Source organism: Sphingobium sp. IP1 (assembly GCF_002708645.1).
In the GTDB taxonomy this organism is placed as follows: domain Bacteria; phylum Pseudomonadota; class Alphaproteobacteria; order Sphingomonadales; family Sphingomonadaceae; genus Sphingobium; species Sphingobium yanoikuyae.
Map to the genome: position 1 here is coordinate 1 of NZ_NOIW01000017.1, position 83,925 is coordinate 83,925.

The window sequence follows — 83,925 nt, forward strand, 5'->3', positions numbered from 1 at the left end:
GTGCAGATCAATTTTTAGATCATATAATTCCATCGATTACTATAAAAGATTGATTGAGACACAATTATGCTGAAAGAAAGCTGGAAATTCAGCGATTATTGACGATATACTCAGCATCTTGAGGTTGCCGCGATCAGCGCGGCATGAGGCATGGCGGCGCGGGGGCGACGCAAGCCAAAAGACGGGGGAATGTCGCTCAATGCTCAAAATCCAGTTTGCCGTGACACATTCAGCACCAGGTGGCCTGCTTGAACTTTGGAATGATATTTCCGAAGGCCTCGCTGCGCGCGGGCACATGGTGCAGCGATTTGGAATTTACCCCGAACTTAACGAACCGGCCCCTGGCCCTGCATGGCTGCATATCGGCGCAACTCGGCCACGCACCCCTCTTGCGGGCATTCGTACATTTTTTAAGCTCATGTCCTTCCTGCGGCGGGAACGACCCGATGCTATCGTAACCGGAATGCCAGCCGCCAATGTCATCATACCCCTGGCTGCATTTCTCTCCGGCGTATCCACAAAGGTCATTGCAACGCACCATTCCCCGATCGAGACACATAACCCCAAGCTCAATAGCCTAGACAACCTTACCGGTCTTCTGCCCAATGTTCATGCGATCATGAGCGTTTCGAATACGGTAGCCGGCTCACTTTCCAGTAAATCTCGGCGATATCTGCGCAAATCCCACACCATTCGCAATGCGCTGCCGGGACATATCGAACGCCTCCTCGCCACTTTAGCAAGCGCCCCACCCCGGATTGCGAGCAAGGACAGGCGCGTTGTCGCCCTTGGGCGGCTAGCCTATCAGAAAAATTATCCAATGCTCATCTCCGCAATCGCTCGGCTCCCCAACACCCACCTAGCGATAGCGGGAGGGGGCGAAGACGAAGCCAGCCTGCGTCAGCAAGCCATGGACGAAGGCAGTGCGGATCGGATTGATTTCCTGGGCTACCTCAGCCGAGAGGAGGCGCTGCGCGAAGCGGCAAAGGCCGACATCTTTGTTCAGGTCAGCCATTTCGAGGGGCACAGCCTTGCGCTCATAGAAGCCGCGCGCCTCGGCCTACCCCTGATAGTATCGGATGTTCCTGTCCAAGTCGAAGGCGTTACTGCAAAGGACGGCACATGCTGCGGGCTGATAGTGCCCTTGGGAGATGTACAAGGGCTCTCCAATATTATCGATCGCCTCTTATCCGATCCTATTTCATATCGTTTCTGGGCGGAGCGCGCGCTCAAACTTGGCAGAGATTCCTCAAATTCCCAGATGATCGATGATTATGAACAAATGATCCGCTCAGCAGCCGGCCAATCAGCCACCTCCAAGCCAGCGACCACAATTCCGCAAAGTGCATCATTAAATATCGCCAATACACCCAGTCAAAATCCAGAAATCGCCTCAACCACTCATCACGCGGCAGAAGATATCATCAATATCCCTTTGAAAACGTGATTTAGCGATCGCCAATATGATCATGGTAAATCCATGATTTCAATCAAACACATACCCCTTGACTAAATCATGAAATTGATGCATTCATTGGGAGAAAGATCCTTCGGGTTCGCAACCATATGATCTTTTGTAAGCTTATATGAATTTGCAGAGCGATAATTATATACGCCAGTAGTTTACGAAATCGCCTCTGAAGCAATAGAGATAAACATATCGTAAATAAGATTTATTAGTTACCGGATCGTATTTATGATGATTTTATTATATTTTATTTTTATTGCCACAGCTTCAATTTGGCTGTTCGGCATTTATTGGTTATGGAAGAATCAGAACGCGTCCAAACCTTCAGTGTCAGTAAATCTGTCCGACAGGTTGGTAGCGATTTTCTGGCCGCCCTGCTACGTGGCGATTGCCGTAGCGCTTCTCTTCTTCAAGCACAAGAAACGCATCCATAGCAATTCCATCAGCCCCTCGACGCAGGAGCTTGCTGCTGCGGAGTCCGCAAAGGCCCCGAGCAGCCTCTAAGGGGAACTTGGGAGGAGCTGGAGTACCCGGACTCAATCCGTCATGATTGGGGGCAAAATGTCAGAGCGCATTTCTTATGCGACGATATGAGCCAGGCATTGATGACATTTTAATTATCCTGGCGTAGATGCCCTCGTCCCACAGAATAAAACGGGACGCAAATATGACTGAACAATCTGAGATTCGCGACCACCTTACGACCCTGACCGCCGACATTGTGTCTGCGCATGTGTCCAATAACAGCGTTGCGGCAGGTGACCTGCCCTCACTGATTACGAATGTTCACAACGCGCTGGCGAATCTCAATTCTCCTGAACCGACGGAAGCAGTTCCCCTGCAACCTGCAGTGTCTGTTCGTAGCTCGATCAAGCCGGATTATCTGGTCTGCCTTGAAGACGGCAAGAAGCTCAAGATGCTTAAGCGCCATCTCATGAGCACTTACGGCCTTTCCCCCGATGAATATCGCAAGAAGTGGAATCTGCCGGCAGATTACCCGATGGTCGCCCCGAACTACGCCGCACAACGCAAAGAGCTTGCGTTGCAGTTCGGCCTCGGACGCAAGCCGCAGGCCAAGCTCGCACCAGCGCGCGGCAACCGAACACGCCAGAAGGTTGCAGCCTGACAATTTAGCCGGGACCTACAACCAGGCCCCCCTTGGGCCATTGCTGTAGGTGACAGCTTGAACACAATGAAATCCTTAGCGTTTGCCGGTGGCCCCTGAACTCCACTATCGAACGCTAAGGGAAATGTGACAGACTGCACCTACACAGGCCCTCTGATCAAGGCGGTCGTGGCAGGGCGTTTCTATTCATGCGCCACATATGCCAACGGCATCGTCAATCTGAGTTGCTGTGCACCCACGACAGCAACTTGCAGCCGGCCAGCGTAACAAGTTCTAATAGCTGGCAAAAAGCAAGGCGCCGTCCAGCGGGTCCCCCAGCATCGGGCTCAATCGCGCTACCGTCCGCGCTCGAAGCCAAGGCTGCATACGATCGGCCAATCCGCCCACCAGCGTACAGCGGATCGCTCCGCGCTCGAAGATCGTCTCGATAAACCGCTCGATATGCTGGACAGCATCCTCGACGATCGACCGGGCAATCGCGTCGTCAGCCTCCGCATAATCCATCACCAGCGGCGCGAAGCTGCCATAATCTTTAGGCGTAGCCTTATCCATCCAGCCGATCGCCTGCGCCGTGTCATGCCCAAAGCGCTCCGTCACTGCCCGACTAAGCGGCGTTGCCTGCGATCTCCCGTCCAGAGCGCGCAGTGCATGACGCATCGCGCTCAGGCCCAGGGCCGCGCCACTGCCCTCATCGGAGATGGGGAAGCCATAGCCGCCAATGGTGAAATCCCGGCCGCCCGCGCGCACCTGCGCAATGCTGCCCGTACCCAATATCAGGATCGCCCCATCCGCCCCGCCATGCGCGCCCAGATTTGCGATGAAGGCATCGGTCCCATAAGCGACCGAGGCAAAGGGAAAGGCAAAATCCTTCAGCGCGTCGCGCACACCCGGCCGCGAAATCCCTGCAATGCCCATGCCCGCACGGATCGTCTGGATCTGCGCCCGGGATAGCCCCGCCTCCCCGATCGCCTGATCCGAAACTGCGCGCAATGTCGCATAGAGCGGCTCCAGCCCGATCCGGGCATTGGCCGTTCCACCCTGCCCGGTGCCGATCACCTTGCCTTCGTTGTCGATCAACCGCGCGCGACAATTGCTGCCACCTGCATCTATGCCAAGGAAATAAGTCACGACCCGAGTTCCTCCTGCTGTTCGCCCCAATGGCGCGCCCGCGCGGTTTGACCAATGCCGGGATTACACTGGTTGCGTGGATCGATCCGCCGATAGAAATCCGCCAGAGCAGGTTTGGCCCTGTAGAGATGGCCCACATTATGTTCGGCCGGATATTCCGCCCCGCGGTCATCCAGCAACGCCCAGATGCGATGCTCGAATGCCAAGGGCTCCACGCCCTTGCGAACGATATAATCCTGATGGAACACATGGCATAGAAAATGCCCATAATAGAGGCTATGGATGCATTGCGCTGCCAGATCGGGCGGCAATTTTTCCTGCCATTCGAGTGCATTGCGCGGCAACGCCACGTCCAGGGGTATGATATCCTCAACCGTCTTGGAATGCACTGCGCGATAACGTACCGCCGCCCCCGCCGCGACGAAGCGATGCAGGAATGCCTTGGCCGCCAGCGCCGCGCTGCATTCGAAATAGTCACCTTCCCCAGCCGCAAACAGGCGGGCGAGTAGCGCACGCGTTTGCTCCACCGCCGCCTTTGGCATCTTGAGCAGCAGATGATGTTCGAACCGGGCACGATAGGAGCGCATCTCGCGAGGCAGATGGTCGGGCAGCAGACGGCCGATCCGCTGCATCATCCGGTCGCTGAACCCAGCTCCGACAAAGGGCAGAGCATCCACTTGCGCTTTCAGCCAGAACAGCCGGGGCAGCCGGTCCGTCCCAAGCCGCTCGATTGCGAAGAACATGTCCTTGCCATAGCGATCGGCTATGTCGAATGCGTCGCAATGCATATATTCGCCCGCCACTGGCAGATGGCTGAATTCGCCCAATATGATGCGTCGTATCGCCGTCAGCTGCGCGGGGTCATTGGTTCCGATGTAGAAGGTGGAGGCTCCCTCTTCCTTCACGAAACTGTCAAGCCGAACGGCGAAGACGATCATCTTGCCCGCGCTGCCCGCTGCCTCGTACAGGCACCGGCTGTCGGCATTGAAGCGGGCAGGCGTTGCATTGTCGATATCGCGCACATGCCCGGCATAATCATGGTCATGCGCCCAGCTATCCGCCGACGCATCGACATCGTCCGACCGAAAATCGCCAGCCTCCAGCCGCCGCAGCATTTCTTCGGGATCATCGCCCAGCGCCACGCCAAGATGATTGACCAGACGCAAAGCCCCGTCCGCATCCACCTGAGCATACAGACTAAGCTGCGTGTAGGCCGGCCCGCGCTGCACCAGCGACCCGCCCGAATTATTGCATACGCCCCCCACCACCGATGCGCCGAAGCAGGATGAGCCGATCACCGAATGCGGCTCCCGCCCCAACGGTGCCAGCGCCTTTTCCAGCGCATAGAGCGTGGTGCCGGGCAGGCAGATGACTTGCGTACCATCGCGGATCAGATGCAGCCCGTCGATCCGCGTCGTGCTGATGATCACGCAGCCGCCCGGATAATCATCGCCATCAGGCGTAGATCCGCCGGTCAGGCCGGTATTGGACGCCTGCATGATGATCGAGACATCCGCCGCGACACAGGCCCGCGCCACGCGCCATTGCTCGACCAGGCTGCCCGGCCGCACCACCGCCAGCGCTTTGCCAGATCCGGTACGATAACCATGGCGATAGCGCGCGGTCGCCTGGGCGCCCGTCAGCACATGGCGCGCGCCCACGATCGCACGCAGCCGGGGCAGCAGGTCACTCACTCGCCGCCTTCCTCCATCTGCCCGTCGATCCACGTCCGCCGTACCCGTCGGTTCCCGTCCAGATGGACCAGATCCGCGCGCAGCCCCGGCGCGATCGCGCCTCTCTGATCAGCCATCCGCAAAAATCGCGCCGGATTGCCGCTTGCCATGCGCGACGCCTCGATCATGGAACAGCCCATCATGTCCATCGCGTTGCGGAAGGCCTGGACCATGCTGAGCGCCGATCCCGCCAGCGTTCCGTCCGGCCCGCGACATATGCCATCGGCGACATGGATTGGCTGGCCCATCAGGGTGAAGCTATGTTGAGCGCCTCCCACCGGCGGCATCGCATCCGTCACCAGCATCGCACCATCGAACCCGCGCGCCGCAATCGCCACGCGCAGGCATGCGGGATGCACATGCACCCCGTCGACAATCAGCCCGAAATGACTGTCCCGATCCAGCAGTGCGGCGGCCACCATGCCCGGCTCCCTGCTCCCCATTTGCGTCATCGCGTTGAACAAATGGGTGAAGCCGGTCAGACCTTCGCGCAGCGCCGCGATCGTCTGGTCATAATCGGCCAGGCTATGCCCCGCCGCCACGAGAACGCCGGACTCCCGTAATGCCCGGATCACGCCGGGCGGGGTCAGTTCCGGCGCCAGCGTCACGATCCGCCGCCCGATCGTCGGCTGCCTCAAACGTTCCAGCGCTATGGGACCGATGGCGGTAAATTTGGCGGCGTCATGGATACCCTTCTTCACAGGGTTGAGATGCGGCCCCTCGATATGCACACCCAGCACGCCTGGGGCACCCTGCATCAGCGCAGCCTCCCCCGCCATGATCGCCCTCTCGACCACCGCAGCGTCATCACTGATCAGCGTGGGCAACAAGCCCGTCGTCCCGAACCGCCGATGCGCCTGCGCGATGACGCGAATGCCCTCCAAATCGGGCTTGTCGTTCAGCAGCACATCGCCACCGCCATTGACCTGCGTATCAATGAAGCCGGGTAGCAGCCATCCGCCCTCCAGCGCTACCGTCTCATATTCCGCCGGCACCGCGTCGCACGCCACAATCCCGATGATACGCCCGCCCTCAACAAGCAGCGCGCCATCATCCGTGATCCCGTCGGGCTGCACGATCGCCGCACCGACAAGCGCCTGCCTGCTCATAATGTCCGCGTCACCTTGGCCAGATGCGGCGGCGCGTCGGGATCGCGCCCGCGCGCCAACGACAGCGCATTGGCGAGGCCATAAAAGCTCTGAATCTGCGCGATCGCGCCCACCACCGGATGCAAGTCCCATGCCCCTGGCAGGGCCAGGGTGGCGGCCGCTACATCGTGGGGATGACCTGCTGCAATCACCTGCGCCCCACGTGCCCTAAAATCCTCCAGCCGTTCGCGCAGTCCCGCTCGCGCTTCATCGATCGGCCCCAGCGCCAGCACCGGATCGCTTTCACCGATCAGCGTCATCGGCCCATGCGCGACTTCTGCAATGCTGAACGCTTCAGCATGCAGGCTCGATGTTTCCTTGAACTTGAGCGCCGCTTCTCCCGCGATCGGCAGGGTCAGGCCGCGCCCCAGCACCAGCATATTGCGCGCATCGCGCAACAATGGCACCGCGCCGGTCCAGTCCGCGGCCACCGCGGCCTCCAGCACCTCATCGATCGACCCCAATGCCTCCAGCAAAGCGGCATCCTTGCTCCATTCCGCCACCAGATGCGCCAGCGCGACCAACGTGCAGATGAAGCTCTTGGTCGCCGCCACGCTCGTTTCGGGTTCGGCATGGATGGGAATGCAGATATCACCCATCTCCGCCAGCGGCGAGGCAGCGTCATTGACGATGGCGACCACCAGCGCGCCCTGCCGCCGCGCATCCGCTGCCGCCGCGATCAGGTCAGGGCTGCGCCCAGACTGCGAAATGGCGATCAAGGGCACATCTTTGAAACGCGACGACGTCGCCTTGTACAGCGACCCGATCGACGGCGCATGGCTCAATGTCGGCATATCCGCCCGCGTTTCCAGCAGAACCTTGGCAAAGGCTGCCGCCTGATCCGAACTGCCCCGCGCCAGCGTCGCAGCAAAGGGCGACACCATCGCGCGCAGCCGGGCGCCAGCCTCCCGCATTAGATCGGCATTGCGCGCAATCTGCGCCGCGCAACGCTCTGGCGCTTGCGCCGCCTCACGCGCCATCAGTGTGGCACAGCCCCCATCTTGCATCGAGATCATGCCGAAACAATACCAAATGAACGAAAAAGGGCAATTGGAATTATTTTGGTTGCATCGAAATTCAACAAGGACAATACCACATGCCAGAAGTGCCGCTTGCACAAATTCTGCCTGCCGCGCACGAAGTCGAACCGATCAAAGCCGGGCGTCAACGGCCTGACACGGAGTACCCATGAGTACCGAAACCATCGATCCGCGCTATGTCGATATCGATCAATGGCCGACCATTCGCGCGGTTGAAGCGATGCTTGAAGGGCAGATGGCCGCCATCGCTGCCATCGGATCGCAGGCGCAGGCCATCGCACTGGCCGCCCAAGCCGCCGCCGCGCGCCTCGGCACGCAGGGTCGACTGGTCTATGTCGGCGCCGGCACGTCGGGCCGCATTGCCGTGCAGGACGGCGTTGAACTCTATCCTACCTATAACTGGCCGCAAGAACGTCTGCTCTTCCTCATGGCGGGTGGCCTTGCAGCGCTCACCCAAGCGGCCGAAGGGGCAGAGGATGATGCGCACGCCGCCAGCGCCGAAATCGCGGACGCCGCCCTCGGTCCGCACGATGTGGTGATCGGCGTCGCCGCCAGCGGCCGCACACCCTATACTCTCGCTGCCATCGCCGCTGCCCGGGCGGCCGGTGCGCTGACCATCGGCATCGCCAATAATGCAGGCAGCGCGCTGAGTGCCGCAGCCGAATATGGCCTGACCGTGGAAACCGGGACTGAAATCGTCGCCGGTTCCACCCGGATGAAGGCCGGCACCGCGCAAAAGGCGACGCTCAACATATTGTCCACCGCGATCATGCTGCGCATGGGCCTCGTATATCGCGGCCGCATGGTCAACATGCGCATCTCCAACGAAAAGCTGCGCTTGCGTGGAGAGGCCATGGTGCGCGACATTGCCGATGTGGACATGGCCGCAGCATCGCACGCACTCGATGCAGCGGGACAGGACATCAAGCAGGCGGTGCTGGTTGCCATGGGAGTGGCAACCAACGAAGCGCACCGTCTACTTGAAATCCACGGCGAGAATCTGTCGGACGCGATGCGCGCCGTGCAAAGGGGGGGATAGGACGAGATGCGGGAAAAACTGGTCGCGCGCGGGGAAGACGGGACACCGCTCTACCTGCAACTGGCGCGCAATCTGCGCGATCATATCGAAAGCGGCGGCATCATACCGGGCAATGCCCTGCCGTCCGAACGCGACCTTAGCGAAATGGCCGGCCTTTCACGCGTCACCGTCCGCAAGGCGATCGAGCAACTGATCGAGGAAGGCGTGCTGTTCCGCAAGCAAGGTTCGGGCACCTTCGTCGCCCGCCGGATAGAAACGCCCGCCTCCGTCCTGTCCAGCTTCACCCATGACGCCCTGTCTCGCGGCGAAGATCCCGGTGTGATCTGGATGATGAAAAGCTATGCCCAGCCGACCGAGGAAGAGGCGGCCGCGCTTGCCATATCCCCTTCGGCCCGCGTCGCGCGGCTTGGCCGCGTGCGCCTGTCAGGCGGCGAGCCGCTGGCGATCGAACATGCCATAGTTCCCGCCGATTGCCTGCCTGACCTCGAGATCATCGGCGATTCCCTCTATGAGGCGATGGGCCGGGCCGGTTTCCGTCCGACCTCCGGCACGCAGCGCGTCCGCGCCTCGCTCGCCACGCCGACCGAAGCCGGTCTGCTGTGCGTGCGTCAAAATAGCGAAGTGCTCCGTATCGAACGCCTCACCCGCATTTCCGGTGGCCGAGCGGTCGAATTCACCCGCTCTGTCTATCGCGGCGACCGCTATGACTTTGTGACCGAACTCAAGGAAATCGGCTGAATGACCGCATCGATCGCCGCCGACCTGACCCAAGACCCCACGCCAGAGCGCCCGCCTCTCCGCACGCTCAGCCTCTACCTCCTCCTCGGTTTCTCCGCCGGCCTACCCTTCTACATGTTCAATGCCGTGTTGACGCTACGGCTCGCGCGCCACGGCATCGATATCGTCATCATCGGCTTCTTCGCCTGGATCGCGCTGCTTCCGACCTTCAAATTTGTCTGGGCCCCGCTTCTGGATCGCTACAGCGTCCCCGGTTTCTCCCGCTTCTGGGGCCGACGGCGCGGCTGGATCATGCTGTCGCAGCTCGGCATCTTCTTTTCCATGGTCGCCATGGCCTTCACCTCCAGCGACCAGAGCCTGCCGCTCACCGCGCTCTTTGCGATCCTCCTCGCTTTCTGGACCACCACGCTGGAGGTCGCGGCCGATGGCTGGCGCATTGAACTGGCGCCGACACAGGCACAGCAAGGGCCGATCGTTGCGGCGAACCTGTGGGGCTATCGCAGCGCCATGGTCGCGGCGGGCAGCGGCGCAGTGCTGGTTGCTGCCTGGGCCGGCTGGACCTGGGCCTATCTTGCCATCGCCATCGCCGCCTTCCTCCCCTTCCCCATCCTCGCCGCCATGCGCCCGGAACAGGAAGGCGCCAAGGGGCGCGCCAATGCGCTCATCAGCGGCACCCTTGTCAGCCTCGCCATCCTCGCCGCCACCGGCGCGGCCACGACGCTTGTCGGCTGGGCGCTGCTCTCCGCTGTGCAGGGCGCGGGCTTCTCCGCCCAGACCAATGTCACACCCATAGTGCTGGCGGTCGCGCTGCTGCCCTTCGCCGCGCTCGCCATCGCCCTGCCGCGCATCCGCCGCCTGCCGGCCGATGCGCCCGCGAAGATGCCGGGCTTCATCGCCCCCTATGTCGAGATTTTCTGGCGCTATGGCTATGCCGTGCTGCCGGTGCTGGCCTTCGTCTCCTTCTACCGCATGGGCGATGTGCTGACGCTGACCCTCTCGCACCCGCTCTGGAATGCGGCCGGCTACAGCCTGGAACAGATCAGCATGGCCGATGGCGTCGTCGCGCTTTCCTGCTCCATGGCCGGCGTCGCGCTGGGCGGCCTGTGCGCCGCGCGCCTGCCAATGATGCTCGCGCTCATCATCGGCGCCTGCGCCTCGGCGATCGGCAATTGGGTGTTCGTTTGGCTCTGGTATGCCGAGCCGTCCGCACTCGTCCTCTATGTCGCGGCGGGTGTGGACCAGTTCGGTCATGGCCTGGAGGGGGCGGTCTTCGTCGTCTATCTCTCCATGCTGGTCAGCCCGCGCTATCCCGGCACCCAATATGCCTTTCTGTCTGGCTTCGCCTTCCTGCTGCCCCGCCTGGTCGGCGGCGCGGCCGGCGCGATCCAGAAGCAGATCGGCTATGACGGCTTCTTCATCCTGTCGGGGGCACTTAGTCTTGCCGCAATCTTCTTCCTGCCGATCGTCATGCGCGTTCGAGCCAGAACCGCGTAAGGACTTCATATGATAGACTATATCTGCCAAGCCGCCTTCGCCCCGGCGGCCGGGGCTGTCGCCAGCGGCCGCATTCCCGGTGCGACCCTTGGCATCGTCAGCACCGATGGCCGCAGCGCCGTGCACCTGGCCGGCTCAGCCGCCATCTTGCCCGAGCGCGAAGCCCTGACCCGCGATCACTGGTTCGACCTCGCCTCCGTATCGAAGGTGATCGCCACCACCACCATGATCCTGCAACTGGCCGAGCAGGGCCGGCTCGATCTCGACCGTCCTCTTACCGACGCCATTCCCGACCTGCGCCAATATGACGTCGCCAATGCAGCGGAACGTAAGCTGACCTTCCGCGATTGCCTCGCCCATCGCAGCTTTCTGCCCGCGGTCGAGCCGATCTACACTTATGGCGACGATCCTGCCCGGCTGCGCGCTTTCGTCCTCCAGCGCGAATGGCGGCACGGCCCGCCGGTCTATTCAGACATCAACTTCATTCTCCTGGGCATAGCCATCGAACGCATCACCGGCGCACCACTTGGCGACTGGCCGTTGGGCGATGGCCTGTCCTACGGGCCGCCCCCCGGCGCTGCCGTCGCGACCGAGGCGTGCAGCTGGCGCGGACGCATCCTCAAGGGCGAAGTCCATGACGAAAACGCCTCTGCACTGGGCGGCGCGCCGGGCCATGCCGGCCTGTTCGGCACGGTCGACGGGGTGCTGGGCTTTGCCAAGGCGCTGCTCGACGGCTCGATCCTCTCCCCCGCCATGCTGGCGCAAACCCGCACCGCGCAGTTCGGCCATCGCACCTGCGGCTGGGAACGCGCCTTTGCCGGCTGGTCCGGGGGCGACGCCTGTTCGGCCGAAACAATCGGCCATACCGGCTTCACCGGCACGGGCCTGTGGATCGATTTCGACCGCGGCCTTGCCTGGACCCTGCTGACCAACCGCGTCCACCCCACCCGCCATGCCGACAGCGGCATCTTCACCCTGCGCCCGGCGGTGGGCGACGCACTGATCGCGGCGTGGGATGCCGCTTAGGGTAGCTGCCCCTGCGCCAACCCTTCCTCGACCCGCGTATAGGCGCTGATCGCGCCACGCCCGCCCGCTACGTCCGTCGCGAAATACACAACGCCGGTGCCCCGCTTCGGATCGATCCACAGCCCTGACTTCAGACCATAGGCATCACCGGCATGGCCGATACGCTGCCGGCCATCGCCGAACGGATCATCGGCGCAGCCCCTGGCGGCCGTCGCGAGAAAGGCCATCGCCAGCCCATAGCGGCAGGTGAAACCCGTGTTCGTGTCCCCCGTATCGGCTTCCCCGGTCACGCCATTGGCGCCATCGACGCCGCCATAGGTCCATAGCGGTGTCATCAGTTGCGCCACGCTCTGCGCGCTCAACACACGCGTGCCATCAACCATACCCCGTCCAAGCAACAGGCGTCCTACCCTAGCCAGTCCGCGCGCCGAAATCCGTAAACCGCCCTGCGGCGAAAAGATTGCGCCATTGCGCCCCGCAACCCAGGTCCTCAGATCGCAACTGCCATCGCGGGCGGGCGTGACCGTGCAGGCGGGCTTCGCGCCCTTATTCTCGTCCCGCACCGCCTGCCCGTCCTGATACAACACCACCGCCTGCGCAGCGCGGGAACTTGAACAGCTCGACCAGTTATAGCAGGCGTCCAGCTTCAGCGGCTTGAGCACCAGGCGATCCATCAACCGGTCGAACCGCTCTCCTGTCGCCCGCTCCATGACCGCCGCGACGACCGGAAAATTGAGATTGCTATAGGCATACCAGTCGCCGGGCGCGTGGTGCGCATCCCATGCTTCCGCCTTGACCAACGTGGCGCGCATGTCCGCATCCAGCGGCAGCGCATAGCCGGCACTGTCGACCAGACCCGACCGATGCGACAACAGCAGTCGCAGCGTGATCGGCCGCTCGGGAAAGCCGGGATGGCGCAGCCGATAGCCCAGCCAGTCGGACACGTCCCGGTCCAGATCGAGCTTGCCCGCCTCCACCAGTCGCATGACGCCGATGGCGACCACTAGCTTGGAAATGGACGCAACCCTAACCGGATCATCAATCGTCAGCGCTCGCCCCGTCGCCATGTCGGCCGGGCCGCTGACCTTGCTGCCGGTCACGCCTTTGCGATCGAAGGTCAGCCGGACCATAGCGACTGGCGGATGCGCCGCAGGCGTCGCGGCGGCAGAGGCGAGAGCAAGGAGCAGGGACAACATGCGCAACAGGCTAGTCCGATCCCCGCCAGCATCGCAAGTCTGCCTTATTGCCCCAAGTTATAGGTCCCGCCATTCACGTGCTATTCCATCGGTCTGCTCGCGGTCTATGATCCACCCCATGCGTCTCATCCTGCCCCTGCTCGCCCTCACCCTGCCGCTAACCGGCCTCTGCGCCCAGAATGCGCCGCCGCCCCTTGTCGCTGCGGTCGAACAGCAACTGGCGCAAGGGCCGGCCGGCACCCGCTATGGCCTGCTGGTCGCCACGCTGGAGGGCGAACCGATCCTCGCCATAGCGCCGGATCAGCGCTTCATTCCGGCCTCCAATACCAAGATGTTCACCACCGCCACTGCTTATGCCGACCTGCCGGCGCTGGACGCTGCGGCGCAGGGCACCGGCGTTCGACTGCATCAGGGCGACGTCATCCTTGTCGGCCATGGCGACGCACGGCTTTCCAGTGCAGACAATTGCACGATCGACTGCCTCCAGACCTTGGCCGACGCGGTCGCCGCGAAGACGCGCCATGTCCGCAACATCGTGGGCGATGACAGCTGGTTTCCCGACGAACGGTGGGGACCGGGGATGAGTTGGAACAATATCCAGTCGCGCTATGGCACTGGCATTTCCGCGCTGACGCTGGACGATAATGAAATGACCGCCTCGGTCACACCCGCCGTGCGCGGCGCCGCGCCGACCGTCACCGCACCAGCCTATTATGAAATCGACAATCGTGTCACGACCGTCTCCGGAACGGGCGAAGCGATCACAGCCGAGCGCATGCCCTATGGCCGCGTCATCCGCCTGACCGGCACGATCGGCGTGGAAGCAAAGCCCGCCACACTCCATTTCAGTATCGACGATCCGGCCCATTATGCCGGCTGGAGACTGCGCGACTTGCTCGTCGCGCGGGGCGTGAAGGTCGATGGCACAGTCATGACCCGCCATCGCCCACTCTCGCCCGCCGACGATCCGGCAATCCGCAAGGGCGCGCCCGCCGCCCAGCCGCCCGCTCCCGACATGCTCGCACAGCTTCCCGCATTGCCGTTGGCAGACGACATGCGCATCATCAACAAACAGAGCCAGAACCTCCATGCCGACCTCATGCTGCGGCGCGTGTCGCGCGCGCAGGCCAGCGGCTCGATCGCCGACGGACAGGTCGCGCTGCACCGGCTGATGACGCAGGCCGGCCTGCCGGAAACCAGCTACAGCTTCGCCGACGGATCGGGCATGTCCTCCTATAACCGCATCACCCCGCGCGCTGCCGTCACCCTGCTCTCATGGATCGCGCGCCAGCCCTGGGGCATGTCCTGGCGCCAAACGCTGCCGATCGCCGGACAGGACGGCACGCTCCGCGGCCGCTTCAAGGGCACGTTGCTGGAAGGCAAGCTGTTTGCCAAGACCGGATCCCTTAACGCCGCCCGCGCCCTTTCCGGCTATTTCATTACAAAAAGCGGCCGCACTTTGGTCTTTTCCGCTCTTGCTAACGACATGCCCGACGGCACCGACGCACAGGCCACCGCCGCCGTCGACCGCGTTTTGCTCGACATAGCGGCGGCGCTGTAAACCTCAGCCCGGCAAAATCACCATCCTGTCTACCGCATGCTGCTCCACAGCCTCGCGGCTGAACCAAAGCGGCTGCATCTCGCCAGCCAGCCAGCGCGGATAGAAATCACGATAACGTGGCGATCGCGGGTCGGCAGACTGGCCGGGCAACAGCAGGAAGCGGCTATTGTCCCACGCACCAACATCCGCGACCAGCAAATAGCTGGCGCCATGGGACACCTGATAGCCGCGCTTGGGATTGAAGCCCCGCGCCATCGGCGTGAAGCCGTCACCGCCCGATCGTCCACCTTCGATTTTCGGAAAGGCCGCTGCGATTCCTGGCAGCGACGACAGTGGATGCGCCAGCGTCACCCGATGCAGATCGCCCCAGCGCCACTGCGCCGGATCGGCTCCCCCCTGCGCGACCGCCTTCTTCCACCCGGCGATCAACGACCGCTCGATCAGCGCATCGCGCGCCAGATCGGGCACTGGCCCCAGTCGCTTGTCAGGCGCCGCCAATATCCGCAGCATTTCAAACAGGTTGACCGACGGGATAAATTCCCGCGCCGCCGCCGGCACCACCAGGTCGCGGAAGCCCGATTGCAGTTCGGGCATCACCATTTCGTAGAGCAGCGCCGCGCCGCTATCCGCCTCCAGCCCGCAATCCCAGCGTTTGAGCAATGCCGCAGCCGGCTGTGCCTCGGGCACCAGCTTTTCCGGCAGCAATTTCACGAGCGCCCGCGCAGGCAGAGACTGAACATCATGCTGGAGCGCGATGCTATCCTCGAGCCGATGCTTTGGCTGGCTGCGCAGCACTTCGGATATGCGGTCGTAGCGAAAGGGATCGCTCCAGGCGAAGCTTATGACCTTCTTGCCATAGGGATAATCGGCCGGAATATTGAGCTGATTGGCAGAGGCGAACCAGCCTTCCTTCGGGTTGTAGACGGACGGCATTTCCTCGACCGGCAATATGCCCGTCCAGTCGAAATCGCCATCGCCCGGTGCCGGGAACAGGCCGTCATGCTTCGGGCGCTTGGGCGTGAAGCCGATCGTCTGCCAGCCAGTATTGCCGTCCACATCGGCATAATGGAAATTGGTCGGAGAAGTATGGATCTTGAACGCCTGCCGCAGCGACAGCCAGTCCTTTGCCAGATTGATCGCGATAATGGCAAAGCGCATGTTCGCGCCCGGCAGCATGCTTACCGTGGCAAAGGCGGTTGCCCGCTGCTTCGCCGCATCCTGCGCCACGACCGGTCTGCCCTGCGCATAGCGCAAGGTCACCCGCTGTGTCGGCCCGTCCTTGACTGTGACCTCGTCTTCAAACGTCTCGAAGCGTTTCCACTGCCCCTTGTGCCAGTAGCGCTCCGGGTCATTCTTGTGCGTGCGCAGTATGAACAGGTCGGTCTGGTCGATATGGAAATTGGTGCGGCCAAAGGCGAAATGGTCGGTATGCCCCTGCATGATCCCCGGCAGCCCCGGCGCGCCCGCGCCGATCACGTCCAGCCCCGGCGCGGTCAGGTGGATCATGTGCCTTGGGCTGTTGCCGCCAATCCCCAAATGCGGGTCGTTCGCCAAGATCGGCCGTCCTGTTGCGCTGCGCGATGCGGCGATGGTCCAGGCGTTGCTGCCCTGCGCAAAGCGATCGGCGCGGCGCTCCGCCCGATCGAACGACGCCTCCTGGATCGCGTCGAACGGCACTGGCCGGTTCGCCGGGTCCAGCACGCCCAAATCGGCGTCGCTCACCGCCGCACAGTCCAGCCCCTCGGGCACGGTGAACGTCCAAGCCGGGCGCAGCGGTGCCATCAGTGCATCCTGCTCCAGCAACCCCTTCGCCTGCATCTGCGCGCGCCGTATCTCATCATCGGCGTCGCCCATGCCGATGCCCCGGTTGCGCACCAGGTCATGCACATCCCAGCGCAGCGGCTTCAGGTTCAATATCCCATATTCCAGCGGCATCTGTGCCGGATCAGCCTCCAGTTCAGCGATCCGCGCATTGACGCCCGCCACATAGCCCATGGCGCATTCCAGCACGCCGGCCGGCAGGCTGGCCAGTTCCGCCGCGATATCACCGCGATACAAAAACAGCCGTGCCGCCTTGTCCGCAGCCACGAAGCGCGGGCCAAAGGCCTCGGCCATGCGCCCCATGTCGCGCCGATAATCCATGTCAATCTGGAACAGCCGGTCGCGCGCCACCAGATATCCCTGCCCGAAATAGGCATCGTGCAGCGACTGCGCCCGCACATGCGGCAAGCCCAATTCATCCTCGACAATCTCGATCGGCGCCTTGGCCCCGGCTGCCTTCATCCGCAGCGACTTCCCGCCTCGCACCAACGGCCTGGCCACCAGCCCACCGGGTAAAGCGAATGCGGCCACACCGGCCAGAAGAAACGCACGACGCTGGATCAACACAGCCTCCTTGTATCTGAAAATGGGGCAACGATCGTCGACACCGAATTCTATCTGGCCATTGCATGCCGACTGGTGCCGATGGCTATAAGCTATCCCGGCTGGCGGCGAGGAATCCACCCCGCCATTCCTTCCGGCTATACCTGTATAAGATCAAAGTAATACCAAATCTATTGACCGGGCGCGACCGCCCTGTAACCTTCCCGTCATGAATCCGGCTTTTGCGTCCTTTAGCGGGCCCTGGCCGGGTTCATGATGACGGTATGGTGGGAACCGGCAAACCGACAAGACAGCCCGCCTGCGGTTATGTGATGTTATGGGTTGGATAGGGCCAGACCGGCGCAATAACGCCGCGCACGCATGAATGCGCGCAGCCCCGTCCCGTAAAATAGGGGGTTTATATCTATGCGTGATTTCAGGCGAATTCGTCGGTCCTTCGGCTCTAGCCATAGCCTTGGTCTGGCCATGACCGCGCTAGCACTGGTCCATGCAGCCCCCGCACTCGCCCAGGAGGCAGCCACGCCCCAGGACGGCACGGAAGCGCTGGCATCCAACCAGATCGTTGTCACCGGCACCCGGGTTGTGCGCGACGGCTTCAAATCGCCCACCCCCCTGACCGTGATGACGCAGGAGGCGATCCAGAACCAGTCACCGACCAACAATATCGCGGACTTGATCAACCAGATGCCCGCGCTTGCCGGTAGCACCCGTCCGTCCAACTCGCGCCTCGCCATTAGTTCGGGCCTGGCAGGCATCAATACGATGAACCTGCGCAACCTGGGCGAAGTCCGTACGCTGGTGCTGCTCGACGGCCGCCGTTCGGTGGGATCAACCATCACTGGTTTGGTCGACATCAACACGTTCCCGCAGGCACTGGTGAAGAGCGTGGAAATTGTGACCGGCGGTGCATCGGCTGCCTATGGTTCGGATGCTGTCGCGGGCGTGGTCAACTATGTGCTCGACAAGAAATATGAAGGCTTCAAGGTCAATGCCGATACCGGCATCACCGACAAGGGCGACGGTTTCAACTACAGCTTCAACGCCGCCATAGGCAAAAGTTTCGCCGATGGGCGCGGCCATATCCTGGTGTCGGGCGAATATGCCCACAAGGACGGCATTTTCCAGGTTGATCGCGACTGGAACCAGTTGGGCTATCGCACTGTCGCCAACACCGCCGCCGCCATTGCAGCCGGCGGCCCGGCAAGCCTGGTCGTGAGCGGCGCAGGCACCTGGAACACCACGCCGGGCGGCATCATCCGTTCGCAGGTCGGCGGCACGACCAGTCTGCGCGGCGTCTATTTCGGCCAGGGCGGTGCGGCCAGGCAATATCAGTTCGGATCTCTCAGCGACAGCTCGCAGACTGTTGGCGGCGACTGGGAGGTGAACGACACGTCGCGCAATATCGGGCTCGACGCGCAGGACGACCGGCGCGGCGTATTTGGCCGCCTGAGCTATCAGCTGACCGACTGGCTGGAAGTCTATGGCGAGGCGTCCTACAACTGGAACAGGACGCTGTTCAACGCTGGGCCGCAGGCCGCGACGATGACGCTCACCGGCGACAACGCCTATTTGATCAATGCCCTGGGCAGTGCGGCACTTGCCGGCGTGACTTCCGTCACACTCGGCACTTCGGCCTCCGACCTGCCCTATCGCAAGAATAACAGCACGCGCGAAGTGCAGCGCTACACCATCGGTGCGGGCGGCGAATTCCAGATGTTCGGCAACAAGGCCGTGTGGGACGCCTATGGCCAATATGGCCGCACCGACACGCATGAGCTGCTGCGTGACATCATGAACACGTCGCGCATGGCGCTGGCGACCGATGCAGTATTCGCGCCAGCGGGCAACGCCATAGGCGTGGCGGCCGGCACCATCGTCTGCCGTTCCTCGCTGACCAGTCCGACCAATGGCTGCGTGCCGCTCAACCGCCTGGGCACCGGCGTCGCCACCCAGGCGGCGATCGACTATGTGTTGGGCGATCCCTATCGCGACCAGACCTTCAAGCAGACGGTCGCGGGCATCAACCTTTCGACCACGCCCTTCGCCACCTGGGCTGGCGATGTCAGCGTCGCGATCGGCGGCGAATATCGCAAGGAAGAGGTGTCAGGCTACGTCCCCACCGAATATCAGAGCGGCTGGTCTGTCGGCAATTTCCGCCCCACTTTCGGCAGCTACAATGTCAAGGAAGCCTATGTGGAAACCGTCATCCCGCTGGGCCTGGGCGCGGAATTCAACGGCGCGGCACGTCTGACCGACTATTCGACCTCGGGTACCGTCACCACCTGGAAGGCAGGCCTGACCTGGCAGCCGATTCCCGACATCCTGCTGCGCGGCACACGTTCGCGCGACATCCGCGCGCCCAACCTCAACGAACTGTTCCAGTCGGGCACGTCGCGCACCAACACATTTGGTACCAACGCATCGGCCTATGGCAAATATGCCGGCGCCACCTTCCGCGAACTGACCACCGGCAATCTGGCGCTCAAGCCCGAAAAGGCCGATACGCTGACACTAGGTGGCGTGTTGCAGCCGCGCTTCGCGCCGGGTCTGTCGATCTCGGTCGACTGGTTCCGCACCAAGGTGAAGGATGCGATCGCACAATTCTATGCGGACGACATCGCCCAGCGCTGCAATGAAGGCATTGAGAGTTTCTGCGCCGCGATCGTCGCCGATCCGCTGGGCGAACGCGACTATTATGTGACGGCCAGCCCGTTCAACTTCGCCCAGGTCAAGGTGCGCGGGATCGACTATGCCGTAAACTATAATCTGCCGATGGACCGCCTGTTCAACAATGGGAGTTCAAGCAGCCTGACCCTGAACGGTACAGCGACCAACTATCTGGAAAATCTGGTCGACAATGGCATTTCGGTACCTGTCGACACGGTGGGGCAGAATAGCGGCCAGTCGAGCACCCCGAAATGGATTTTCCGCATGTCGGCCACGTTCGACACGCCGACCTATTCGATCACGGCGGTGGGCCGTGGCGTGAGTTCGGGTACCTACAACAACACCTATATCGTCTGCACCACGGATTGCCCGACCAGCACGGCAGCCAATCCGACGATCAACAACAACCATGTCGACGGCACTTTCTATACCGACCTCAACCTGACCACGAAGATCAAGGTCGGCGGATATGATGGCCAGTTGTTCTTCAACATAACCAACCTGTTCGACAAGGATCCGATCCTGCTGCCGGAAACCGGCCTTTCGGCCAATTCGACCTACAGCGACTTGCTGGGCCGCGCCTTCCGCGTCGGCGTGCGGTTCAAGACCAACTGAAATGGCATCATCTGCGCCCTGGAAAATGCGGAAAACAAATAGAATCTGATAATCGACATCGTCATGAGGAACGGGGTGACGGATCAACGATCCGCCACCCTTTTTCTTGCGCCCGTCCCTGGATCACCGCGCGCGCCATATTGCCATGGATAAAAGACGGATGGGATCTGACAGGCACGACCTCTTATCGGCACGAAATGCCGACCTGCGCAGGTAAGCCGATAATCATTAACGCCGGTCTTGCGACCGTCAGGAGCAGCCCGCTGCCGGCTTGGCCCGCAACAGCGCCCGCCCGGCCCTTGCGCCGGTGGTCTGGCTGTCACTGACCGCTAGCGTCCCGTTGACGAACAGCTTGGCTACCCCGACGCTGAGTTCGCGCGGGTGCACATAATCGGCACGCGGCGCATATTTTGCCGGGTCGATCACCACCACATCGGCATAATAGCCGGCTTTCAAATAGCCGCGATGATCGATCTTGTAGATATCGGCAGTGGCCCCGGTCGATTGCCGCACGAAGCTTTGCAGGCTGATGACCGGCCGCTTGCGCACATAATTCACATATTTTTCCGGGAAGGTCGCGAACATGCGGGGATGACCGTCCGATCCGTCCGACGATGTCACGATCCAGGGCTGCTGCATGATCAGGTCGACATCGCCCTGTGCCATGTTGAACGAAGCAACGCCCGTGCCCTTGCCCTTCCTGGCCGGATCGATCGCCTCAATGCTCTGGCGGATGATACGTAGCGCCGCGTCACGCGGATCGACCTGCCATTCGCTCGCCACCTGTTCCAGTGTCTTGCCCGTCCAGGGGAAGCCCTGCGCGATCAGCAGCAGCGCCCTCGCCCCACCACGCCGGCGCATATTATTCTGCATCTCATCCCGGATCTTCGCCAGCGTCACCGGATCGTCCAGTCGCTTGACCAGCGCCTCACCCCCGCCATCCACGGCCCAGCCGGGCAGCAGCGAAGCGTCCAGACTCGATCCCGACGCCAGCCAGGGATATTGATCCGCCGTGACGTCCTGCCCTGCCTTGCGCGCCGCCTCGATCTCGGCGATCACTGCCGGCGCCTGCCCCTGCACATCGACGCCCAGCGCTTTCAAATGCGCAAAATGCACGGGCATGCCGGCCTGCTGGCCGATCGATATAGCTTCCTTCACCGACCCCAGCAGACCGATATTGTAGCTGGATTCGTCGCGCTGATGCGTGTCGTAAAGGCCACCGCGGATTGCCGCCTCCCGTGCGACCGCAACCACTTCGCCTGTCTTGGCAAAACTTTGCGGCGGATAGAAAAGCCCGGCCGAAAATCCGGTCGCGCCTTCGCACATTCCCTTGGCGACCAGCGCCTTCATCCGCCCCAGTTCCTGCGCATCGGGCGCGCGGGCATCATCGCCCAGCACCTGCTGCCGCACCCGGCCAAAGCCTATGAAGGGCACGATGTTCGTTCCGATACCGGACGCCTCCAGCTTCGCCGCATCCGCCCCCACATCGGGCGTGCCGAACCCGTCAACACCGATCATCACCGTGCTGACCCCCTGATCCAGCCAGGCCGCATTGACCCGCGTCGCGGCGTCCGGCGAGCGGATGAAACTGTCGGCATGGGTATGAGCGTCGATGAAACCCGGGGCGACGATCAAGCCCTTTGCATTGATGACCTGGCCCGCCTTCATCCGCGCCGCGCGACCGACATAGATGATCCGATCGCCCCTGATCGCCACATCGCCCACGAAGGGTTCGCCTGTACCCCCATCAAAGATGGTACCGCCGCGGATCACTATGTCCGCCTGATCGCCGGATGCCGCATGGCCGATAGCGGCAATTGCAGCCAGGCCACCCGCCAGCAAAAGGGTCCGGAAGCGAGGCACGGTGGTGAAAGACGGCATGGGCAGGAAGTCCTTGGAAGGTGAGCCTTATCAGCAACATGGCCCCGTTAAGTCATGGCCGTCCAGTCCGGCCTGTTGCACCACCTATAACCCAATGTCATAGCGGTTATGCACCCACAAGTCGTTGATCCAGACGAACCGGGCCGCAGCCGAAAGGACCACGCCTGTGAACCTGCGCCAGATTGAAATTTTCCACGCCGTTTATTTGCACGGCACGGTCAGCGCCGCGGCGCGCGCACTCAATGTTTCGCAGCCTGCCGTCACCAAGGTACTTCGGCATACTGAAAGATTGATTGGTTTGCCATTGTTCGAACGAACGAATAATGGCTTGATACCCACGCAGGATGCCCGCACCCTGTTCGCGGAAGTGTCCGACATTCAAGACCGAGTGCGTTCACTGAAGCAAGCTGCGCAAAATATGCGCAACGGCCGCGGCGCCATGCTACGGTTTTCCGCTCTTCCTTCTCTTGGGTTGGGCGCAATACCCGAGGCGGTCTCGCGCTTCCTGCGAAGTCACGAAGACATCATGTTCGATCTGCAAACCCTCCATCATGACGAGATAGTGCGCAAACTGTATGAGCGGGAAACCGATATTGCCATAAGTTTCGAAGTTCCGATATCTGCTCCTGTGGCTCATCAGGTAATCGGTGAAGGCGAGTTGGTGATACTGTATCGCGAGGATGACCTGCCGGCAGCTCCAGCGCGGTTACATTTGGAAGAGCTGCGGAACAGAAAATTTATCACCCCAATAAAGAGCGGCCCAATTGGTGTGATGCTGTCCAACGAGCTGAGCCGTCTGGATGTTGAACTTGAAGAGGTGGTGTCGGCACGCACTTACTATATCGCGGCCGCCTTGGTACGCGCAGGCGTCGGCATGGCCATCGTGGACAATTTTACGGCACATGCCGCTGCTGCGCCGGGTCTTTCGAGCCGGCCACTCCAACCAGCCATAACCTTCGACATAAATGCTGTTTATCTACAGAATCGGCCGCCATCGAAAACAGCATCGGAATTTTTGGATCTGCTCTCGACTGTAATCGATAGCCTATAGCCTCAGGCTATGACCTTCATGGCCATTGATATTGGGGTCTGTGGGAAGGTGAAGATAAAGCTCTTCCTCCCATCAGCATAGGTTCGACACATCCATGATCGCCACGCCCTATCTTCTCTATCTCGGCCACAGCAATGACGAGATCGGCATCAAGACTTCGCGCGGGCTGGCGGTGTTCCGGCCCGATATCTGCGTGGGCGAATTCCGCCATGATGATTGCCGCCTGACGCTGGGCTTGCCGCGCATGGATTTCACCACCGCTTATGCCGCAGGCGCGCGGACGCTGGTGCTGGGCATCGCCAATGCCGGCGGCAAACTGGGCGAGGATCTGGTGCGTGACGCGCTCGCCGCGATGGAGGCCGGCCTCGACATCGCATCGGGCCTGCATCAACGCCTGAAGGACGAACCGCAACTGGTTGAAGCCGCCACACGGCTCGGCCGCGCCTTGCATGACGTGCGTGATCCCCGCCCCGACATTCCGGTTGGCAATGGCAAGAAGCGCGCTGGCAATCGCCTGCTGACCGTAGGCACCGACTGTTCGGTTGGCAAAATGTACACCACGCTCTGCCTCGCCCGCGCCCTCTCCGCGCGCGGCGTGCCCGCCGATTTCCGCGCCACCGGCCAGACCGGCATCCTGATCGCGGGCGATGGCGTTCCGCTGGACGCCGTAGTGGCCGACTTCATTTCCGGTGCAATCGAGCAGATTTCGCCCGATCGCCATGACGGCGGCTGGGATCTGATCGAGGGCCAGGGTTCACTCTTCCACCCCTCTTTCGCCGGCGTGTCGACAGGCCTGCTGCATGGTGCTCAACCCGACGCACTGGTGCTGTGCCATGATCCGATGCGCCAAAGCATGCGCGGCCTGCCCCATTACACGCCGCCGGGCCTATCCGACTGTCTGGAGGCCAATCTGCGCACCGCGCGTCTCACCAACCCCAATGTCCGCGTCGTTGGCATCGCGCTCAACACCTCCGCCATGGTGGAGGCTGACGCGCTGGCGCTCTGCGCCCGTATCGGCGACGAGTTCGGCTTGCCCTGTTCTGATCCCTATCGCATGGGCGTGGAGTCGATCCTCGACCGGCTGCTGGACACGGACGCTGCGACGAGCGCCCCTGCAACCAAGACTGCATGAACCCCATGGCTCGCACGCTGACGGCTTTGGGAGAAAGCTTCCCCCTCGCCACCCCTTTCCGCATCTCGCGCGGGGTCAAGACCGCCGCTGACGTCGTTACCGTCACCATTGCGGAAGGCGGCGTCACCGGCCGGGGCGAATGCGTCCCCTATCCCCGCTATGGCGAAAGCGTGGAGAGCAGCATCGCCGAGATCGAGGCGATCCGGGAAGCCTTGGAAAGCGGCATAGATCGCCGCGCCCTAATCGACCTGCTGCCTGCCGGCGCGGCGCGCAACGCGGTCGATTGCGCCCTTTGGGATCTGGAATTACGACTGGCGGGTAGCGACCTCGCCACGGCGATAGGCCTTGCCCGGCCGCTCCAGCCCATCGCCACGGCGATGACCGTGGGCCTCGATACGCCTGAAGCCATGAGCCTGGCTGCCGCCGCGCTTGCCGACGTGCCACTGATCAAGGTCAAGGTCGACCGGACAGATCCCGCCGCCCAGCTCCGCGCCGTCCGCGCCGCTGCGCCCACGCCTCGCATGATCGTCGACCCCAATGAAAGCTGGACGATGGCGGAGGTCAGCGACCTTCAGTCGCTGATGATCGACCTGCGTATCGACCTTCTGGAACAGCCGCTACCCGCAGATGAAGATGGCGATCTCAACGGCTTTACCTCCACCATCCTGATCGCCGCCGACGAATCCATTCATGTTGCTGCCGATCTCGACAGCCTGCCCGACGGCTATGGCGTTGTGAACATCAAGCTCGACAAGGCCGGCGGCCTGACCGCCGCGCTCGATCTCGCGCACGCGGCGCGCACCCGTGGCCTTGGCGTCATGACAGGCTGCATGATCTGCTCATCCCTCTCCATTGCGCCGGCCTGGGCCATTGCGGCAGACAGCGCCTTTGTCGATCTGGACGGACCGCTCTGGCTTTCGGCCGACCGGAACGATGGCGTGACAGGAGATCGCGGGCATCTGTTGCCCGCGCGACCGGGCTTCTGGGGCGGGCTGTAACTGTAGCATGTCAGCCATGATCCACCGCTGGTTTACCATTCCCCTCTGGTTGCGGGTATTGGGCGGGTTGCTCGTCGGCGTGCTGACGGGGCTTTTCTGGCCAGCCGCTATTCCCTGGATAGGCGCTGTCGGCGAACTCTTCGTCCGGCTGATCCGCATGCTGGTTGTCCCGATTGTCTTCGTGTCGATCGCATCAGGCGTCACGGCTCTCGCTGATCCGCGCCGGCTGGGATCGGTAGGGGGGCGTACGGTCCTCCTTTTCGCCTTCACCACCGCCTGCGCCGTCTCCATCGGCATGGTGCTGGGATTGTTGATCGAGCCCGGCATCGGCACAGCACTGGGCAAGGCGGTGCCCCATGCACTGGGGGAAGCGAAATCGCTGCATGATCAGCTGATCGGCATCGTACCTGTCAACATCGTCCAGTCGCTCGCCGAAGGCGACATGCTCGCAATCATCTTCTTCGCCATGCTGTTCGGCTTCGGCGTCATTCTGGCCGGGGACGAAGGGCGTCCCATGGCCAATATGTTGCAATCGTCCAGCCGCGTGCTGTTTCACCTTGTCCGTGTCGTCATGGAAATCACGCCCTTCGGCGTCCTTGCGCTGATTGCCAAGGCCGTGGCGGACAATGGCGTCGCGGTCTTCACCAATATCGGTTGGCTGGCGCTGTGCGTGCTGCTGGGCGTGATTGCGCAGATCATTTTCATCCACCTGCCACTCATACGGCTGGTCGCCCGCCTGTCGATCCGTCGCTTCTTCCAAGCAGCCGTGGATCCTTTGCTGGTTGCCTTCTCGACCGCCTCTTCGGCAGCGACATTGCCTGTCGCGCTGCGAGTAGCACAGGCAGAATTGCACCTGGATTGCGCCACCGCGTCGACCGTGTTGCCCATTGGCGCCAGCATCGGCAAGGACGGCACCGCCATGTATGTCGGTCTGCTCAGCATCTTTGCTCTGCAGGCGCTGGGCGTACACCCAGATCCGGCAATGCTGGGGATTATGCTACTAACCGGCGCATTGGCCGCGTTCGGAACCGCGCCGATCCCGTCTGCATCTCTGTTCATGCTGGCCGCTGTGCTGTCGGCTGTAGGCGTTTCGCCGGAACAGACGGCGCTTGTGGTCGGCTTCGTCCTGCCGTTTGACCGACTGCTCGACATGACGCGAACGGTTGCTAGCGCGAGCGCGAATTTAGCAGTCACAGCGGCTGTTGCGCGCAAACAATCCTGACCTGTCCACACCGATTGAACAGCTGGCTGTAGAGCATTGGGCGCCATCGCCACCACATCGCGAAAAAGTTGGAGCTATCGGAACCGGAGGCTGGATATGGCAGTGTTGCCCTCGCCTGGGGCTGTGGCCGGCAACCCAGGCTGCCCATCGGGCGGACGGTGTAAGACTTCGATCAGCACCTTTGCTTCTGTAAGGCTGCAGATGTTTACGCCATGCGCAGTTCGTCGGTAGATAGCCGAGGAGCAGCATCCGGAACATGAGTTGCGGATCGAGCAAGGGACGGCCTGGCTCGCCGAAGAAAATGGACTCGGCATCTCCCAAAAGCTGCCAAGATCGACAAACCGAGTGCAAACTGCTTCCCGGCGCTCAGCGGCACCATCATTTGGGCGGGCCTGTAGATAGACAAAGTAGCAGGTAGAACGTCGAAACGAGGGTTGATCATGGTCTGATACGCGAGTTGGATGCCGCCAGGACCCTCGCGCCCAGCACGCGCGGACGCCCCGCAAAGAGTTCAACTGCTGGCAGTGGCGATTAGAGACCCACGTGGGGCGCGTCCCATCCCAGCACGAACCGGCGCATGTAGAAATTCGCCAGCAACGGTGAGATGGGTGAGTCTTGCGGAATTTTGACCGAATTCTCTTCCCGCCAATTGACTTTGAGCTCAGGGCTTCTGGCGAACGTCCAGCACACGCCCCCGATAATCGGCAGGCCGGACATTGTTGATCCACTGCACCTTGCGCCCTTGCGCGGTCAGCCAGGTGACGGCGACCGAGACCTTGTCCATGGACGCGAGGCCGAAATGCAGCGGCGTCACGCTCTGCGCGCCATAGCCGCCGCCGGTCGACACCATGCGGGTCGCCAGGATGCGCTTCTTGCCGTCATAAAGGCGCACTTCGGTGCCGGGTTTGGCCGGCCGGCCCTTCGCGTCCAGCGGCATGATGTTGATGGCGCGTGCCGCCTCCGCGGCCGGCATGATGTTGCGGAACAGGAAGTGGCCGCCCACCGCGCTGTAACCATGGGTCACGCTCAGGTCGATCGCGCCATCGCCGTCATAATCCACCCATTCGACGCCATGGTCGCCATCGTTCAGGATCGGATAGCGATCGATGACATTGACGAAGCGCTTGCCGCCTTCATTATGGAACAGCGACACGGCCGGCACCTGATTGGGCGTCTTGCCATGATAGGAGGTGATGTAGAGGTCGAGGAAGCCGTCATTGTCATAGTCGCCCCAGGAAGCGCCGACGGCATGGTTCTCGACATCGAGGCCCATCTGCGCCGCGACATTGGTGAAGCCGCCCTTCCCGTCATTCTTCCACAGGACATTCTTGCCATAATTGGGCACGAAGATATCGAGCAGCCCGTCATTGTCGAAATCGCCCACGGCGCAGCCCACGCCGCCCTCTTCCTTCGCACGACCCGGCATATCCATGCCCAGCTTCGTTGCGACATCGACGAAGCGGTCGCCTTCATTATGATAGAGGGCATCGGTCTGGCCCGACTGGTTGGCCAGGAACAGGTCCAGCTTGCCGTCCTGGTCATAATCCAGCCAGCAGGCCCCCACGGTCGATTTGAACACGGTCGGGTCGGTATCGGCCATGATCTGGCTGAAGGCGCCGCCATCGTTGCGATACAGGCGGTTCTTGCCGATCCGGTCGGTGGCATAGAGGTCGAGATCGCCGTCATTGTCGACGTCGATCCAGTTATTCTGGCGCGACGCACGGCCCGGATCGACCATGGTCAGGCCAAGCTTGTCCGCGACATTCTCGAACCTTTTGCCCTCGACATTGCGGAACAGCGCACTTGGCTTGGCCGGCAGCGAGGAGCCGGCAAACAGGTCCAGCCAGCCGTCGCCATCATAATCGGCCCAGCTGATCGCGCGGAATTCGCCGCCCGATACCGGCAGGCCCATCGCCTCCCCCACCCGCACGAACGTGCCATTGTCATTGCGATACAGGTGGATCGCGCCACTCTTCATCGTGACGGCAAAGTCGAGATCGCCATCCTTGTCGAAATCGGCCCAGGCATTGGACAGGGAGCCCGCCTCGGCGAACAGGTCACGCTGGACCGCTTCGAACCGCTGGCCGGCCGTCGGGGCCTGCGCAATCGCCGGGGCGCCCGCGATCGCCGCCCCGGACAGGAGCAGCAGGGCCAGTTTCGCGCGCATCGTGCTGGAGCTATTCACGGCAGTTCCTCTTTATCGTCGGGTGCAAGTCAGTTGGTGAAGGGGATGGCGGGGACAGTGCCGGGCTCCGCGCCTGCCTGTGCCGCGCGCAACACGCGCAGGGCGTTGCCGCCCCACAGGCCGGCAATATCCTCAGCCTTGTAGCCCGCCTTGAGCAGCGCGGCGGTGACCTTCGGGAAGTCGGTGATGTCACGGAATCCCTCGATCCCGCCACCGCCGTCAAAGTCGCCGCTGATGCCGATATGGTCGATTCCGACCAGCTTGATGGCATGGAGGATATGCTTCATCAGATCATCGAAGCTCGCCTGGGGCACCGGCCACTTCGCGTCGATTTCCTTGCGCTTCGCGATCAGGGTACGTCGTTCTGCTGCGCTCATGTTGGTGCGCGACATGAAGCCGGCCATCAGGTCCTTGAGCGCTGCCTCGCGCTCGGGAATCTTGGGCGTTGCGATCATATAGGCGTTGAAGGCGTTGATCTGGATGACCCCGCCCTTCTGCGCAATCAGCTTGGCTTCGGCGTCGGGAATGTTGCGCGGATGGTCGAACACGCCGCGCATGCCCGAGTGCGAGAGGATGATCGGCGCCTTCGACAGGGCGACCGTCTGGCGCACCACTGCATCGGATGCATGCGACAGGTCGATCAGTATTCCCAGGCGATTGGCCTCCGCCACATAGGCCTTGCCAGCGGGGGACAGGCCATTCCATTCCGGCTTGTCGGTCGAACTGTCGGCCAGATCGTTATTCTTGGTGTGGACCGGGCTCATCATCGTGACGCCCAGGCTGCGGAAGGCAGACATCAAGCTGATGTCGCGCTCGAACGGATAGCCATTCTCCATGCTCAGGAACACGAAGCGCTTGCCCTGTTTCACTGCGGCTTCGGCATCGTCGGCGGTGATGGCGAGCGCGAAGCTGTCGGCATGTTTGGCGATCATCTCGCGGATCTGCACGCCGCGCCGGATGGCGAAGTCGCGCGCGGCGCGATCGCCATCGGGCGTGCGCGGGCCGGACGCGGTGAAGATGGCGAAGAAGCCGCCATCCACGCCGCCATCGACCATGCGGGGAAAGTCCACCTGATCGCCGTCCCTAGCCTCGACATGGCGGTCCATGATGTTCCATTCCGGCCGCCCCAGATTGGCTGGCGTGTCGAAATGGGTGTCGAGCACGATCATCCCCTCATGCGCCTGGCGCGCATCCGGGGTGGCGAGCGCGGGAAGGCTCACGCTCGCCAGCAGGAATGAACCGATGGTCAGGACTGCCTTGCGCATCAGTAGGCCGTCCGGTCTTCGACATGGGCTTCCACATCCTTGCGGTCGATCCACAGGGTGCGCAGCTTGCCTTGCGACAGATAGGGCAACTGATCGCCCATATGCCTGGAGCCCGGCTGGCTGGAACTGCCATAGCTCATCAGCCCCATGGCCTTGAGCGGCGTGCCAAACTCGATCATCGCAACCCAGGTTTCGCCCGCGCGCGGCTTGCGCTCGCCATTCTTCATCGGCTCCCAGGTGATGGTGCGGAAGATGCCGGTATTGCCAAAGCCGCCATTGCCCGGAACGCTTGTGTCGCCGACGCGGAAACGGGATACCTCGCCATAGGGCCGGTCGACCGCGCCATAGAGCTGCTTGGTCTTGGCGACCGCCTGCTTGAGCATCGCGACCGCAGCCGCCGGGTCCTTCAGGCCACGGGGCGTCTGCAGCGGGTCGTCGATCGTCCACTTCACCGCATAATTCTTCTGGTCGGTGAAATTGTTGGGCGAAAAGATCGATGCCCAGGTTTCGAACAGCAAGGCGCCCCGCGCATCAGCGGTATCGCGATGATCCCAAGCCTTCAGCAGGTCGATGGCGGTGCGGATATCGGGGTCGCTATTGCCCTGCGCCGCCTGGACCAGTTCCGGGATCATTCGGTCGGCCATCAGCGACCGCATCTCGTGCTTCTTGGCGACGAACTCCTCGAAACTGAACTTGGGCCCTTCGCTCAGCAGCTTGACCGACATCTGCGCGCGCTGGCTGACGGGGCCGACATTGGCGACATAGGCCGGGAACGCCTTGGGATCGAGCACCCGCGGCCAGGTCGACAGCCATGGCGGATCATTGGCGTTCTGCACGAAGCCGGACACCGGGTCCTTCACCTTGGGCATCTCGTCATAGCTGTGCACGTCGGTCCACAGCGTCTTCGACGTGTCGCCCGCGACCGGCTTGGACCACATCTTGACGTCGCCCTCGGCATGTTTGGGCAGGATGCCATTGTCCAGATACAGGATATGGCCACCCCGGTCGGCATAGACGATGTTGAACATCGGCACCTGCATCTGGCGCAGCGCCTTTTCAAAACCCGCCCAGTCATGCGCCTTGCCCATGTCCAGATATTGCTGGAGCACGCCGGGACGATCGAGCCCGGCCACCTTGACCGCGACCGTCACCTTGCCGCCGGGCAGGTCGAATACCGGCCCCTGCACCGCATAGCGCTGGGTGAAGGCCACGGTCTTGAGCGAACCGTCCGCTTGGCGGACCTTGTAGCTCTTCTGCGCGGTCCTGAACGCCGTCTTCTTGCCGTCGAACATATAGCCGCCGTCGGCCAGCGTCAGCGCATAGCTGGTATAGCCCAGCATCGTGTTCACCGTATTGGTGAAACCCAGATCATTGTTGAAGCCGAAACGCATCACCGGCAGGCCAACCTGGGTCGCCCCGTAAATGGCCATGCCCGGCGCGTTGATATGCGCCTCCATATAGGTCAGCGGGCCTGGTTCCCAGGGCAGATGCGGGTTGGCCAGCAGCATCGCATTGCCGCTGGTCGTGCGCGAAGGCGCGACCGCCCAGGCGTTCGATCCGCCCGCTTCGTTGGTATCGGGGTTCACCAGCACCCGACGGTCCGACGCGATATACTGGAAGTTCATCAGCTTGTGGGCGTGGGTCATGATGTCCACGCCGGTCAGCGGCAGAACCTGGCGCACCTCGGGGTCCAGCTTGTCCATATTCGCCTTGGCATAGGCGTTGACCCCGGCCGCAAAGGCGTCGAGATCGGCGCGCATCTGCGGCGTCTGCTGCTTGTACCAGGCCAGCCCCCGCGCGGGCACGTCGTTGCCGATCAGCCACTCATCCTGCTTGGCGAATTCCTCGCCCCAATATTCCGCCGCCTTCGCGCGGGATTCCCCGTACATGCGCAGCAGGATGTTCCCGTGATTATGCGCCTGGGCATAACCAAAGCCATAGAAGGCCGCCGCCTCGGTCTTGCCATAGACATGGGGGACGCCGAAGCTGTCCCACAATATCTCGCCGCCGCCAAAGCTGGTCTTGCTCGCAGACTGGGCCTCCGCCCCGCTGCCCATGGACACCGAAGTGCCCACGGCCAGGGTCGCAAGGGCCAGCGTCAGTCCCGCTGCTACCGAACGCATCGATCAATTCTCCCCGATATTAGAAATTGACCGACACGCGGCCGTAGTAGAAACCGCCGGTAAAGCCGAAGCCACCGCCGGTCGCGTAGAAGCCCGAGCCGTTCGCGGCCGATGTGTTGGCCTCGTCACGCAGCGGGTAGACGTTAAACAGGTTGTTCGCGCCGACACTGACGTTAAAGCGCTCGCTCGCGTTCCAGGTCAGTTCCATGTCGGTGATGTATTTGGCGCCGAACTCCGCATCCTGCGACACCGTGTTGCCCTGGCTCTTGAAGGCGCCATAGCGCACGAGGCGGGTACTGAGCGAAAAGTCGTTCCAGGTCGTCACATTGCCCAGGAACAGCTTGGTCAGCGGCAGGTTGGTCGTCATGTTCGCCCGCGACGCACGGTCGAACAACTCGCTCTGCAACGCCGCCAGTTCGACCGGATTGTCCTTCACCTTGGTCAGGATGGTCTTGTTGTAGTTATAGCCCAGATTCCAGTTCATGCTCAGGCCATCGATAATGCCGTGACGATAGGTCGCGACCACGTCGATGCCCCGCGTGCGGGTGTCGATGGCGTTGGTATAATATTGTGCGCTCATGAAGCCGGGAATGCCGCTGGCGATCAGGATCGGCGACACTATCGAGTCCGGCAGAGTAGAGGTCAGAGTGATACGGTCCTTCACCTTGATCTGATAGGCATCGACCGTGATGTTCAGGCCCGACATGGGCTTGAGCGCAAAGCCGGCCGAGAAATTGACCGATTTCTCCGGCGTCAGTGGTTCAGCGCCCAGCGCGATCGCCGCTGCCGACTCGACGGGCAGCGTCTTGATCTGCAACAGCACGGATTCGCCGTTGACGTTGCGGAACTGGCCGGTGGTGGCCGCGTAGATCTGCTGCGCCAGCGCCGGTGCGCGGAAGCCGGTGCTCGCCGCGCCACGGAAGGACAGCCAATCGGTCACCGCATAGCGACCGCTGACCTTGCCGATCAGCGTATCGCCGCTAGCATCGTCATAATGTTCATAGCGAACCGCCGCGCCGATCGTCACGTCCTTGTTAGGATCGTAGGCGACGTCGAGATAGGCGGCCAGGTTGTTGCGGCTGATACTGCCGGCGTCTTCGGGCGTGAAGCCCGCCGCTCCGGATGCGCCGGGCGTGGGAACGCCCAGGCTGGAGGTATAGGTGCCTGCCAGATAACTGGCCTCCTCGCCTTCCAGTACCGCATAGCTTTCATAGCGATGCTGCAGCCCCCCCGACAGCTGCAGGTTGCCGCCGCCGACATCATAGCCGCGGGTCAGATCTAGCGAGTTGACCCACTCCTTGGACATCAGCGTGCCGACATAGAATTCGGTCTGGCTCGTCGGCCCGATCGATGCATTCAGCGTGTTGTCGGCATTTTGTCGCGAGCGGTTCTTGCCGAAAGTGGAACTGAGGTCGGCGTCCCAGCCCCCGATCGTCCCCTTCACGCCCAGCGCGAACTCGAAATCGGCCTCGCTGATGACCACGCGCGGACGGAAGCCATTGGGATAGATTTCCGGCAGCGAGTTCGCGTTGGACGGTGTGCGATAGGTGTAATTAAGGTCGGATTCGCGCTCGCTGTACGTGCCGAACGAATAGAGCTCTAATTCGCCGAAATTATAGCCTGCGCTATAGCCCAGGTTCAGGCTGACCTGCGGCATGGCACCGTAATTGTAGGTGACCAAGCGGCTGATCGTCGCTTCGCGCGGGTCCGGCTGGCCATTGACCAGCGGATAGAGACGGATGCTGGACGAGATCGGCTCGGCGCGGTTCGACGCCAGTTGCTTCTTTGCGCTGGCGGACAGGTTGATATAACCCTCCTGCCCCAGCTTCGCGCCATAGTTGACGTCTGCGCGATACAGCTCACCGTCACTGCGATCGAAATTCTGGCCGGCCGAAAAAGAGGCTGATCCGCCTTTTGCATCATCCTTCAGGATGATGTTGATGACGCCGGCGATCGCGTCCGACCCATATTGGGCGGCTGCACCGTCGCGCAGCACTTCGATATGGTCGATCGCCGCATTGGGGATCATGTCCATGTCCGCCGGCACGGAGCCCTTGTAAAAGGACGACACGGAGTTGATCAGCGACGTCTTGTGCCGACGCTTGCCGTTCACCAGGATCAGCGCCTGGTCGGGGTTAAGGCCGCGTAGACCGCCCGTGGCGATGACTGTGGACGTACCGCCGCCCGCTCGGGTCGGCAGGTTGAAGGATGGCACCAGCGTGTTGAGCGCGGCCAGCACGCCCGCCTTGCCCGTGCGATTCATCTCGTCGCCGCCGATCACGTCGATCGGCGTCGGGCTGTCAGCAACTGTGCGGGCCTGGCCGCGCGACCCGGTCACGACGATCTGCGCGGCCTGATCCTCTTCGGCCGCTTGCGGCAAGCCGGCGGCGGCAACGGGTGCGGCGCTAGCCTGCATCGCGAAGGGAAGAGCGGTGACGCCCAGGCTCGCGACTTCGACGGCGCGGCCCTTGTGTGCCTGGGCGTTCAGTGACAGGGCGATGACATTGTTGTTCGACAGCGTGATCTTCAGCCCCGATCCGGCGATCAGCCGTTGCAGCGCGACATCGGGCGCCATCTTGCCGTTGACCGACTGGGCATGCAGGCCGGCAACCTGATCATAGGGGAAGAGAAGCTGGATGCCCGATTGCTTGGCGAAGAGCGTCAGGGCCGTCTGCATCGACTGGGCCGGAATCTTGAACTTCGCCGGTTCGGCTGCTACCACCGTCTGGGTGCTGAGGGCAACGACTGTTGCGACCACGCACAGAGAAACATTCCGAAAATTACGCGACATCATATCCCCCGTGAAATGATTGGGCTGCGAAATTATTTGCCCGTCGGTGGTGGATACGGAGGCCGATCGCGTTTCTGCTAACGACGCTTAAAAATATCTCATTTTTGTGACGAGGGGGCCTTCGCTATCGGTCTGGCACTGCCTCGACGCAGCGCCGCATCGGGCGCGCCGGAGAGGAGAATGATAAGCACAGGGGGACGAGCGTGGCTGTGGACGTGGACTCGATCAGGGCAAGGCTGGACTGGTTCAAGCAGGCCATTCTGCCTCATGAGGGCGCCTTGCGCTCCCGCCTGCGCCGGGTGGTTTCCCATCGCCAGGATGTGGATGACATCGTCGCCGAATGCATGACCCGCGCCTATGCGAACGGCGACATTCACCGCGCACAGAGCGGCAAGGCCTTCCTGTTCCAGATCGCGCGCAACCTGCTGATCGACGAGGCCCGGCGCGAGAAGATCGTGTCGCTCGAACTGGTCGCCGAATTCGACGTGCTCCAGACCGACAATTCGACCGAGGAAGCGCTGCATGCGCGCGACGAGCTGCGCCATCTCCAGGCCATTCTCGACACGCTGCCGGCGCAATGCCGACGGGCCTTCATCCTGCGCCGTGTCCATGAGAAATCGGTCAAGGAGATAGCAGAGGAGATGGAGCTGTCCGTCTTTACTGTGGACAAGCATTTGACGCGCGCGGCTGTGAAGATAATGCAAGCCATCGGACAGTTTGAGGGTTCTGGATTTGGTTGGTCGCTACAGAAGCGCGGAAGACATGCAGGCGATCGAGGCCGAAGCGGCTCGTCTGTATCTTAAGGCGCGGGCGAGCGACGCCCCCGAAGACTGGAATGACGCCTATGCCTGGGTGGCGCTGGACCCTGCCCATGGTTTCGCCTTTGCCAAGGCGGAGGCCGGCTGGGAGCTGACCGAGCGGCTCAATGAACTGCCCGCCAGCCAGCAGGACGAACCGGTAACGTCCGCAATCGCGCTGCCCGACGATCCCGCCCCGGAAGAACCGGTTGCCGAAATCCGGCCGCGCCTGGTCGGCCGGCGTGGCCTGCTCATCGGCCTGGCGACCGCAGCTGCCGCGGTCGGCGTCGCCTCCACCGTCGCGCTGCGCCTGCTCGGCACGGTCGATCATTATCGCACGGCCCTGGGCGAGACCCGCACAGTGCAACTTGCCGACGGCTCCCGCATCCATCTCAACACCAACAGCTCGGTCGAGGTCGCGCTGCGCGACGACATCAGGCAGATCACCCTGCTGAAGGGCGAGGCGCAGTTCGATGTCGCGCATGACAAGAAGCGGCCCTTCATCGTCAATGCCGACGGGACGCTGGTGCGCGCCGTGGGCACGATGTTCAACGTCCGCCTGCGCGCCGACGTCACCGAACTGACCGTGATCGAGGGGATCGTGGCGGTCCGCAACGGCGACTCCGCCGTCCGCCGGATCGAAAGCGGCCGCAGCGCCGCCGTGCGCAGCGGCAGCATCGCCGTTACCCATTTGGAACCGGCCAAGATCCGGCAGCGCACCGCCTGGCAGGCGGGTATGGTCGAGTTTGAGGGCGACACGCTCGCCCAGGCGGTCGAGGAGTTCAACCGCTATCGCCCCACTCCGCTGGTGATCGGTGATCCGGCGATCGCCAGCCTGCGGGTCGGCGGTGCCTTCCGCCTCGACCGCTCGCAGGATTTCGTCGACGCGCTCGAAAGCGGCTTCGGCATCCGCGCCGTTCCGGGCAGCGACAATTCGATAATTTTGGTCTCCGCCGAAGGGAGTTAGCAGAACGCACCGGGCCGTCCGTATCAACGGGGATGGAACATGTTGCGTCTCTCTCCCCAGCCAGTCTTTCCCGCCAGGATCGCCTGAAATCCATCCTTGGCGGATCGATCGGTAATCTGATCGAATGGTATGACTGGTATGTCTATTCCGCCTTCACCCTCTATTTCGCGCCGGTCTTCTTCCCCTCGGACGACAGCACCGCCCAGCTGCTGAATGCGGCGGCGATCTTCGCCGTCGGCTTCCTGATGCGGCCGATCGGCGCCTGGGCGATGGGCATCTATGCCGACCGCAGGGGGCGCAAGGCGGGCCTCACCCTGTCCGTCATGATGATGGCCGGCGGATCGCTGATGATCGCCGCCATCCCCGGCTATGCCAGCATCGGCGTCGCCGCGCCGGTCCTGCTGCTGCTCGCGCGCCTGATGCAGGGGCTGTCGATCGGCGGCGAATATGGCGCCAGCGCCACCTATCTGTCGGAAATGGCGCAGAGCGACCAGCGCGGCTTTTTCTCCAGCTTCCAATATGTGACGCTGATCGCAGGCCAGTTGCTGGCGCTCTGTGTCCTGCTGCTGCTCCAGCTATTCCTCACCGAACATCAGCTGGAAGGCTGGGGCTGGCGGGTGCCGTTCGTGATCGGCGGGGTGATGGCAGTCGGCGTCTATCGCCTGCGCCGCGGCCTCAAGGAAACCGAAGCCTTCGTGGAAAGCGCGGCGGTCAGGGAACAGCCCCGCTCAAGCGGCCTCAACCTCATCCGCCGTCATCCGCGCGAAGTGCTGCTCGTCATGGCGCTCACCGCCGGCGGCACGCTCGCCTTCTATGCCTACAGCACCTATATGCAGAAATTCTTGGTCAACAGCGCCGGCTTCGGCCGCCAGACCGCGACCGCGATCATGGCGTCGGCGCTGTTCATCTACATGCTGTTGCAGCCCATGGCCGGCTGGCTGTCCGATCGCATCGGCCGCAAGCCCCTGCTGATCGGCTTCGGCGTCAGCGGCGTCCTGTTCACCACCGCGATCTTCACGGCGTTGGAACGCGTCACCTCCTCCTTCGGCGCGTTCCTGCTGGTGCTGGGCGGCCTGGTGATCGTCACCGGCTACACCTCGATCAACGCGATCGTGAAGGCGGAACTGTTCCCGGCCCATATCCGGGCGCTGGGCGTCGCGCTTCCCTATGCGCTGGCCAACACCCTGTTCGGCGGCACCGCCGAATATGCCGCGCTCTGGATGAAGCATGCCGGGATGGAAGGCGGCTTCTACTGGTACGTCACCGCCATGATCGCGGTGTCGCTGATCGTCTATCTGCGCATGCCCGACACGCGCAAAATCAGCCAAATTTGAACCGGACTTTGTTCACACGTCGCTGTAGAAGGGGTAGCCCGCTAAAAGCAGCCTTCGGCCAGCAAAGCCAGCATGGGGGCGAGGGCGACGCTATGCCAAAAGTCGCGGATCAATCTGGAACGGTTCGTTCCTTACGATGGCTACTGCGGCCATCTGGGGATGGAGTACATTGATAAGAATATTCCACTCCTGAGGGACGACGACGCTCCGAACCTGCATGATGAGATGACCGCCCCTCCTCAGGAACGCGTTGCCAGCTTCCAAACAGGCGTCATCATCGGTCGGGCTTGGATCGAGTCTTTGAATTGAGGCGCTGTCGGGAACTTCGATCGTCAGAAGGCGCAGATCATCGGGAAGCAATTCGGCTGGCAGATCGAGGTGAACGAGCACCTCCAGAACGGCAAGACTGGGCGTCGCCGCAGCATAGACCATTGGCCTTCCGGCGGAATTCCAGCGCCCGCCCCAAAGACGTGCGCCCTCGCCATCGAGAGCAACATGGGCGGCCTTGCATAAACGATAGAGGATCACGCAGCGATACCGTGCCCAATCCGACCAAGAAGCGCCTCAACGGCGCGCGCGCCACGATCAGTGTCAGCCATGGCAAGGGGGGTCTCCCCCTCAAGCGCGCGGTTCTGACGATTGAGCCATTCCTGCGCCTTGCCGGCAGTGCCGAAGGTCTCCTCAGCAGCTGCGACAATGCTCACCACCCGCAGTAGACGATCCGATTCGTCCTGTTCAAGCAATTGCTCATTCTTCTTTCGGCGCTTGAAAGTCCTAAGGCTGAGCACCTTGGGCTCGAGCGCATTGAAGTTGAGCCCCGAGGTAAGGAGGAAATGATCGACCGCCTCGGTCGGGACGCCTCGACGAATGAGCCGAACAACATCCCGCTCATTGTGGAGCGGGCCGGTCAGAGCCTCTCCGCCAAGCAGCTCCTGGATCCTTTCCACTGACATAAGTACCTCACAAAATGCCGATCAAAAATCGGCAGATTGCAATCTAGGTGAAAATTCGGGCTCCTTCAAGCCGCCTCCCCTTCCATTGAGTAGCAGCCGGGTCTGAGCGTGCCTATCTCCATGCTTGGGCGGGGTCGAACCATGCACGAGTATAGCGAACTCTTCATCGGCCACTTATCTCTACAGCAGCGGCACTCGCGCGCGAGCAGACATCGGGATGCCTTTCAAGTTGGCTGCGACTGCTGGCACTAACAGGTTGCGGAAAAAGGCGTCGCAGTGGTCGTCATCGCCGCGCATCCCGATCCCTTCAACATCGCTCGTCGCAATCCTGGAATCACCAATGCCTCTTCAGGGCAAGCTCCTTTTTCCGCAACCTGCTAAGGTGGACCGCTCCTGAGCATCAGGAATCGCGGAGCGCAGGCCCAAGGTCGCGTAGGGCGTTGATGACACGCTGAACGGTGACGGATTGCCTGTCCACGCTGTAGGCGATCAGCAGGCGGCGCCCGAAAGTCAGCGTGCGCAGGCCTGCGATCAGGTCATCACGGGGCGATCCGCGATGAGGGAAGTCGGCGAGCGCCGCGATGCGCTCTTCAATTCTGGCCAGATAGCCATCTGCCGTGGGAATATCGGCTTCCGCGCTGACCCATCGGTGGAGTGTGATCAAGTCTTCGATCGCCAGGGCGGACAACTGCACGTCATAGGTCATGTCTTGGCGATCGAGGCCCGGACCTTTGCAAATGCCTTGTCGAGCGGCATGGCCGGACGAGGATCGGCCAGTGCCTCTGCCACGCGGACGCGAACGAGTTCATCTAGCACGGCCTCTTCGCGATCCAGCGCGCGCAGTCCGGCGCGCATCACCTCACTCATGGAGGCATAGCGACCGGACGCTAGATGGCGTTCAGCGTGCGACGCCATTTCGCCAAGCGTTACCGAGATTGCCTTCGCAGCCATGCCTGCCTCCATTTGATATGATTTTATCATATAGCGCTTGAGCGCTGAATGCCAGTGCCGGTTCGTCAGGTTGGCGGAATGGTGTAGAACCTTGGCATAAGGGATCAAAAGGCATGACGACGAAAACCTACCCGCTGTGGACGCAGGATCAGGCGATTGCCTATGAGGCGGCGCTGGAGGCAATCAATGACGTGATAGCCGGTTACAGTGAACAGATTAACTTCGAAAGCCAGCGGACGATCCCGGATCAGGCACGCATCGACTGGCTGGAGTGCGCACCACCCAGGCGCGCAGGGTAGCGGAGTCCTTCGCTGTCACCGATGACGCCACCGTTGCCCAGGTGCTGATGGAATATAGCGCGATCGTGCGAGAGCGGGATTCGCGGGAGGCACCCCTGTGACCTGCGCAGTCATTCCTCCGCGAAGAAATCTTCATCGAGCCGCTTGAACTCAATCCTGCGGCTGACGCGGACGCCCACGCCATATTCGATCATCAAGTCGGTCAGACGGTCCCCGTCGATCAGGATGACCCGCTGGGCGAGGTGCTTGACGTAATCGCGCGCTTGGCTGCTGAAGGTTGAGGTGGTGACGAAGACACCCTTGGTGGCGCCGTGGTGGCCGACCAGGCTGCCGACGAAGGCCTGCACATCGGGGCGTCCGACCGTCGTGTCGGCATAGCGTTTGGCCTGCGCATAGACCCGGTCCAGCCCCAGCCTGTCCTCGTTGATGACGCCATCGACGCCACCGTCGCCCGAACGGCCGAGTTGGGTGGCCGCGTTCTTGTGCGATCCGCCATAGCCCATGGCGATCAGCAGATCGACGATCAGTTGCTCGAAGAAGGCCGGGCTGTTCTGGACGATGCGTTCCAGCAACTCCGCGCGGAGGGCCGATTGCACCGCCTGATAGGCCGCTTCAATCTGTTCCTCCGGTGTGCCGGTTCCGACTGACGCGGCGATGACAGCGGACCCGGCATCGTCGTCAACGGACTTCTAAAATGCCTGCGTTCGCCGATGGAACATGGCCTCACCGGCGAACGCAAGAGCACGTGCGATGGGATTGTACCTAAACTGATGCGTTGGATGCCCGATGAAGGGAGGCATCCAACGCATCAGTTCGTATCGCCCGCCAAACCATTTTGCGGGCCGCCAGCCGTCATACTCTCACATGGAAAATCAAACGAGTTGGCCCCAGCACCATTAATTACAACTTACTCGCCGACGCTCCGCTGATAGACGACCTTGCCACCAACCATGGTCATGTCGACCTTGGCAGATAGAAGATCATTTTCACTGGCTATCATGGGATCTTGGTCGAGTACGATCATGTCGGCAAATTTACCAACCTCCAGCGTGCCCTTCTTCTGTTCATCCCAGCCAAGATATGCGGCTTTTTCAGTGTAAAGCCGGATGGCCTCCTCGCGGCTCACAGCTTCCTCCTGACCAAAGACCTTGCCGTCCGGCCCCTTGCGTGTGATCGCCGTGTAAAGGCCAACCATCGGCCCGATGGGCAGATTGTCACTTCCGAACACCATCTTGACGCCAGCCTTGAGAGGGAGAGCAACCGGATTATTGTGCTCAAGGCGATAGCCATCGAGCGTCTGCTCGTAGCGTCCTTCCAGATTGTAGAGAAAATTGGGCTGCGCCGCTGCCCAGGTTCCGTTCGCGGCCATCATCTTCATGGTTTCAACGGAAGGGATCATCGTGAAATGAGACAGGAACCAGCGATGATCCGTCTTGGGATGCGCCTTGAGCTCAGCGTCATAGATGCCTGCCATATCCTCGATCGCCTGGTCGCCGATCGAATGGATGCCAACCTGCCAGCCCAAAGCGCCTGAGACGGACACGATCTCACGCGCGACATCCTGCGAGTAGAAGGTCTTGCCTCGAAAGCCAGGCAGCCGCTTATAATCTTCCTTGGTAAAAGCTGTCGGCCCGGTAAAGCCGCCATCATAGGGGGATTCGCCAATCGGGCCGAGCTTGAGGCGATCATCGCCATAGCCCGTATGATAGGGAAAAGCCTTGAGCCGTTCGGCGCCGGGCCAGGCGATGTAAGTGATCATACGCGGGAGATCGGCTCCCATCTCGGAATATATCGACCGGAATTCCGCCCAGCTGTGGCGTCCTGAGGCAAAGGCATCATTGGGCCCTCCCTTGCCGATACCACCCTTTCCTTCAGGCTCATCGTCGATCGAGGTATAGGCTTCCATGACGGTGGTAATGCCCAGGCTCAAAAGCCATTTGAGCTTTGCAATGTAGCTCGGGCGCATCTGCTCCTTGCTGTCGAGCGGAACGAGCCGGGCGACGAGATCGCTGCGTTCACGAATGATACCGTTGGGCTCGTTGCTCGCACTGCGCTCGATCATGCCGCCGTCCGGCTCGGGCGTCGACGCGTCGATACCGGCAAGTTTGAGCGCAGCGGAATTGGACACCGAAGAGTGGCCGCCGGCACGGGTCAGGATGACCGGATTGTTCGGCGCAGCAACATCAAGGTCGGCCCGCGTCGGGACACGGTTGTCCGCCAGCAACGCCTCATCCCAGCCATAGCCCGAAATCCATTCCCCCGGCCCCAGCTCCTTCGCCTTTGCCGCGACCATCTGCTGGATTTCGCTGATCGATTTCGCCTTGTCCGGCTCGACCGAGCGATGGGACAGACCGCTGACATGCAGATGCGTGTCGATGAAGCCGGGCATCAGCGTTCGACCACGCAGATCGATCCGCTGCGCATCGGGATAGCGCTTGATCAGTTCAGAGCCTCCCACCGCAACAATCTTTCCATCTTTGACCGCGACGGCCGAGCGGATGGAAAAGGCCTTGTCGACCGTAAGCACCTTGCCGTTGAAGAGCAGCATATCGGCCGGGGCAGCAAAGACGGGCGTCCCAACCATCATGCTGGCGAGCATCGAGACGGCATAGAGTGAGTTCTTCATGCGGAACCTCCTGTGTCGAATGAGGAAATGGAGCCGGACAAGCTGCCCGTGCCTGAAATCAGAGTATTTTACGGTATTGGACAAAGCCGGACCGGTGAGCGATCCGGTCGTAGAGCAGCATCGCATCCTGATTATCTTGATGTGTCAGCCAGTGGACGCGCGAGCAATTTCTGGCCGAAGCGGCTTCGTAGACCGCTTGGATAAGCCGCCGGCCAACTCCAAGGCCCCGAAACCTGTCGCCCACGTACAGGTCCTGGAGATAACAATAATCGCCGTCCGTCCAGGTCGACCGGTGCCAGATGAAATGGACAAGGCCGATTGCCTGCCCATCCAGCCAGGCAAGAAGGCCATTCACCGGCTCTGCCGGGTCCAGAATACGCGACCAGGTCAAATCCGAAACGTCCGGCGCGATCGCAACCTCATAGAAAAGCTGATAGCCTGCCCAGAGCGACGACCAGGCGCCGCGGTCTTGTGGGCGAGGCCGCGCAAGGATTGGCGTTGCCCCCGGCTCAGTCATGATCGGCTCGCTCAATATGCGCGTCCAGGTGCGAAAGGCGTGCCATCAGCCGATTGGCAAGCGATGCCCTTACAGCCTGTCCCCCTACAATTTTGCGCCAGCTATTATAGCTGATACCAAAGCGCGCATTGAGTTTCTCGTCGGTACGACCATCCAGATACAGCCTCATGCGGGCAACCGTTTCTGGCTGCACCAGAACAAGCTTTTGCGACTTTCCCGTCCGCCCCGGCTCGACTGCTGGCGACACGGGCTTCACCGCTTGAACACCATCTTGCCGCCGATGAACGTCATCTCGACCTGGGCCTTGAGGATTTCCTCTTCGGGGATGGTCAGAAGATTGCGGTCCATCACGATCATGTCGGCAAGCTTGCCCGGTGTCAGGCTGCCCTTCTTGGCCTCGTCCCAGGTCAGATAGGCAGCGTCCTGCGTATAGGCCTTGAGCGCCTCATAGCGCGACACCGCTTCTTCCTCGCCATAGACGGTTCCGCTCTCCCCCTTCCGCGTTACCGCGACATAAAACCCCCAAAGTGGCCCGATCGGCAGATTGTCCGATCCAAGCGTCATATGCACCCCAAAGCGCAGCGGTGTGCCGAGCGGATTTATATGCTGGAGCCGCCCCCCTTCGAGCGTCTGGTTGTAGCGTCCCTCGAGATTATACAGGAAGTTGGGCTGCGCGGCGCCCCAGATGCCGTGGCTCGCCATTGTCTGCAGCGTAGGCAGCGGCGGGAGCATGGTGAGGTGCGAGGAAAACCAGCGATGATCCTTGATTGGCGCCTCGTCGAGCGCCGAGGCATAGGATTCGATCAGGCGCGCGATCGCAGCATCTCCGATCGCATGGATGCCAAGCTGCCAGCCAAGATCGCGTGAAGTCCGAACGAGTTCATCCATCTCGTCAGGCTTGAGTGCTGCATGACCGCGGAACCCGGGCATGCCCTTATAGTCATCGATCGTCCAGGCCGTAGGCCCTGTGAAACCGCCATCGGCCGCAGGCGCCTCACCGATCGGGCCGAGCTTGAGCCGGTCATCGCCATATCCGGTCTTATAGGGAAATGCCTTCAGGCGTTCAGCACCAGGATATACGATGTAGAGCGCGGCGCGCGGCAGACTCTCGCCGTCCTCAGCATAGATTTCACGAAACTGCTTGTAGGTGTGAACGCCGCGCCATTGGCTCGCCGGAGCGCCGCCCTTGCCGATTGGCTCGTCGTCGATCGTGCTGAGTGCCTCCATGATGCTGGTTATGCCGAGTGGAAGGAGCGACCTGAGAGCGGCAGTCCAGCTAGGCTTCATCTCCTGCGACGAGGGCTGGGGAATATGCTTGCTGTAAAGGTCGCCACGTTCGCGAATGATCCCGTTGGGTTCGCCATTGGAATAACGCTCCACGACGCCCCTGTCGGGATCCGGCATCCCTTTCACGATGCCTGCAATCTTCATTGCAACGCTATTCCCTACGACGCTGTGCTGGCCCGCTCGAGTGAGCGCAACCGGATTTCGAGGAGCAGCAACGTCGAGATCAGTGCTGACGATGTTGCGACCCTCAGAAAGTTTGGCCTCGTCCCAGCCATAGCCGATGATCCACTCGCCCGGACCAAGCTCCTTTGCCTTGGCCTTCACCCTCGCCTGCACATCCTTGATCGATCTGGCTGTTTCGAGCGCAACCGAGCGCCGCGACTGGCCGGTGATGTGAATATGGGTGTCGATGAAGCCGGGCATCAGGACCCGGCCCTTGAGGTCGATGGTTTCTGGCGCCGTGTAGGCGATGGTGAGCTCGTCACCGCCCACAGCAAGGATCTTGCCGTCCTTGACCGCCACGCTCGTTGCAGAAGGCCGATCCGGGTCCATGGTAACGACCACAGCGTTGGTCAGCAGCATGTCGGCTTGCTCGGCTGCCCGGACGGTCTGCGAAAGGCCCGCCAGCACCAGTGCGGTGCCGACAAAAAGAGATGTACGGATCACGATGCGGAACTCCGTCCAAGGGAAGAAGAAAGGTTGGGACTGCCGCGCAGGCTCTTGAGGAAAGACAGGGCGCATACGATCGCCAGGAGCACCAGGCTGCTAAGCAATTCAGTGCGCAACGCCGGCTTGAGCAGCATGGCAATCAGGATGATCGCGATACCGCCTGCGGTCAGATAGCTCCCATAAGGATGGAACCACATGCGGATGATCAGCCGCTCAGGTGCCTCATGCTCGATCTTTTTGCGCATGCGCACCTGCGCGAAACAGACGAGCAGATAGATGAACAGCATGACGGCGCCCGAGGCATTGACCAGAAAGCTGAACACCAGCTCGGGCGAGAGGATTGAGGCGGCGAGCGCCCCATATGCAAACAGGCTGCCGATCAATGTCGAACGGATGGGCACATGCTTGGCACTTAGCGCGACAAGCCCCTTGGGGGCATCTCCCTTTTCGGAAAGGACGAAAAGCACGCGCGAGGTGACATACATGCCCGAGTTCAGACAGGACAGCACCGCGATCAGGACAACAATATTCATGATATCACCGGCATGCGGGATTTGCATGAAGCTCAAGGTCGCCGCGAAAGGGGACTGGCCCGGAACGATACTGGTCCACGGCATGATCGAAACAATGAGGCCGATGGAGAGAAGATAGAAAAGGAGGATGCGAAGCGCGACACTCGCGGTGATCCGTGCGATCGTGCGGGCGGGTTCCTGCGATTCCGCCGCTGCAATCGTCGCAATCTCTGCGCCGCATAGGGCGAAGATAACGCTTGTGACGCCGGCGAGCACGGCTCCCCATCCATTGGGCGCAAACCCGCCATGCGCAACGAGATTGGCAAAGGTCGGCCCGTGGGGTGACGTCACGCCAAATGCCCACAGTCCCGCTATGGCGATGAAGGCGATGATTGCGACCACCTTCATGAGCGAGAACCAGAATTCAAACTCGCCATAGGAACGGGTCGAGAGCAGATTGACACCCGTCACGATCGCCAGCAGGACCACGCCGATCAGCCATATTGGCGCCGCGATCCACTGGGCGATGATGACCGCACCGGCTATCGCCTCGATAGCCACGACAACGACCCAGAAATACCAATAGAGCCAACCGCAGATGAAGCCGGCGCGATCGCCCAGCCCGGCACGGACAAGTTCGGTAAAGGAACCGGCGCCAGGCATCAGGCTTGCCATTTCGCTCAGCATCCGCATTACCATGAGAATGACGATGCCAGCGATGCCGTAGCTCACGACTACGGCGGGGCCGACCTGCGAAATCGAGGTGCTCGAACCCACGAAGAGACCGGCGCCGATAATGCCGCCAATGGCGATCATCGACACGTGGCGCGACTTTAATGAATGGCTGAGCCGATCAGGTTGCGCTGACCCCATGTCTTCCCCCTTTTCTTCTTGCTCACGCTATGTGTCTTTAGGGAGCCTCAGCTCGCCGAAACCGCGGTGCAAACGAGCTTCATGTTGAGATATTCATCGATCCCGTAACGCGATCCCTCACGTCCAAAGCCGGATTCCTTGACACCGCCGAAGGGCGCGACCTCGGTCGATATGAGGCCGGTATTGAGCCCCACCATCCCATATTGGAGCGCCTCGCTGACCCGGTAGCTGCGGGAGAGATCGCGGGTAAAGAGATAGGCGGCCAGACCCGCGCGGGTATCGTTGGCCATCGCAATCGCTTGCGCTTCGGTGTCGAAGCCTATGATACCGGCCAGTGGGCCGAAGGTTTCTTCCGCGCAGAAACGCGCTGACGATGGTACGTCGCAGATCAGCGTGGGTTCGAAGAAATTGCCATCACCCGCTATCCGCTTCCCACCTGCAATCAGTCGGCCACCATTTTCCAGTGCATCGACGACATGCTGAGAGACCTTTTCGACCGCCGCATCGTTGATCAGCGGACCAATATCGATCCCCTCATCCAGACCGCCGCCCATGCGAAGCGCCTTCACCCTGGCGGCAAGACGCTCCACGAACGCATCATATATGCCCGCCTGGACGAGAAAGCGGTTGGCGCAGACGCATGTCTGGCCTGCGTTGCGGAATTTGGATGCCATGGCACCTTCAACCGCGGCGTCGAGGTCTGCGTCGTCGAACACGATGAAAGGCGCATTGCCTCCCAGTTCCAGTGAGACCCGCTTGACGGTCTGCATGGCGCGGCCGGCCAGCATTTTGCCGACCGACGTGGACCCGGTAAAACTCAACTTTGCAATCGCGGGATGGCTGACGAGAATGTCTCCGATCGGAGCCGCAGTACCGGTGACGATGTTGAGAACACCCGCGGGCACACCAGCCTCCTGCGCCAGCAGCGCCAGGGCGAGCGCGGAGAAAGGGGTCAATTCCGAAGGCTTCACGATCATCGTGCAGCCGGCAGCCAGAGCTGGCCCCGCCTTGCGCGTGATCATAGCAAGCGGAAAATTCCAGGGAGTCACGGCTGCCACGATCCCGATAGGCTCACGCGTCACCATGATCCGCTTATCGGCTCCATGTCCCGGGATGATGTCGCCATAGGCCCGGCGGCCCTCTTCCGCGAACCAGAAAAGAAATGAGGCGGCATAGTCCACTTCGCCGCGTGCTTCAGCGAGCGGCTTGCCCTGTTCGCTGGTCATGATCCGGGCAAGGTCCTCGCGATGGGTCAGCATCGCCTCGCCCCAGCGGCGCAATATCACACCGCGATCGGCCGATGTTCGCGCGCGCCAGTGGCCCAACGCCTCCTGCGCTGCGGCAACCGCCTCTTGCGTTTCGAGCTCACCCATGTCGGGGACATGACCAAGAAGGCGTCCGGTCGCCGGGTCGGTGACCTCGATGCGGCTCTGTGCGTCGCGCCAGTGCCCCCCGATAAATGCCGATGTGCGCAGCAGATCTGGCCGATCAAGCCGGATCGAGGAAGAGGCGCTGTCGTTGCTCCCTTCGCTCACGACACGACCTGCAGGGCTTTTTCCAGTGCGTCGAGCCCTTCATCGATAATGACATCGGGAGCCGTCAGCGGCACCAGAACACGGACCGTTTCACCCTTGCCGCCGCAGTTGAGGATCACGAGACCGGCCTCGAGCGCCTTGACCGCAACCTGCTTGCCGCCATTGGCCATCGGCTTCATGCCATCATCAGGATCGAGAATGTCGAAACCGATCATGCTGCCGATGCCTCGAGGGGCGGAAATGCTCAGCAGGTCGTTACGCATGCGCCATCCCTCGATACGGGCGGAAATCAGACCGCCAATATATTGAGAACGTTTGAGAAGCTGCTCATCCACAATGATATCCAGTACAGCCAGCGCAGCAACACAGCCGATGGGCGATCCGCCATAGGTGCCTCCAAGACCACCAGGTTCCACGCAATCCATGAGGTCAGCACGTCCGATCACGCCCGACAGAGGGAACCCCCCGGCGAGAGATTTGGCGATTGCGACCAGATCGGGCTCGATCCCGCTATGCTCCACGGCGAACATCTTGCCGGTGCGCGCGAAGCCGCTCTGCACTTCATCTGCGATCAGCTTTATGCCGTGCATATCGCAGATGGTCCTTAGGGCCTTGAGCAACTCGGGCGGCGCAACATTGAACCCACCCTCGCCCTGGATGGGCTCGATGATGATTGCGGCAATCGACTGGGGGGCTGCGTCAGCAAAAAAGAGAAAATCCAGAGCCTTGAGACTGTCCTCGACGCTGATACCCCGTTCTGCATTCGGAAACGGCACATGAAAGACGTCGGGCAGAGCAGGCCCGAACTGGCGCTTATATGGATTAACCTTGCCGGTCATGGCGCTGGCAAGCGCACTACGGCCATGGAAACCCCCGGTGAAGGAGATTACGCCGGAGCGGCCCGTTGCAGCGCGAGCGATCTTGACGGCATTCTCGGTTGCTTCGGCGCCGGTCGTGAAAAGGATGGTTTTCGCGTCGCCCGAAAATGGCGCGATGGCATTCAGTCGCTCGGCCAGTTCGATATAGCTTTCATAGGCCATGACCTGAAATGATGTATGGGAAAAGCGGGTAAGCTGCTCGCTGACGGCCGCAACGACCCGAGGGTGGAGATGGCCGACATTGAGGACCGCGATGCCGCCTGCGAAATCGACGAAGCGATTACCCTCGACGTCCCAGATTTCGGCATTTTCGGCGCGATCTGCAAAGACAGGTGTGGCGGTAGCGACGCCCCGGGGAACCGCATCATTGCGCCGACCGAGGAGATCATCATTCAGCATGAGCAAGGCTCTTCTTTCATTGAGTTGACAAACCGCGGGAAGCCACGGGCCCGAGCGTGCCCGCACTTCCTGCGATCAGAGATTGGTCAGAAGGAAAGTGCAGCGGTCAGGCCGACGGTACGGGGGCGCACCACGAACGTCGTGAAGACCGGCTGGTTACGTGTGTGAGCGAGCCCGAGCTGCGGCGCCGCATTGAAGGCATTGTTGACGTAGAGCGAGAGATCAAGCTTGCCCAATTCCACGCCTGCACGCAGGTTGACGATCTCATAAGACTGCGTGATGGGCGCATTCAGATCATAGTTATAGGACCCCGGATCGGTCGCGCCGGTCGGTTTTTCCTTGCTTTTGAAAGTGTAGTCGGCGCGGGCATAATAGGTGCGATCATCGACCGGAAAACGAAAATCGCCTGACAGCGTCACCGTCCAGGGTGAGCCGGAGTTGGGCAATGCCGAGCCGCCGGTGTAGAGGGTACGACCATTGACGATCGTGTCATCATCGAAGCGGGCATCGGTATAACCGACCTGTGCGGTCAGAGTGAGACCATCGACCGGTCGCACGACCGCCTGAAGATCAAAGCCTTCGCTGGTCGCAGAGCCCAGATTGTCGGTTACCGACTGGAGGCAGCTGTTGACCGAAACGGTCGACTGGATGTTCGACCATTTGATATGGAAGACGCTGCCGTTAAGCGCCAGGAGACCACCAAACAGGCGGGTCTTGGCACCAGCTTCATAGGACCAGACCGAATCGGATCCATAGGTCTGGGGTGAGCTTGCCTGTCCTTGCGCATCCACATACCCAAGAGCGATCAGCTCGGCATTGCAATTACCCGGCAACGCGATCTGGGCGCCACTCGGACGAAAACCCTTGCTGATCGTGGCATAGACCATGCTTTGAGGCGTGACCTGATAGCTGATGCCGAATTTGGGCGTGACTGCCGTGTCCGATCCGGAAGATGCGCTATTAAGGTAGACGGGAGCAAATGGGCCTTCGCCAGGCGCATATTGTCCTACGGCAACCGCTTCACACGCAATGGTTCCGGTACCAGTACCTGGTACACAGGCCCTGCCGCGTGGCGCGTTCAGGTTATTCGCCGGCCCGTCATAATAGGCCTCATATTTGACCTTGTTGCGGGCGACGCGCACGCCGGCGGTTACCTTGAGCTTCTTCGTCACTTCATAGGTAGCGTCGGCAAAGCCGGCGAGCTGCGTATCGATCGCCTTGAAGTTGGAATAGTAGCTCGCACTGCCGTCGAGCTGCTCCACGCCATAGAAATTTACGAACGCGCTATAGCCAGGTCCGAAAGGCGCGCCGCCGCTCGACACCCCGAAGAGGGGATCGAGATAAGGCAGGAAGTTCGTCTCGGAAAGCTGGACCGCTCGCTGCTTATTGCGCGAATAAAAGCCACCGACCACCCAACTCAAAGGCCCTTGGCTGGCCGACTGCAGCCTGATTTCCTGGGTGAAGTTACGCTGCTCGTTGCTGACGGTCGAGATAGCAACGTCGCCGGCGGAGGGCACCTGGCGGCCAGCATAGGAGACCGTATAAATACTGGTGTAATCGAGCGTCTGCCGCGTGTCCCGCTTGAAATAGGAGGTCGTGGAGATAAGATCGGCAAAGCCCAGCTCTGCCTCGATCTTGAGCGAAGGCAGCCAGAACTTGTCCTTTTGAGGTTCACCATCAGTCACGTCGAGCGCGAGATGTGTTGCATCGACGGTCGGATTCCAGCGGGGTGCCACATAATCTGCCGTGTCGAAGTTCGACAGGGATGCCCAGGCAGTCGGCACGGCGTCAGGCGTATAGAAGCTCTGATAATTGACCGAGGGCGTGATGGTAATCGTCTCGGTGGGCTTGATCGTCATCGCAAGCCGCGCAGCGAATGTATCGGAGGAATTGACGTCCGATTTGTAAAGGCTGCGATTGGTGAATGTGAGCGAGTCAGCACCGAGCGCTCCGGTACTGTTCTGGACGACAGGCGTGCCCACCACCTTGTCGATGAAACCGCCATCATGCCTGAAATAGGCGCTGGCGCGGATGCCGATCTTGTCAGTCACAAGCGGGCCACCTACGGCAAACGCCGCTTCATAGCTCTCAGCGCCATTGTTGGTGGTCGCCAGGTCGCCTCGGGCAAGGCCGCTCCATTCGGATACGCTTGCCGCTGGTTGGAGGAAGCGGATGGTTCCGCCTTCAGAGCCCGCCCCGAACAGCGTGCCTTGCGGGCCACGCAGCACTTCCACGCGCTCGAGGTCGAACAATGCGGGATACATGATCGAGGATGCGACGCCGAGCGCGCGGACCTGAATGGGCGTGTCATCGATATAGACGCCGATTGTCGAAGCACCTGCAGCCGAAGAAATGCCGCGGATGGAAACATTGCTGACTGCCGTGCCGCTCTTGCGAATGGAAACGCCCGGCGTCAGACGCGCAATGTCATCGACGCTGCGCAACCCTTGCTTCACGACGTCGCTGGGCGTCAGCGCCGTCACGCTGATCGGCACTTTAGACAAAGCCTCGTTCTTGCGCGTGGCGGTAACGACGATCTCGCCGCCCTCGTTGCCTTCATTGGCCGGTCCATCCTGAGCATGGGCCGGAACTGCAAGACTCGCAATCATTGCTGACAGCGCCAGTCTCGCCACGCCACAATTCCACAGATCCAGATGCCGCATTCTAACCCCCTATTTTCGCTGGTTGGACGACGGGGCCATTTTCTTCTGATTTGGAGCGGCCAGCCGTCGGATCTTGTGTCGCGACATTATGAAAATGACCGCCGGACAGAAGGTGCTTTCACGGGATAGAATGGTGACTCTTAAGCACCATTTCATCGGCAATTCTCTGGCTGCAATTCAGCAAGCCTCCCTAAACTAGCTACTTTTTTATATAGCGGGGATCGATCACCCGCTCGTCTGTGCCATTCAGTCACCAAAAGGCGATATGTGCGATGAAACCGTCCCGTTCCGTTCCAACGCTCGCCATGTTGCGCGCCTTCGACGCATTTGGACGCGCTGGCGGTATTCGGAAGGCTGCGTTAATGCTCGAAGTCGATCATGCTGTGGTGAGCCGCCATCTTTCAGCACTCGAGGCCTTTGTAGGGACGGCCCTTATCGATCGCAGTGCAGGCGTGCGCGGCCTCACTAGCGACGGTGCCGAATATCACAGACGAATAACTGCGGCATTTCAGGAAATCTCGAATGCCACACTCATGCTTAGAAAGCGTCATGATCAGCAGCTTCTTATCTGGTGCAGCCCAGGTTTCGCTTATCATTGGCTCAGCCCACGGCTATCGGCGTTCGCTGAGCAGAATGAAGACATAGCATTCGAGCTGCGACCGATGGACTATAGTCCTGACTTCGCGATCAATGAAGCCGACGGCGACATACGTTATGTAAGGGATGCTGCCGCAACAGCCCTGCCGGCTGCATGCCGATGGTTTGAGCTCGCAAAACCACTTATATATCCAGTCGCCAGCCCGGCTCTTGCAGAAGCGATTGCCACCCGCTTGCGTGGCCCCCGCGACCTATTGAGCATGCGGTTGCTTCATGAAGAGAGCGATATGGAGTGGCGCCTGTGGTTTGCGAGCCAGGGCATCGAATTGCCACCGTCGGCTATCGCAGGCCCTCGCCTCTGGCATGCGCATGTCATGCTGGACGCAGCAAAAAGCGGGCAAGGCATCGCCCTTGCTAATGACTTTCTGGCCAAAAACGACCTTTCGAGCGGTCAGCTTGTCGCCCTCCAAACGTCAGAGCATATGTTCAAACCCGCGCGTCTGGGCAGCTATCAATTCGTGGCGAGGGCCGACCGTTGGCATAATGGTCCGCTCGCTCGCCTTCGAAATTGGCTCGTTCGAGAGGCTTCCTGATCAAGATGTGTCAACGGCGGAGCAAAAGTCGGCCATGCGGCGGCGTAAAACCGGGCCATCGTGTTACATGCCGAGGGGCACTCCCCCCGGCATTGGCGTAATTTTCAGGGTCTGGTTTTGGCCTTGCGGGCTCGGCGGTGAGCGAGGCGATAGCTTTCGCCATTCATCTCGAGGATGCTGACGTGATGGAACAGGCGATCGAGGAGCGCGCCTGTGAGACGCTTGGAGCCGAAAGTCTCGGTCCATTCGTCGAAGGGCAGGTTGCTGGTGATGAAGGTGGAGCCGCGTTAGTAGCGTTGGGAGATCAGTTCGAACAACAGTTCGGCGCCGGTCTTGGATAGCGGCACTAAACCCAGTTCGTCGATGATGAGCAGCTTGTATCCGACCATCTGCTTCTGGAAGCGCAGTAGACGCCGATCGTCACGGACCTCCATCATCTCGTTGACCAGGGTCTACTTGCATGTCACGGTCATGATCGCGGTGTCGCTGATCGTCTATCTGCGCATGCCCGACACGCGCAAAATCAGCCAAATTTGAACCGGACTTTGTTCACACGTCGCTGTAGAAGGGGTAGCCCGCTAAAAGCAGCCTTCGGCCAGCAAAGCCAGCATGGGGGCGAGGGCGACGCTATGCCAAAAGTCGCGGATCAATCTGGAACGGTTCGTTCCTTACGATGGCTACTGCGGCCATCTGGGGATGGAGTACATTGATAAGAATATTCCACTCCTGAGGGACGACGACGCTCCGAACCTGCATGATGAGATGACCGCCCCTCCTCAGGAACGCGTTGCCAGCTTCCAAACAGGCGTCATCATCGGTCGGGCTTGGATCGAGTCTTTGAATTGAGGCGCTGTCGGGAACTTCGATCGTCAGAAGGCGCAGATCATCGGGAAGCAATTCGGCTGGCAGATCGAGGTGAACGAGCACCTCCAGAACGGCAAGACTGGGCGTCGCCGCAGCATAGACCATTGGCCTTCCGGCGGAATTCCAGCGCCCGCCCCAAAGACGTGCGCCCTCGCCATCGAGAGCAACATGGGCGGCCTTGCATAAACGATAGAGGATCACGCAGCGATACCGTGCCCAATCCGACCAAGAAGCGCCTCAACGGCGCGCGCGCCACGATCAGTGTCAGCCATGGCAAGGGGGGTCTCCCCCTCAAGCGCGCGGTTCTGACGATTGAGCCATTCCTGCGCCTTGCCGGCAGTGCCGAAGGTCTCCTCAGCAGCTGCGACAATGCTCACCACCCGCAGTAGACGATCCGATTCGTCCTGTTCAAGCAATTGCTCATTCTTCTTTCGGCGCTTGAAAGTCCTAAGGCTGAGCACCTTGGGCTCGAGCGCATTGAAGTTGAGCCCCGAGGTAAGGAGGAAATGATCGACCGCCTCGGTCGGGACGCCTCGACGAATGAGCCGAACAACATCCCGCTCATTGTGGAGCGGGCCGGTCAGAGCCTCTCCGCCAAGCAGCTCCTGGATCCTTTCCACTGACATAAGTACCTCACAAAATGCCGATCAAAAATCGGCAGATTGCAATCTAGGTGAAAATTCGGGCTCCTTCAAGCCGCCTCCCCTTCCATTGAGTAGCAGCCGGGTCTGAGCGTGCCTATCTCCATGCTTGGGCGGGGTCGAACCATGCACGAGTATAGCGAACTCTTCATCGGCCACTTATCTCTACAGCAGCGGCACTCGCGCGCGAGCAGACATCGGGATGCCTTTCAAGTTGGCTGTGACTGCTGGCACTAAAAATCCCTAGCCCAGCGTCAAACCCGATATCTGCAAACCGACTTGCTCCCCGGGGCCTCTGGCCGAGAGGCAATGCCAAATCTCCGCAGAACAGCAGCCCTCCCTCATCGAGCATGTCGACCCGACATTCGATCGCGCGAATCGAGAGAGTGATTCGCCGCCAATTTGCGGGCGACCATTGTTTCATGGATTTTTCATGGATCGACCATGTTTCAACCTAAGTCGTTGAAATCATGGTGGGCGCGACAGGGATTGAACCTGTGACCCCACCCGTGTGAAGGGTGTGCTCTACCGCTGAGCTACGCGCCCCCTGTAAGGAGGAGGCGGCCTTTCGCATCCGATGCCTGACCTGTCAAGCGCCGCCTTGCAGCTTTTTGGAAATTATCTCTGTCCAGCGCGTTTGGCCGCATTATACAGGCCCGACCAACATAGATCAGAAAGTGCATCATCCATGCGTCAGACCGTCGCTCTCGTCCTTGCCTCCATGCTCCTGTCCGCGCTCGCCGCCTGCAACACGGTGCAGGGCGTCGGCCGTGACATCGAATCGGTCGGCACCGCCGGCAAGGAAGTCATTCACTGATAGCGGAGACACTGGTAACGGAGACGGGGCGGCGTCCTGCCGCCCTGCATCATTGCAGGATGCGTGGAAAGGCCGACTTCTTGCGCAGCCGCACACCGTCGCAATCCGGCTCGCCGCATTCGCACGCCTCGATCGCATAGCGCACGCCACACATCACCAGAACATCCTGGTCGAACGAATAGTTGGCAATACCCGCGCGCTCGACCTTTTCTTGTGCTCTGGCCTTGAGAGTCATGAGTAGCTTCCCTCCATTTGGGACGACCGACAATGATTGCTGCGTTGCACAATGTCAATTCATCGACATTGGTTCCTTAACCGACAGTCAGAAATCGTCCCGCAAATCGCACGTTTCGGCGGCGGCCTCGTGTTTCTACATAGACGCTTGCAGCGCTTGACTGCCGCTCCCATATGCGGGGTCATGAATGACCATAACCGCTCGTCCATGCCGGTCTGGCATGGCACCACCATCATGTCGGTCCGCAAGAATGGAAAGGTCGTCGTCGCCGGCGATGGCCAGGTTTCCATGGGCCAGACCGTGATGAAGCCCAATGCGCGCAAGGTACGCCGCCTGCATGACGGCAGCGTCATCGGCGGCTTCGCCGGCGCCACCGCCGACGCCTTCACTTTGTTCGAGCGGCTCGAAGCCAAGCTGGAACGCCATAATGGCCAGTTGATGCGCGCCGCCGTCGAACTCGCCAAGGACTGGCGCACCGACAAATATCTCCGCAACCTGGAAGCGATGATGATTGTCGCGGACAAGGACGTGACCCTGATCCTGACCGGCAATGGCGACGTGCTCGAGCCTTTGGGCGGCGTCGCCGCGATCGGCTCGGGCGGCAATTATGCCCTCGCCGCCGCCCGCGCGCTGGTGGGATATGAGGAAGATGCCGAAACCCTCGCCCGCAAGGCGATGGGCGTGGCGGCGGATATCTGCGTCTACACCAACGACCAGCTCACCATCGAAACGCTCGACAGCGCAGCCTGAGATTTCAAGAAAAGACCATGAACGACAATCTGACCCCCAAAGCCATCGTCGCCGCGCTCGACGCGCATATCATCGGCCAGCATGATGCCAAGCGCGCCGTCGCCGTCGCGCTGCGCAACCGCTGGCGCCGCCAGCACCTGCCCGCCGACCTGCGCGACGAGGTGACGCCCAAGAATATCCTGATGATCGGGCCGACGGGCTGCGGCAAGACCGAGATCAGCCGTCGCCTGGCGAAGCTGGCCGACGCGCCCTTCGTCAAAGTCGAAGCCACCAAGTTCACCGAGGTCGGCTATGTCGGTCGCGACGTGGAACAGATCGTCCGTGATCTGGTCGAGGAAGCGGTGCGGCTGGAAAAGGACCGTCGCCGCGAAGCCGTGCGCGAAGCCGCGTCGGAAGCGGCTATGGCCCGCCTGCTCGATGCGCTGACCGGCAAGGATGCCAGCGAAGCCACCCGCCTCTCCTTCCGTCAGAAGATCGAGGGCAACCAGATGAACGATGTCGAGGTGGAGGTGGAAGTCGCCGACACCCCGTCGATGCCGATGGAAATCCCCGGCATGGGCGGCCAGGTCGGCATGATCAACCTCAGCGACATGATGTCCAAGGCCTTTGGCCAGCAGCAGAAGAAGCGCCGCAAGATGCGCGTCGCCGACGCCTGGGACAAGCTGGTGGAGGAAGAGCAGGACAAGCGCCTCGACCAGGACGATGTCGCCCGCGTCGCCATCACCAGCGCCGAGCAGAATGGCATCGTCTTCCTCGACGAGATCGACAAGATCGCCGTCAGCGACGTGCGCGGCGGGTCGGTCAGCCGTGAAGGCGTGCAGCGCGACCTGCTGCCGCTGATCGAGGGCACGACCGTTTCGACCAAATATGGCCCGCTCAAGACGGACCATATTCTCTTCATCGCGTCGGGCGCCTTCCATGTGGCCAAGCCCAGCGACCTGCTGCCCGAGCTTCAGGGCCGCCTGCCGATCCGGGTGGAGCTGAAGGCGCTGACCGAGGAGGATTTCGTCGCGATCCTGTCCGACACCAAGGCCAGCCTTGTTGCGCAATATCGCGCGCTGCTGGCAACCGAGGAAGTGACGATCGACCTGACGCCCGAGGGCATCCGTGCCGTCGCGAAGATCGCCGCCGAGGTGAACAGCGAGGTAGAGAATATCGGCGCCCGCCGCCTGCAGACCGTCATGGAAAAGCTGCTGGAGGATGTGAGCTTCGAGGCGGAGGATCGCCGCGGCGAGACGCTGGTGATCGATCAGGCCTATGTCGACAAGCAATTGTCGGCCGTCGCCCATGACACCGACCTCAGCAAATATGTGCTGTAACTGAACGCATAGCTTAAATTCGGGCCGGCCATTGCTTTTGGCCGGCCCGGATCATCTTTCCCCCTGCCCGCCATCATGTCAGCCTCCGCCATGCGATTCGCAGGGAGGGAATATGATCCGCACTTCGGCCTGGCTCATGGCGAGCCTCAGCATTGCCGCACTGTCCACCACCGCCGAGGCGCAGACCGCCCCCAAACCACCCGTCGCGGCAAAGAAGCCGCATGAAGTGAAGGCGCCCTTCGGCGCGACGCGGCAGGATCCTTATTATTGGTTGCGCGACGACAGCCGCAAGAACCCCGAGATGCTCGCCTATCTGGCGGCGGAAAATGCCTATGCCGACGCGCTGCTGGCGCCGACCAAGCCGTTGCAGGACAAGCTCTTTGCCGAAATCACCGGCCGCATCAAACAGGACGACAGCAGCGTCCCCTATCGCAAGAAGGGCTACTGGTATTATAGCCGCTTCGAGACCGGCGGCGACTATCCCATCGTCGCCCGGCGCAAGGGCAGCATGGACGCGCCCGAGCAGATATTGCTCGACGAGCCCGGGATGGGCGCGGGCAAGGGCTATTTCGCGATCGGTGGCAAGGAAGTCAGCCCCGACGACAGACTGCTCGCCTATGCCGAGGATCTGGTCGGCCGCCGCCAATATGTGATCCGGGTCAAGGGACTCGCTGACGGCAAGCTACTGAGCGACGAAATCCCCAATGCCGAACCTGATTTCGCCTGGGCCGATGACAGCAAGACGATCTTCTATGTCGAGAAAGACCCGACCACCCTGCTCGGCAAGCGGGTGAAGGCGCATGTTCTGGGAACGCCTGTCGGCGCCGATCGGCTGGTCTATGAGGAGAAGGACGATAGCTTCTACATGGGCCTCAAGACGACGACGTCGGATAAGTTCATCTGCATCGTCCTGCAATCGACCGTCAGCAATGAGGAGCGCTGCGCCCCGTCCGCCAATCCGGCAAGCTTCACGCCGCTCGCCCCGCGCGAACGCGACTTCCTCTACAGCAGCGACAATGTGGGCGGCCAATGGACGATCCGCACCAACTGGCAGGCCCCCAATTACCGGCTGATGACCGTATCGGACGCCGATGCCGCCAAGGGCCGCGCCGCCTGGACGGACATCGTGCCGACCAGCGCCAACGTCTTCATCGAGAATTTCCAGCCCTTCGACAGTTTCCTCGCGATCGAGGAACGCTCGGAAGGCAATAAGCGCCTGCGCCTGCTCACCAAGGCCGGCAAGAGCAGCTTCGTCAATGCCGACGAGCCCGCCTATGCCATGGCGCTGGACGTCAATGCCGAAAGCGGCACGCCCTGGGTCCGCTACACCTATGACAGCCTGCGCACGCCCGAAACCACCTATGAGGTGAATGTTGACACGGGCGAACGCAAGATACTGAAGGTCCAGGAGGTAAAGGGCTATGATCCCGCCAAATATGTGACCGAACGGGTCTGGGCGACCGCGCGCGACGGCACGAAGGTCCCGGTCTCGCTCATCTACGCCAAGGGCTTCCAGAAGAATGGCTCGGCCCCGCTCTACCAATATGCCTATGGCAGCTATGGCTATTCGACCGATCCGGCCTTTTCGCCCCTGCTCCCCAGCCTGCTCGATCGCGGCGTGGTCTATGCCATCGCGCATATTCGCGGCGGCCAGGAAATGGGTCGCCAATGGTATGATGACGGCCATCTCAAGAACAAGATGAACAGCTTCACCGACTTTATCGACGTGACGCGCGCGCTGGTGGATCAGGGCTATGCGAAGAAGGGCCGCGTCGCCGCGATGGGCGGCAGCGCCGGCGGCCTGCTGATGGGTGCGGTCGCGAACATGGCGCCCCAGGACTATAAGGTCATCATCGCGCAGGTACCGTTCGTGGATGTCGTGACCACCATGCTCGACCCGACCATCCCGCTCACCACCGGCGAATATGACGAATGGGGCAATCCCGAGCAGAAATCCTGGTATGATGTAATGCTGGCTTATTCGCCCTACGATCATGTCGAGGCGAAGGCCTATCCCAGCCTGTTCGTCGGCACCGGCCTATGGGACAGCCAGGTCCAATATTATGAACCGACCAAATGGGTCGCCAAGCTGCGCGCGACCAAGACCAACAGCAACCCGCTGGTCTTCCGCATCAACATGGAGGCCGGCCATGGCGGCAAGTCGGGCCGCTTCCGCCGCTATCGCGACCAGGCGGAATATAGCGCCTTCGCGCTGGAGCAATTCGGGGTGGAGTAACGCTTGCTCCCCTCCCTTCCAGGGAGGGGCCGGGGGTGGGTCTGCCGCGTAGCGGCAGCGAAAGGCTCGCTTCGCTCGCTACCCACCCCTTAATCCCCTCCCTAAAAGGGAGGGGAAATAATATTTAGTAGCTGCGGCCCACCAGCACGCGCTCGACGGCAGTGCCGCCGGTGAAGATGCAGGCGCCGTCCGCCGCTTCGGCGTCGGTCGGCACGTTGCGCAGGGTGAGCTTCTCGCCCTTGAGCCACTGCACGACCTTCTCCAGTTCCGCGCCGGTCGGCTTGGCCCACTGGACCAGCGCCCAGCCGGGGTTCTTGCTGGCTTTGAAATAGGCCTTGAGCGCGTCAAGGTCGGTGATCGACTTGTCGATATTGCCGTCCAGACGCGCCTTGGCATCGGCGAACAGCGACATCTGGATATCCTCCAGCATCGCGGTCGCACCGGCAACGAAATCGCCCTTGGCGACGATCTGGCTGTCGAGCTTGCCATCCGCGCGATAGAGGCGATCGCGGCGGATGACCGAGACATTGCCACCGGCCACATCGCGGCCGCCCACTTCGATCACGATCGGCGCGCCCTTCTTGACCCAGCCCCAGCGCTTGGTCGCGGCCTTGGACGGGCGCTTGTCGAGCAGCGCGCGGACCGGCTCACGGAACACATCCAGCCCGTTCAGCTGGTTCACCAGATCGGTGCAATAATCGACGATCGCGGCATCTTCCTCGGTATCGCGCAGCATCGGCACGACCACGACCTGATAGGGCGCGACGCGCGGCGGCACGCGCAGGCCATCATCGTCGCCATGCACCATGATCAGGCCGCCGATCATCCGGGTCGACATGCCCCAGCTGGTGGTCTGGGCCAGTTCCTGCTGCCCTTCGGCATTCTGGAACTTGATATTCTGCGCCTGGCTGAAGGTCGTGCCCAGGAAGTGCGAGGTGCCGGCCTGCAGCGCCTTGCCGTCCTGCATCATCGCCTCGATCGAATAGGTCGCGACGGCGCCGGGGAAACGCTCATTCTCCGGCTTCTCGCCCGCGACGACCGGCAGGCCGACACATTCCTCAGCAAAGCTGCGATAGACTTCGAGCATCTTCATCGTCTCTTCCATCGCCTCATCGACGGTCGAGTGCGCAGTATGGCCTTCCTGCCACAGAAATTCGCTGGTGCGCAGGAACATGCGGGTGCGCATTTCCCAGCGGACGACGTTCGCCCACTGGTTGATCAGCACCGGCAGGTCGCGCCAGCTCTGGACCCAGCGGCTGAAGGCGGCGCCGATCACGGTTTCCGACGTCGGGCGCACGACCAGCGGCTCTTCCAGCTTCGCTTCGGGATCGGGCACCATCTTGCCGTCCTTCTGGATCAGGCGATGATGGGTGACGACCGCCATTTCCTTGGCGAAGCCGTCGACATGCTCGGCTTCCTTCTCGAAATAGGAGAGCGGAATGAACAGCGGGAAATAGCAATTTTCGTGGCCGGTCTGCTTGATCCGCGCATCAAGCAGGGTCTGGATCCGTTCCCAGATGCCATAGCCCCAGGGACGGATCACCATGCAGCCGCGCACGCCGCTTTCCTCGGCCATGTCGGCTTCGGTGATGACGGCCTGATACCAGGCAGCGAAATCCTGTTCGCGGGTAACGTTAAGGGCGTGTTTCACGGGGTCTGTCGCCTGTATTGAAGTGGATGGGGCGCCATAGGCCAGACCCGCCATCCCTGTCGACCCCCAAGCATCGCGTCGGGCGGGGTTCAGTCGGCGTCGGCGCCCAGTCGTTCCAGCCAGGCCTTCGCCTGCTTGGGCTCGCCCACCGCATCAGCCGCCGGCTTGCCGCGCGCGGCCAGAAACTGTTGGTGCAAGTCAAAGCCTTCGAGACCCAACTGTTCTCGCAGCCGATCTATATCGGCTGCCAGCTCTTCCAGCTGATCCACCATGGGCTTGGCGTTTTCACGCGTCCATCGGTCACTGTTATGGCCAAACAGGCCCCAGCGCCCGCCAGCGGTCACGCGCAGCGCCGCAATCAGCGCCGCGCGATATTCCTCTTCCAGTTCCGCCCGGCGGATATCCAGGCGCTCCAGTCTATCCGCCTTGGCCATGGTGGATCAGCTCAGCTTGTCGATCTTCGCATTGAGCGCAGCCAGCTGCGCCTTCAGGACGGCGATCTCGTCATCCTTGCTTTCTTCGGTCGCCGCCGGCGTCGGGCTGGGCGTGGCGCCCGGCATGCCCGGAACGCCATTGCCGAACGCGCTCGCCGCGGCCTCGAACATCTGCATGTTGCGCTTGGCAATCTCGGCCAGCGGGCCACCACCAAAGGCGCCCTTCATGGCTTCCTGGAACTGCTGCTGGTTCTTGCGGAAGGCGTCCATCGACGCTTCGAGATATTGCGGCACCATCGACTGCATGGAATCGCCATACATGGCGATCAACTGGCGCAGGAAGTTGACCGGCAGCATGTTCTTGCCGCGCTGTTCTTCTTCCATGATGATCTGGGTCAGGACATTATGCGTGATGTCCTCGCCGGTCTTCGCGTCGACGACGACGAACTCGCGCCCCTCGCGGGTCATCTGCGACAAAAGGTCCAGCGTGATATAACTTGAAGTTTCGGTGTTATAGAGCCGCCTGTTAGCGTACTTCTTGATAACCACCGGTTCGGATTCATTAGCAGCCTTCGATTTGGCCATGCCTGTCTCTCCCTCACCTGCTCATCCCGCATTAGCACAGGGCGATGCCGCGCCGCAACATGGCCCGCGTCCTTTACCCCTTTTTCTCAACATTTTATGGCGCGAAACAGAGCATGATCCTGATTTGCGTCGCCGCGCCTTCATCGGCCTGCGTCGCTATCAGGAGGCGCAGCGTCCGTCCCCACCACCACCATGCCCCATCGCCGCAACGGCGGGCAGTGCCCGGTTGCTGCGGTATCAGGCTGATTTGGCACCGGAAAACGATCGGGCGCCGGTTGTCTTCATCCCCTCCCTGATCAACCCGCCCCAGGTGCTGGACCTGTCGGAAAGCCGCTCCATGCTGCGCCATATGGCCGCAGCGGGCCATGACGCCTATCTGGTCGATTGGGGCGCGCCGACGGCCGCCGACCGCAGCCTCGGCCTGGACAAGCATGTCACCGACCGCCTCATCCCGATGCTCGCTGCATTGCGGCGCCCACCGATCCTGGTCGGCTATTGCCTGGGCGGCACGATCGCCATTGCAGCCGCAGCATTGCATAGGGTCGCAGCCTTAGCGACGATCGCCTCACCCTGGGACTTTGCCGGCTTCCCGCCCGCCGACCTTGCCGAGATCGCCGCCCTGTGGCGCGGCGCGAAGCCGGTGTGCGACCGGCTCGGCTATGTGCCGATGGAGGCGCTGCAATCGGGCTTCTGGGCGCTCGATCCGCAGCGGACCGTGCAGAAATATGCGGCCTTCGCCGACATGGCCCCCGACTCCGACGAGGAACGCGCCTTCCTCGCGGTCGAGGACTGGGCCAATGAAGGCGCACCGCTCACCTATGCCGCCGGGCAGCAATTGTTCGAGATGCTCTATGCGGCAAATGCGAGCGGGCGAAAGGAATGGCACATTGACGGGACCGTCATAGACCCGGTCTCGCTCCCCTGCCCCAGCTTGTCGATCGCTTCGGCAACCGATCGAATCGTGCCCGCCGCGGCCGCCCCGTCCCTTACGGAAAGCCGGATATTGAACCTTGGCCATGTCGGCATGATATTGAGCCAGCGGGCACCCGACATGCTGTGGCATCCGCTGTCCCTTTGGCTTTCCCGCCATGGCGGATGATGTTATGTGCGCCTGCGAAAACAACATTACCACTAGTGAGGATCGAGCCTTTGTCAGACATCGTCATTACCGCCGCCAAGCGTACCGCCGTGGGCAGTTTCATGGGCGCCTTCGGCACGACTCCGGCACATGAACTGGGCCGCCAGGCCATCCTTGCCGCGCTGGCACAGGCCGCCGTCGCGCCCGAAGAAGTGGACGAAGTGATCCTGGGCCAGATCCTCACCGCAGGCCAGGGCCAGAACCCCGCCCGCCAGGCCGCCGTCAACGCCGGCATCCCGGTCGAGCGCACCGCCATCGGCCTCAACCAGCTGTGCGGATCGGGCCTGCGCGCCGTCGCGCTCGCGGCACAGGCGATCAAGGCCGGCGACGCCCGTATCATGGTCGCCGGTGGCCAGGAAAGCATGTCGCTCGCCCCCCATGCCCAGATGCTGCGCGGCGGCACCAAAATGGGCCCGGTCAGCTTTGTCGACACGATGATCCATGACGGCCTGACCGACGCGTTCCAGGGCTATCATATGGGCATCACCGCCGAGAACCTGGCCGAGAAATATCAGATCAGCCGCGAAGCCCAGGACGAGTTCGCCGTCGCCAGCCAGAACAAGGCGGAAGCCGCGCGCGCATCGGGCCGCTTCGCCGACGAAATCCTGCCCGTGACGATCAAGGGCCGCAAGGGCGACACCATCGTCGACCAGGACGAATATATCCGCGCCGGCGCCACGATCGAAGCGCTGCAAGGCCTGCGCCCGGCCTTCAAGAAGGACGGCACCGTGACCGCCGGCAATGCCAGCGGCATCAATGACGGCGCCGCCGCGCTGGTGGTGATGAGCGCCGATGAAGCCGCCAAGCGCGGCGCCACCATCCTCGGCCGCATCGCCAGCTTCGCCACCTGCGGCGTCGATCCGTCGATCATGGGCATCGGCCCGGCCCCGGCCAGCCGCAAGGCGCTGGAAAAGGCCGGCTGGTCGGTCGCTGACCTGGACCTCATCGAAGCGAACGAAGCCTTTGCCGCGCAGGCTCTGGCCGTGGGCCAGGAACTGGGCTGGGATCCGGCCAAGGTCAATGTCAATGGCGGCGCGATCGCGATCGGCCATCCGGTCGGCGCATCGGGCGCGCGCGTGCTGACCACCCTGCTCTATGAAATGGCGAAGCGCGACGCGAAGAAGGGCTTGGCCACCCTCTGCGTCGGCGGCGGCATGGGTGTGTCGATGTGCATCGAGCGCTGAGCGCCAGCGACTGAATAGCGAAGGGCGCCGGTCTCGTGATCGGCGCCCTTTTCGCATCAGGTCCAAATCCGGTCGAACCGTTTGCCGAGGCCCGTCAGCAGCTCATATTGCGACAGGCCCGACGCCTGCGACGCCTGCGGCAGATCATAGTCGATCGTCAGCCAGTCGCCCTCCGCAACGTCCGGGCGGGCGCCAACATCGACGGCCAGCAGGTCCATCGAGACCCGGCCCAGCACCGGCAGGCGGATGCCATCGACCAGCGCCGCACCGCGCCCCGAAAAGCCGCGCAGATAGCCGTCGGCATAGCCGATGTTGAGGATCGCGATCTCCAGATCGCGCTCGGCGCGATGGGTGGCGTTATAGCCGATCGTGTCGCCGGCGATCACCGCGCGACGCTGCAATATCTGGGCCTGCGGCTGGACGACCGGGCGGAGATGCGGCACCGCATCGGGATGCGGCACGCCGCCATAAAGGGCGATACCCGGCCGGGTCAGGTCGAAGCCATAGTCCGCGCCCATGCAGATGCCTGCGCTGTTGGCGAGACTGTAGCGCTGCGCGGGCACTGCGGCCAGAACATCCCGGAAACGGGCCAGTTGCGTCGGGTTGAGATCGCTGTCCTCGTCCGCAGACGCGAGATGACTGAGCAGCGTCACGATCTCCAGCCCCGAAACCAGTTCGCTGAGGTCGGCGCGCCAGTCGAGGCCGAGCCGGTTCATGCCGGTATCGATCATCAGGTCGCAGGCGCCGCCACCTGCCGCCTTCCAGCGCGCCACCTGCCCCGGCGTACAGAGCACCGGCCGGGCCCGCGAGGCCAGCGCCTGCGCCATATCCTCGTCGCGCACGCCGTGCAGGACGGCGAAGTTCACACCGTCCATCTGCGCTTCGAGCGCTGCAGCCTCGCCCCAGTTGGACACGAAGAAATCGCGACAGCCCGCATCTTTCAGCCGCTGCATGACGCCGGCCGCACCCAGCCCATAGCCATCGGCCTTGATCGCCGCGCCACAGGCCGGGGCGCCGCCCTGCCGCGCCAGCCAGCGCCAGTTGGAAAGCAGCGCATCGCCATCGAGGCGCAGGCGGAGCGGAGCAATATAGCCAGTCATTGCCCGCAGCCGATAGCGCGCCGGGGCTCAGGCGTCGAGGGGGCGTCCTTTCGTTTCCGGCAAGGCGACGAGGCAGGTGACCAGCGCCAGCGCCACCACAACGATCGTGTACCACAGCCCGGCATAGGGATCGCCTGTCCGCGCGACGATATATTGGCTGACCAGCGGCAGGAAACCGCCGAAATAGCCGGTGCCGATATGATAGGGAATGGAGAGCGAACTGTAGCGGATGCGCGCCGGGAAATATTCCGACAGAAGCGCCGCGACCGGGCCATAGGTCGCACCCGACAGGGTCCAGAGCAATAGCAACGCAGCGAACAGCATCAGCGCACGCGGCCAGTCGGGGCGGACAACACCGAAATCATAGCCCTGCGCCGTCAGCGCCGCATCGATCCCGTCACTGCTGAGGTCCGCCACGGCCACGCCGCCGATGCTGACCGCCGGGGCCGCACCGCTGCGCTTGTCATAGGGGATGCCGCGCTTGGAAAAATGATCGAGCAGCTTGCCGCAGGCGGTCGGCTGTATCTTGGCGAAGGGATCGAACCGGCAATCGGGACCGCTCACCACCACCGGCGCCCGTGCAGCCGCCTGCGTCAGCGCCGGGTTCGCGGTCGCGCCCATGAACTGGTAGAGCGGCATGACCAGCAGCAGCACCAGTGCATAGCCGATGACGATCGGCTTCTTGCGCCCGATCCGGTCCGACAGCCAGCCGAAGAAGATGAAGCTCGCCATGCCGGCAAAGGCGCTGCCGCCGACCAGCAACTGGGCGACGCCCGGCGCGACATGCAGGCCGCTTTGCAGGAAATAGAGCGCCTGGAACATCACCGTATAGGCGATCACGGTGAAACCCGCGGCGATGCCGATCATCGCCACCAGCATCCGCTTCCTGTTGCCCGGCGCAGTGAAGGCTTCCTTCAGCGGGTTCTTCGCCTGTTGCCCGGCCTTCTTCATCGCGGTGAAGACCGGGCTTTCGCGCAGCATCAGCCGCATCCACAACGAAATGGCGAGCAGCGCCAGCGAGAAGATGAAGGGAATGCGCCAGCCCCAGGCGTCCCAAACCTCCATGCCGACGATCCACTGGGTGCCGACCACGACGATCAGCGACAGGATGAAGCCGCCGATAACCCCGGCCTGGATGAAGCTGGTATAGAAGCCGCGCTTTCCGGCCGGCGCATGTTCGGCGACATAGATGGCCGCGCCGCCATATTCGCCGCCCAGCGCCAGCCCCTGCGCGATGCGGAGCAGGATCAGGATGACCGGCGCGGCGACGCCGATGCTGGCTGCCGACGGGGTCAACCCGACGCCCGCCGTCGCCAGCCCCATCAGGACGATGGTGGCAAGGAACGTATATTTGCGCCCCAGCCGATCGCCCAGATAGCCGAACAGCATCGCGCCCAGCGGCCGGAAGCCGAAGCCGATCGCGAAGCCGGCCAGCGAATAGAGAAGTTCGACGGTCGGATTGTCGGTCGGGAAGAAGGTGCGGCCGATGATCGGCGCCAGCACACCGTAGATGTAGAAATCATACCATTCGAACACCGTGCCGAGTGCCGAAGCGGTGATGACCAACCGGTCCCGCTTCGCATCCATCACATAGTCGCCCCCGACCGCCTGCGTCATCCCGCCCCCTTAACTTCGCATATTTCCCGTATATTTTGACATCTTCATGCGCCAACGGGAAAGGAAATTTCCAACAGCACGCGCATGGCCGTCATGCGGACGGCATAGCATGGCCCCCCTTTGTAGGACAGGTTCAGAACAGCCGCGAACCATTGGGCACGGGTTTGTCGGGCGCGAACAGCATGACGGCGCCGGCCGCATCGGCGAAACCCAGGGTCAGCACTTCCGACATGAACTTGCCGATCTGGCGCGGCGGGAAATTGACCACGGCGGCGACCTGTCGGCCGGGCAGCTCTTCCAGTGGGTGATTTTCGGTGATCTGCGCGCTGGACTTCTTGTGACCGATCGTCGGGCCGAAATCGATCAACAGCTTGTAGGCGGGCTTGCGCGCCTCGGGATAGGGTTCGGCCGCCACGATCGTACCGACGCGAATATCCACTTTCAGGAAATCGTCGAAGGCGATCGGGTCGGCGGCGGGGGCGTTGGGGTCGTGGGTCAGGTGCATGCAGGAACTCCATCTCCTCCCCGCCTGCGGGGAGGTGCGGCGAAGCCGACGGAGGGGGCGTGCCCCAAATGCGAGGCCGCGTCCAGAAGCATCCCCCCTCCACCACTTCGTGGTCCCCCTCCCCGTTCCGGGGAGGAATGCTTACTCCAGTTCCAGGATCACCGCGTCGACCGGCAGGCTTTCGCCCTGGGCCGCCGACACGCTCTTGACCGTGCCCGCCTTGCCAGCGCGCAGGATATTCTCCATCTTCATTGCCTCGATCACGGCGAGCGGCTGGCCGATCTCGACCTTGTCGCCCTGCTTGACGTTGAGTGCGACCAGCAGGCCGGGCATCGGGCAGATGAGGAACTTGGAGAGATCGGGCGGGATCTTTTCGATCATGTGCGCGGCATAGGGCGCGGCGTGGGCGGGCAGGATGCGCAGCTTGTGGCTCGCCCCGTGCGCCGTCAGCACGAAGCCCGACCGCATCGGCGCGATCCGCACCGCCAGCTGCCCCTCGCCAAATTCCGCCTCGATCAGGCGATCGCCGGGCGTATATTCCAGCGCCATGTCGATGCTCTCGCCATCGACCGTCACTTCGTCGCCGTCGATCACGACATCATGAACGGCGTCGCCGATCTTCACCTGCCAGCCGGTGGGCGGGGCAAGACGCTTGCCAAGCTGCCCATCGATGCGGCGGGCGCGGTCGGCCTGTGCCATCGCTGCGAAGGCGCCGATCGCGGACAGGCGCTGGAGCAATTCCGGCGAGGCCGGCGCGCCATGGAAGCCCTCGGGATATTCCTCCGCGATGAAGCCGGTGGTGATGTTGCCGGAGCGGAAGCGCTCATGCTGCATCAGCGCGGACACGAAATCGATATTATGGCCCGGCCCTTCGATCTCGAACTTGTCGAGTGCCTCGATCTGCTTGTCGATGGCTTCGAGGCGCGTGGGTGCCCAGGTGATCAGCTTGGCAATCATCGGATCGTAGAAGATCGACACTTCGCCGCCTTCCTGCACGCCGTCATCCACCCGGATCAGCGCGCCGCTCTCATCCGTGCCGGTTTCGGGCGGATTATAGCGGATCAGGCGGCCGGTGGACGGCAGGAAGCCGCGATAGGGGTCTTCGGCATAGACGCGGTTCTCGATCGACCAGCCGTTGATCTTCACGTCCGCCTGGCCGAAGGACAATTTCTCGCCATTGGCGACGCGGATCATCTGTTCGACCAGGTCGACGCCGGTGATTTCCTCGGTGACGGGATGTTCGACCTGAAGCCGGGTGTTCATTTCGAGGAAGTAGAAGCCGTCGCCGGTCTTGTCCTCGCCGCTGACGATCAGTTCGACCGTGCCGGCGCTGAAATAGCCGACCGCGCGGGCCAGGGCGACGCACTGTTCGCCCATCTTCTTGCGCATTTCGGGGCTGACGAAGGGCGACGGCGCTTCCTCGACCACCTTCTGGTGGCGGCGCTGGATCGAACATTCGCGCTCGTTCAGGTAAACGATATTGCCATGCTGGTCGCCCAGTATCTGAATTTCGATATGGCGCGGGCTTTCGATGAACTTCTCGATGAAGACGCGGTCGTCGCCAAAGCTGTTGAGGCCTTCGCGCTTGGTCGCCTCAAAGCCTTCGCGGACGTCCTGTTCGGAGTAGGCCAGGCGCATACCCTTGCCGCCGCCGCCGGCCGAGGCCTTCATCATCACCGGATAGCCGATCTCGTTGGAGATGCGGACGGCGTGCTCGGTGTCGTCGATCACGCCGACGAAACCGGGCACGACGTTGACGCCCGCTTCCATCGCCAGCTTCTTGGATTCGATCTTGTCGCCCATCGCGGCGATGGCATTTGCGGGCGGGCCGACGAAGATGATGCCCTCCGCGTCCAGCGCCTTGCGGAAGCTCTCGCGCTCGGACAGGAAGCCATAGCCGGGATGGACCGCATCGGCGCCGGTGGCCTTGCACGCCTCAATAATCTTGTCGGCGATCAGATAGGATTGGGCGGCGGGCGGCGGGCCGATATGGACGGCTTCATCGGCCATCAGCACATGCGGCGCGCGGGCGTCGGCATCGGAATAGACCGCGACGGTCTTGATGCCCATCTTCTTGGCCGTGCGCATGACACGACACGCAATTTCGCCACGGTTCGCGATCAGGATCTTGGTGATTGCCATTATATTTCCTGTCCCAGTCCTATCCTATCAGCCGTTCGGGCTGAGCCTGTCGAAGCCCCGTTCCTTCTCACCTCTCTTCTCGAAGAGAAGTAAGGCCCTTCAACAAGCTCAGGGCGAACGGGAGTTGAGATTTGTCGCTACTGCCGCCGTTTGACTGCCCAACTGGCGACCCATGCAAGAGCCAGAAGAAAGATCAGCAATGCGACAAAGATATTGATATGAATGACATCGCCGAAACCGAAGGTCAGACGCCACGCGAACAATCCAAGGCGCGCAAGAGCGGCAATACCAAGGGCAATCCACGCAAGCGTCAGAACCTGTTTCACTCGGCCGCCCCCAACTCTATCGTCATGCCGGACTTGATCCGGCATCCCGCTTTCTTTCCGCACGACCGTAAAGAAGAAGCGGGACCCCGGCTCAAGGCCGGGGTGACGAAACTGAACGGATGCACGGTCACTCATCCACTCCCGACAACTGCGCCTTGAAGAAAATCACCGACAAGCCAGCGAACAGGACAAAGACAATTGCCATCACGATGCCGATCGGCGTCGGATCGCAGACTTCAGCCGTGTCCGGCGACATTCCGCACACTCGAATGGCACCCATCACGATCACGATCGACGCGATGGCCCAGTAAGCGATACTGAGCACCACGAAGAGCATGATCTTGCGGCCGCCGGGTTTCGTCACTCCGCCGCCTCCAACTCGACCTTCACTTCCGCCTGCATCGGCACGACGCCGAGCTTGGCGAACAGCGCCGCGTCGGCATTGTCGCCGGCGTTGGCGGTGGTCAGCAGCTTGTCGCCGGTGAAGATGCTGTTCGCGCCGGCCATGAAGCAGAGCGCCTGGCAACTATCGGTCATGCTTTCGCGACCCGCGGACAGACGCACCATGCTTTCCGGCATCACGATCCGCGCGACCGCGACCGTGCGCACGAACTCGATCTCGTCGATCTTCGCCAGTGGCGTGTCGGCCAGCATATTGCCCAGCACCGTGCCCTTGACCGGGACCAGCGCGTTGATGGGCACGCTCTGCGGATGGACCGGCAGCACGGCCAGCGCGTGGAGGAAGCCGACGCGATCCTCGCGCGCCTCGCCCATGCCGACGATGCCGCCCGAGCAGACGTTGATGCCCGAATTGCGGACATTTTCCAGCGTCACCAGACGATCGTCAAAGGTCCGGGTGGTGATGACCTTCTCATAATGTTCGGGCGAGGTGTCGATATTATGGTTGTAATAATCGAGACCGGCTTCCGCGAGCATATCGGCCTGGCTTTCGCTGAGCATCCCCAGCGTCATGCAGGTTTCCATGCCCATCTGGCGCACGCCCTTCACCATCTCGACGATGGCGGGCATGTCGCGATCCTTGGGGTTGCGCCAGGCCGCGCCCATGCAGAAGCGCGAAGACCCCGCGTCCTTCGCCTGCGCCGCCGCCTGCATCACCGCCTGCACGCTCATCAGCTTTTCGGCCTTCAGCCCGCTTTCCGCCGAGGCCGACTGGTTGCAGTAACCGCAATCCTCCGGGCAGCCGCCGGTCTTGATCGACAGCAGCGTCGACAACTGCACCTCGTTGCGCGGGAAGTTGGCGCGGTGGATCGACTGCGCTTCGAACATCAGGTCGTTGAACGGCAGGTCGAACAGCGCGGCGATTTCCTCGCGCGTCCAGTCGTTGCGGGCGGTCAGGGTGCAGGGGGTATTCATTTACGCAGCTTCCTCTAGCCCCGCCGGGGGCATGTTGTGGCCGAGCAGGCGCAGCACATCGGCGGCGCACTCCACGACATTGGAACCCGGCCCATAAATGCCCTGAACCCCTGCGTCACGAAGATAGTCATAATCCTGCGGCGGGATGACACCGCCTGCGATCACCTTGATGTCGCTACGGCCGTGGTCGCGCAGCCGGTTGATCAGTTCGGGGATCAGCGTCTTGTGCCCGGCGGCGAGCGACGATGCGCCGACCACATCGACGCCGCTGTCGAGCGCCAGCACCACCGTTTCCTCCGGCGTCTGGAACAAGGGGCCGGACACGACATCAAAGCCCATGTCGCCGAAAGCCGACGCGATGATGTTGGCGCCCCGGTCGTGCCCGTCCTGCCCCATCTTGGCGACGAGGAGTTTGGGCTTGCGGCCGAGGCGCCGTTCGACGGCCTGCACCCCGTCGAGAACCTGTTTCCAGCGGCTGTCATCCTTGTAGGGCGCGCCATAGACGCCCTTCACCGGCGTCGGCTGGGTGCCATAGCGGTTGAAGCTGTCTTCCATGGCGGCGGAGATTTCGCCCAGCGTGGCGCGCGCGCGGGCGCACTCGACGGCGTGGGCGAGGAGGTTCGTCTCGATCGACTGCGGCGCGGCGGCTGCATCGCGCAGCGATTGCAGCGCGGCCTGACAGGCATCCTCGTCGCGCTCGGCCTTCACCCGGTTGATCCGGGCGATCTGGGCTTCGCGGACCTTGGTATTGTCGACTTCGAGGGTTTCGAGCAGATCCTCGTTCGCCAGCCGATATTTGTTGACGCCGACGATGACATCCTCGCCCCGGTCGACGCGGGCCTGACGGGCGGCCGCCGCAGTCTCGATCATCGCCTTGGGCCAGCCGGCGCCCACGGCCTTGGCCATGCCGCCTTCGGCTTCCACGCGGTCGATGATTTCCTGCGCGGCGTCGACCAGCTGCTGGGTCAGCGCCTCGATATAATAGCTGCCGCCCAGCGGATCGACGACATTGCACATGCCGGTCTCTTCCTGGATGACGATCTGCGTGTTGCGCGCGATGCGCGCGGAAAAGTCGGTCGGCAGCGCAATCGCCTCGTCCAGCGCATTGGTGTGCAGCGACTGGGTGCCGCCCAGCATCGCCGCCATCGCCTCGATGGTGGTGCGCATGACGTTGTTGTAGGGGTCCTGCTCGGTCAGCGAGACGCCCGACGTCTGGCAATGGGTGCGCAGCATCTTGGAGCGCTCATCCTGCGCGCCGAGCTTGGTCATGACGCGATGCCACAGCACGCGCGCGGCGCGCAGCTTGGCGATCTCCATGAAGAAGTTCATGCCGATGGCGAAGAAGAAGCTCAGCCGCCCGGCAAACTTGTCGATATCGAGCCCGCTCGCCACGCCATAGCGCACATATTCCGCGCCATCGGCGATGGTGAACGCCAGCTCCTGCACCTGTGTCGCGCCAGCTTCCTGCATATGATAGCCGGAGATGGAGATGCTGTTGAACTTGGGCATCTCGCGCGACGTATAGCCGAAAATGTCCGAGATGATCCGCATTGAGGGTTCGGGCGGGTAGATATAGGTGTTGCGGACCATGAACTCCTTGAGGATGTCATTCTGGATGGTCCCGTCGAGCAGCTTGCGCTCGACCCCCTGCTCCTCGCCCGCGACGATGAAGAAGGCAAGGATCGGGATCACCGCGCCGTTCATGGTCATCGACACGCTCATCTTGTCGAGCGGGATGCCGTCGAACAGGATCTTCATGTCCTCGATCGTGTCGATCGCCACGCCCGCCTTGCCAACGTCGCCGACGACGCGCGGATGGTCGCTGTCATAGCCGCGATGGGTGGCTAGGTCGAAGGCGACCGAGAGGCCCTTCTGCCCGGCGGCGAGGTTGCGGCGATAGAAGGCGTTGGATTCCTCGGCGGTCGAGAAGCCCGCATATTGGCGGATGGTCCAGGGGCGGCCCGCATACATGGACGCCCGCACGCCGCGGGTGAAGGGGGCGAAGCCCGGCAGGCCCGGATCGACGGTCACATCCTCGGCCGTATAGAGCGGCTTCACCACGATACCCTCCGGGGTATCCCAGTTCAGATCCTTGCCCTTCACTTCCTTGGCGGCAGCGGCGGCCCACTGGTCCAATGTCGGCTTCTCGGTCATCCTAGTCCCTACCTTATTCCTCTCCCGCAGGCGGGAGAGGATACGCAGGCTTGCCAACTTGTTGGCTAGCCGAAGTTGGAGTGGGCTGTCCCGTGCCCACCCCGCTGCGACTAGGCGGAAAAGCCGCCAAGTCTCGCTGCCCCTCCCGCAAGCGGGAGGGGTGATATCAATGCGCGCCGTCCTTCGGCGTCTCCATGATCTCGGTCAGCACCCCGTTCATGTCCTTGGGGTGGACGAAGAAGATCGGCGTGCCATGGGCGCCGATGCGGGGTTCACCGAGCACCTTCTTCCCCAGCCCCTCGAACCAGGCCTTGGCTTCCATGATGTCGGGCACTTCATAGCACATATGATGCTGCCCGCCGGCCGGATTCTTGGCGATGAAGCCGTGGATCGGGCTGTTCTCGCCCAGCGGCTCGATCAGCTCGATCTGCGTCCCCGCTGTGCCGCCTTCACCCGGCGTGTCGACAAAGCACACCTTCACCCCCTGCGCCGGCAGGTCGAACGGCTCATGCGTCAGCGTCGCGCCCATGATGTCGCGATAATAAGCGAGCGAAGCCTCCAGCGAAGGGGTCGCAATGCCGATATGGTTGAGACGGCCGAGTTTCATCACATCATTCCCAATGTCGTCATTCCCGCGAAAGCGGGAACCCATCTCCCAACCCATCCCCAAGAAGCGATGTCGGGGGATGGATCCCCGCTTTCGCGGGGATGACGTCGTTATTTAGAGCGGAATATTGTCGTGCTTCTTCCAGGGGTTCTCCAGCGCCTTGTTGCGCAGCTTGCGCAGGCCCAGCGCGATCCGCTTGCGGGTCGAGTGGGGCTGGATCACCTCGTCGATGAAGCCCTTGCTCGCCGCCACGAACGGGTTGGCGAAGCGGTCTTCATATTCCTTGGTCTTCTCGGCAATCTCTTCGGGCGTCTTGCCGCGGAAGATGATCTCGACCGCGCCCTTCGCGCCCATCACCGCGATCTCGGCGGTCGGCCAGGCATAGTTGAGGTCGCCGCGCAGATGCTTGGAACTCATCACGTCATAGGCGCCGCCATAGGCCTTGCGCGTGATGACGGTGATCTTCGGCACGGTCGCCTCGGCATAGGCGAACAGCAGCTTGGCGCCATGCTTGATGATGCCGCTATGCTCCTGCGCGGTGCCCGGCAGGAAGCCCGGCACGTCGACGAAGGTGACGATCGGAATTTCGAACGCATCGCAGAAGCGCACGAAACGGCCAGCCTTCTTGGACGAGTTGATGTCGAGCACGCCGGCCAGCACCATCGGCTGATTGGCGATGATGCCCACCGTCTTGCCCTCGATCCGGCCGAAACCGCACAGGATATTGCCCGCATGGGCCGGCTGCACTTCAAAGAAGTCGCCTTCGTCCACCACCTTGCGGATCAGCTCGTGCATGTCATAGGGCTGGTTGGCATTGGCCGGGATCAGCGTGTCGAGGCTGTCCTCCAGCCGGTCCCACGGGTCCGCGCTCGGCCGCTCGGGCACCGGTTCCTTGTTGGACGCGGGCAGGAAGTCGACGAAATCACGCACCGCCAGCAGCGCTTCGATGTCGTTCTCGAACGCCACGTCCGCCACGCCCGATTTGGTCGTGTGGGTGATCGCGCCGCCCAGTTCCTCCTGCGTCACCACCTCGTTGGTGACGGTCTTGACCACGTCGGGCCCGGTTACGAACATGAAGCTGCTATCCTTCACCATGAAGATGAAGTCGGTCATCGCCGGCGAATAGACCGCGCCGCCCGCGCAGGGGCCCATGATGACGCTGATCTGCGGCACCACGCCCGATGCCAGCACGTTGCGCTGGAAAATCTCGGCATAGCCGGCGAGCGAGGCGACACCTTCCTGGATGCGCGCGCCGCCGCTGTCGTTAAGGCCGATCACCGGCGCCCCGACCTTCATCGCGATGTCCATGATCTTGCAGATCTTCATCGCGTGCCGTTCCGACACCGCGCCGCCATAGACGGTGAAGTCCTGGCTGAAGACATAGACGAGGCGGCCGTTGATCGTGCCCGATCCGGTGACCACGCCGTCGCCCGGAATATGCTGTTCGTCCATGCCGAAATCGATGCAGTTATGCTCGACATACATGTCCAGCTCTTCAAAGCTGCCCTCGTCCAGCAGCACTTCGATCCGCTCCCGCGCGGTCAGCTTGCCCTTGCCATGCTGCGCGTCGATGCGGCGCTGGCCGCCGCCCATGCGGGCGCCCTCGCGCTTGGCTTCCAGCTGTTCGATGATGGCGAGCTTCGACATGAAAGGCTTCTCTCCAAATTCGTGGCGTCAATAGCTTGGCCGACGCCGCCTTGCCCTTCCCCTACCCAGCCGCACGCAAAGTTCGCAAATGTAAATTTGCCAATTTGCAAATCGCGACTTCGCAAATTAGGGTAAGGATTATGGCACGCGGCAATCGTATATTCGCAGGTCCACGCCTGCGCCAGCTGCGCCTGGACCATCGGATGGACCAGGCGACCATGGCGCAGGCACTGGGCATATCCGTATCCTATCTCAGCCAAATGGAAAATGACGATCGCCCGCTGACCGCCAAGGTCAAGGCCGCGCTCGCCAATGCCTTTCCCACCGACTGGGCCAGTTTCGACAGCCGCGAGGATGAGCAATTGCTGGGCGCCTTCGCCTTTGCCCTGTCCCATCCCGAACTCCCCGGCCCGGCGCTGGAGCCGGAACGGATCGAGAAGCTGCACCTGCAATTTCCCGAGTTCGCGGCCCGCTATGTCGATCTCTACAACGCCCATATGCGCGCCAATGAGCGGATCAACATGATCGAGGAGGCGATCGCCAACGATCATGAGGTGCAGGCCCGCCTGCCCTGGGAAGCGGCGCGCGACTGGTTTCATGAGGCGGGCAATTATGTCCATAGCCTCGACTGCCTGGCCGAGGAGATGGCCGAGAGCTTTGCCCAGGGCCAGGTGCTGGACGAAGGGATGCTGGTCGAGGCGCTGGCTCGCCGCCACGGCATCGAGACGCTGATCGCGGAGACGCCCGACAGCGCCCTGCGCGCCTATCGCGCCGCCGACCGGCAATTGTTCATCAACGCCGCCCTGCCGACCGAAAGCCGCAAGTTCATGCTGGCGCACCAGTTGATGATGCTGGAGGGACAGGCGGTGATTGCCGATGTGGTGCGCAAGGCCGGCCTGCCCGTGACCGGCGCCGACCGGCTGCTCGCGATCGGACTTGGCAATTATGCCGCCGGCGCGCTGCTGATGCCCTATGCCCCCTTCCGCGAGGCGGCGCGGACGATGCGCCATGATATCGACCGGCTGGCCCGCACCTTCGGCGTCAGTTTCGAACAGGCCTGCCATCGCCTGTCCACGCTGCAACGGCCGGGCCTGCGCGGCATCCCCTTCTTCTTCTGCCGGGTCGACATGGCCGGCAACATCACCAAGCGCCACAGCGCCACCCGGCTGCAGTTCGCCCGCTTCGGCGGCGCCTGCCCGCTGTGGAACGTGCATGAGGCCGTGGCCGTGCCCGACCGCATCAATGTGCAGCTTGGCGAGACCCCCGACGGCGTGCGCTATGTCTCGATGGCCAAGGGGCTGGTGAAGCCGTCCGGCAGCTACAAGCGCACTCCGCGCCGTTTCGCCGTAGTGCTGGGCTGCGAGGTCGCCCATGCGGCCAATTTCGTCTATGCCGACGGCCTGCATCTGCAGGAGGAAGGCGCCGCGACGCCGATCGGCATCACCTGCCGCCTCTGCTCGCGCCAGAGCTGCGACCAGCGCGCCTTCCCACCCGCCGACCGCCCGATCCATGTCGACCCCGACAATCGCCAGATCGTGCCCTACTGGATCGGCTGACACGAAGTAATAACGGCACGAAAATACGAAACAAAACTCGCCATTACTTTTACATTTCAATATTAAACTTCAAGCATGAAGATCATGCAGCATATTGAAATATAATTCACTTATATGTCGTGTCACTTTTAACAAAATTGTCATAGCGAAATCCCAGTTGCAGGGCGGGACTGTCACGGACAGCTCGGTGCCAGAACAGATAATCGGCACCCTTGTCGCACATGGTAAAAAGGGATTTCGGGTCAATGAAACAGCTATTGATGTGCAGCGCCGCGCTGGTCGTGGCGGCTGCGCCGGCGATCGCGCTTGCGCAATCGACCGGCTCGCAGGATTTCGAGGACAGCATCATCGTCACCGGCGCGCAGGGCGACCAGAGCGTGGGCGGCGTCAAGATTCCCGAAGCGCCCAAGGCCAAGGTCACGCTGGACCAGGAGATCATCGCCCGCCAGCGCCCCGGCCAGGCGATCAACGAAACGCTGAACCTGGTGCCCGGCGTCAGCTTCTCCAACCAGGACCCCTGGGGATCGCTGGGCGGCAGCTTCACCGTGCGGGGTTTCAGTTCCGACCGCGTGTCGCAGACGATCGACGGCATACCGCTCAATGACTCGGGCAATTACGCGCTCTACACCAACCAGCAGCTCGATCCGGAAATCATCGAAGCGGCGACCGTCAGCCTGGGCTCGACCGATGTCGACAGCCCGACCGCCTCCGCCGCCGGCGGCACGATCAATATCCGTTCGCTGATGCCATCAGACGAGATGGGCGCGATGATCAGCGCCAGCTATGGCAATATCGTTGCCCGCGGCAATGACGATGATCGCGCCTATCACCGCATCTTCGGCATGTTCCAGACCGGCGTCTTCACGCCCTTCGGCACCAAGGCCTGGTTCTCCGCCTCGCGCGCGGCCAACAAGTCGACCTACACCAATTATGGCGGCGTCGATAAGCAGCAATATAATGGCAAGATCTACCAGCCGATCGGCAGCAATGGCGACTTCATCGCGCTGGCCGGCCATTACAATCAGAACCGCAACACCTTCAACGGTTCGACCTATACCACCGCGACCTTCCCCGGCACGACCGACGGCCGCTTCTACGACACCGCGACCTGCACCGTGGACACGCCGCAGACCGGCGTCACGGATTATGCCAATAGCTGCGGCTCGGCGTTCGAGCGGCGCTACAACCCGTCCAACACCGGCAATGTCCGGCTCAATTCGCGCTTCACCCTGGCCAGCGGCCTCACGCTGACGGTCGATCCCAGTTTCCAATATACCAAGGCCAATGGCGGCGGCACGTCCTATGCCTATGAAGGCGCCAGCGCCGACGGCAATACGGGCGGCTATTATCTCAAGGACAGCCGCAACACCGCCACCAGCAGCTCGACCCAATATTATTATGTCGGCGGCGTGGACCTGAATGGCGATGGCGACACGCAGGATTTCGTCCGTGTCCTGTCACCCAGCCAGACCGTGACCAAACGCTATGGCGTGATCGCCAACCTGTCCTACGACATCGACCCCGACAATCGCCTGCGCCTGTCCTACACTTATGACCGTGCCCGTCATCGCCAGACCGGCGAAGCCGGCTATCTGGAACTGGACGGCAGCCCGGTCGATGTCTTCCCGATCAACAACCCGATCGTCGATGCCGACGGCAATGTCGTGCAGAAGCGCAACCGACTATCCTATGCCACGCTGAACCAGATTTCGGGCGAATATCGCGGTTCCTATCTCGACGATCAGGTCATCCTGCTGCTGGGCGCGCGCATGCCCTTCTTCAGCCGCGACCTCAATCAATATTGCGTCACCACCGACGCATCGGGCAACGTCAACTGCCCGGCGACCCAGGCCGGCATCGATGCCCAGCTTGCCGCCAACAGCGCCTATGCCGCGCCGCAGTCGCGCAAGTTCGACTATAACAAGCTGCTGCCCAACCTTGGCGTCACCTACAAGTTCACCAGCAAGGCCAGCATCTTCACCAGCTATGCCAAGAACCTGTCCGTGCCCGGCACCGACGCCCTCTATGGCGCGCTCTATTTCGACGAAGGCTCCAGCTCGGGCAATCCCAAGCCGGAAACCTCCGACGCATTCGACCTTGGCCTGCGCTATCAGTCGGGCATCGTCCAGGCGCAGCTGTCGGGCTGGTACACCCGCTACAACAACCGCCTGGCGACCGCCTATGACGCCGATTGCGATTGCAGCGTGACCCGCAACCTCGGCCGCGTCGACAAATATGGCGTGGATGGCAGCGTCGCGGTGCGGCCGGTCAAGGATCTGATGCTCTACGTCTTCGGCTCCTACCTCAAGTCGGAGATCAAGGACGATGTCCAGACCGGCGCCAGCACCTATGCCGCAACCGCCGGCAAGCGCGAGGCCGGCGCGCCGGTCTATACGCTGGGCAGCCGCATCCAGGGCACGCTCGGCCCGGTCGACCTTGGCCTCCAGATCAAGCGGACCGGCGAGCGCTATGTCAACGACATCAACACGGTGAAGCTGCCCGGCTATACGCTGGTCGACCTCGACGCCCGCTTCTCGCTGGAGCAATGGGGCCTCAAGAAGACCTTCTTCCAGCTCAACGTCACCAACCTGTTCGACAAGGTCTATATCGGCTATTCGGGCACCGGCCTGACCAGCACCGCCACCACCGCCTATCTCGGCTCGCCCCGCGCGATCAGCGGATCGATGGTCGTGGCCTTCTGACCGGACGAAGGGGCGCCGGCATCGGCGGGCGCCCCTTTTTCCTTTCGCATCAAGATCAAGGCTGCGGCTTCGCGCGTGCCTTGGCCGGCAACGGCGCAAAAATGGGATGAAAGCTGATTTCAACCCGTCGGTTCTGACGTTCGGCGACATTTGCGCCCGTGGCTAAGCGCTGACGTGACGCTCCACGGGCTTTGATATCAATATCATCTTCCGGAATGCCATGCGCTGACAAATAGGCCCGCACCACCTTCGCGCGCCTTCGCCCAAGCTCGGGATTTTCGCGCGTGTCGGCATGCCCTTCAATCACGGTCCGACCATAGCCGCAGTTCGCAGCAAGGCGACTGACCCGGTCAAGAATATTCCGCGCCTCTTCGTCCACATAGGCAATGTCGGAATCGAAGGCGATGATGAAGGGACCGGTAAAACATTCAAAGCTGTTAGCCTGGCTGGGTAGCCCCAATGCGAGCAGCGCGCATGCTACGGATAGAATTTTGCCGGTTGAACGCATATCGTTTCCGCACCCCTCAGGCCGCTGATCATAAAACCCAAACCTGTAGCCGAGAAGCGCTCAGCCAGGCATCTTCATCGCTCCGTCCAGATAGTCGAGAAAAGCGCGCACCCGCGCAGCGGTGCGATCTTCTGCCGCGTAGAGGGCGTGGATATCCTCGCCGTCGCCGGGATTATAGTCGGCCAGCACTTCGACGAGGCGCCCCGCCCTGATGTCGCTCGCGACATGGAAATGGCCGTGCCGGGCGATGCCGCCGCCGGCGACCGCCATCTGGCGCACCACCTCCCCGGAATTGCCGTAGAAGCTGCCCTGTACGGGTCGCTGCACCAGCTTTCCGCCGATGCGGAACGGCCAGCCGTCGATCGAGCGGCGGAAGCTGAAACGCAGGCAGTCATGATCGTCCAGATCGTCCGGCGTCTGCGGCGTGCCGCGCCGGGCAAGATAGGCCGGGCTTGCCACCAGCACCATCGCGCTATGGCCCAGCTTCTTCGCCCGCAGGCTTGTGTCGCGCAGCGGGCCGATGCGGATGGCGATATCGGCCCGCTCCTCGACCAGATCGACGATCGCGTCGGACAGGGTCAGGTCCACCGTCACCGCCGGATAAAGTTCTCGGAAGCCGGGCAGGATCGGGATCAGGCATTCGATGCCGAAGGAGGGCGAGGCGTTGATCCGTAGCAGCCCGCGCGGCGTCGTGCGATCCTCGCCCAGCCCCGCCTCCAGCGCCATCATGTCGCCCAGCAGCACCGCCATACGGTCGCGATAGGTGACACCTTCCGGCGTCAGCGCCAGCGCCCGCGTCGTCCGCCGCAACAGGGTGACACCCAGCCTTTGTTCCAGCCGGGCGATCGACCGGCTGACCGCCGATGGCGTCAGACGCAAAGCCTTGGCCGCCGCCGCCAGACTGCCTTCACCCGCCACCATCAGGAAGGTTTCGATATCGCCGAACCGGTTATCCATGATTTCAAATCACTTCTGAAATGCGAAAGTGCAATCTAATCATCAATGCAAAATGCTCTATCTTGCTGTCAACTTCGCTGTCACTTTCAGAGGAATTCATCATGGATCTTCAGCTTTCGGGCAAGACCGCCCTCGTCACCGGATCGACTGCCGGCATCGGCTTCGCCATCGCCAAGCGCTTGGCTGAGGAAGGGGTCGAGGTCGTCATCACCGGCCGCAACCAGGCCAAGCTGGACGCTGCTGCCGCCGAGCTTTCGCAGGCCGGCACCATCCGCCCGGTGCTGGCCGACCCCGCCACCGCTGCGGGCGCCGACGCGCTGATCGCCGCCGTTCCGGACATCGACATCCTCGTCAATAATCTCGGCATCTATGAGGCCAAGGACTTCACCGACATCACGGACGCGGACTGGCATCATCTGTTCGAGGTCAATGTGGTGAGCGGCGCCCGCCTCGCCCGCCATTATTTTCCGAAGATGCTCGAAAAGAACTGGGGCCGCATCCTCTTCATCGCCAGCGAAAGCGGCCTGCTGCCGCCCGCCGAGATGATCCATTATGGCATGACCAAGTCGGCCCAGCTCGCCATCTCGCGCGGCCTCGCCGAACATACGCGCGGTACCGGCGTCACCGTCAATTCGGTGCTGCCCGGCCCGACCCGCTCGGAAGGCATTGTCGAGTTCATCCGCTCCGTGGTCGAGAATAAGGACGCATCCGAAGCCGAGCGCGAGGCCGAATTCTTCACCAAGCTGCGCCCGCTCTCGCTGATCAAGCGGCTGATCGAGGCCGATGAAGTCGGCGCGATGACCGCCTATCTCGCCAGCCCGCTGGCGGCCGCCACCAACGGCGCGGCGGTCAAGGTCGAAGGCGGCATGGTGCCGACGATCTACTGACGGCTTAGAAAACCAGTAACCGTTCGTGCTGAGTAGGGACTGAGCCTGTCGAAGTCCCGTATCGAAGCATCCTTCGATATGCCATTTCGACTTCGCTCAATGCCCGTCCTGAGCGCCTGCCTTGGCAGGCAGTCGAAGGGGCTACTCAGGACGAACGGCTTTTCCTGTATCCTGCTTGTGGCAACTGGCCCTGTCGCTCGTTTCCTCCCCTGTCTATGAGGATGGAAATGAGCGATACGGACTGCCTGCCCACCATCGACCAGGCGCTGGAACAGGATGGCTATGCCCGCCTGGCCGGCGCCGACCTGCTGCGCCAGCTGGATATCAGCGCCGCCGACTGGGCGCCCTTTGCCCGCAGCTGGAACGATCTTGGCCCCGATCTCTTCATGGCCGATGGCGGCCGTTACCGCCGCCGCCGCCATGCCACCTTCCACTGCGCCGCTGGACAATTCAGCCGCCAGCCGCACCAGCCCCATTATCAGAGCCGCGACTATAATCCGCTGAACGGCGACGTGCAGCGCTGGTTC

69 protein-coding genes, 1 tRNA gene and 1 pseudogene are annotated in these 83,925 nt (G+C 62.1%); 28 read left to right on the forward strand and 43 right to left on the reverse strand.

The window, feature by feature from the left end:
* Nucleotides 1–199: 199 nt before the first annotated feature.
* Both CG471_RS08080 and CG471_RS08090 read left to right on the forward strand, forming a co-directional pair.
* Nucleotides 200–1,447 (forward strand): glycosyltransferase, encoded by a 1,248-nt coding sequence (locus CG471_RS08080; protein WP_099231507.1) that lies wholly within the window; start codon nucleotides 200–202, stop codon nucleotides 1,445–1,447.
* Between the two features lie 688 nt (nucleotides 1,448–2,135).
* A complete protein-coding gene (locus CG471_RS08090) occupies nucleotides 2,136–2,594 on the forward strand; it encodes a MucR family transcriptional regulator (RefSeq protein ID WP_069339030.1) in 459 nt (152 codons plus the stop codon).
* Between the two features lie 273 nt (nucleotides 2,595–2,867).
* On the opposite strand, the gene CG471_RS08095 is transcribed toward CG471_RS08090, so the two are convergent.
* Genes CG471_RS08095 through CG471_RS08110 form a run of 4 tightly spaced genes read right to left on the reverse strand, consistent with a single transcriptional unit; the run spans nucleotide 2,868 to nucleotide 7,619 of the window.
* Nucleotides 2,868–3,722 carry a BadF/BadG/BcrA/BcrD ATPase family protein gene (locus CG471_RS08095; protein ID WP_069339031.1) on the reverse strand — a complete coding sequence of 285 codons (855 nt, stop codon included), beginning with the start codon at nucleotides 3,720–3,722 and terminating at the stop codon, nucleotides 2,868–2,870.
* Nucleotides 3,719–5,416 carry a D-lactate dehydrogenase gene (gene dld, locus CG471_RS08100; protein ID WP_099231508.1) on the reverse strand — a complete coding sequence of 566 codons (1,698 nt, stop codon included), beginning with the start codon at nucleotides 5,414–5,416 and terminating at the stop codon, nucleotides 3,719–3,721. Before dld ends, CG471_RS08095 begins: the two co-directional genes overlap by 4 nt.
* Entirely contained in the window at nucleotides 5,413–6,564 is a 1,152-nt protein-coding gene (gene nagA, locus CG471_RS08105) for an N-acetylglucosamine-6-phosphate deacetylase (RefSeq protein WP_099231509.1), read from the reverse strand. Before nagA ends, dld begins: the two co-directional genes overlap by 4 nt.
* The gene (locus CG471_RS08110) at nucleotides 6,561–7,619 is read right to left on the reverse strand and encodes an SIS domain-containing protein (RefSeq protein WP_099231510.1); all 1,059 of its coding nucleotides are present in this window, start codon (nucleotides 7,617–7,619) and stop codon (nucleotides 6,561–6,563) included. Before CG471_RS08110 ends, nagA begins: the two co-directional genes overlap by 4 nt.
* Nucleotides 7,620–7,791: 172 nt before the next feature.
* On the opposite strand from CG471_RS08110, the gene CG471_RS08115 reads away from it, so the two are divergent.
* The 4 genes from CG471_RS08115 to CG471_RS08130 are packed head-to-tail and all read left to right on the forward strand — an operon-like array spanning nucleotide 7,792 to nucleotide 11,940.
* A complete protein-coding gene (locus CG471_RS08115) occupies nucleotides 7,792–8,682 on the forward strand; it encodes an N-acetylmuramic acid 6-phosphate etherase (RefSeq protein ID WP_069339035.1) in 891 nt (296 codons plus the stop codon).
* Between the two features lie 6 nt (nucleotides 8,683–8,688).
* On the forward strand, nucleotides 8,689–9,420 hold the full coding sequence (locus CG471_RS08120; protein ID WP_099231511.1) for a GntR family transcriptional regulator: 732 nt from the start codon (nucleotides 8,689–8,691) through the stop codon (nucleotides 9,418–9,420).
* Entirely contained in the window at nucleotides 9,421–10,914 is a 1,494-nt protein-coding gene (locus CG471_RS08125; RefSeq protein WP_099231512.1) for a permease, read from the forward strand. It begins immediately after the preceding gene.
* Nucleotides 10,915–10,923: 9 nt separating this feature from the next.
* Nucleotides 10,924–11,940 carry a serine hydrolase gene (locus tag CG471_RS08130; RefSeq protein WP_099231513.1) on the forward strand — a complete coding sequence of 339 codons (1,017 nt, stop codon included), beginning with the start codon at nucleotides 10,924–10,926 and terminating at the stop codon, nucleotides 11,938–11,940.
* Here the strand turns inward: CG471_RS08130 and CG471_RS08135 are convergent.
* Nucleotides 11,937–13,136: a serine hydrolase gene (locus CG471_RS08135; protein WP_218964243.1), complete on the reverse strand. Its 1,200-nt coding sequence runs from the start codon at nucleotides 13,134–13,136 to the stop codon at nucleotides 11,937–11,939. The genes CG471_RS08130 and CG471_RS08135 overlap by 4 nt on opposite strands.
* A gap of 118 nt (nucleotides 13,137–13,254) precedes the next feature.
* Here CG471_RS08135 and dacB point away from each other — a divergent pair, with 118 nt between their 5' ends.
* A complete protein-coding gene (gene dacB / locus CG471_RS08140) occupies nucleotides 13,255–14,697 on the forward strand; it encodes a D-alanyl-D-alanine carboxypeptidase/D-alanyl-D-alanine-endopeptidase (RefSeq protein ID WP_234792548.1) in 1,443 nt (480 codons plus the stop codon).
* A gap of 3 nt (nucleotides 14,698–14,700) precedes the next feature.
* Here the strand turns inward: dacB and CG471_RS08145 are convergent, their stop codons facing one another.
* A complete protein-coding gene (locus tag CG471_RS08145) occupies nucleotides 14,701–17,082 on the reverse strand; it encodes a penicillin acylase family protein (RefSeq protein ID WP_099231514.1) in 2,382 nt (793 codons plus the stop codon).
* Nucleotides 17,083–17,547: 465 nt separating this feature from the next.
* Here CG471_RS08145 and CG471_RS08150 point away from each other — a divergent pair, with 465 nt between their 5' ends.
* The gene (locus CG471_RS08150; protein ID WP_257211464.1) at nucleotides 17,548–20,364 is read left to right on the forward strand and encodes a TonB-dependent siderophore receptor; all 2,817 of its coding nucleotides are present in this window, start codon (nucleotides 17,548–17,550) and stop codon (nucleotides 20,362–20,364) included.
* A 249-nt stretch (nucleotides 20,365–20,613) separates the two neighbouring features.
* Here the strand turns inward: CG471_RS08150 and CG471_RS08155 are convergent, their stop codons facing one another.
* Nucleotides 20,614–22,245, reverse strand: coding sequence for an amidohydrolase family protein (locus CG471_RS08155; protein ID WP_180275646.1), 1,632 nt, complete (start codon nucleotides 22,243–22,245; stop codon nucleotides 20,614–20,616).
* A 166-nt stretch (nucleotides 22,246–22,411) separates the two neighbouring features.
* On the opposite strand from CG471_RS08155, the gene CG471_RS08160 reads away from it, so the two are divergent.
* From CG471_RS08160 to CG471_RS08175, 4 genes are all read left to right on the forward strand, one after another.
* A complete protein-coding gene (locus CG471_RS08160; RefSeq protein ID WP_099231515.1) occupies nucleotides 22,412–23,296 on the forward strand; it encodes a LysR family transcriptional regulator in 885 nt (294 codons plus the stop codon).
* Between the two features lie 94 nt (nucleotides 23,297–23,390).
* Entirely contained in the window at nucleotides 23,391–24,428 is a 1,038-nt protein-coding gene (gene dgcN, locus CG471_RS08165; RefSeq protein WP_099231516.1) for an N-acetyltransferase DgcN, read from the forward strand.
* A gap of 5 nt (nucleotides 24,429–24,433) precedes the next feature.
* Nucleotides 24,434–25,426 (forward strand): N-acetyl-D-Glu racemase DgcA, encoded by a 993-nt coding sequence (gene dgcA, locus CG471_RS08170; RefSeq protein ID WP_099231517.1) that lies wholly within the window; start codon nucleotides 24,434–24,436, stop codon nucleotides 25,424–25,426.
* A 16-nt stretch (nucleotides 25,427–25,442) separates the two neighbouring features.
* Entirely contained in the window at nucleotides 25,443–26,648 is a 1,206-nt protein-coding gene (locus CG471_RS08175) for a dicarboxylate/amino acid:cation symporter (RefSeq protein WP_069337040.1), read from the forward strand.
* A gap of 661 nt (nucleotides 26,649–27,309) precedes the next feature.
* On the opposite strand, the gene CG471_RS08180 is transcribed toward CG471_RS08175, so the two are convergent.
* The 4 genes from CG471_RS08180 to CG471_RS08195 are packed head-to-tail and all read right to left on the reverse strand — an operon-like array spanning nucleotide 27,310 to nucleotide 34,979.
* On the reverse strand, nucleotides 27,310–28,833 hold the full coding sequence (locus tag CG471_RS08180) for a CRTAC1 family protein (RefSeq protein ID WP_099231518.1): 1,524 nt from the start codon (nucleotides 28,831–28,833) through the stop codon (nucleotides 27,310–27,312).
* Between the two features lie 29 nt (nucleotides 28,834–28,862).
* Nucleotides 28,863–30,098 (reverse strand): dipeptidase, encoded by a 1,236-nt coding sequence (locus tag CG471_RS08185; protein ID WP_099231519.1) that lies wholly within the window; start codon nucleotides 30,096–30,098, stop codon nucleotides 28,863–28,865.
* Entirely contained in the window at nucleotides 30,098–32,221 is a 2,124-nt protein-coding gene (locus CG471_RS08190) for a penicillin acylase family protein (protein WP_099231520.1), read from the reverse strand. Before CG471_RS08190 ends, CG471_RS08185 begins: the two co-directional genes overlap by 1 nt.
* Before the next feature lie 19 nt (nucleotides 32,222–32,240).
* Complete coding sequence (locus CG471_RS08195) at nucleotides 32,241–34,979, reverse strand: TonB-dependent receptor (protein ID WP_257211465.1); 2,739 nt, start codon at nucleotides 34,977–34,979, stop codon at nucleotides 32,241–32,243.
* A gap of 248 nt (nucleotides 34,980–35,227) precedes the next feature.
* On the opposite strand from CG471_RS08195, the gene CG471_RS08200 reads away from it, so the two are divergent.
* The 3 genes from CG471_RS08200 to CG471_RS08210 are packed head-to-tail and all read left to right on the forward strand — an operon-like array spanning nucleotide 35,228 to nucleotide 38,110.
* Nucleotides 35,228–35,815: an RNA polymerase sigma factor gene (locus CG471_RS08200; RefSeq protein WP_099231555.1), complete on the forward strand. Its 588-nt coding sequence runs from the start codon at nucleotides 35,228–35,230 to the stop codon at nucleotides 35,813–35,815.
* Nucleotides 35,775–36,776: a FecR family protein gene (locus CG471_RS08205; protein WP_099231521.1), complete on the forward strand. Its 1,002-nt coding sequence runs from the start codon at nucleotides 35,775–35,777 to the stop codon at nucleotides 36,774–36,776. Before CG471_RS08200 ends, CG471_RS08205 begins: the two co-directional genes overlap by 41 nt.
* A 32-nt stretch (nucleotides 36,777–36,808) precedes the next feature.
* Nucleotides 36,809–38,110: an MFS transporter gene (locus CG471_RS08210; protein ID WP_099231522.1), complete on the forward strand. Its 1,302-nt coding sequence runs from the start codon at nucleotides 36,809–36,811 to the stop codon at nucleotides 38,108–38,110.
* A gap of 90 nt (nucleotides 38,111–38,200) precedes the next feature.
* On the opposite strand, the gene CG471_RS08215 is transcribed toward CG471_RS08210, so the two are convergent.
* The 4 genes from CG471_RS08215 to CG471_RS08230 form a co-directional block, all read right to left on the reverse strand.
* Entirely contained in the window at nucleotides 38,201–38,638 is a 438-nt protein-coding gene (locus CG471_RS08215; protein WP_099231523.1) for an RES family NAD+ phosphorylase, read from the reverse strand.
* On the reverse strand, nucleotides 38,635–39,063 hold the full coding sequence (locus CG471_RS08220; protein WP_069337036.1) for an antitoxin Xre/MbcA/ParS toxin-binding domain-containing protein: 429 nt from the start codon (nucleotides 39,061–39,063) through the stop codon (nucleotides 38,635–38,637). The genes CG471_RS08215 and CG471_RS08220 overlap by 4 nt, the downstream gene beginning before the upstream one ends.
* Nucleotides 39,064–39,463: 400 nt before the next feature.
* On the reverse strand, nucleotides 39,464–39,769 hold the full coding sequence (locus tag CG471_RS08225) for a type II toxin-antitoxin system RelE/ParE family toxin (protein WP_099231524.1): 306 nt from the start codon (nucleotides 39,767–39,769) through the stop codon (nucleotides 39,464–39,466).
* Complete coding sequence (locus CG471_RS08230; RefSeq protein ID WP_257211466.1) at nucleotides 39,766–40,014, reverse strand: type II toxin-antitoxin system ParD family antitoxin; 249 nt, start codon at nucleotides 40,012–40,014, stop codon at nucleotides 39,766–39,768. Before CG471_RS08230 ends, CG471_RS08225 begins: the two co-directional genes overlap by 4 nt.
* Nucleotides 40,015–40,127: 113 nt before the next feature.
* On the opposite strand from CG471_RS08230, the gene CG471_RS31650 reads away from it, so the two are divergent.
* Nucleotides 40,128–40,313, forward strand: coding sequence for a hypothetical protein (locus CG471_RS31650; protein WP_306552736.1), 186 nt, complete (start codon nucleotides 40,128–40,130; stop codon nucleotides 40,311–40,313).
* A 110-nt stretch (nucleotides 40,314–40,423) separates the two neighbouring features.
* Here the strand turns inward: CG471_RS31650 and CG471_RS08240 are convergent, their stop codons facing one another.
* The 9 genes from CG471_RS08240 to CG471_RS08280 form a co-directional block, all read right to left on the reverse strand.
* Entirely contained in the window at nucleotides 40,424–40,909 is a 486-nt protein-coding gene (locus CG471_RS08240; RefSeq protein WP_257211467.1) for a restriction endonuclease, read from the reverse strand.
* 311 nt (nucleotides 40,910–41,220) lie between these two features.
* Nucleotides 41,221–42,939, reverse strand: coding sequence for an amidohydrolase (locus CG471_RS08245; protein ID WP_099231526.1), 1,719 nt, complete (start codon nucleotides 42,937–42,939; stop codon nucleotides 41,221–41,223).
* A gap of 58 nt (nucleotides 42,940–42,997) precedes the next feature.
* Nucleotides 42,998–43,471: a GNAT family N-acetyltransferase gene (locus tag CG471_RS08250; RefSeq protein WP_257211468.1), complete on the reverse strand. Its 474-nt coding sequence runs from the start codon at nucleotides 43,469–43,471 to the stop codon at nucleotides 42,998–43,000.
* Nucleotides 43,449–43,703, reverse strand: a complete 255-nt coding sequence (locus CG471_RS08255; protein WP_218964244.1) for a hypothetical protein — start codon at nucleotides 43,701–43,703, stop codon at nucleotides 43,449–43,451. Before CG471_RS08255 ends, CG471_RS08250 begins: the two co-directional genes overlap by 23 nt.
* A 5-nt stretch (nucleotides 43,704–43,708) precedes the next feature.
* Nucleotides 43,709–45,484 (reverse strand): amidohydrolase, encoded by a 1,776-nt coding sequence (locus CG471_RS08260; protein WP_257211469.1) that lies wholly within the window; start codon nucleotides 45,482–45,484, stop codon nucleotides 43,709–43,711.
* On the reverse strand, nucleotides 45,406–46,740 hold the full coding sequence (locus CG471_RS08265; RefSeq protein WP_257211471.1) for an amino acid permease: 1,335 nt from the start codon (nucleotides 46,738–46,740) through the stop codon (nucleotides 45,406–45,408). The genes CG471_RS08260 and CG471_RS08265 overlap by 79 nt, the downstream gene beginning before the upstream one ends.
* A 104-nt stretch (nucleotides 46,741–46,844) precedes the next feature.
* Complete coding sequence (locus tag CG471_RS08270) at nucleotides 46,845–48,296, reverse strand: NAD-dependent succinate-semialdehyde dehydrogenase (protein ID WP_099231557.1); 1,452 nt, start codon at nucleotides 48,294–48,296, stop codon at nucleotides 46,845–46,847.
* 32 nt (nucleotides 48,297–48,328) lie between these two features.
* A complete protein-coding gene (gene gabT, locus CG471_RS08275; RefSeq protein WP_099231531.1) occupies nucleotides 48,329–49,609 on the reverse strand; it encodes a 4-aminobutyrate--2-oxoglutarate transaminase in 1,281 nt (426 codons plus the stop codon).
* Between the two features lie 86 nt (nucleotides 49,610–49,695).
* Entirely contained in the window at nucleotides 49,696–52,272 is a 2,577-nt protein-coding gene (locus tag CG471_RS08280; protein WP_099231532.1) for a TonB-dependent receptor, read from the reverse strand.
* Nucleotides 52,273–52,544: 272 nt separating this feature from the next.
* Between CG471_RS08280 and CG471_RS08285 the strand changes: the two genes are divergently transcribed.
* On the forward strand, nucleotides 52,545–53,462 hold the full coding sequence (locus CG471_RS08285; protein WP_099231533.1) for a LysR substrate-binding domain-containing protein: 918 nt from the start codon (nucleotides 52,545–52,547) through the stop codon (nucleotides 53,460–53,462).
* Nucleotides 53,463–53,566: 104 nt separating this feature from the next.
* Here the strand turns inward: CG471_RS08285 and CG471_RS08290 are convergent.
* The 4 genes and pseudogenes from CG471_RS08290 to CG471_RS08305 all read right to left on the reverse strand — a co-directional run.
* A pseudogene (locus CG471_RS08290) lies at nucleotides 53,567–53,911 on the reverse strand (ATP-binding protein); the annotation flags it as partial.
* A gap of 178 nt (nucleotides 53,912–54,089) precedes the next feature.
* Nucleotides 54,090–54,527 carry an RES family NAD+ phosphorylase gene (locus CG471_RS08295; protein WP_099231523.1) on the reverse strand — a complete coding sequence of 146 codons (438 nt, stop codon included), beginning with the start codon at nucleotides 54,525–54,527 and terminating at the stop codon, nucleotides 54,090–54,092.
* Nucleotides 54,524–54,952 carry an antitoxin Xre/MbcA/ParS toxin-binding domain-containing protein gene (locus CG471_RS08300; RefSeq protein WP_069337036.1) on the reverse strand — a complete coding sequence of 143 codons (429 nt, stop codon included), beginning with the start codon at nucleotides 54,950–54,952 and terminating at the stop codon, nucleotides 54,524–54,526. Before CG471_RS08300 ends, CG471_RS08295 begins: the two co-directional genes overlap by 4 nt.
* Before the next feature lie 486 nt (nucleotides 54,953–55,438).
* A tRNA-Val gene (locus CG471_RS08305) sits at nucleotides 55,439–55,513 on the reverse strand.
* 142 nt (nucleotides 55,514–55,655) lie between these two features.
* Here CG471_RS08305 and CG471_RS08310 point away from each other — a divergent pair.
* Nucleotides 55,656–55,784, forward strand: a complete 129-nt coding sequence (locus tag CG471_RS08310; RefSeq protein WP_004207212.1) for an entericidin A/B family lipoprotein — start codon at nucleotides 55,656–55,658, stop codon at nucleotides 55,782–55,784.
* Nucleotides 55,785–55,833: 49 nt separating this feature from the next.
* Here the strand turns inward: CG471_RS08310 and CG471_RS08315 are convergent, their stop codons facing one another.
* Nucleotides 55,834–56,019 carry a hypothetical protein gene (locus tag CG471_RS08315; RefSeq protein WP_004207213.1) on the reverse strand — a complete coding sequence of 62 codons (186 nt, stop codon included), beginning with the start codon at nucleotides 56,017–56,019 and terminating at the stop codon, nucleotides 55,834–55,836.
* Between the two features lie 183 nt (nucleotides 56,020–56,202).
* Here CG471_RS08315 and hslV point away from each other — a divergent pair, with 183 nt between their 5' ends.
* The 3 genes from hslV to CG471_RS08330 all read left to right on the forward strand — a co-directional run bounded on the left by hslV (nucleotide 56,203) and on the right by CG471_RS08330 (nucleotide 60,324).
* The gene (hslV, locus tag CG471_RS08320; protein ID WP_099231534.1) at nucleotides 56,203–56,769 is read left to right on the forward strand and encodes an ATP-dependent protease subunit HslV; all 567 of its coding nucleotides are present in this window, start codon (nucleotides 56,203–56,205) and stop codon (nucleotides 56,767–56,769) included.
* Nucleotides 56,770–56,786: 17 nt separating this feature from the next.
* On the forward strand, nucleotides 56,787–58,088 hold the full coding sequence (gene hslU / locus CG471_RS08325) for an ATP-dependent protease ATPase subunit HslU (RefSeq protein ID WP_004207215.1): 1,302 nt from the start codon (nucleotides 56,787–56,789) through the stop codon (nucleotides 58,086–58,088).
* A gap of 112 nt (nucleotides 58,089–58,200) precedes the next feature.
* A complete protein-coding gene (locus CG471_RS08330) occupies nucleotides 58,201–60,324 on the forward strand; it encodes a S9 family peptidase (RefSeq protein ID WP_099231535.1) in 2,124 nt (707 codons plus the stop codon).
* Between the two features lie 124 nt (nucleotides 60,325–60,448).
* Here the strand turns inward: CG471_RS08330 and proS are convergent, their stop codons facing one another.
* The 3 genes from proS to phaR all read right to left on the reverse strand — a co-directional run bounded on the left by proS (nucleotide 60,449) and on the right by phaR (nucleotide 62,994).
* Complete coding sequence (gene proS, locus CG471_RS08335; RefSeq protein ID WP_099231536.1) at nucleotides 60,449–61,975, reverse strand: proline--tRNA ligase; 1,527 nt, start codon at nucleotides 61,973–61,975, stop codon at nucleotides 60,449–60,451.
* Nucleotides 61,976–62,064: 89 nt separating this feature from the next.
* The gene (locus CG471_RS08340; protein WP_099231537.1) at nucleotides 62,065–62,409 is read right to left on the reverse strand and encodes a hypothetical protein; all 345 of its coding nucleotides are present in this window, start codon (nucleotides 62,407–62,409) and stop codon (nucleotides 62,065–62,067) included.
* 6 nt (nucleotides 62,410–62,415) lie between these two features.
* Nucleotides 62,416–62,994, reverse strand: coding sequence for a polyhydroxyalkanoate synthesis repressor PhaR (gene phaR / locus CG471_RS08345; protein ID WP_017502180.1), 579 nt, complete (start codon nucleotides 62,992–62,994; stop codon nucleotides 62,416–62,418).
* A 124-nt stretch (nucleotides 62,995–63,118) separates the two neighbouring features.
* Here phaR and CG471_RS08350 point away from each other — a divergent pair, with 124 nt between their 5' ends.
* Both CG471_RS08350 and CG471_RS08355 read left to right on the forward strand, forming a co-directional pair.
* Complete coding sequence (locus CG471_RS08350; protein ID WP_099231538.1) at nucleotides 63,119–64,093, forward strand: alpha/beta fold hydrolase; 975 nt, start codon at nucleotides 63,119–63,121, stop codon at nucleotides 64,091–64,093.
* Between the two features lie 50 nt (nucleotides 64,094–64,143).
* Nucleotides 64,144–65,316: an acetyl-CoA C-acetyltransferase gene (locus CG471_RS08355; protein WP_004207221.1), complete on the forward strand. Its 1,173-nt coding sequence runs from the start codon at nucleotides 64,144–64,146 to the stop codon at nucleotides 65,314–65,316.
* Between the two features lie 56 nt (nucleotides 65,317–65,372).
* Here CG471_RS08355 and alr read toward each other — a convergent pair whose 3' ends face one another.
* The 4 genes from alr to CG471_RS08375 form a co-directional block, all read right to left on the reverse strand.
* Nucleotides 65,373–66,416: an alanine racemase gene (gene alr / locus CG471_RS08360; protein WP_099231539.1), complete on the reverse strand. Its 1,044-nt coding sequence runs from the start codon at nucleotides 66,414–66,416 to the stop codon at nucleotides 65,373–65,375.
* 27 nt (nucleotides 66,417–66,443) lie between these two features.
* Complete coding sequence (locus CG471_RS08365; RefSeq protein ID WP_099231540.1) at nucleotides 66,444–68,033, reverse strand: MFS transporter; 1,590 nt, start codon at nucleotides 68,031–68,033, stop codon at nucleotides 66,444–66,446.
* A 133-nt stretch (nucleotides 68,034–68,166) separates the two neighbouring features.
* The gene (locus CG471_RS08370; protein WP_099231541.1) at nucleotides 68,167–68,538 is read right to left on the reverse strand and encodes a tRNA-binding protein; all 372 of its coding nucleotides are present in this window, start codon (nucleotides 68,536–68,538) and stop codon (nucleotides 68,167–68,169) included.
* A gap of 141 nt (nucleotides 68,539–68,679) precedes the next feature.
* Nucleotides 68,680–70,680, reverse strand: a complete 2,001-nt coding sequence (locus CG471_RS08375; RefSeq protein WP_099231542.1) for an acetyl/propionyl/methylcrotonyl-CoA carboxylase subunit alpha — start codon at nucleotides 70,678–70,680, stop codon at nucleotides 68,680–68,682.
* Between the two features lie 218 nt (nucleotides 70,681–70,898).
* On the opposite strand from CG471_RS08375, the gene CG471_RS30115 reads away from it, so the two are divergent.
* Nucleotides 70,899–71,165: a hypothetical protein gene (locus CG471_RS30115; RefSeq protein ID WP_143560174.1), complete on the forward strand. Its 267-nt coding sequence runs from the start codon at nucleotides 70,899–70,901 to the stop codon at nucleotides 71,163–71,165.
* Here CG471_RS30115 and CG471_RS08385 read toward each other — a convergent pair.
* The 5 genes from CG471_RS08385 to CG471_RS08405 all read right to left on the reverse strand — a co-directional run bounded on the left by CG471_RS08385 (nucleotide 71,134) and on the right by CG471_RS08405 (nucleotide 76,788).
* Nucleotides 71,134–71,370 (reverse strand): hypothetical protein, encoded by a 237-nt coding sequence (locus tag CG471_RS08385; RefSeq protein ID WP_099231544.1) that lies wholly within the window; start codon nucleotides 71,368–71,370, stop codon nucleotides 71,134–71,136. The two genes, CG471_RS30115 and CG471_RS08385, sit on opposite strands and share 32 nt — an antisense overlap.
* A complete protein-coding gene (bioB, locus tag CG471_RS08390; RefSeq protein WP_099231545.1) occupies nucleotides 71,367–72,380 on the reverse strand; it encodes a biotin synthase BioB in 1,014 nt (337 codons plus the stop codon). The genes CG471_RS08385 and bioB overlap by 4 nt, the downstream gene beginning before the upstream one ends.
* Nucleotides 72,381–74,534 (reverse strand): methylmalonyl-CoA mutase, encoded by a 2,154-nt coding sequence (scpA, locus tag CG471_RS08395; protein WP_099231546.1) that lies wholly within the window; start codon nucleotides 74,532–74,534, stop codon nucleotides 72,381–72,383.
* A gap of 166 nt (nucleotides 74,535–74,700) precedes the next feature.
* The gene (gene mce / locus CG471_RS08400) at nucleotides 74,701–75,141 is read right to left on the reverse strand and encodes a methylmalonyl-CoA epimerase (RefSeq protein WP_004207229.1); all 441 of its coding nucleotides are present in this window, start codon (nucleotides 75,139–75,141) and stop codon (nucleotides 74,701–74,703) included.
* Between the two features lie 114 nt (nucleotides 75,142–75,255).
* Nucleotides 75,256–76,788, reverse strand: coding sequence for an acyl-CoA carboxylase subunit beta (locus tag CG471_RS08405; RefSeq protein ID WP_099231547.1), 1,533 nt, complete (start codon nucleotides 76,786–76,788; stop codon nucleotides 75,256–75,258).
* A 140-nt stretch (nucleotides 76,789–76,928) separates the two neighbouring features.
* Between CG471_RS08405 and CG471_RS08410 the strand changes: the two genes are divergently transcribed.
* Nucleotides 76,929–78,344, forward strand: a complete 1,416-nt coding sequence (locus tag CG471_RS08410; RefSeq protein WP_010338815.1) for a short-chain fatty acyl-CoA regulator family protein — start codon at nucleotides 76,929–76,931, stop codon at nucleotides 78,342–78,344.
* A gap of 245 nt (nucleotides 78,345–78,589) precedes the next feature.
* Nucleotides 78,590–81,046, forward strand: a complete 2,457-nt coding sequence (locus CG471_RS08415; RefSeq protein ID WP_257211470.1) for a TonB-dependent receptor — start codon at nucleotides 78,590–78,592, stop codon at nucleotides 81,044–81,046.
* 55 nt (nucleotides 81,047–81,101) lie between these two features.
* Here the strand turns inward: CG471_RS08415 and CG471_RS08420 are convergent, their stop codons facing one another.
* Together CG471_RS08420 and CG471_RS08425 are read right to left on the reverse strand one after the other, a co-directional pair.
* A complete protein-coding gene (locus tag CG471_RS08420) occupies nucleotides 81,102–81,554 on the reverse strand; it encodes an OmpA family protein (protein ID WP_099231549.1) in 453 nt (150 codons plus the stop codon).
* Between the two features lie 60 nt (nucleotides 81,555–81,614).
* Nucleotides 81,615–82,511 carry a LysR family transcriptional regulator gene (locus CG471_RS08425; RefSeq protein ID WP_099231550.1) on the reverse strand — a complete coding sequence of 299 codons (897 nt, stop codon included), beginning with the start codon at nucleotides 82,509–82,511 and terminating at the stop codon, nucleotides 81,615–81,617.
* Between the two features lie 101 nt (nucleotides 82,512–82,612).
* Between CG471_RS08425 and CG471_RS08430 the strand changes: the two genes are divergently transcribed.
* Together CG471_RS08430 and CG471_RS08435 are read left to right on the forward strand one after the other, a co-directional pair.
* The gene (locus tag CG471_RS08430; protein WP_037506687.1) at nucleotides 82,613–83,398 is read left to right on the forward strand and encodes an SDR family NAD(P)-dependent oxidoreductase; all 786 of its coding nucleotides are present in this window, start codon (nucleotides 82,613–82,615) and stop codon (nucleotides 83,396–83,398) included.
* A gap of 227 nt (nucleotides 83,399–83,625) precedes the next feature.
* On the forward strand, nucleotides 83,626–83,925 hold a 300-nt coding region (locus CG471_RS08435; protein WP_180275647.1), incomplete at its 3' end, for a 2OG-Fe dioxygenase family protein.

Bases quoted from the DNA above. Each gene is read 5' to 3' on its own strand.
- CG471_RS08080 (WP_099231507.1), top strand. From the start codon at position 200: ATGCTCAAAATCCAGTTTGCCGTGACACATTCAGCACCAGGTGGCCTG.
- CG471_RS08090 (WP_069339030.1), top strand. From the start codon at position 2,136: ATGACTGAACAATCTGAGATTCGCGACCACCTTACGACCCTGACCGCC.
- nagA (WP_099231509.1), bottom strand. From the start codon at position 6,564: ATGAGCAGGCAGGCGCTTGTCGGTGCGGCGATCGTGCAGCCCGACGGG.
- CG471_RS08110 (WP_099231510.1), bottom strand. From the start codon at position 7,619: ATGATCTCGATGCAAGATGGGGGCTGTGCCACACTGATGGCGCGTGAG.
- CG471_RS08115 (WP_069339035.1), top strand. From the start codon at position 7,792: ATGAGTACCGAAACCATCGATCCGCGCTATGTCGATATCGATCAATGG.
- CG471_RS08120 (WP_099231511.1), top strand. From the start codon at position 8,689: ATGCGGGAAAAACTGGTCGCGCGCGGGGAAGACGGGACACCGCTCTAC.
- CG471_RS08125 (WP_099231512.1), top strand. From the start codon at position 9,421: ATGACCGCATCGATCGCCGCCGACCTGACCCAAGACCCCACGCCAGAG.
- CG471_RS08130 (WP_099231513.1), top strand. From the start codon at position 10,924: ATGATAGACTATATCTGCCAAGCCGCCTTCGCCCCGGCGGCCGGGGCT.
- CG471_RS08135 (WP_218964243.1), bottom strand. From the start codon at position 13,136: ATGTTGTCCCTGCTCCTTGCTCTCGCCTCTGCCGCCGCGACGCCTGCG.
- dacB (WP_234792548.1), top strand. From the start codon at position 13,255: ATGCGTCTCATCCTGCCCCTGCTCGCCCTCACCCTGCCGCTAACCGGC.
- CG471_RS08150 (WP_257211464.1), top strand. From the start codon at position 17,548: ATGACCGCGCTAGCACTGGTCCATGCAGCCCCCGCACTCGCCCAGGAG.
- CG471_RS08155 (WP_180275646.1), bottom strand. From the start codon at position 22,245: ATGCCGTCTTTCACCACCGTGCCTCGCTTCCGGACCCTTTTGCTGGCG.
- dgcN (WP_099231516.1), top strand. From the start codon at position 23,391: ATGATCGCCACGCCCTATCTTCTCTATCTCGGCCACAGCAATGACGAG.
- dgcA (WP_099231517.1), top strand. From the start codon at position 24,434: ATGGCTCGCACGCTGACGGCTTTGGGAGAAAGCTTCCCCCTCGCCACC.
- CG471_RS08175 (WP_069337040.1), top strand. From the start codon at position 25,443: ATGATCCACCGCTGGTTTACCATTCCCCTCTGGTTGCGGGTATTGGGC.
- CG471_RS08185 (WP_099231519.1), bottom strand. From the start codon at position 30,098: ATGCGCAAGGCAGTCCTGACCATCGGTTCATTCCTGCTGGCGAGCGTG.
- CG471_RS08190 (WP_099231520.1), bottom strand. From the start codon at position 32,221: ATGCGTTCGGTAGCAGCGGGACTGACGCTGGCCCTTGCGACCCTGGCC.
- CG471_RS08205 (WP_099231521.1), top strand. From the start codon at position 35,775: ATGCAGGCGATCGAGGCCGAAGCGGCTCGTCTGTATCTTAAGGCGCGG.
- CG471_RS08210 (WP_099231522.1), top strand. From the start codon at position 36,809: ATGGAACATGTTGCGTCTCTCTCCCCAGCCAGTCTTTCCCGCCAGGAT.
- CG471_RS08220 (WP_069337036.1), bottom strand. From the start codon at position 39,063: ATGTCAGTGGAAAGGATCCAGGAGCTGCTTGGCGGAGAGGCTCTGACC.
- CG471_RS08225 (WP_099231524.1), bottom strand. From the start codon at position 39,769: ATGACCTATGACGTGCAGTTGTCCGCCCTGGCGATCGAAGACTTGATC.
- CG471_RS08230 (WP_257211466.1), bottom strand. From the start codon at position 40,014: ATGGCTGCGAAGGCAATCTCGGTAACGCTTGGCGAAATGGCGTCGCAC.
- CG471_RS31650 (WP_306552736.1), top strand. From the start codon at position 40,128: ATGACGACGAAAACCTACCCGCTGTGGACGCAGGATCAGGCGATTGCC.
- CG471_RS08245 (WP_099231526.1), bottom strand. From the start codon at position 42,939: ATGAAGAACTCACTCTATGCCGTCTCGATGCTCGCCAGCATGATGGTT.
- CG471_RS08260 (WP_257211469.1), bottom strand. From the start codon at position 45,484: ATGCGCCCTGTCTTTCCTCAAGAGCCTGCGCGGCAGTCCCAACCTTTC.
- CG471_RS08265 (WP_257211471.1), bottom strand. From the start codon at position 46,740: ATGATCGCCATTGGCGGCATTATCGGCGCCGGTCTCTTCGTGGGTTCG.
- gabT (WP_099231531.1), bottom strand. From the start codon at position 49,609: ATGCTGAATGATGATCTCCTCGGTCGGCGCAATGATGCGGTTCCCCGG.
- CG471_RS08280 (WP_099231532.1), bottom strand. From the start codon at position 52,272: ATGCGGCATCTGGATCTGTGGAATTGTGGCGTGGCGAGACTGGCGCTG.
- CG471_RS08285 (WP_099231533.1), top strand. From the start codon at position 52,545: ATGAAACCGTCCCGTTCCGTTCCAACGCTCGCCATGTTGCGCGCCTTC.
- CG471_RS08300 (WP_069337036.1), bottom strand. From the start codon at position 54,952: ATGTCAGTGGAAAGGATCCAGGAGCTGCTTGGCGGAGAGGCTCTGACC.
- CG471_RS08310 (WP_004207212.1), top strand. From the start codon at position 55,656: ATGCGTCAGACCGTCGCTCTCGTCCTTGCCTCCATGCTCCTGTCCGCG.
- CG471_RS08315 (WP_004207213.1), bottom strand. From the start codon at position 56,019: ATGACTCTCAAGGCCAGAGCACAAGAAAAGGTCGAGCGCGCGGGTATT.
- hslV (WP_099231534.1), top strand. From the start codon at position 56,203: ATGAATGACCATAACCGCTCGTCCATGCCGGTCTGGCATGGCACCACC.
- hslU (WP_004207215.1), top strand. From the start codon at position 56,787: ATGAACGACAATCTGACCCCCAAAGCCATCGTCGCCGCGCTCGACGCG.
- CG471_RS08330 (WP_099231535.1), top strand. From the start codon at position 58,201: ATGATCCGCACTTCGGCCTGGCTCATGGCGAGCCTCAGCATTGCCGCA.
- CG471_RS08340 (WP_099231537.1), bottom strand. From the start codon at position 62,409: ATGGCCAAGGCGGATAGACTGGAGCGCCTGGATATCCGCCGGGCGGAA.
- phaR (WP_017502180.1), bottom strand. From the start codon at position 62,994: ATGGCCAAATCGAAGGCTGCTAATGAATCCGAACCGGTGGTTATCAAG.
- alr (WP_099231539.1), bottom strand. From the start codon at position 66,416: ATGACTGGCTATATTGCTCCGCTCCGCCTGCGCCTCGATGGCGATGCG.
- CG471_RS08365 (WP_099231540.1), bottom strand. From the start codon at position 68,033: ATGACGCAGGCGGTCGGGGGCGACTATGTGATGGATGCGAAGCGGGAC.
- CG471_RS08370 (WP_099231541.1), bottom strand. From the start codon at position 68,538: ATGCACCTGACCCACGACCCCAACGCCCCCGCCGCCGACCCGATCGCC.
- CG471_RS08375 (WP_099231542.1), bottom strand. From the start codon at position 70,680: ATGGCAATCACCAAGATCCTGATCGCGAACCGTGGCGAAATTGCGTGT.
- CG471_RS30115 (WP_143560174.1), top strand. From the start codon at position 70,899: ATGAATGACATCGCCGAAACCGAAGGTCAGACGCCACGCGAACAATCC.
- bioB (WP_099231545.1), bottom strand. From the start codon at position 72,380: ATGAATACCCCCTGCACCCTGACCGCCCGCAACGACTGGACGCGCGAG.
- scpA (WP_099231546.1), bottom strand. From the start codon at position 74,534: ATGACCGAGAAGCCGACATTGGACCAGTGGGCCGCCGCTGCCGCCAAG.
- mce (WP_004207229.1), bottom strand. From the start codon at position 75,141: ATGAAACTCGGCCGTCTCAACCATATCGGCATTGCGACCCCTTCGCTG.
- CG471_RS08405 (WP_099231547.1), bottom strand. From the start codon at position 76,788: ATGTCGAAGCTCGCCATCATCGAACAGCTGGAAGCCAAGCGCGAGGGC.
- CG471_RS08410 (WP_010338815.1), top strand. From the start codon at position 76,929: ATGGCACGCGGCAATCGTATATTCGCAGGTCCACGCCTGCGCCAGCTG.
- CG471_RS08415 (WP_257211470.1), top strand. From the start codon at position 78,590: ATGAAACAGCTATTGATGTGCAGCGCCGCGCTGGTCGTGGCGGCTGCG.
- CG471_RS08420 (WP_099231549.1), bottom strand. From the start codon at position 81,554: ATGCGTTCAACCGGCAAAATTCTATCCGTAGCATGCGCGCTGCTCGCA.
- CG471_RS08425 (WP_099231550.1), bottom strand. From the start codon at position 82,511: ATGGATAACCGGTTCGGCGATATCGAAACCTTCCTGATGGTGGCGGGT.
- CG471_RS08430 (WP_037506687.1), top strand. From the start codon at position 82,613: ATGGATCTTCAGCTTTCGGGCAAGACCGCCCTCGTCACCGGATCGACT.